This is a genomic window from Ruegeria aquimaris, from assembly GCF_025751555.1.
Taxonomy (GTDB): domain Bacteria; phylum Pseudomonadota; class Alphaproteobacteria; order Rhodobacterales; family Rhodobacteraceae; genus Ruegeria_B; species Ruegeria_B aquimaris.
Genome location: NZ_JAOWLB010000005.1, coordinates 111,761 through 221,535, shown reverse-complemented (window position 1 = coordinate 221,535; position 109,775 = coordinate 111,761). Strand labels below are relative to the sequence as shown.

Genomic DNA, 109,775 nt, shown 5'->3' with positions numbered 1-109,775 from the left:
CGGGTTCGAGAAATCTGTAGTCGCGGATGATACGCATGCAGGTTGGGTAAACGCAGGTGTGCGCATGTTCAAGCGCGACTTGACCGGGTGGGGTCGTTTCCGGCGCCTCGCCACGCCGCGCCAGAGCGCTCGGGTCATGCTGGCGGTTTTGCCTCCTCCGATGTTTCGACCAGTTCGCCGATACAGAAATGCGCCATATGCGCGACTGCTTGCGCGCTGTGATAATCACCGAACTCGGCGGTGGCATCCTTGCCCGCATAGATCCGGGCGATGCCCGCACCGCCGGGGTGATGGGGCGCCCAGGCCGTGATTTCATAGACCTTGCCCGAAACGATGATCCAGCAATCGTCGCGGGTGTTGTGCCGGGCGACCTCGGCGCGGGTCACGCGACGGGCGCCATCGGTCGGGGTCTCTGGCCGCCAGAGGCTTTGCGTCGCCTTTGCATGGTCCTCTTTCGACGCCTCGCGGTAATCCCACGGCCCCCATTTCCTGGCGGGCAGGGCCGGGCCGATATTGCGGGCGTCAAAGGCATAGATCCAGGCGTCATTCTCGCCGCCGCGCTTGTCGTGTGAAAACGCGGGCGTGACGCGTTCATCCAGACCCTCGAGCAGCGCCTTTTGCGCCTCGGTATCCTTGGGCCGCAGATGGTCGAAGGCAAACTTCGACCCCAGCTGAAACCGGCTGGCGCGATAGTGCCGCACCCGTTCATAGTGCAACAGGGCCGAGGGCACGTCGCGGCGGTGCAGGGCAAAGGCGCAGCCAAGCGCGGCGGCATCCTCGAACGCCTGCGCCGCGCCCTGCCCGAAGGTGGGCAGCATCGGATGCGCCGCGTCGCCCAGCAGGCAGATGCGCCCCTGCACCCAGGTCTCGAGCGCGTCGCGGTCATAAAGCCCCCATTTGGTCGGACGCACCATCGCCCCGGCCAGGGCGACCAGATCGTCGCAATTGGGAAGCTCGGCAAAGGCCGCGCCGACGTCGCGGGTGATTTCCTCCTGGCTCACCGGAAACCAGTCGCCCTCTTCCCGTTCAAAGGCGGTTGAATCGGGTTCATACCGGGCGATCCAGACATTCAGCAACTCGCCGCCCCGCACCCAATAGGTGGTCGCGCCGCTGCGATCCGTCTTGTGGCGGTCCATGCTGAAAGAGTGGATCGGGTTGTGATCCAGCGGATGGCCATCGGGTTTGCGCAGCGCGGCCACGATTGCGCGGGGAATGAGGCCGCGGAAACAGGTGACCTCGGTCCAGCGTTTGGGGCGCGGGTTGGGCCAGGCCAGACGGAGCGTGGCCGAGTTGATCCCATCTGCGCCAACCAGAATATCGCCGGTCGCCCTCTGTCCGTTGGCAAAGACCGCTGTCACGCCCTCGTCCGTCTGGTGCACCCGGTCGAGCCGACAGCCCATATGCACCGAGATCGGGCAGGGGGCGCCGCTGTCAGGGCCGAATTCGAACACCCGCTTGTAAAGGCACATCAGAAGGTCCAGCCGGTGCATGTGATGAAACCCGGCGCCATCCCCGGCGGCGGTGACATGGTCGAACGGCCTTTCGGTGATGCTGCCATCGGTGTTGAACTGCCGGGTCGATGTCAGGATCGCAGCCCGGCCACCATCTATCGCGCCGTCCGGTCCTTTGGGGTCACCGCCATCCAGATCGACCCCCAGCCAGCGGCAGATCCGCGCCCCGTTCGGGGGAATGTTCAGCCCGGCCCCGGCTGTACTGGGCTGCCTGGTCTGCTCGTAGACCTCGATTGCCGAAAAGACCCCGGATTGCCGCAGGGCCAGGGCCGCCATCAACCCTCCAATGCCCGCACCGATGATGATTGCTCGCATCTCGAACTCCACTTCATGAACAAGTTAAGTGAGTCTTGTCCAAACGATAGCAAGTTCAGTCAGGCTTTCAGCAGAATTGTCCTGCGCGCGCGCAATGGGCGGCGATCTGCGCACAATTGTTCAACTTGTTGAAATGCAGAGGAAAGCCCGCACCCGGACTGGGTCCGGGCAGCGCGAGCAATGATCACTTCTTCGTGTGTTGCTGAGGAGCGAGGCCGCAAATGGCAGCTGTGCTGCCGATCAGTCGAACTTGCGCGAGGGGGCCAGCACCATCGCCTCGCCCACCAGCACCTTCTTGCCATCAACGGCGCAATGGCAGTCCAGCTTGACCCGGCGTTTGGCAAAGTCGATGTCGATCACCTTGACCTCGGCATAGACCGTGTCGCCCGGGCGCACAGGCGCGAGGAACTTCAGCGATTGACCCATGTAGACGGTGCCATGGCCGGGCAGCTGCTCGCCGATAACCGCCGAGATCAGCCCGGCGGTCAGCATGCCATGGGCGATACGCCCCTCAAAGATGGTGTCGCGGGCATATTCGTCGTCCAGATGCACCGGATTGCGGTCGGTCGAGACCTGGGCGAACATCTCGATATCCTCGTCGGTGACCTGTTTGCGCAGGTACCGGGTCATGCCCATCTCGATATCTTCGATACAGATCGTTCCGCGCGGCAGATTGTCCAACATGTCACCCTCTCTATCCGGATGGTGGAGCAACTTTGAACAAGTCTCCACCTGAGTTTGGCAACTTTATTACTTTGCAGGTGCAGAAAATCAAGCCCTTTCTGCTCAGCGAAGTTGGCCAATAGTATAGGTCGGGCTCCTGTTTTCTCTTTCCAGATATACAGTTAGCGCCACCGGATCCGGGTTGATGCCAGTTTTGGTTTCCGATGCGGCCAGACCGCCCGAGATGAACAGGGAATCGATGCCTTCGCCCTGGCCACCGGCGATGTCCGTCTGGATGCCGTCGCCGATCGCCAGAATCTCGGAATCGGCGACATCCACCCCCAAGGCAAGCAGCCGGCGGCGGGCCAGATCATAGATCGGCGGGTGCGGCTTGCCGAAGTACAGGCTCTCGCCTCCCATCTCGGTGTAAAGCCGCGCCAGCGCCCCGGCGCACCATTCGCGGATTTCGCCGCGATCGACCACGATATCCGGATTGGCGCAGAGCAGCTTCATCCCCTTGGTCTTGGCATATAGGAAATCGGGCCGGTTCACCGCCGGGTCGGCCATCGGGTCGAAGGGGCCGCAACAGACGATGCCCTCGGCCTCTTGCAGCGGCACACGGGTGATCTCGACCGGGTTGTCGAGCAGTTTGAGCGGCTCGAAAAAGCCCGCGTCGCGGTCCCACTCGCCCATGAAGTAGACCTTTTGACCAACCGCACCCCGGAACATGGCCGAACGCGCGCTGTCACCGCTGGTGGCGATGGTGTCATAAGCGTCCTCGGGCACGTTGAACTGGACCAATTGAGTCGCAACCCCGGCGCGCGGTTTCGGAGAGTTCGTCACCAGCACGACCTTGCCGCCCTGGGCGCGATAGGCTCTCAGCGCAGAGATCGCATCTGGATAGGCTGTCACTCCATTGTGCACGCATCCCCACAGATCGACGAACAGCGCGCGGTAGCGGTCGGAGATGTCGGAGAGGGCGTTTATGATCTGGGTCATGTCTGGGTCCGGTTTGGGTATTGTCGCAAGGGCTTGTATGCCGCATGCGTTGGACAATGGCCATGGGAAAGGGCTGGCAGCTCAGCTACGAAAGCTTTCCAGCCGCCGCCCTGTGCGGCGGGTCATTACACGGCGGAGCGCGGTGGCATCGCTATATCCGACCCGATGCGCGACCTGTTCCAGGCTCAGCCCGCCCGCCCGATAAAGCCGGATCGCCTCGGTCACCCGCAGGGTCTGGGCGAACTCGCCCGGGGTCATGCCCGCGACCCGTGCCAGACGGCGGGCAAAGGTGCGCGTGCCCAGCCCGGCGGCCTCGGCCAGTTCGGCCAGCGGCACCTGACGGGCAATATGGCGACGCAGGTACAACTCGACCCGTTGCAGCGCCGGATCACCCGCCACCAGCGTCGCCACCGACAGATAGGGCAACTGGCTGGGTCGGCTGTCAGCCAGCAGAAAGCGGCGGCAATCCTCGGCCAGGGCATACCCCGCCTGGGTCTCGATCAGGTGCAGCATCAGGTCGATCTGGGCAAAGGAGGCGCCTGCCGTTACCAGCGCCCCATCGCTGCACAGCACCTCGCCCATCTCGACCCGGACCTTGGGGAACCAGCCCCGCAACAGCGGTGCCAGCCACCAGGTTGTGGTGGCGCGGCGCCCATCCAGAAGCCCCGCCGCCGCCAGCGCAAAGACGCCAGAGCAGGCGCTCGCAATGCGGGTACCGGGCTGGGCGAGGTGGCGCAGCGCCGCGGTCAGCGCGACAAAGGCAGGACTGTCCATCGCCGCCCGCAACTCCTCGGCCGAGGCAAGCCCCATCCCCGGCAGCACCACCAGATCCGGCGCCGGTGTATCCGGGCAGACCGCCTCGGGGTGCAGGGTGCGCCAGCAAAACGGTGCCGTCTCGCCGCGCAACGCGGCCACCCGGTTGGCGCTGTCCAGCATGTCCTCGGCGATGGCCAGGCTGGAGCGTTGACAGGGGGCGGGATGCAGCAGAAGGACGTTCATGGCGATTTGTCCATTTCGGTCTGAATAATGTCATTCGTGACACTAGCCGCATATGTCTCCCGCGTCCATCCTGCGCCGCGACACCGATACCAGGAGATCACAAATGACACTTACAGGCGGATGTTACTGCGGCGCGCTGCGCTATGAGGCCGAGGGTGAGCCGATGCTCAAGGCGCAATGCCACTGCCGTGCCTGCCAGACTTATGCGGGCGGCGCGCCGAACCTGTTTATGGTGATGCCGGCTGCGGGCTTTCGCTATGTCAAGGGCACGCCCAAGAGCTTTCGGCTGGAGGATCGGCCCGACCGGGTGACTCGCGATTTCTGCGCCACCTGCGGCACCGGGGTCGCCTCGCACCGGCCCGGCCTGCCGGCAGTGATCCTGAAGATCGGCACGCTGGACGATCCGGCCCTGTTCAAGGGGCCCAAAGCGGCGGTGTTTGCCGCCGAGAAACAGGCCTTTCACATCATCCCCGAGGGCGTACACGCCTTTGACGGGCTGCCGACCCAGTAAGGTCAAAACGCAAGAGGCGCCCGCGAGGGGCGCCTCTTTCATCGGTCGGGACCGGATCAGACCTTGAGGTTCGGGATGATCTGCTTTTTCCGGCTCATGATGCCGGGCAGGACAACCGTGTCGCCCGAGACCGAGGCGCCAAAGCTCTTTTCGGCCACGGTCTTGACCAGATCGTTGGGCACCAGCAGGGTGGCTTCCTCGTTCAGGATGTCGATCACGAACAGCAGCACCTGATCGGCGCCGTCTTCCTTGGCCACGTCGATCATCGAGGCCATCAGGCTGTCCTTGCGGTCCAGCAGCACCTTGGGTGCGGTGGTTTCCAGAACCGAGACCCGGAATTCCTTGCCGTCGACATTGTACTCTTTCGAGTCCATCCGCAGCAGCTCGGCGTCCGAGAAGGACGACACGTCCGACTTGGCCGCGAACATCTCGGCGGCATAGGACGGAATGTCGATGCCCAGATCGGCGGCCAGCTTCTCGGCCACGGCGCGGTCATGATCGGTGGTGGTGGGCGAGCGGAACTCCAGCGTGTCAGAAAGGATGCAGGTCAGCGCCGCGCCCTTGATCGCCTCGGGCATGCGGGCAGCATCGTCACCCATCAGGTCGACCATGATGGTGGCGGTGCAGGCCAGCGGGCGCACGGTGATGTCGATAGGGCCCTTGGTCTTCAGCCCGCCGATCAGCGCGTGGTGGTCGATGATCTGGCGGATATCGGCGTCGTTGACGCTGGCGGGCAGTTCGGCGGGGTTGTTGGTGTCTACGATCACCACCGGGGCGCCTGCGTTCACGTCCGAGATGATCTCGGGCTTGTCGAAACCCCAGCGGCTGAGCATGAAGGCCGCTTCGGTGTTGGGTTCGCCCAGCAGCACCGGTTTGGCGGCCTGGCCCTTTACCTCGGTCAGATACCAGGCCCAGACGATGGGCGAGCCGGTGGAATCGGTGTCGGGGGATTTGTGGCCAAATACCTGAATGGTCATGTGTCTATCCTGCGCAAGGTCAAATTTGCGCGCCTTATAGGGGCGCGGACCGGCATTGTCACGGGGGGGCGCGCAGGCTGCGACCCTTGGTCAGGTTTCCGCCTCAGAACGCGGCTCGTTCCAGCAGATAGCCCTCCAGCGCCAGCAGGTTCAGCAATCCGCTTTCGCCGTGCAGATGGCCTGCGCCAACGGCGATTACCGCTGTCTGGTCGCGGATATCCAGGATATGGCGCATCCAGTTGCGGTTGCGCCCCTCCACGAGGGTGACCATGAAACTGTCCCAGAGCGGATCGAACACCTCGGGCGACAAACCGCTGCGCGCTATCGCGTCGCGGCGCGAGAACTCCATGAACTCGGCATGGCGCTCTTCGAAATACATCGCGCTCAACGTTGCCAACTGGTCGGCATCGGCCCCCAGATTGTCCGCGAACATCTCCAACTCGCGGGCCTGCTCTTCGATCGGGGTGGCGGTGAACAGCGCCAGCAGTTCGGCGCCGGTCTCCAGCGAGTGCTGCGGCACGTCATGCATGTCCGCCAGAACCGACAGTCGTTTGTCCATACCCTGTTTCGCCTCGGGATCGCGCAGCAGGCAGGGCGGCAGCGACAGGACTGCGCCCAGCACCCAGGGCTGCATCTTGGCCCCCATCCAGGCCGGGACATTGCGCTCGGCCAGGGCTTGGGCGATCCGTTTCCATCCCTCCTCGCTCATCAACTCGATCAGGGTGGGTCCTTCGGTGATCAGCGCCACCTTCGGGTTACTCATGACTTCGCGCTCGAACGCGGCAAGGTCGGCGGGGTTCAGCTCGAACCAGACGGAACTCGCCCGCTCGATCAGCGGTTCCAGCCTGTCGGCGGCAAGCCCCATGCGGGGATCGTTGACATGCAGGGTGCCAATCAGGTGCAGCACGGTGTTACCCCGGGTCGCGACCCAATGGTTGCCCTCGGGATAGGGTATCGCTGCGGCGGCCCGTTCCATCTCGGCGCGGACCTCGTTCGGCAGGTCGCCCCGCTGGTCGCGCCCTTCGCAGGCGGCAAAGGCCGCCATTGGCATTGTCAGAAACAGGAAAACGGCCAGAAAACGCATGGATGCCATTCGCACTCTTCAAAATTCCGCGCGGCTCAGGCTGTAGCCGCGTTGTTTCAACAGGTTCAGCAAGCCCGCCTTGCCCGGCAGATGCGCGGCCCCGACCGCGACGACCATGGTCTTTGCCTTGGTCCGCTGGATCACCGGCATCCAGGCCCGGTTGCGCTTGTCCAGGATATGCGTATCGAACTGGCGCAGCAGGCGGGACACTTCCTTGCGCGAAACATCCAGATCGCGATAAAGCGTCCAGTCCTCGATCAGCATTGCCTCGGCCAGCCTTTCTTCGAAATAGGCATTCGAAAGGGTCACGACCTGATCGTCGAAATTGAGCTCGCTCCTCATGTCCATCACCAGCAGCTTGACCTGATCCCTTACCGGGATGGCGGATAGCGAACTCATGCCTGTTCCGACCGCCTCCAAGGACCCGACCGGCACACCGGCCCGCGCCGCCAACAGCTCGATCCGGTCATCCAGGCCGCGATAGGCGAACAATCCGCGCCCGCCACAGCCCGAGCGGGACAGGTTCATCGAGATGAACCAGGGTTGCATGCGGGCCAGGACCTTTTCATCCACCCCCTGCACCCGCATTTGCAGGCTCAGCATCTGCCAGTCTTCCGGCGGCATCAGCGTGTCGAGCCCGGGCGCGCCCTTGGGTATGGTCAGGATCGAGGGCGTCTTGCGCAGTGTGTCATCAAGGGTGGCGAGTTGTTTGGCGGTGACTTCGAGCAGCACGGCATCCGCCGACTGGATGACGGGCGTCAGTTTTCGCATCACCGCCCTCATGCGGCTGTCCCCGGTGTGCTGGGTCCCGATCAGATGGATGCGCTGCGACCCTTTTGTCGCGATCCAGTGATTGCCATAGGCAAACGGCACCTTCTGTATCTCGCGCGCTAGCCGCGCTTCGCCCTCGGGCGTCAGCCGCGTCAGCAGATCGGTCCCGGTACAGCGGGCCTCGACCCCGGTCGCGGCCAGCAGGCCCAGGCAGAGTATCAGGGCGCGCAGCATGGGGTCTCCTTCAATCTCGAACTGAATCAACAGCTAAGGTTCACATTGGCTCGGGGCAAGTCACGCTTGGGTGCGTGATTGTATTGCCCCTCCGATGTGCCTAGCCTGCAACCATGCAGCGAGAACAGGATCTATACCCACCGATCAAACAGATGCTGGAACGGCAGGGCTACACCGTCAAGGGTGAGGTCGGCGCCGCCGACATTGTCGCGCGGCGAGGCGATGAGCCGCCGGTGGTGGTGGAATTGAAACTGCGGTTTTCCCTGTCGCTGTTTCACCAGGCTGTGGCGCGGCTGACCCTGACCGATACCGTCTACATGGCTGTCCTACGGCCCAAGGGGAAAACGGCACGCCGGGCTCTGCGCGACAATCTCGCCCTGTGTCGGCGGTTGGGGCTGGGTCTGATCACAGTGCGCGCCGACGGGCGGGTCGAGGTGCATTGCGACCCCGGACCCTATCAGCCGCGCAAGTCCAGGGCGCGGACGGACAAGTTGTTGCGGGAGTTCGATCGTCTGGCGGGCGATCCAAACGCCGGTGGCGCGACACGGCATGGCATCGTCACCGGCTACCGCCAGGATGCGCTGCGCTGTGCCGCGCATCTAGCGGAGAACGGGCAGAGCAAAGGCAGCGAGGTCGCCCGCGCCACGGGCGTTACCACGGCAACCCGCTTGATGCGCGAAAACCACTACGGCTGGTTTCTGCGGGTCGAGAAGGGCGTCTATGGCATTACGGATGAAGGCCGCGCCGGATTGGTCCATTGGGCCTATAGTTGGACCTAGGCCCGCCGCGCGATGAAATCGGTCACCATGTCGACCATGACCGGGGCGAGTGCGGGGGTGATGATATGGCCCATCCCTTTGACAGCATGAAATTCGGAACCGGGAATCGTATCGGCGATCTCTTCGCCCATCTCCAGCGGGATCAGCGCATCATCGGTGCCGTGGATCACCAGGCAGGGCAGGGCGACATTGCGCAGGCCAGGCCTGCGGTCGGGGGCGTGCAGTATGGCCAGCACCTGACGGTTCTTTCCGGCCGCATCGACCCCTCGCGCCCAGGCGCGGGCGGCCATGGCGCGGATATCGGCCTCGGGCATCGGATAACCGGGACTGCCCCAAAGCCCATGTTCCGCGACCTGCGCATCCAGATATTCCGTGCGCGTCAAGTCGCGCACCAACAGGCTGTCGACAAGCGCCAACAGGGCCGCCCGGTCATCCGGCGCGCGTTCGGTGAATGGTCGGCAAGCCGTCATCACAATTGTGGCTGACATTACGCGGTCAGGGTGATCGATGCACAGTTGTTGCAGCACCGCGCCGCCCATCGAGATGCCGAACATATGCGCGCGTTCGATCCCCAGCGCATCCATCAGACCTGTAATGTCACCCACCATATCGTTGATATCGTAGGGCTTGGGCAATTCCGCGCCGCTGCGCAGCCGTGCCAGAATGGAATCGGCATCCGCCGGAACGTTATCGACCGGGCAGCGCTGGGTCAGGCCCACATCGCGATTGTCGAACAGGATCACCCGGTATCCGGCCTTGGCAAAACCGTCGTAGAGTTCGGTCGGCCAATGCGCCAACTGGCTCCCTTGCCCCCGGATGAGGATCAGCGGAACACCGTCAGACGGCCCATGATCCTCGACCTCGATCCAAATGCCGTTTGCTTCGATCTGCATGTAACCTGTTCCGCCTCTGCCATACGGCACGCACTCTGCTTCGGGGACACCCGGTTGTAAACCGCCTCCGTCCCGGCAAAACCGGGTGATTTTTTTCGGGCCAAAGATGTTGACTCGGGCATTTCATGTCCCTAGCTATGCGCCGTTAGCACTCAGCAAGAGAGAGTGCTAATGCCTCTGACACAGAGCAGGGGGAGGGAAACAAACTTTGAGCCTCAAGGAGCTGCAAAGATGGCATTGAAACCGCTTCATGACCGCGTGCTGGTTCGCCGTACCGAAAGCGAAGAGAAAACCGCAGGCGGCCTGATCATCCCCGATAGCGCCAAGGAAAAGCCCAGCGAAGGCGTGGTTGTCGCCTGTGGCGAAGGCGCCCGCAAGGATAGCGGCGAACTGATCGCGATGGCTGTAAAGGCCGGTGACCGCATCCTGTTCGGCAAATGGTCGGGCACCGAAGTCACGGTCGCAGGCGAAGAACTGCTGATGATGAAGGAAAGCGACATCATGGGGATCATCGAGTAAGCCGCGCGCTTCTCTGATCTCTGGTCGCAACATTCCAATCAAATTTCTCAAGGAGAACGAACATGGCTGCTAAGGACGTCAAGTTCAACACCGAAGCCCGCAACAAGATGCTCAAGGGCGTCAACATCCTGGCCGACGCGGTCAAGGTGACCCTGGGCCCCAAAGGCCGCAACGTGGTTCTGGACAAATCGTTCGGTGCCCCCCGCATCACCAAGGACGGTGTGTCGGTCGCCAAGGAAATCGAACTGGAAGACAAGTTCGAGAACATGGGCGCGCAGATGGTGAAAGAAGTCGCCAGCCGCACCAATGACGAGGCCGGCGACGGCACCACCACCGCCACCGTGCTGGCTCAGGCCATCGTGCGCGAAGGCATGAAATCGGTTGCCGCAGGCATGAACCCGATGGACCTGAAGCGCGGCATCGACCTGGCCACCGCCAAGGTTGTCGAGGCCATCAAGGCCGCCTCGCGCCCCGTCAACGACAGCGCCGAAGTGGCGCAGGTCGGCACCATCTCGGCCAACGGCGAATCCGAAATCGGCCGCCAGATCGCCGAAGCCATGCAGAAGGTCGGCAACGAGGGTGTCATCACCGTCGAAGAGAACAAAGGCCTGGAAACCGAGACCGACGTGGTCGAGGGCATGCAATTCGACCGTGGCTACCTGTCGCCCTATTTCGTCACCAACGCAGACAAGATGATCGCAGAGCTGGAAGACTGCATGATCCTGCTGCACGAAAAGAAACTGTCCTCGCTGCAGCCGATGGTTCCGCTGCTCGAGCAGGTGATCCAGTCGCAGAAGCCGCTCTTGATCATCGCCGAGGATGTCGAAGGCGAAGCGCTGGCCACCCTGGTGGTGAACAAGCTGCGCGGCGGTCTGAAGATCGCGGCAGTCAAGGCACCGGGCTTCGGCGATCGCCGCAAGGCCATGCTGCAGGACATCGCCATCCTGACCGGCGGTCAGGTGATCAGCGAAGACCTCGGCATGAAGCTCGAGTCCGTCACCATGGACATGCTGGGCACCGCCAAGAAAATCTCGATCACCAAGGACGAGACCACCATCGTTGATGGCGCAGGCGAAAAGGCCGAGATCGAAGCCCGCGTGGCCCAGATCCGCACCCAGATCGAAGAGACCACCAGCGACTACGACCGTGAAAAGCTGCAAGAGCGTGTTGCCAAACTGGCAGGCGGCGTTGCGGTGATCCGCGTCGGCGGCATGACCGAGGTCGAAGTGAAAGAGCGCAAGGACCGCGTCGATGACGCCCTGAACGCCACCCGCGCAGCCGTGCAGGAAGGTGTCGTTGTGGGCGGCGGTGTCGCTCTGGTTCAGGCGGGCAAGGTTCTGGCCGATCTGGAAGGCGCCAATGCCGATCAGACCGCCGGGATCAACATCGTGCGCAAGGCCGTCGAAGCGCCGCTGCGCCAGATCGCCGAGAACGCAGGCGTCGACGGCGCTGTTGTGGCTGGCAAGGTCCGCGAATCGTCGGATCTCAAGTTCGGCTTCAACGCTCAGACCGAAGAGTATGGCGACATGTTCAAGTTCGGCGTGATCGACCCGGCCAAGGTTGTCCGCACCGCGCTGGAAGACGCGGCCTCGGTTGCTGGCCTGCTGATCACCACCGAAGCAATGGTGGCCGACAAGCCGCAAAAAGACGCGCCTGCCGGCGGCATGCCCGACATGGGCGGCATGGGCGGCATGATGTAAGCACGTCCGGTCCAATCGGAAAGTAAGGGGTCGCTTTCGGGCGGCCCCTTTTTCATTTCCTGCAAGAGGGGAACAAAAGTGCACAAGAACCCGTGAATTCCGGGTGCCTGGCCTGTAACCGACGGGTGTTTCGTGCAAGAACGCGCAGCATCGGCACTCTTGGGCAAATCCAAACATGAACCAGCTCCCCCCCGCAGTATTCCCTGACATGGTCGATGCCTTGTTGCGCACGGCTTTCGATGCTGACGCAGAGGCTGAGCTTGTGCGCGAATTGCGGGCCGACCGGGATCTTGCGACCGAGATCGTCTATCAGGAATTCGGCCAGCTTCTGGGCTATGCCGCGTTGTCCTGGATGCGGGCGCCGGATGGTTGGCTGTGCCTGGCGCCTGTTGCCGTGTCGCCCGATCATCAGAACCGCGGCATCGGGTCCAAGGTTTTGCAACTGGCGATTGCCTGGGCGAAGGAGCGCGATCTCACCATCGTTGTTCTGGGGGATCGGGATTACTATGGCAAGCGCGGTTTTTCGTCCGAGCGGGCCGCCAATCTGACCGCCCCCTATCCGTCCGAGCATCTGTTGCTGGCTGGACCAGGCCAGAACGCACCGGCGTCGCGGCTGATCTACCCCTCCGCCTTCGGCGAGGCATGACAGCCGGTCTTCCATCGGGCCATCCATCGAAATCGTGATTTGGAATCGGTTGCTTTCCTGCACCGGTTTCGACCAAACAGGTGGCGTGGAAACGGGAGGCAGATCCCGGCCTAACGATCCAGGGGGGCCTCATGCAGGTGTTTTTGCTGACTACCCTGACGATGGTGGCCTTTGCGGCCAATTCCATCCTGAATCGCTTTGCCGTGGCCGGGAACCTGGCGGATCCCGGGGCGTTCGCGCTTGTGCGCTTGTTCGCGGGCGCCGCCATGCTGGTATGTCTGGTCCTCTGGCAACACAAGCCGCTGCCGCTTTACCATCGCCTGAGGATCGTGGGGGCAGGGTCCCTCTCACTTTACATGGTCGCGTTCTCGCTCGCCTATCTCAGCCTGGATGCGGGCCTGGGCGCGCTGATCCTGTTTGGCGTTGTGCAGATCACCATGTTCGGCTGGACCACGATTTCCGGCGCCCCGCCGACCGGGCGTCAGATCTTAGGGGCCCTTGTCGCCTTCGCCGGCCTGACCTGGATCCTGTGGCCGGCCGGTGACGTGCGCGTCGACCTGATCGGCGCGGGTCTCATGGCGCTTGCCGGTCTGGGATGGGCGGCATACACGCTTGCAGGGCGTCTTGAAACGGATGCGTTGTCGGCGACCAGCGCGAATTTTGTCATGGCCCTGCCGGTTTCGGCTGCAGCGATCCTGATGCTGGGCATATCTCTTGCCTTGACCTGGGAAGGAGCCGCCCTGGCCATGATCTCCGGCGCGGTGACGTCGGGGTTGGGCTATGCGCTCTGGTACCGTCTGGTGCCGCGCCTTGGATCCGCGCGCGCCGCAACGGTACAGCTTTCCGCTCCTGCCATCGCGGTGCTGGCAGGCGTGCTTCTGCTGGGAGAGGCTCTCCCGCTCCGGCTGCTTCTCGGAGGGGTGCTGCTGCTGGGCGGAATTGCGCTTTCCATCCGCCAAACGCCTCCGCGTTGAGGGTTTCGCACGCCGAAAAATCGCAGTATCTCCCGCCTATGCGTCTGGTTTTGCCCCTGTTCCTGCTGCTTCTGCCTGTGCCCCTCGCGGCGGATTGCGTCGTGATGCTGCATGGGCTGGCACGCACCGAGGCGTCGTTTACCCTGATGGACGAGCTGTTCGAGGCACGGGGGCTGCGCGTTGTGCGCCCGGGCTATCCATCGACAGACCTGCCGATCCCGGAATTGGCCCAAGACACATTGCCCGCGGCGGTGGCGCAATGTTCGGGCGAAACGATCCACATGGTGGCGCATTCGATGGGCGGCATCCTGATCCGTCAATGGCTGCTGACAAACCGCCCCGCCGGGCTTGGCCGCGTGGTGATGCTGGGACCGCCGAACCAGGGCAGCGAACTGGTTGATGAGCTGGGCGCCTGGGAGGTGTTCGGCCGTCTGAACGGTCCGGCCGGGCTGGCTCTGGGAACCGGACCCGACAGCGTGCCGCGCAATCTGCCGCCGGTGGATTTTGCGCTGGGTGTGATCGCCGGGGACAATTCGTTGAACCCGGTCTTTTCGTCGATCATTCCGGGGCCCGACGATGGCAAGGTGTCGGTCGCCTCGACCAAGGTCGCCGGCATGACCGACCATATCGTTCTGCCGGTCACGCATACATTCATGATGAACAACCCGCGCGTTATCGCCCAGACCCTCTTCTTTCTCGAAAACGGCCGTTTCGATCCTGAGCTGACCTGGATCGATTCCGTGTTCGGCGCATTCGACAAGGGGTGCCTGGGCGTAAACTGTGCGAATGGATCGGGGACCCGTGGCCGATGACCTCTGTTGAACTGACACTCACCGGCGCGCAGGTCCTGCTGCCGGATGGGCTGGAACAGACCGATCTGGGCCTGGCCGATGGCTGCATTGTGCCCTCGGCAACCGGTCGCAGGATCGACCTTGCGGGATATCTGGTGCTGCCGGGGATTGTCGACTTGCACGGCGACGGGTTCGAACGGCACATGGCGCCGCGCCGTGGCGCCATGAAAGAGATGGCCGAGGGCGTCGTCGCGGCCGAGGCCGAACTGGCGGCCAATGGCATAACCACGGCCGTCATGGCGCAGTTCTGGAGCTGGGAGGGCGGTTTGCGCAGCCCCGAGTTTGCGGCCGGAGTGTTCCGGGCAATCCGGCAGGTGCGCGAACAGCTGGTGACGGACCTGATCCCTCAGCTCCGGTTCGAGACCCATATGCTCGATGACTATGCGGCGCTGCCCGACCTGCTGGCGGAATGGCAGGTTCCTTATCTGGTGTTCAACGATCACCTGCCGCATGACCGCCTGGCCGAGGGGCGCAAACCGCCGCGGCTGGCCGGGCAGGCCCTGAAGGCGGGCCGCAGCCCGGAGGCGCATCTGGAGATGCTCATGGCGCTGCATGCCAATGGCGACCGGGTGCCTGCCGCGCTCGATGCGCTTTGCGCCGAATTGCAGGACAGGGGGCTGATCCTGGCCAGCCATGACGACCACGGCGCCGCCGATTGTGCCGCCTGGCAGGCGCGTGGCCTGCGCATCTCGGAGTTTCCCGAAAGCGCCGAAGCGGCTGAGGCCACGCGCATGGCGGGCGGGCATGTGATCCTCGGCTCGCCCAATGTGGTACGCGGTGGCTCGCACAAGGGTAATGCCAGCGCGGTGGAACTGATCGCCATGGGCTATTGCGATGCGCTGGCCTCGGACTATCACTACCCCAGCCCGCGCCGGGCGGCCTTGATGCTGGCCCGCAGCGGCGTTCTCGACCTGCCAGCGGCCTGGGGGCTGGTGAGCTCCGGCCCGGCGAAGATCCTTGGGCTGGCCGACCGGGGCGAACTGAGCCCAGGCAAACGCGCCGATCTGGTGATACTCGACGCGCAAAGCCACCGGGTCGCCGCCACGTTTGCAGGTGGTCGGGTCAGCTACATGTCCGGGGATGTGGCAACGCGCTTTCTGACCTGAACCCTTTCACTTTGCAGAAAAATACTCCCGCCGGAGGCATCGCGCGCAGCGCGACAGGGGCTGCGCCCCGCCTCAGGCCCAACGGGCCATCGGCGGGACGCGCGAAATCCGAGGCGGATTTCGCCACCTGTGTCAGCTCTTGCGCTGTATCCGATTGACATGGCCCATCTTGCGGCCGGGCTTCGCCTCGGCCTTGCCGTAGAGATGCAGGGCCAGATCGCGTTCGATCGCCAACTCGGGCACCCGATCCATGTCTGCGCCGATCAGGTTCTCCATGACAACATCCGCGTGGCGCTGTCCATCGCCCAGCGGCCAGCCTGCCACCGCTCGGACATGCTGTTCGAACTGGTCCACGGCGCAGCCGTTCTGGGTCCAGTGGCCCGAGTTATGCACCCGGGGCGCGATCTCGTTCACGATCAGCCCGGCAGGCGTCACGAACAGCTCCACCCCCATCACGCCCACATAGTCGAGCGCGTTCAGGATCCGCGCCGCCAGCAGCACCGCGTCGGTGCGCTGCGCCGCGCTCAGCCGCGCGGGCACGGTGGTGGTGTGCAGGATCCCGTCGCGATGCACGTTCTCGCCGGGATCGAAACAGGCGACCTGCCCATCCAGTCCACGCGCGGCGATCACCGAGACCTCGTGGCTGAACTCCACGAACCCTTCCAGAATCGCGGGCGCACCGGCCATGTCGGCCAGCGCTGCCGCAGCATCCCCGGGCGATTTCAGCCGCGCCTGCCCCTTGCCGTCATAGCCAAAGCGCCGGGTCTTGAGGATCGCGGGCGTGCCGATCTCACCAATCGCCACTTCAAGGCTTGCCGGATCGGTGACATCGGCGAAAGGCGCCGTCATCAGGCCCAGATCGCGCAGAAAGCTTTTCTCGGTTAGCCGGTCCTGACTGACCCGCAGCGCCTCGCGCCCGGGGCGGATGGGGCGGTGGGCCTCAAGGATATCGAGCGCCTCGGTCGGGATGTTCTCGAACTCATAGGTTATCACGTCAACCGAGGCGGCGAACTGTGCCAGTGCTTCGGCATCGTCATAGCTTGCGGTGCTCACCCGATCAGCCACCTGACCGGCGGGCGGATTGGCACCCGGCTCGTAGATATGGGTGACAAAGCCCAGCCGCGCGGCCGCGACCGACAGCATCCGGCCCAGCTGGCCGCCGCCCAGGATACCGATCCGCGCCCCCGGTTTCAGCGCCTCACTCATCGACGGGCTCCTCGGGGATCGAGGCCGAGAGCGCCGCGCGCCAGGCGTCCAGCCGTTCGGCCAGGTCCGCGTCCTGCAAGGCAAGGATACCTGCCGCCATCAGCCCCGCGTTGGCTGCCCCCGCCGCCCCGATCGCCATGGTCGCAACCGGATAGCCCTTGGGCATCTGCACGATGGAATAAAGCGAATCGACCCCCGACAGGGCGCGCGTCTGCACCGGCACGCCAATCACTGGCACCCGTGTCTTGGAGGCCATCATCCCCGGCAGATGCGCCGCCCCACCGGCACCGGCGATGATCACCTGCAACCCGCGCCCGGCAGCGGCGCGACCATAGTCCCACAGCCGGTCCGGGGTGCGATGCGCCGAGACGATCCGCGCCTCGTAAGCCACGCCCAGTTCATCCAGAATTTCTGCTGCCTGCTTCATGGTGGGCCAGTCCGACTGGCTGCCCATGATGATCCCTACCTTGACCCCGGCCATGCGCTCCGCTCGCTTTGAAAGGAGCGCGCACTATAGCCAAATCGCACCCGCTGGCAATGCGGCAAGCGGGTCAGGCGATGATATCGGGGGTCAGACGATCCTCGATCAGGGCGATCATGTCCTTCAGGCGCAATTTCTGCTTTTTCAGCCGCTTGATGGTCAGCTGATCCGCCGTGCCTTTTTCCTCCAGCGCGGCGATCGCCTCGTCCAGATCGCGGTGCTGGCGGCGAAACACTTCCAGTTCCACGCGCAACACGTCATCGGATTTCATCGAAAGATCGCTGGGTGCATTCATCGGGCGACTCGCAAGACGGGGCCAAGGGTAGCGGTAAGGATACGCATTCACACAGTTTTCGGCCAGACCTTGTGGTATCTGCGTTTTCTTCCCATATTCCAGACAGGCGGCTGCCGTGATCGGGGCCGTGCGTCAACGTCGCTTTTCAGGAAGGACGAAGGAAACGTGTCGAAACTTACTCTGAACTCCTACCCGCACATGCTGGGTTTCGAGCAACTCGAACGCTTGCTGGAACGGTCGGCCAAATCCGGAAACGAGGGTTACCCGCCGTATAATATCGAGCAGACGTCGGATCATTCCTATCGCATCACCCTGGCCGTCGCGGGATTTGCCGAAGAAGATCTGGTGATCACGGTCGAAGACCGGCAGTTGGTGATCCGGGGACGTCAGCGCGATGACAGCGAAGGGCGGATTTTCCTGCATCGTGGCATTGCCGCCCGGCAGTTCCAGCGCATGTTCGTGCTGGCTGACGGGGTCGAGGTGGGCGAGGCAGTGATGGAAAACGGTCTCTTGCATGTCGACCTGACCCGGGCTGTGCCGCAATCGGTGGTGCAGACGATCAATATCAGGAAAGGGTAAGAAATGCACACTCCCTATGATTTCAAGGATGACGGCGACCGGATCGTCTATGTCAAGGCGGTGGATGTCGCCGAACTGCCGGACGAGGTACGCCAGCAGGCCGGGGATCGCGACCACCTCTATGCGGTTCACAACGCGCAAGGAGAGCGACTGGCGCTGGTTGCCGACCGCAAGATGGCCTTTGTCCTGGCCCGTCAGAATGACCTTTCGCCGGTCACGGTGCACTGATCCCCGTACAGCCTGACGGTGCCCGGCGTTTCCCGCGTGACAACGGGATCAAAACCGCCGAAACATGCGGTCCTGTGACATGAACCAGGAACAGCACCATGGATTGGCACGATTTCGACTGGGTGGATGCCTTCTCGGCGCGGCCCTTTGGCGGCAACGGCTGCGCAGTTGTGCATGGCGGGGCGCATCTGTCGGTCGAGACCTGCATGGGATTTGTGCGCGAAACCTCTCTGGTGGAATGCACGTTTACCGGCCCGTCCGATGTGGCCGACGTGCGGGTGCGCTACTTCCTGGCCAGCCGCGAGATCCCCTTTGCCGGCCATCCGACCATTGCCACGGTCGCGGCCATGCGCGCGCGCGGGTTCATCGACAAGGATGAGCTGGTGCTGGAAACCGGGGCGGGGCTGGTGCCGATCCGCATCCGGGAGGACGAGATCGAAATGACCCAGATCGCGCCCCGGTTCGGGGCGCAGATCCCGGCGGATCTGGTGGCGCGCGTCATTGGTCTGCCCGCCGACGCTATCGTCTCGCCGCCGCAGATGGTCTCGACCGGCCTGCCGTTCTGCATCACCGTCTTGCGGGACCGCGCCGCGCTTGATGCGGCGGAGCTGAATGTCGACGCCTTGCGTGACCTGGCCGCCAGCCAGGGGTACGACGGGTCCGACATGCTTGAACCCTTCATGGTCACACTGTCCGGGGCGACCCCGGCGGGTGACACCTATGCCCGCCTGCTGATCGCGCCGCCCAGCCCGCCTGAGGATCCCTTTACCGGGTCGGCCACCGGGGCCATGGCCGCCTATCTTTGGAAACATGGCCTGATGGACAAGGAGACCTTCACCGCCGAGCAGGGGCACGGCATGGGGCGGCCGGGGCAGGCGCGCGTCACGCGCGTTGGTCCGGCAGAGGCGATGACAGGGGTAAAGGTCGCGGGTCAGGGCTTTGTCCTGATGCGCGGTCAGGTCCGCTTGCCCCAATGAAAGCGTCCCGCGATACCGCCATCGCCGTCCTGCCCTATGGCCAGCGTCTGGGCCCCGACCTGTCCTCTGTGCCGCTGGAGCGGCTGAGTTGGCCATTGGGGTGCCCGGCGCGCCTGTCGGGCGCGACCGTGGGCGATCTCGGGCCGGATGATCACCTGATCGTCTATCCCCGGACCGATACCCATTTCCGCCTGCAACGGGGCACCCAGGCGCAGATCTCGTTGATCATGGCCGAACCCGCGGTGATCCATGGCAAGCACTATGCGCTGTTGCGCCTGACCTGGCGGCGGTTCTTTCGGGTCCTGACCTTCAATCAGCAGGCGCTGGATCGCCTGCCAAATGCGCGGCTCTTGCCGTTTGGCACAACCTGGGTCCCCGAATGGCGCGACCTGAGCCCGTCCAAAACGAAAAACTGTTCCCTGATCGCCTCGGCCAAACGCGACAGCGAGGGCCACAAGCTACGCCATGCCGTGGTCGATTGGGCGCGTGAGACCGGGCAGGCGGTGGATGTGCTGGGGCGCGGCTATCAGCCCTTTGAAACCAAGGCCGACGGTCTCGCCCCCTACCGCTATTCCGTGGTGATCGAGAACGTGCGGGAAGAGAACTACTTTTCCGAAAAACTGCTCGACGCGGTGTTTTGCGAAACGGTGCCGATCTATTGGGGCTGCCCGAATATCGACGATTTCGTCGACCCTGCCGCGATGATCCTGTGCGAGACAGAGGAAGAGGTCCGCGCCGCCGTGCTTCAGACCGGTCCGGAAGATTACGCCGCGCGCCTGCCTGCCCTGCGTGCCCTGAAAGAACAGCTTGCGCCGTTTGCCGACCATGAATTGCGGGCGGCGCGGACAATACTTGACGAAATTGGCAGGTGACACGCGTCGTATCCCGCATGTCAGGTAAAAGGCCCGGGAGGTTCTCTCCCGGGCCTTTTGAATTCAGCCTGCGATCAGGCCCATACTTTCCAGCATCAGCAGAACCTGATGCGCGCAGTTGTCGACATCGACATTCTCGGTCTCGACGCGCAGTTCGGGGTTCTCCGGTACATCATAGGGGTCCGAAATACCGGTGAATTCCTTGATCTTGCCTTCGCGGGCCAGCTTGTAGAGCCCCTTGCGGTCGCGGCGTTCGCATTCCTCGATCGTGGTGGCCACATGCACTTCGCAGAAGGCGCCATAGGCTTCAACCATCTCGCGCACGGCGCGGCGGGTGGAGGCATAGGGCGCGATCGGGGCGCAGATCGCGATGCCACCGTTCTTGGTGATCTCGGATGCGACATAGCCGATGCGCTTGATGTTGATGTCGCGGTGTTCCTTCGAGAAGCCCAGCTCACTCGACAGATGCTTGCGCACCACGTCGCCGTCCAGCAACGTCACCGGGCGGCCGCCCATTTCCATCAGCTTGACCATCAGCGCGTTGGCGATGGTCGACTTGCCCGAGCCCGAGAAGCCGGTGAAGAACACGGTAAAGCCCTGTTTCGAGCGCGGCGGCGAGGTGCGGCGCAGTTCGGTCACCACCTCGGGGAACGAGAACCATTCCGGGATCTCCAGACCCTCGCGCAGGCGGCGGCGCAGTTCGGTGCCCGAGATGTCGAGCACGGTCGAGCCTTCGGGAACCTCGGAAACCGGGTAATACTGGGCCTTCTCCTGCACATAGACCATGTGCTTGAAGTCCACCATTTCCAGACCGATCTCGTCCTGATGCTTCTTGAACAGTTCCTGCGCGTCGTAGGGACCATAGAAATCCTGACCCTGGCTGTTCTTGCCGGGGCCGGCATGGTCGCGGCCGACGATGAAATGGGTGCAGCCGTGGTTGCGGCGGATCAGCCCGTGCCAGACCGCCTCGCGCGGGCCAGCCATGCGCATCGCCAGGTTCAACAGCGACATGGTGGTGGTGGCCGCCGGATACTTGTCCAGCACCGCCTCGTAACAGCGCACGCGGGTGAAATGGTCGACATCGCCCGGCTTGGTCATGCCCACGACCGGGTGGATCAGCAGGTTGGCCTGCGCTTCCTTCGCGGCGCGGAAGGTCAGTTCCTGATGCGCGCGGTGCAGCGGGTTGCGGGTCTGGAAGGCGACGATGCGGCGCCAGCCCAGCTTGCGGAAATAGGCGCGCAGCTCGTTCGGCGTGTCGCGGCGGGCGCGGAAATCGTAATGCACCGGCTGCTGGATGCCGGTGACCGGGCCACCCAGGTAAACCTTTCCGGCAGTGTGATGCAGGTAGTTTACGGCCGGATGCGCCAGATCGTCGGCGCCAAAGACCATCTCGGCCTCGCGCGCCTTGTTCGGCACCCATTTGTCGGTCACGGTCATGGTGGCAAGGATCACGCCTTCCTGATCGCGCAGCGCGATGTCCTGACCGATCTCGATCTTGTCGGCGAACTCTTCCTTGACGTCCAGGTTGATCGGCATCGGCCACAGCGTACCGTCGGTCAGACGCATGTTCTCGACAACACCGTCGTAATCGGCCTCGCTCAGGAACCCTTTGAGCGGATAAAACCCGCCATTCATCAGCAGTTCGAGATCGCAGATCTGACGCGGCGTCAGGTCGTGGCTTTGCAGATCGCCTGCTTCCAGCTTCAGTTTCTGTGCGGACTCGTAGGAAACATACAGCTCCGGAATGGGAGCGAGATTGCTCAACATGGTCATGGGAATACTCTGATACTTGAGATCGGTTTCATGGGCGGATTCGGGCCATGCAATAGACCCTGTTGCCTCTGAATGTCTAGGTCTCAGGGCGAACAAAGGGTAAATTGTGGTTTTTGGTCAAGAAACGGGAACAGGGTGCCGTTCTGACGCGCGGGATGCAAACTTTTTCGTGGTTTCGGGGCCGGAACCGAAATCAAGCAGAATTATGTTCCGTCGCGATCTGCGGCAAGGAGAGGCTCGCGGCATCCGGGACGGGCAGGGCAAGAACTGGTTCCGGTACCCCCCGTAGCGAGAATTCCTGCAAGTCGAGCATGGATGCATCGACCCCGGCCGCCTGCAACACGGCCTCCGAGATCAGCAACTCGACACCCAAGGCCTTGGTCTCGGCCTCCAGCCGACTGGCGGCGTTTACCGTATCGCCGATGATGGTGCGGGGGGCATGGCCGCCCGCACCGATCTCGCCCAGCACAAGATTGCCCAGATGCAGGCCCATGCCGATCCGCACCGGTGCGGCACCTTCGGCCGCAAGCGTCCGGTTGAACAGCTTCAGCGCCGCGCCGATGCTGCGCGCCGCCTCCAGCCCGGCCCGGGCCGAAGTCGCGGCGTCGCGCGCCTCGAACACGGCCAGGAACCCGTCGCCCAGGTATTTGTCCACGGTGCCGCCCGCCCCGGTAACCGACGGCACGATCGCGTCAAAGAACCGGTTCAGCAGGAACACCACATCATAGGGCAACTGCCCGGTGGTGCGCGCGGTAAACCCGCGCATGTCCAGAAACAGCACCGCAAGCTGCCCTTCCTGCCCCTGGCTGGCATGCGCCCGGTTCCGGCCACCTTCGGGCCGGAACACCCGAAAGACGGTGGCCGGGTCGGTGGGTCGGATCTGACAGGCAAGGCGCGTGTTCGGCGGCGCCTTGACCGCGCGCAGACTGGCCAGTTCCATTTCCGACGGCGGATGCAGCAGGTCCAGGCCTTCCTCGATCACCACCCGGCAGGTGGTGCAGCGCCCCTTGCCGCCGCACAGCGCCGTATGCGGGATGCCATGCAGGCGCGACATCTGAAGCAGGGTCAGGCCTCGCTCCGACACGATTTCCGGCCCGTCCACATAGCGGACCCGAACCGCGTTGCGCCGCCGCAGCAGCTTGCGCCCCGCATAGCTCGCCGCCGTCAGCGCCAAGAGCCCCCAGAACACCGCAAGGCCCAGATCCTTGACCTCGAACAAGGCTCCGAACGTGGCAAGATCGGGCCAGTTGTACGCCTCCATGTACCCGGGTCGCAAAGCATCATCGCTGAAGATGGCGAACATGCGCCGCCCCTCGGTCAGCAACCCGGCCAGCGCGAAGGCGGGCACCAGAACCGCCAACCCGATCATCCAGGGCAGCCAGGCCTTCCACCATGAAGTGAGACGCAGCCAGAAATGCAGCCCGATACAGCCATGGGTCCAGACCACCAGCAGCAAAGCGCTTTGCTGCCAGACCGAGATATTGGGCCACATCAGGATGATGAGATAGCTCATCTCGTCCTGCACGCCATAGACCTCGTGGGCATAGCGCGTGTGCACCACATGGGCGATCAGTTGCAGCGGGATGAGCAGGCCCAGCACAACCTGCACCGCCTCCGCCCGACCCATCCGCAGGGTCCGCCTGCGCGCCAGCGAGAGCAGCGCCAGACCGGCATGCACCAGCAGGGCGGTGTAGAGTATGACCGTGCCGGTCAGGCTGCGGGAAAAGACCTGCCGGGCATCCTGAAACTCCTCCATCCAGACGGGGTCTATCAGGCCGAGGCCAACATTGATGAAATGGAAAAAGGCGTAAGTGAACAGGATCAGCCCGCTTGCGATCCTGAGACGTGTCGCCAAACTGCCTCGCCAGATTGCGCTTGCCACCTAGTCCTCGCTTTGCGCTCATTTGTGCAAAGTCTGGGTGGTGGTCCAGCTTTGGTCAAGTCACAGCCGGGTCAGGTAGACGCAAACCAAGGGCTGGCGTCTCCGGACTGACAGACCAAAGGCGCGCGCAGATCGAACAGAACGATATGGGTCAGGTCCGGGCGCGAGCGCGAGGAATAGAGCAGACCCTGCGCGCCTTCCGCGCGCGCGGCGTCGGAGAATGCCCAGGTGGGTGAGGGGGCACCGGCTTCGTGGATATCCTGCCAGACAACCGAAACCTCGGGGCGGCCGCGCAAATCGGCCAGCCGGGCGCCGGTCACCAAAAGCGGCAGGATCACACGGGGCGGGTCCTGCGGACCCACATAGCGCCGGATCGCCACGCCCGCGCCCTCGGGCGTCAGCGAGGCATAAAGCGCCGATTGGCCGGAATGGTGAAAGCGCCCCTGGGGCGCACGGGCCGGGGCGGTGGGCGCCCCGGCCTGATCGGCGAACAGTATTCTCCAGACGGTGCCGGAGAAGGGGATCACCGGATCACTCCTGCTCCGCCAGGAACCGTTCCGCATCGAGCGCGGCCATGCAGCCCATGCCGGCGCTGGTCACCGCCTGGCGGTATTTGTGGTCGGTCAGGTCGCCGGCGGCAAAGATGCCGGGGATCGAGGTCTCGGTCGAGCCGGGTTTCACCGTCACATAACCGCCATTGTGCAGCTCCAGCACATCCTTGACCAATTCGTTGGCGGGCGCGTGGCCGATGGCCACGAATACGCCCTTGCAGGGGATGTCGGTGATCTCGCCGGTCTTGACGTTGCGCGCCTTGATCCCTTCGACGCCCAGCGGGCTGTCGGTGCCATAGACCTCGGCCAGTTCGTGGAACCAGAGCGGCACGATCTTTTCGTTCTTGAACAGGCGATCTTGCAGGATCTTTTCGGCGCGCAGCTCGTCGCGGCGGTGGATCAGCGTGACCTTGGAGGCGAAGTTGGTCAGGAACAAAGCCTCTTCGACCGCGGTGTTGCCGCCGCCGATCACCACGATCTCCTGTCCGCGGTAAAAGAAACCGTCACAGGTGGCGCAGGCGGAGACGCCAAATCCCTTGAATTTCTCCTCGCTCTCCATCCCCAGCCATTTGGCCCGCGCGCCGGTTGCGAGGATCACCGCGTCGGCGGTATAGGTGGTGCCGCTGTCGCCCTTGGCGACAAAGGGGCGCGCCGAGGTATCGAGCGAGGTGATGATATCGCCGATGATCTCACAGCCCATCGCCTTGGCATGGGCCTCCATCCGTACCATCAGGTCGGGGCCCTGCACCTCGGTATCGCCGGGCCAGTTCTCGACCTCGGTGGTGGTGGTCAACTGGCCACCCGGCTCGATCCCCTGCACCAGGATCGGTTGCAGCATGGCGCGGCTGGCATAGACGCCGGCGGTATATCCGGCAGGTCCGGACCCGATGATCAGAACCCTGGTGTGGCGTGTCTCGGCCATGATATCCCCATTCAATTGGCTTGGCGGCATCCCGCCTGTCGAGGATCGCATATAGCGGTCCGGGGCGCGGTCTTAAACCCCTTTGCACATGGTCGTGTCTCGCTTTGCCTTTGGCGGGATCGCCATTTTCCACGGCGATGCAAAAGCGCATGAAATCAGAAAATTGCCCAACCGGGAAATAATATTGCGCAGCCGCGGCCTGCTGCTATAAGAACTGCAAAAAACGGGAGTTGTTCATGGTCGCGCATCGACTGGACGAAATTGACCGCAAGATTTTGGCGGAACTACAGGCCGATGGACGGATGACCAACGTCGAGCTGGCGAAACGGGTGGGAATCTCGGCGCCACCCTGCTTGCGGCGGGTGCGCGCGCTCGAAGAACAGGGGTTGATCCGTGGCTATCACGCCGAGGTGAACGCGCGCGAACTGGGGTTCGAGGTGCAGGTCTTCGCCATGGTCGGGCTGGAAAGCCAGGCCGAGGTCGAGCTCAACGCCTTTGAAGAGAGATGCCGCAACTGGCCGCTGGTTCGCGAATGCCACATGTTGAACGGCGAGGTGGACTTCATGCTCAAATGCGTGGCGCCCGACCTCAGCAGCTTCCAGAGCTTTCTGACCGGTCAGCTTCTGTCGACCCCGAATGTCGCCAGCGTCAAGACCTCGCTGGTCATTCGTGGCGCGAAGGACGAGCCGGGCGTTCCCTTCGACGTGCTTGAGGCGCGGTTGAGCCGTTTGGCATAGCGACCGGAGTCTGGCCCTGTCGCCCGGCAATGGGCGGCAGAGCCAGGGCGGCGATCGTACAAAGCAACCAGTTAATCAACAGACCCATTTTTCCCTCTCACGCCGAGATTGCGTCGATCTCACCATCGCCCGCGCGCGGAAACGCTTGCGGACCAAAATCGGTCAGCTGGTCGATATGGTGAAACAGGTTCAGATAGAGCGACCGGATGGCGTGGCTCAGAACGCGAACCGCCTGCACGCCGGGGTGATAGGTCTCGAACTGCAACCCATCGACCCGGATCACCCCATGGCGGCGCAGGCAGATGTGAAACACTTCGACCGGTGTCGGCGGCGCGGTTTCGATGATCCCCATGCCATCCACAAAATGCTGGATCGGGGTCAGCATCGGCTGATCACCGGCCAGGGCGCGCAGATGCCCGGGTGTTGCCAGCAACCGGGCCGAAGGGCCCGCGACGACACCCGACAAGGGACGCTGCATCCCAAGCGCATCCGCCATGATTCGGGTCAGCTTGTATTCGCGGCCGGTCGCCGAAACGCGGCCCGGCACGATCACGGTAGAGCCTTTCCACAGCACCTCCTGCGCCGACCCGTCCTGAATGATCACCCGGTCGCCGGGCAACAGGTCCTCGATCGCCATCGGGCCGCAATCGGTATCGACCAGCGAACCGCGCGAAAAGGCGCAAAAGGCGTCCTCGAACAAGGGCAGGGCAGGGGCGATATGGCGGGTCTGAACGACGTTCCCCTTGCCCAGAAGCGTGCTCACCTCGTAGCGGCGCATCTGGGGGCGCTGCGGCGCACGGAGCGCAGCCGGATCCTGCAACAGCGGACTGGTATGCAAAGCATTGCGTGCGGCGCGCGCAAGCGAGTGGGGGATCGTCATGGCTATTCGGCCCTTTCCATTTCGGGTCGCATCTGCATCGGCCCCCACCGACGACGTCAGACGGACGTGTTGTCCTCATCTGATCGGCTGAAACATGCCTTGCTACGGTTCAAATTGTCAAAAAAACCGTCAGAAAAGGCGCGTTCCGGTGGCCAATAAGTGATTCCCTGCAAAACTGTTTCCAACTGGACGTGTTATCGCCCGAACTCATTACCTTTGCCCCAGACCCGCCCCGCCACGTGTGGCGAGGCGGGCTCTTGTGCCGGGCCGGTCAGGGGCAGCGTCCGGTCCCGGGTCCTCGGAGGGGCAAGCAGCGGCCCTCCAGGGGTGTCTCATGCTCAGGCCGAACGGACCTGGGGCAATGTTTCAATGGCTTTCCGACGCGCGATCATCGCCGCGCGGCGCGCGCCACGCGACCAGGGCATCTGGACTTCGGTCTTGGCCGCGGTTGCGATCACGGATTTGACGAAGCGTGTTTTGGCCATCTGAATTCTCCTGCCTGGTGCCGCTGGCGCGGTTTCGAACTTGCTTCACAGTAAATTGACAGAGGTTTGAGGCAGGTCTGGGGCCGTTCCTTGAAAATTAGGCGACAAGGAGATGCCGGGGAAAAGTTGTGCGATCGGGTGATGTTTTGATTTCCTGCCCTGAAAAACAAGGTGAAATCCCGCCGGGGAAATTCCAGCCACCGTCCGCCACCGCGTCAAAGCGGGGCAACAATGTGGCAGTGGCGCGCGCACACCGCGCTTGCCGATGCCTCAGAGACGGATGACCGAGATCAGGCGGCCATAGTCGGCCTCACCGGCATGGGTCGCGCGCCGGTAGGAATAGAAGCGATCGGCGTCCGAATAGGTGCAATGGCGGGTCCACTCCGCCTCTCCGATACCGGCGTTGCGCAACCGCGACAGCCCATAGGCAGGCAGGTCGAACATCATCCTGTCGCCGGAACCATTGGCAAAGAACCTCGCGTTTTCAGCGTCTTCGTCAAAGAAGGTCTCGAAGAACTCCGGTCCTACCTCATAGGCCTGCTGCGAGATCGACGGGCCGATGACAGCCACCACGTTCTCCCGCGCGGCGCCCAGATCCTCCATCGCGTCCAGCGTGGCCTCCAGCACGCCGTCCAGCGTCCCGCGCCAGCCGGCATGGGCGGCGCCGATGACGCCCGCGTCGCGATCCGCAAACAGCACCGGCTGGCAATCTGCCGTCAGAACCGACAGCGCCAGACCGGGCACATTGGTGACCATCGCGTCGGCGCGCGGCTTGTCTTGCAACGGTTCGCTGATCCTCACCACCGTGTTCGAATGCACCTGGTGCACCGCTTGCAGGGGGGTGCCGTTCAAACCCATCGCATCCGCGACCCGCGCCCGGTTCAGGGCAACGACATCGGTCTGATCCGACGAGCCGGTGCCGCAATTCAGCCCCGAGAACACACCCGACGAGGCGCCCCCCCGGCGGGTGAAGAAGCCGTGGCGCACAAAGGACAGGCTGTCAGCGGTCAGTATCTCGAGCGTCATCTTTCCAGTCCCGGAGGCGGATTGGCCGAGCTGGGAAACAGTCCCAGCACCTTGAACAAGTTTCCCATTTCATCGGGGTGCGTCAACCTGCGATGTGCGGAAACCAGCAGGTCGCGCTCCGGTCCCGTCAGGCGGTCCGCCAGGTGTTGCGCACGCGGCGTGATCCCCAGCCGTTCCAGGAACACGCCCTGCGGGGTCAGCCTTGAATGGGCGCATCCGCCACCCCGGGCGGCCAGCGCCAGCGCCTCGAAATCGACATGCGCGGTCAGGTCGGCCTGACCGGGCTCGGCAAAGGGATCGGCGGCTTGGTGGTTTTGCAACGCCTGAAACGTATCCCCCAGCGACCGCCAGTCGCCATAGTCGACGATCAGCGCGGCGCCCCCCCGTGCCGCGATCCGTTCGGCAATCCTTGCCACGATGACCGGGGCCGATGGGCAAAGCTCCACCAGATCGCCATCGCGGGTGTCTTCTTGCCGCTCGCGCAGCCCGGGCTGCGCCACCGCCGCACCCAGGCCCAGGCAGAGCATTTGCCCACGCGCGCCCACCAGACGTTCGCGCCACTGCGCGCCCTCCCGCACAAACTGGCGAATCGGCAGGGCATCGAAAAACTCGTTGGCGATCAAGAACAGCGGCAGCTGCGGCAGCGACTGCATGTCATCCCGCCATACCGGCGCAAACCGGGCCAGCAGCTTGGCCTGCTCGGCGCGCAGAACGGGCGAGGCCTCGACCAGGTGGACACGCGCAGCTTCGTGAAATCCCGGCACTGCGCGCGTCGCGCGCAGGGCGTCGGCCATCAGCGTGCCCCGGCCCGGTCCCAGCTCGGCCAGCACGAACGGGGCCGGGCTGCCCTGATCCATCCAGGCCTGCGCCAGCGCCAGTCCCATCAGCTCCCCGAACATCTGGCTGATTTCCGGCGCGGTGGTGAAATCGCCGCTCCGGCCCAGCGGGTCGCGCGTCGCATAATAGCCATGAACAGGGTGCAGCAGGCATTCCGACATGTAATCGGCCAGGCTCATCGGCCCCTGCGTGGCGATACGTTCCAGCAGCAGCGCGCGCAGGCTCATGCCGCCCCCCGCCGCGCCCGCAGGATCAGCCACAGGCCCAATGCGATCATCGGCAGCGACAGGGCCTGACCCATGGTCAGACCATAGCCGTTGATCTGCCAGGCCAGCCCCAGCGGATTGCCGAGGCTGACGAATTGCGCATCCGGTTGGCGAAAGAACTCGACGATGAACCGCGCCAGCCCGTATCCCGCCAGAAAGACGCCGGTCACCACGCCCGACCGTTTCAGCGCCCCGCGCCGCCACACCAGCCACAGAACCAGGGCGCCCAGTAAAACGCCCTCCAGCGCCGCCTCGTAAAGCTGCGAGGGATGGCGCGCGCAGAGCCCTGCAACATCGGGACATTCCTGTGCCGCCGCACCGGGAAAGATCACCGCCCAGGGCAGGTCCGACGGGCGCCCCCAAAGCTCGGCGTTGATGAAATTCGCAAGCCGCCCCAAAAGCAGCCCCGGCGGCACCGTATGCGCCACCAGATCGGCCATCTGAAGCCGCCCGATGCCGTGCTTTGCGGCATAGATCCAGGCCGCCGCAACCACGCCCAGCAGACCGCCGTGAAAGGCCATGCCGCCCTGCCACACCATCAGGATTTCCGCCGGGTTGGCCAGGTAATAGGCCGGCTGATAGAACAGCACGAACCCCAGCCGCCCGCCCAGGATCACACCCAGGATGATCCAGGTCAGCAGGTCCTCGACCTGTTGCGCGCTCATCGGCGCGGTATCGCCCGGCCAGAGCCGCGGACGCCGGACGGCGGCCACCGCCAGCCGCCAGGCGATCAGGATCCCGGCGATATAGGCCAGCGCATACCAGCGCAGCGCAAATTCCATCCCGAAGACGGAGATCGAGAAAAGCTCGGGGGAGATGTCGGGGAAATTCAGTACTGCCTGCATATGCGCCTCAATGCCCTTGGCCTGCGGCACAAGTCAACCTTGAGCCTGGCTCGATTGTTGCCCATATAGAGGCCAACTTCGACACGGAGAAGACCGATGCAGACCCGCAACAAGTTTCTGGACGATATCTCGCAACTGATGACCAACGCGATGGGCGTGGCCCAGGGCGCGCGGGACGAGGCCGAAACGGCGATGAAATCGCTGATGGACCGCTGGCTGGCCGACCGCGATTTCGTCACCCGAGAAGAATTCGACGCCGTGCGCGCCATGGCCCAGAAGGCGCGTGAAGAGAACGAGGCGCTGGCCGCCCGAATTGCCGCGCTCGAGGCAAAACAGGGCAAGTGACCCGCCAAAAGGCGATTGTCGATCACGTCATGTTTCCATGATGTGAATCCGCTTGCTGCGGCGCCGCATTTCAGGCTTGGTGAAAGATCACCAGCCTGTCCAAGGACCACCTCTGTGCATCTCTGCCGCGTACCGGGCGCGCTCCGGTCGTCCGGTTCCAAAGTTCAAGCCCGGCGGCCCCGGTCATGAGCTTCGTCATCTTCGTGAATGGGCTGGTGCTGTCGGTTTTCGCCGTGCTGATGGGGATCGACGCGCTGTTGTTTCCCCAAACCGGGCCCGCATTCGGCTCTGCCGCGCTGCTGACCGGGGCTTTGGGGATCGCGCTCAGCATTTCTGCCTCCTCTGGGCTTTCGGGCGTTCACCGCCTGCACGGTTTCGTGTTGACCTCTTCAGTTTGGCTGACTGCCGCCATCGCAGGGGCCGTGCCGCTCTACCTCTGGGCAATGACCCCGGTGGACGCGATGTTCGAGGCGATGTCCGGCATCACCACCACCGGATCCACCGTGATGGTCGGGCTGGACACAACGCCCAAAGGGGTGATCCTCTGGCGCGCCGTGCTTCAGGCGGTGGGCGGCGTCGGTTTCATCGTCACCGGTATCGCGCTTCTGCCGATGCTGCGGGTCGGCGGCATGCAGCTTTTCCGCACCGAAAGCTCGGACAAGGGCGAAAAGGAAATGCGCAGCGCCGCCATGTTCGCCTCGGCGACGCTAAAGATCTATCTGGCGCTGATCGCCATCTGCGCGCTGACCTACCTTGTTGGCGGGATGACCCTCTTCGACGCGGTGACCCATGCCATGACGACCCTGTCGACTGGCGGTTACTCCGGCTACGACGCCTCGTTCGGCCATTTCAAAAGCCCGTTCCTGCAATGGTCGGCGACGCTGTTCATGCTGTTCGGGTGCCTGCCCTTCGCCTGGTATATCCGGGTTCTGCGCCGTGGGCTTTACCGCAGCGAGCAGGTCAGCGCGATGCTGACCAGCCTGGCGATGGTGATCGGGGTACTGACCCTGTGGCTGATGGTGACCCGTCACATGAGCCTCGAACCGGCCTTGCGCCTCGTCGCCTTCAACGTGGTCTCGGTGGTCAGCACCACGGGATACGCGACCACCGATTACACGCTCTGGGGCAGTTTCGCGGTTGCCGCCTTCTTTGTGCTGACGGCGGTGGGCGGCTGCACCGGCTCCACCGCCGGTGGCACCAAGGCGATGCGCTGGCTGCTCCTGGGCCGGGCCATCGCGGTACAGCTCAAGCGGGTACAGACGCCGAACCTGGTGATCTCGGTCCGGTACGAGGGGCGGCCCGTCCCCGAAGATGTCCTGAGCGGCGTGGTTGCCTTCTTTGTTCTGTTTGCCGCGACCTTTGCGATCACCACCTTTGTCCTTGGCCTGATGGGGCTCGACCTGCTGACCGCGACCAGCGGCGCGCTGACGGCGCTGGCCAATGTCGGCCCCGGCGTCGGCGCTCATATCGGGCCTGCCGGTAACTTCGCCATGCTGAGCGATCCGGTCAAACTGGTTCTGGCCTTTGCCATGTACCTCGGACGCTTGGAAATGATGACCTTCCTGGTGCTTCTGCTCCCGGTTTTCTGGCGCGAACTGGTCCATTGACCTGAATTCGCACCTGCCGTTATTTCGGGCCAACATTCATCCCATCCACAACTTATTGCGCTTATCCCCAAATAAAGGGTTGCCAGACAACGCTTTGAGTATCACCATATCTAGTACAGGCGGCGGGAATACCCCCGGACTGTTGAGCAGGCACCTAGCGCTGGGGGCGCTACCCGCCCCGCACCGCTAGAGATCAGTGAGGTGGCACCATGGCCCTGTCCGAACATTATCTCGAAGAAGACATCCATCCGATCGACATCGTCGAGCATCTGGCCGAGCATCACGAGTGGGATTTCGACCGGATTGGCGACGATCAGATCGCCATGGCGGTCGAAGGCCAATGGCGCACCTATTCGCTGACACTGGCCTGGTCGGGCTATGACGAAACCCTGCGCCTGATCTGCACCTTCGAGATGGAGCCACCGGCGGAGAAGCTGCCGCAGCTTTATGAACTCCTCAACGCGATGAACGATCAATGCTGGGCGGGCTCCTTCACCTATTGGGCGGCGCAGAACCTGATGGTTTATCGCTACGGCCTGGTGCTGGCAGGCGGTCAGGTCGCCAGCCCCGAACAGATCGACACGATGATCAACGCGGCGGTGCTAAGCGCCGAGCGCTATTATCCCGCGATCCAGCTGATGGTCTGGGGCAACCGCACCCCTGCCGACGCGATGCAGGTCGCCATTGCAGAGGCTTATGGCCGGGCGTAAACCTGTGCCCCGAACCGGATGACAGGAGAGGGGCACAACGTGGACATGTCTGATATCGCGCGCCGCGGGCTGGTATTGCTGGGCTGTGGCAAGATGGGATCGGCGATGCTCGCCGGTTGGCTCGAGGGCGGGCTGCCCGCAAGCTCGGTCTGGGTGATCGACCCCTATCCCTCGGACTGGGTCCGGGCGCAGGGCGTGCATGTGAACGCCGAGCTGCCCGGTGATCCGGCCATCGTGCTGATCGCGGTCAAGCCGCAGATGATGGGCGCCGCACTGCCGCAGATGCAGGCGCTGGGCAACGGCACCACGCTCTTTGTCTCGGTCGCCGCCGGAACCTCGATCGCCACCTACGAACAGATCCTTGGCGCCGACACCCCGATCGTGCGCGCCATGCCCAACACACCCGCCGCCATCGGGCGCGGTATCACCGCGCTCATCGGCAATGCCCGCACCTCTGCCGCTGATCTCGACCTGGCCGAGGCGCTGCTCAAAGCGGTGGGCCAGACCGTGCGGCTGGAGCGCGAGGATCAGATGGATGCCGTCACCGGCGTCAGCGGCTCGGGCCCCGCCTATGTGTTCCACCTGATCGAGACTTTGGCCGCCGCCGGCACCGCCCAGGGCCTGCCCGCCGATCTGGCGATGCAGCTGGCCAAGGCCACCGTGGCGGGCGCAGGCGCCCTGGCCGAGGCGGCAGACGAGGACCCCGCCCAGCTGCGCGTCAACGTGACCTCACCCAATGGCACCACCCAGGCGGCGCTTGAGGTGCTGATGGAGCCTCAGACCGGCTTTCCCGGCTTGCTGACGCGCGCCGTCGCCGCCGCCACCAACCGATCCAGGGAGCTGTCCCGTGGCTGAGATTTCCTTTGACGACTTTCTCAAGGTCGATATCCGCGTGGGCGAGGTGATCCGCGCCGAAGCCTTCCCCGAGGCGCGCAAACCCGCGATCAAGATGTGGATCGATTTCGGTCCCGAGATCGGCGAGCGCAAGACCTCGGCCCAGATCACCGCGCATTACGACCCGGCGACATTGGTGGGCAAACAGGTGATGGCGGTGGTCAACTTCCCGCCGCGCCAGATCGGCAAGTTCATGTCCGAGGTGCTGGTGCTTGGCCTGCCTGACGAGAACGGCGAAATCGTATTGATCGGCCCGGATGGCAAGGTGCCGCTGGGCGGGAGGATGCACTGATGAAGCTCTTGATCGCACGGCCCATGACGGCCGCCGTCGAAACCCGCGCCCGGGCCGAGTTCGATACCGAGATCCGCACCAGCACCGCGCCGATGACCGAGGTCGAGATGCTGCGGGCCCTGCGCGAATTTGACGTGGTGGTGCCCACTCTGGGCGATCTGTTCAGCGCTGAAATCTTCGCGCAGGCGCCTCAGCCACGCTGTCGGCTGCTGGCCAATTTCGGCGTCGGCTACAACCATATCGACGTGGCGGCAGCGCGCGGCGCTGGGGTGGCGGTGACCAATACGCCCGGCGCGGTGACGGATGCCACGGCGGATATCGCGATGACGCTGCTGCTGACGACCGCGCGCCGCGCGGGTGAGGGTGAGCGGCTGGTCCGCTCGGGTCGCTGGGAAGGCTGGCACCCGACCCAGATGCTGGGCCACCATGTGACCGGCAAACATGTGGGCATCGTCGGTCTGGGCCGGATCGGCCAGGCCATCGCCCGGCGCTGCCATTTCGGGTTCGGCATGCAGGTCTCCTATGTGGCGCGCAGCTCCAAGGACGTGGATTTCCCGGCAACGCGGATGGACAGCCTCGCGGCCCTGGCCGGGGCGGTCGATTTCCTGGTGGTGGCCGTGCCCGGCGGGGCCGAGACCCGGCACCTGATCGACGCGCAGGTTCTGGTTGCGATGAAACCTTCGGGCATTCTGGTCAATATCGCCCGCGGCGAGGTGGTGGATGAGGCAGCGCTGATTGCCGCGCTCTCGGCGGGCCAGATCGCTGGGGCAGGGCTCGACGTCTACGAATTCGAACCCAAGGTGCCCGAGGCGTTGCGCGCGATGGAACAGGTGACGCTGCTGCCGCATCTGGGCACCGCCACCGAGGAGGTCCGCACCGGCATGGGTCACATGGCGCTGGACAACGTGGCGGCCTTTGTCGCGGGGCGCGATCTTCCGAACCCGGTGTCTTGAGCGGGGCAGGGGGCGCTGCCCCCTCTTGGCCTTTGGCCAATTCACCCCCGGGATATTTTCAGCAAGAGGAAAGAGCGGGTTACGCGCTGGCGACGAGCGTGGCGCGGATCAGCCCGCGCAGGGAATTGCCGCAATAGAGCGCTTGGGCTGCATGCAGGTCTTCGGGCGTCAGATCGGCCTCGCGCGCCTGACCTGATGCCAGCAATTCGGCGCGCAGCACACCCGGCAACAGACCGGCGGCCAGAGACGGCGTTAGCAGGCCCTCTCCGGTATCGACAAAGACATTGGTTATGGTGCCCTCGCAAAGCGCGCCCGCCATGTTCAGAAACAGCCCTTCGTCGATGCCCGCAGGCAGGGCGGCGCGGGCGCGGTCGTAAAGCGCGCGCTGCGTGGTCTTGTGGCACAGCCAGGGATCGCGCGCCTCCAGCCGGTCCGGCAGGATCGCCACACGCCAGTGTGGCGCCCCCTGGGCCAGCGGCGCGGTCTCCAGCGCCAGGGTTCCGCCCGCATCAAGCGTCAGGCGGCAGCGCAGCGGTGTAGGGCTGGTGATCCCGGCCAGCAGGCGCTCGGCCTCTGTCCGGTCAAAGCGCATCCCCAGTGCAGCGGCGGACCGCCCCATGCGCGCCAGATGCAAGGCACCCCGGCGCGGTCCTTCGTCCGGGTGCCAGCCCAGTGTCTCGATCAGGCGAAAGCCAGGGTCAGCTGGCGGGCAAAGCGGGCTTTCCACAGCGCCTCCTCGTATTCCGATGTGGCGGTGCTGTCCCAGACCACACCGCCGCCAAGATTGAGCGTGGCGCCGCCCGCATCGACCAGCAGGGTGCGGATCGCCACGTTGAATTCCGACCGCCCGTCGGGCGCGGCCCAGCCGATGCTGCCGCAATAGATGTCGCGCGGCCAGGGTTCCAGATCGGCCAGGATCTCCATGGCGCGGATCTTGGGCGCGCCGGTGATCGAACCGCAGGGGAACAACGCCCGTAGGATATCCGAAAGCGCCACATCGTCCCGCAACCGCGCGCCGACGCGCGAGACCATCTGATGCACGGTGGCATAGGTCTCGACCTGGAACAGTTCGGGCACATGCACCGATCCGGGGTGCGCTACCCGGCTGATATCGTTGCGCAACAGATCGACGATCATCAGGTTCTCGGCCCGGTTCTTTTCGTCGCGCGCCAGCCAGGCGCGGCGCCGCGCGTCCTCGGCCGGATTGTCGCTGCGCGGCTGGGTGCCCTTCATCGGGCGCGTCTCGATCTGCCCGGCCGCATCGGTGCGAAAGAACAGCTCGGGCGAGCGGCAGAGGATATCGGGCAGGCCCGGTTGCGTCACCAGCACCCCGTGGCCCACCGGCTGGCGCGCGGCCAGGGCGGCATAAAGCGCGGCGCTGTCGCCCGTGACTTGCAGATCGACCGGAAAGGTCAGGTTCGCCTGATAGATGTCACCCGCCCCGATCGCCCGCTTCACCCGGTCGAACGCGCGGGTATAGCGCGGCTCGGACCAGCGCGGCGCAAAATCCGTGATGCCGCCCGCCGGGTCCGCCAGCGGCAGCGTCTCCGGCCCGCCATAGACCCCAAAACACAAGAGCGGCACGCGCCGGCCCCCGGGCATACGCGCCAAAAGGCGCGGCTCCAGCGCATAACCCAGCTCGTAGCTGGCATAGCCCGCCAGCCAGGCCCCCGAGGCGCAGGCGCGGTCCAGCGCGGCCAGCGCATCCGGCACCTGATCGGCGCTATCCGCCCGGATCACATCCAGCGGGTTGGCGAATCCGGTCCCCGGCCCACACGGCCCATGATCAAAGCGAAGCTGCACTGCCGGTCTCCGTCTGCACTGCCATTTGGCGTGAGCAGGCGGTATAGAGATTTCGCGCCCGGGCGAAAGAGTCGAAAGCGGCAAATTCACGCCGCTTTCCGATCCCTCTTGCACCTTTCCCCGAGGCGCCTATAACGCACGACAATTTGAGCGCTGGGCGGGCGCTCGTGACTCGCTAGAAAATCAAAGGGGCCAGCCATGCCGAAGAGAACCGACATCCAGTCGATCATGATCATTGGAGCCGGGCCAATTGTCATCGGGCAGGCCTGTGAATTCGACTACTCCGGCGCACAGGCCTGCAAGGCGCTGCGCGAAGAGGGTTATCGGGTGATCCTGGTGAACTCGAACCCGGCGACGATCATGACCGACCCGGGCCTGGCCGATGCCACCTATATCGAGCCGATCACCCCCGAGGTGGTCGCCAAGATCATCGAGAAAGAGCGCCCCGACGCGCTGCTGCCCACCATGGGCGGGCAGACCGGCCTCAACACCTCGCTGGCGCTCGAAGAGATGGGGGTGCTGGAGAAATTCGGGGTCGAGATGATCGGCGCCAAGCGCCATGCCATCGAAATGGCCGAGGATCGCAAACTGTTCCGCGAGGCGATGGACCGGATCGGGCTGGAAAACCCCAAGGCGACCATCGTGTCGGCCCCCAAGAACGACAAAGGCAAATACGACATCCGCGCGGGCCTGGCCCAGGCGATGGACGCGCTCGAGGAAATCGGCCTGCCCGCGATCATCCGTCCCGCCTTTACCCTCGGCGGCACCGGCGGCGGCGTAGCCTATAACCGCGACGATTACGAGCATTTCTGCCGGTCGGGTCTCGAAGCTTCGCCGGTGGCGCAGATCCTGATCGACGAGAGCCTCTTGGGCTGGAAGGAATACGAGATGGAGGTTGTCCGCGACAAGGCGGACAATGCGATCATCGTCTGTTCGATCGAAAACGTCGACCCGATGGGCGTGCATACCGGCGACTCTATCACCGTGGCCCCGGCGCTGACGCTGACCGACAAGGAATACCAGATCATGCGTAACGGCTCCATTGCCGTGCTGCGCGAGATCGGGGTCGAAACCGGCGGTTCCAACGTGCAATGGGCGGTGAACCCGGATGACGGCCGCATGGTAGTGATCGAGATGAACCCGCGGGTGTCGCGTTCCTCCGCGCTGGCCTCTAAGGCGACCGGCTTCCCGATCGCCAAGATCGCGGCCAAGCTGGCGGTGGGCTATACGCTCGACGAGCTGGACAATGACATCACCAAGGTGACACCGGCTAGCTTCGAGCCGACCATCGACTATGTCGTCACCAAGATCCCGAAATTCGCCTTCGAGAAGTTCCCCGGATCGGAACCCTACCTCACCACCGCGATGAAATCGGTGGGCGAGGCGATGTCGATCGGCCGCACCATCCACGAATCGATGCAAAAGGCGCTGGCCTCGATGGAATCGGGCCTGACAGGCTTTGACGAGGTTACCATTCCCGGCCTCTCCGTCGGCCTCTGGGATGCGGTCGAAGGCGCGGACGACAAGGCGCATGTGATCAAGGCGATCAGCCGCCAGACCCCCGACCGGCTGCGCACCATCGCCCAGGCGATGCGGCACGGGCTGTCGGATGACGAGATCTTTGGCGTCACCAAGTTCGATCCCTGGTTCCTGGCCCGCATCCGCGAGATCGTCGAAGAAGAACGCACCCTGCGCAAGACCGGCCTGCCCACCAACGAGGAAGGCCTGCGCGCGCTCAAGATGCTGGGCTTCACCGACGCGCGTCTGGGCAAGCTCACCGGCCGCGACGAGGACAATGTGCGCCGCGCCCGCCACAACCTGGGCGTCACCGCCGTGTTCAAGCGGATCGACACCTGCGCCGCAGAGTTCGAGGCGCAGACCCCCTATATGTACTCCACCTACGAGGCCCCGATGATGGGCGAGGTGGAATGCGAGGCGCGCCCCTCCGACCGCAAGAAGGTGGTCATTCTGGGTGGCGGTCCCAACCGGATCGGGCAGGGGATCGAGTTCGACTATTGCTGCTGCCATGCCTGTTTCGCGCTGACCGATGTCGGCTACGAAACCATCATGGTCAACTGCAACCCCGAAACCGTGTCGACCGACTATGACACTTCGGACCGGCTCTATTTCGAACCGCTGACCTTTGAACATGTGATGGAAATCCTGCGGGTCGAGCAGCAGAACGGCACCCTGCACGGCGTCATCGTGCAATTCGGCGGCCAGACCCCGCTGAAACTCGCCAATGCGCTGGAACAGGCGGGTATCCCGATCCTGGGTACCACGCCCGACGCCATCGACCTTGCCGAAGACCGTGAGCGGTTCCAGGATCTGGTCAACCGTCTGGGCCTGAAACAGCCCAAGAACGGCATCGCCTCGACCGATGCCCAAGCACTGGCGATTGCCGAGACTATCGGCTTCCCGCTGGTGATCCGCCCCTCTTACGTGCTGGGGGGGCGCGCCATGGAAATCGTGCGCGACATGGATCAGCTGCGCCGCTACATCGCCGAGGCGGTGGTGGTTTCGGGCGACAGCCCGGTGCTGCTCGACAGCTATCTCTCGGGCGCGGTCGAACTCGACGTGGACGCGCTCTGCGATGGCGAGGCGGTGCATGTCGCGGGCATCATGCAGCATATCGAAGAGGCGGGCGTGCACTCCGGCGACAGCGCCTGTTCGCTGCCGCCCTATTCGCTCTCGCCCGAGATCATCGAGCAGATCAAGGACCAGACCAACAAGCTGGCCCGCGCCCTCAACGTGGTCGGCCTGATGAACGTGCAATTTGCGATCAAGGCCAATGAGCAGGGGCAGGACGAGATCTACCTGATCGAGGTCAACCCCCGCGCCAGCCGTACCGTGCCCTTCGTGGCCAAGGCCACGGACTCGGCTATCGCCTCCATCGCCGCGCGTGTCATGGCGGGCGAGAAACTCGGCGCCTTCCCGATGCGCCCCCCCTACAAGGAGGGCGAGGATACCAAGATCGCCGACCAGATGACGCTGGCCGATCCCAACATGCCCTGGTTCTCGGTCAAGGAGGCGGTGCTGCCCTTCGCCCGCTTCCCCGGTGTCGACACCATCCTCGGCCCGGAAATGCGCTCCACTGGCGAGGTGATGGGCTGGGACCGCTCCTTTGCGCGCGCCTTCCTCAAGGCGCAGATGGGCGCGGGCATGGTGCTGCCGTCCTCGGGCTGCGCCTTCATCTCGATCAAGGATGCCGACAAGGGCGCCGCCATGCTCGAGGCTGCGCAGGTGCTGGTGGATCAGGGTTTCACCCTCGTGGCGACCCGCGGCACCCAAAGCTGGCTCGCCGGTCACGGCGTGCCCTGCGCGGTGGTGAACAAGGTCTACGAAGGCCGCCCCGACGTGGGCGACATGCTGAAAGACGGGCAGGTGCATCTGGTGATGAACACCACCGAAGGCGCCCAGGCGGTGAGCGACAGCAAGGCCATCCGCTCCATCGCGCTCTACGACAAGATCCCCTATTTCACCACCGCCGCCGGCAGCCATGCCGCCGCCCTGGCGATCAAGGCGCAGGCCGAAGGCGATATCGAGGTGCGCAGCCTTCAGGGCTGACACCCCAAAACCGGGAGAAACCGGCGAAAACCCGGTCTCTCCTGCTTCTTTCTGGTTGCAAATACTCCCAGGGGGTCCGGGGGACGGCGTCCCCCGGCGCGCTCCGCCTGTGCGCCCTCAGGGCCGCAGTCCCGACCGAAGTCCCCCCGCGCTGTTGACCCGCAAGGGAAGGACCCTCAGTCTACCCTGATCGCAGCAGCAAAAGGAGCGCAACAATGCGCCTGACCCTCTTCCTCGCCAGCCTGCTGGCGCTCAGCGCCTGCAACGGCATTCCCCTAATCCCCTTCATCTGAGGCTACATCCGCCGGTCACGCGTTCACCCGCCCATGATGACTTGCCGAAAGGCGTAGACCAAAGGCGCGATCATGGTGCAGCCTCTCTCGCCGGGCGCCGCCGAATGGCGCTCATCCCTGCGTGGCAAGGCATTCCAGGATCTCGGCATGCAGCTTGTCCATTGTTCGGTGATCCGGCGAGGCTCTTTCGTTCACAGTCCCTCTTTCCTGATACTGTTTGAACAGGTCCGCATAATATTTCGGGTTTCTGTTCAGGTCCTCGCGCAACTGAAACCGTACATTCAGAAACGCCTCCCTGAGTTCCGCGCGGGCGACCTCATCTTCGGGAGCATAGGTTTTTCCCGCATTTACGATACAATATTGCCGTTTGGCGGCGGTGGTCAGCGCATTTCTGGTCGTTGCCGGATCGAAATAGGAACTGGTCTGGTTGATGGCCAGACCGCCGATCCCTATCCGCGCCAGACTGTCGGCACTCATCCCGTTGACCACACCGGCTGCCGCCCCGGCGGCCAGCAGGATGTTGAAGACCGTAACGCCATCCTGCTGTGTCGCAACGGCATCCGAGAGCGACAAGTATTCGTTGGCAACCGTCAGCCCTGCCGCAAGCAACTCGGCGTTTGTCGTCGCCGAGAAATAGATGGCGGCATTGTTTCCCTCCTTTTGTGCCAACTGGCTTCTGCTAACGCAGCCTGACGTTAAAGAAGTTACTGAAATCGCAAGTAAATAGATGAATGCCCTCATATCCCCCCCAATACTTGTCCAAGTATAGTTGCAAAAAACTGTTTTTTGCAACCAGAGACACAAGTAATGCCTCTCAAAAGGTTATATAATCAGAGAGCAGGGGCAGGCTGTTTGATCGCGGAGGAATTGCATCCGTCTCTTCCGTCTCGCAGAATGCGGCCAACCATTCGCGGAGGCCCCATGAACATCTACACCACCTTTGGCACCAACGACCTGACCCGGGCGGTCCGGTTCTATGACGCGGTCTTCGCCGTACTGGATCAGCCCCGCCTGCCCGACTGGCCCGAGGGCTGGGCCGGTTGGGGCCAGGACTATGACAATGGCACCGGCTTCTGGGTCTGCGCGCCGTTTGACGGTTCACCCGCCAGCACCGGCAATGGCACCATGGTGGGTTTCCCCGCCCGCGACGCGGCGCAGGTGCGCGCCTTTCATGCCGCCGGTCTGGCCCATGGCGGCACCGATGCGGGCGTGCCGGGCACCCGCCCCTATTACGGGCCGGATTTCTATGTCGCCTATCTGCGCGACCCGGATGGCAACAAGATCTCCTGCTTTCACTATCACTATGACCCGGCGACGGACGCGGGCGCCTGACGCCCGTGCCGGCCCCGCTCAGGCCCGCGCCTCGCGGCTGAAGAACAGGTCATAGAACACCGGCGCCGCGATCAGGGTCAGCACGGTGGCGAATGCCAGCCCGCCCATGATCGTCACCGCCATCGAGACAAAGAACGCATCCCACAACAGCGGCGCCATGCCCAGAATGGTGGTAACGGCCGCCAGCATCACCGGCCGGATCCGCGATACCGAGGCCTCGACAATGGCATCCCGCAGCGGTTTGCCCTCGGCCCGGACAAGGTCGATCTCCTCGACCAGCACGATGCCGTTCTTGATCAGCATCCCCGACAGGCTCAAGAGACCCAGAAGCGCGGTAAAGGTAAATGGCAACCCGGTCCCCAACAGGCCGATCACCACCCCGTTCACCGACATCGGCACCAAAAGCCAGATGATCACCGGCTGGCGGATCGCGTTGAACAAGAGGATCGAGATCAGCACCATGATCAACAGGCTCAGCGGCAATTGCTTGCCCAGGCTTTCCTGCGCCTTGGCCGAATCCTCGAACTCGCCGCCCCATTCCATCCGATAGCCCGGCGGCAGCGGGATCGCCTCGATGACCGGGCGAACCTCGGCATGCACCTGGGCGGCGGTCAGGTCGGCGGGAATGTCGGCACCCACGGTCACCGTCAGCAGCCTGTCGCGACGATGCACCAGCGTGTTGACCGCCTCGTATTCGAACCCGTCCACCATCTGTTCGACCGGCACGAATTTCCCGGACAGCGGTGAATAGACCACCTGATCGACGATGGAGTAAGGCCCATCGGCAGGGCGGCGGACGATGATCGGGATCAGCCGGTCGCGCTCGCGCAGCACCCCGCTGGTGATGCCATCGGTGGAAAACCGCAGCATGTCGGCGATATCGTCGCGGCTGACGCCCGCGATCTGCGCCCGCTCGGTGGCATAAACGGGCCGCAGCGCCAGTTCCTGCTCGTGCCAATTCGACCGCACGCCGGTGATCTCACCCGAGGCCGCCCGCATCTCTGCCATAGCAGTATCGGCCAACTGCCGCAGCACCGCCGGATCGGGCCCCGAGAACCGCACCTGGATCGGGTCGCCGCCTCCGGGGCCAAAGACCAGCCGCCTGGTGCGGAACTCGCCCTCGGGGAAGGTGGCGGTGCCAAACGCCTCCAGATCGGCCTGAAGCGCGGGGATATCCTCGATGCTCTCGGTCCGCACGATCATGTGCCCGTAAGAGGGGTTCGGTTTCTCCGCCGCATAGGTCAGCATGAACCGCGTCGCCCCTTGCCCGGCAAATGTGGTGTAAGCCACCACATCCGGGCGTTCGGCCAGCCAGGCCTCGACTTCGGCCAGATCGCCTGCGGTGGTCTCGATGGGCGTACCCTGCGGCAGCTTGTAATGCACGAAGAACAGCGGCGTGTTCGAATTGGGAAAGAACTGCTGCTTCATCAGGCCAAAGCCCGCGAAACAGGCCGCCGTCACCGCGACCAGCCCCACCACCACCAGCCAGCGCATCCGCAGCGCGCCGCGCAAAGTCGCCGCATAGGCCCGGAACAGCGGCCCGCCATAGGCATCGGCTGCATCCGCATGCCCCTGCTTGAAGAAGTAATGCCCCAACAGCGGCGTCACCGTCAGCGCCAGCACCCAACTCAAGAGCAGCGAAATGCCGATGACCGCAAAGAGCGAGAACAGGAACTCACCCGTCGCATCGGGGCTGAGGCCGATCCCGGCAAAGGCCATGATCCCGATCACGGTGGCCCCCAGCAGCGGGATCTGCGTCTTGCCCGCCGCCTCGTCGGCGGCCGCGCGCGAAGGCTTGCCGCGCAGCATCGCGATCTGCATCCCCTCGGCCACCACGATGGCATTGTCCACCAGCATCCCCATGGCGATGATCAGCGCGCCGAGCGAGATCCGTTCCATCTCGATGGAAAACAGCGCCATGAAGAGAAGCGTGCCGACCACGGTCAAGAGCAGGGTCGCCCCCACCACAACCGCCGCGCGCCAGCCCATGAACAGCGCCAGCACCGCCACCACGATGGCCACCGACATCGCCAGGTTGACGAGGAAGGCGTTGCTTGCCTCCTCGACCACCACATGCTGCTGATAGATCGGTTCCAGCGTCACACCGGCCGGGATATCGCCGTCCAGTTCCGCCAGCCTTGCATCCACCCGCTGTCCCACCTCGACAATATTCTCGGTCGCCAGTCCCGCGATGCCCAGCGTGAACGCCTCACCCCCGTTATGGCGGATGATCAGGTCCGGGTCGGCTTGCCGCCCCCGATGCACCTGCGCCATGTCGAACAGGTTGATGACCTTGCCCTGGACGCCCACCGACAGCCCGGCGATGGCGTCCACACTGTCCGAGCCTTCGGGCCGCAGGATCGCGGTCTTGCCACCGTTGTTGCGCAGGGTGCCCGCGTCGCGCACGGAATCGGCGGTGGCAATGGCGTCGGCGATGGCCTGCACCGGCACGTTCTGGTTCACCGACAGCGCCAGATCGGGCTCGACGAAGATCGCCTCGTCCGGCAGGCCCGCCACCTCAACCCCCGCCACACCGGGTACCGCCAGCAGCTCGCGCCGCAGCCATGTGGCCAGCTCGTGCTGTTCACCATCGCTGTATCCGGGCGCGGTCACCGCATAGAACAGGCCATAGACATCGCCGAAACTGTCATCAACAAAGGGCGCGCCGACGCCATCGGGCAGGGCGCGCGCGGCATCGCCGACACGGGCGCGCAGCTTGGTCCAGATCGCGGGCAGCTCACCCCCGTCATAGGTCGACTTGATCTCGACCGAGATCAGCGACTGCCCCGGCCGGTTGACCGAGGTGATGGTCTCCACCTCGTCCATCTTCTGGATCGCCGATTCCAGCGGCTCGGACACCTCCAGCGCCACCTGTTCGGCGGTGGCACCGGGATACTGGGTGACAACAACCGCCTCCTTGATGGTAAAGGCCGGGTCTTCGAGCCGGCCCAGTGTGGCAAAACCCCAGATACCGCCAACCAGCGAAATCAGGATGATCAGCCAGGTATAAAGCGGCTTTTCAATCGACAGGCGCGCGATGTTCATGACCCGGCCCTTCAGTTGCCAAAGCCGGTGAACCGGCGCACCGCTTGCCCGTCCTTCAGGCTGGCACCGCCGACGCTGACGATCTCGTTGCCCTCGGCCAGGCCCGACAGCACCCGCACCGATCCATCCGGCAGCGGCGCGATCTCGACCGCCTGCCGCCGCACCGTTCCGGTATCGGCGCCTGGGGGCTCAAAGATCATCACACCAGGACCGCCGCCCGCATCGGCGATGATCGCCGAGGGCGGCACCGCGATGCCCGGCTCGCCATCGCGGACCCGCACATTCACCGTCACCGACGAGCCGGGAAACACGTTCAGATCGGGCGGCGGGGCAAAGCCGAAATTGATGCGGAATGTCTGGCCGACGCTCGATGTCTCGGCATCGAACTCGCGGATCTGCAACGGAAACTCCCGGTCCGAGGCCGGAAACTTCGCGGTGATGGTCACATCCTCGGGCTCGCCCGCGCGCTGGAACAGGATCTCGGGCACGTCCACCTCGATCCGCAGTTCCGACATGTCATGGATGCGCGCCACCGGCGTCCCCGCCGCCACGGTGGTAAAGGCCGCCACGTTGCGGCGCGAGATCAGCGCGTCAAAAGGTGCCGTCAGCGTTGCATGTTCCAGCGCATATTCCGCATCGCGCAGCGCGATGGCCGCCAGTTGCGCATTGGTTTCCGCGTCGTCCAGCGACACCTGGCTGACCGTGGTTCCCTTCAACCGGCTCAGCCGCGCCACCGTCCGGTCGGCCTGTTCCTTTTGCAGCCGGGCGCGATCCAGTTGCAGCTCGAACGGCTCCAGATCCAGCCGCGCGATCAGGCTGCCCTTGGGCAGCAATACGCCCTCGTTCACCGGAAATTCGACGATCTGACCGGCCACCTGAAAGGCCAGATCGACCGTGCGCCGCGCCGCCACCTGGCCAAAGAACTGGCGTGAGAACCCGGGCGCGGCCTCGCTCACCAGCATCAGCTTGACCGGCTTGGCAGGCGTATCCGCCGCCAAGGGGGCCGCGGCAAGGCTCAGCACGGTGCCCAGCGCAAAAAGAAATCTCATGTCTTGAACCCTTCGGATAGTCCGGTTTCCAGGATGGTCAGGCGGATCTTGCGCGCCAGCCGCGCAAATTCTTCGGTCTCGCAGGCATCCAGCCCCGACACCTCGTGAAACAGCGCACCGGCATCGGCAACGAATTCTGCCCGCAGTGTCCGGCCCTCGGGCGTCAGCTCCAACAGCCAGGCGCGGCGGTCGTCCGGGTCGCGGCTGCGGCGCAGATAGCCCGCGCGCTCCAGCGAATCCGCCGTGGCGGTAATGGTCGAGGGCAGCGCCAGCATCTCGCGCGCCAGAACCCCCATGCGCATCGGCGTGCCAAGCTTGATCAGCATATGCGCCTCGGGACGGCTGAGACCGGTCTCGGCCACCTCGGTGGCAATCACCTCCTCCAGCTTCCAGTAAAGCGCATAGACCCCCATCATCGCCTCGATCTCGGGCGGGTAGGTCTTTGGTGGAGGAGAATCGTGACCAGACATCGGGCAGCCCCTGTTTGTCCTGCGATTTACTTCAAAAAATGAAACATTCAATATCGGAACTGAAATAACGCCGGTTTCCCTTGGGGCAATGCCCTTGATTGCAACGGGTTTCGCCTGCATTTTGGGCAAATCCCTTTTCGAGGACTCTTACATGTTCAGACCTGCCATCACCGGCACCGGTGTGTTCACCCCACCGAACGTCATCACCAATGCCGAGCTGGTCACGGCCTTCAACGCCTATGCCGACCGGATGAATGCCGAGAATGCCAAGGCCATCGCCGCGGGCGAGATGGAACCGATGCAGCACTCCTCGGAAGAGTTCATCGTCAAGGCCAGCGGGATCGAGAACCGGTACGTGATGGACAAGACCGGCGTGCTCGACCCGGCGGTGATGCATCCTCTGCTGCGCCAGCGCGACGATGACGAACCGGGCATCATGACCGAAATGGCGGTGGATGCGGCGAAAAAGGCGCTGGCGCAGGCGGGCAAGACGGCTGCCGATGTCGATGCGGTGATCTGCGCCGCCTCGAACCTGGAACGCGCCTATCCGGCGGTCGCGATCGAGATCCAGCAGGCGCTGGGGATCGAAGGGTTCGCATTCGACATGAACGTCGCCTGTTCCTCGGCCACCTTCGGCATCCAGGCCGCCGCCGACATGATCCGCGCAGGATCCATCCGCTCGGCGCTGGTGGTCAACCCCGAGATCTGCTCGGCCCATCTGGAATGGCGCGACCGCGATTGCCATTTCATCTTTGGCGACGTGGCCACCGCCACCCTGATCGAACGGATCGAGGATGCCAAGGGCCCGCATTTCGAGATCCTCTCGACCCGCTGCGCCACCCAGTTTTCCAACAACATCCGCAACAACAACGGTTTCCTGCGCCGCTCGCGCCCCGACGGGATGGCGGACCGGCGCGACATGCAGTTCATGCAGAACGGCCGCAAGGTGTTCAAGGAAGTGCTGCCGATGGTCAGCCAGCATATCGCCGATCACATGGCGGCCGAGGGCGTCTCCAACACCGATCTGAAACGGCTCTGGCTGCATCAGGCCAACAAGACGATGAACGACTTCATCGGCAAAAAGGTCCTGGGCCGCGAGCCGGAGCCGGGCGAACAGCCCAACATCCTGCAAGACTATGCCAACACCTCGTCCGCCGGGTCGATCATCGCCTTTTCCCAGAACTCCGACGATCTGGTCGAGGGCGATCTGGGCCTGATCTGCTCCTTCGGTGCGGGCTATTCGGTGGGTTCGGTGATCCTGCGCCGCCATACATCCTGACGAGGCGGACAGGCCCCGCGCCACTCCGGCGCCGCTGGCATACGCCCCCTTGCCTCATGCGTCCCCTGATGCGACCTTGTTTGCAGGGGGTAAGTGTCCCTTTGCCGACCGGTGCGCCAGCCAACGGACACTGACGATGCCCTGTTTTGGGAGGAGTGTGTCATGCCATCCAGGACCGCAGGTTCCACACCGAAGGACGACCCGGCACCACAGCAACCGGACATGCCCGAGGTCAACACGGTGACAGCGGAGGATATCGCCGCGTCGCTCAGGGCCGGGTTCTCCGATTTTCTGGCGCGCCCTGTCATGAGCGGCTTCTTCGGCCTGTTCTATGCGCTGTTCGGGCTGCTGATCGTCTGGTGCCTGGTCTGGCTCGGCAAGATCTGGATGATCATTCCCGCCGCCGTGGGCTTCCCGCTGGTCGCGCCTTTCGCCGCCGCCGGGCTTTATGAAATGTCCCGTCGGCTGCAAACAGGAGAGAGCTTCGGCTGGTCCGACATCCTCACCGTCATGGCCGATCAGCGCAAACGCGAAATGGGCTGGATGGCCTTTGTCACCCTGTTCATCTTCTGGGTCTGGATGTACCAGGTCCGGCTCTGGCTGGCGATCATCCTGCAAAACTCCTCCTTCTCGGGTTTTGACGGGTTCCTGCATATCGTGTTCTTCACGCCGCAGGGCTGGACCTTCCTTGCTGTCGGTACCTGCGTGGGGGCGTTCCTCTCAGCGGTGCTGTTCACGGTGACGGTCGTGGCGATGCCCATGCTGCTCGACCGGGAAACCAACTTCGTGTCCGCCATGCTCACCTCCATTCGCGTCGTCAGGGAAAGCCCCGTGGTGATGCTCGGCTGGGCGGCGATCCTCTCGGTCACCCTGCTCTTGTCGCTGGTTCCGGCATTTCTCGGCCTGATTGTCACGCTGCCCGTCTTGGGCCACGCAACCTGGCATCTCTATCGCCGGGCCGTACCCCCGGCAGAGGGATGATCCCCGGGCGAACCGCTACAGCCAATCCAGGCTTTGCCCATGCGGCCCGGTCCAGGCGACGGGGCGACCGTCGAGCGCCATCAGGAACTTGTCCGCGCGCGGGGTCAGCCCTTTGGCATGGTCGGGAAAGACGCCGGGCGCCTCGTTGCTGATCCAATGCAGGTCGCGTGTGCGCATCAGCCGGGCAAAATCCGCCCGCGCCCCGGGGTCGCTGACATAGGTCAGCACCGCCGAATGCATCACCACCAGCCGGGCGTCCACGGGCGCGATCAGCGCCGCCAGATCGCGGGTCAGATCGCCCGCCACCACCGGTGGCGGCGCCTGCCGGGCGACCGCAACGGCCTGACGCAGCCGCGCCAGCCGCTCGCTCTGTTCCGGCCAGACCAGCGCTTCAAGCCAGGCCACATCCCCGGCGTCCCCCAGATCCGGCGGCGACAGGTCCAGCCCTGCCCGCCAGACAATCTCTGGATGCTGCCCGGGCAGAGGTGCCCGATCATTCACTCGGCACGGGAACACCGGCGCCCGGGCGCCGCCCGGCGGGTCAAGCCGGGCAGGCCCCCAGTCATACCCATAAAGATCGGGCAGCAGGCACAGCCCGGCCGAGGCGCCAACCTCGATCAGGGCCAGCGGCCCGTCGAGCCGCGCCAAGAGCGGAAGCAGGCAGGCGCAGCGCCCGGGCTCGTTGGTCTGGGTCCGGCGCGCCCGCATCACCGCCGCGATGGCAACGCCTTCGCGCGCCAGTACATCGTCAAACGCGGCCCCGGCCTCGGGCAACCCGCCTACCAGACGCAGCGCAGCAAAGAACAGGTTGGGCTGACGCCGGTCGGGCGGCAGGTCCCCGAGAAAAGCAAGCGCCCGCGCCGATCCCGCCACATGCCGCGCCCAGTCGGCGTAAAGCCGCGAATGTCCCTTCGCCTCGACCCGGGCAAACCGCAGATAGCGCTCCGCAAGCGCCATGTCGTCTGCGTCCGACGCACCCGGCCTCAGCTGGTGCTTTCCTCTTCCAGATGCAGCTTCATGTCGATCAGCACCTGCTGCAACTGCACCGTTTCCTTCAACAGCCGCTTGGCCTCGTTCACCGTGATGATCCCGTCCTCGATCGCGCATTGGTACTCGCTCATCAGCATGGCGAATCTCTGGCTCAACGCGATGACATCGGCATTCACGCCGCCCTGCCGGGTGTTGTTGTCGTTGCGGCCCGAGTAGCTGAGCGTGATGTTGCGCAACTCCGCCAGCGCCGAGGTAACATGCGGATAGCCGGCCGCGGCCTCGAGCAGGGCCACCGCATCGACCGGCATGAAGCGGTCCGAATGCTCGGCATTGTCCGAATAATACCGCCCAAGGGTCGCCTTGGACTTGCCGGTCAGGGCGCAGGCCGCCTCGATTCCGACATCCTTGACCAAGGCTTCGGTGTGCTTTTTCAGATAGGCCCCTATATCCGCCATCCTCGCCCTTTCCGTCCTTTATTACGCCCTGCGGTATCTGGGGGAAACCACGGGGAAATTTCCCATAACCTTCTTAATACGGAAATGCCATTTTTTTTCTATCCCAAAGGATAGTTGGGATGCTTACGAGTGGCGAGTGTTTCCCGCCGGTAGTGAGTGGTTTCGGATACGCCTTGGCGTTTCGAACGGTCTGCCCTGGTGGCAGAAGGCACCGTTTCCGTTCCTGGTTCGTGGTCCATCCCCAGAGGTAACCCCTCGGACAGGACCAGGGCGGGGGCGGTGCCGCCCGGGTATCTTGCCCTGACAGGACCGACCGACTACACCGCCTGCATGGCAAAACTCTACTTCAATTTCTCGACCATGAACGCGGGCAAATCGACCGTGCTGCTTCAGGCCTCGCACAATTACCGTGAACGCGGCATGCAGACCTATCTGCTGACCGCCGCGATCGACGGCCGCGCCGGGCATGGGCGTATCGCCAGCCGCATCGGGATTCAGGCCGAAGCCGATATCTTCACCCCTGAAGACGACGTCTTTGCCATGATCGAGGCCAGGACAGGGCAGGGGCCCATCGCCTGTGTCTTTGTGGACGAGGCGCAGTTTCTCAGCCCCGAACAGGTCTGGCAACTGGCCCGCGTGGTTGACGATCTGGATGTTCCGGTTCTGGCCTTCGGCCTGCGCGTCGATTTCCGGGGCAAACTGTTTCCCGGCTCTGCCACGCTTCTGGCGCTGGCCGATGAAATGCGCGAGGTGCGCACGATCTGCAAATGCGGCCGCAAGGCGACCATGGTGATCCGTCAGGACGCCGAGGGCCGGGCGATCACCGAGGGCGCGCAGGTGCAGATCGGCGGCAACGAGACCTATGTCTCGCTCTGCCGCAAACACTGGCGCGAGGCGACCGGCGACCGCGGCCACACGCTGACCTGAGCGGGGGCGCTCCCGCCCGCCTCGGTGCATCCTTCGGATACCCCTGCGGCCGTTGGGCCCGGCGCGTCCGGCGCGCGGGCCATGCCCGCACGCCGGACGCGCCCCCTGACCCGCAGCGCGGCCCGCGGCCGCGCTGCCCGGCCCAACGGGAGGCGACCTGTCCGCAAGGACAGGTCAACGACGGGCGGGAGCGCCCCGCCTCCCTGCAAAAACCGGGCGAATACGCCACAAACCCCGCTTGCGCGCGGCGCGGCCTTGACTTCCCCCGCCTATCGCGGTGTATCGGCGCGACGAATTCTGCGCCCGAAGGGATATCACCGATGCACGCCTATCGCAGCCACACCTGCGCCGCCCTGACCGCCGCCAATGTCGGCGAGACCGTCCGCCTGTCCGGTTGGGTCCACCGGGTGCGCGATCATGGCGGCGTGCTGTTCATCGACCTGCGCGACCATTACGGCATCACCCAGGTGATCGCCGATGGTGACAGCCCGGTCTTTGCCGAGCTGGAAAAAGTCCGCTCGGAATGGTGCATCCGCATCGACGGCGATGTACTGGCCCGGGACGCCAGCCTCGTGAACCCGAACCTGCCCACCGGCGAGGTCGAGGTCTTCATCCGCGATCTCGAGGTGCTGGGCCGCGCCGGCGAGCTGCCGCTGATGGTCTTCGGCGACCAGGAATACCCCGAGGAAACCCGCCTGCGCTATCGCTACCTCGACCTGCGCCGCGAGGCGATGCAGCGCAACATGACGCTGCGCTCGGACGTGGTCGCCTCGATGCGCCGCCGCATGTGGGGGCAGGGGTTCCGCGAATACCAGACCCCGATCATCACCGCCTCCTCGCCCGAGGGCGCGCGCGACTTCCTGGTGCCCTCGCGCCTGCATCCGGGCCGCTTCTACGCGCTGCCGCAGGCGCCCCAGCAGTTCAAGCAGCTGATCATGGTCTCGGGCTTCGACAAGTATTTCCAGATCGCCCCCTGTTTCCGCGACGAGGACCCGCGCGCCGACCGCTCGCCCACCGATTTCTACCAGCTCGACCTGGAAATGAGCTTTGTCACCCAGCAGGATGTGTTCGACACCATCGCGCCGGTGCTGGCGGGCGTGTTCGAGGAATTCGGCGGTGGCCGCAAGGTGGACGCGCCGCAGGACTGGCCGCAGATCGCCTATGCCGATGCCGCCAAATGGTACGGCACCGACAAGCCCGACCTGCGCAACCCGATCAGGATGCAGGATTGTTCCGAACATTTCCGCGGTTCGGGCTTTGCCATCTTCGCCAAACTGCTGGAGCAAGAGGGTACCGAGATCCGCGCCATTCCCGCCCCCACCGGCGGCAGCCGCAAGTTCTGTGACCGGATGAACGCCTTCGCCCAGAAAGAGGGCCTGCCGGGCATGGGGTATATCTTCTGGCGGGATGGTGCCGACGGGATGGAAGCGGCCGGTCCGCTGGCCAAGAACATCGGCCCCGAGCGCACCGAGGCGATCCGGCAGCAACTGGGCTTGGGCGTGGGCGATGCCGCCTTCTTCCTAGGCGGCAAGCCCAAGTCGTTTGAAAAGGTCGCAGGCAAGGCGCGCGACGTGATCGGCGCCGAACTGGGTCTGACCGAGACCGACCGTTTCGCCTTTGCCTGGATCGTCGATTTCCCGATCTACGAACGTGACGAGGAAACCGGCGAGATCGACTTTGAACACAACCCCTTCTCGATGCCGCAAGGGGGCATGGAGGCGCTGAACGGCGACCCGATGGCGGTGCGCGGTTTCCAGTACGACCTCGCCTGCAACGGCTATGAACTGGTGTCGGGCGCGATCCGCAACCACAAGCCCGAGATCATGCTCAAGGCGTTCGAGCTGGCCGGATACGGCGCGGACGAGGTCAAGGCCCGCTTTGGCGCGCTCTTCAACGCCTTCCACTACGGCGCGCCGCCGCATGGCGGCTGTGCCGCGGGCATCGACCGGATCGTGATGCTGCTGGCCGATACCGCCAACATCCGCGAGGTCATCATGTTCCCGATGAACCAGCGCGCCGAGGACCTGATGATGGCCGCACCCTCGGACCCGACCTCGGACCAGTTGATGGAACTGGGCCTGCGCGTCATCCCGCGCGATTGAGGCGTCGGCAACCAGACCGGAACCAAAGGGGGCGAAATTCGCCCCCTTTTTCTTGACCGTTGGTGGGCTCCGGTCGGCGGGGTCCTTGCGGCTCCAAACGGTGCTAGACTGCATCCGGTGACGTGCCGAGGTGTTGGACAGATGCGATTCTCGCCCGCTCTTGCAGAGATACGGTTCGGTTTCGGGCTGTCGCCCGAGATTCCGCCGCCGGATTCGGTCGCGGAGATGCTGGGCCGCCTGTCGGGGCCTGACCTCATGGCCGATGCCTATCCCATCGCGCCGCTGGCCGATTTCCTGCCCCGGATCCGCGAACAGTTCCTGCTGCGCCGCGCCGCCCGCAAGGCCGAGGACGAGGCCGAGCGCACCCGCCTGGCCGAAGAGATCAAGACCCTGCAACGCGCCGCCAATACCGATCATCTCGGCTGGAGCGGGCAGACCTTCCTGCGCGCGATCCGCACGCAGGATGCGTTCCGCGAGCGGCTGGTCTGGTTCTGGGCCGATCACTTCACCGCCAGGGGCAAGAACAACCTGTTCCTGCCCGCCGCACTACCCTATGTCGAAGAGGCCATCCGCCCGCATGTGGCCGGACGCTTCGCCGACCTGCTGAAAGCCGCTGTCAAAAGCCCGCTGATGCTGCATTTCCTCGATCAGCGACACTCGATCGGCCCCAACAGCACCATGGCCAGGGACAAGGGCAACCGGCGCGGGTTGAACGAGAACCTGGCGCGCGAGGTGCTCGAACTGCATACGCTGGGCGTCGGCGGCCCCTATGACCAGACCGATGTCCGGCAACTGGCCGAGCTGTTCACCGGGATGACCTTCAACCTGCAACAGGGCTACCTGTTCAACGACAAGATGGCCGAACCGGGGCCGGAAACCGTGCTGGGGCGGCGCTATGGCGGGCGCGGGGGGGGCGCGGGTCTCGACCGGCTGCTCGACGATCTGGCCCTGCATCCCGCCACGGCGGCGCATATCGCCCGCAAACTGGCCACGCATTTTGTCTCGGACACACCCGACCCCGCCTTGGTCGACCGGCTTGCCGCCCGCTACCTCGACACCGGCGGCGCGCTGGTCGAGGTCTATGCCGCCCTGCTCGACCACACTGCCAGCTGGCAGGTCGCGCCCGGCAATGTCAAACCGCCCGCCGATTTTGTGGTTTCGGCCTGCCGCGCCCTAGCGCCGCCGGGGCTGGAGGACAGGTTCCGGAACCCCCAGCACGTCCGCAAGACATGCCTCGACCCGATGGCCGTGATGGGGCAGAACTGGACCCGCCCGCCAGGGCCGGATGGCTGGCCGGAACAGGATGCGGCCTGGATCACGCCGCAGGGCCTGGCGGTGCGGCTGGTCTGGGCGCTGGAAGTGCCGCAGCACCTGCTGGGCACGCTGCCCGACCCCGCCGCGTTTGCCGAGCGCACGCTCGGCCCCGTCCTGACCGAACCGGTGCGCTTTGCCGCCGGGGCCGCCGAAACCCGGGCCGATGGGATCGGTCTGGTGCTGGCCTCGCCGGCCTTTCAGCGCAGATAGGAGCCCGCCCATGTCCGACCCGATCGACCGCCGGCACTTTTTGCTCAGATCAGGGGCCCTGGGTTGCTGCCTTGCGGCCAGCCCGCTGATCACCCCGGTCAGCCTGGCAGCGGCCCCCTGGGACACCCGTCTGGTCGTGATCATCCTGCGCGGCGGCATGGACGCGCTGGATGTGCTCCAGCCCTATGGCGACCGCGACTATGCCGGTCTCCGTCCGACACTGACGGGCGGGCCAGAGACGGGCGCGCATGACCTCGACGGCTTCTATGCCCTGCATCCGGCGCTGGCCCCGCTCCTCCCCCTGTGGCAGCGTGGCGAGCTCGGCTTTGTCAACGCCGTGGCCACGCCCTATCGCAACAAGCGCAGCCATTTCGACGGCCAGGACCTGCTCGAGGCGGGGACCGAAAACCTGCATGATGCCCGCGATGGCTGGCTCAACCGCGCCTTGCAGAACCTGGGCGGGGTCGAGACGCGCACCGCCTTTGCCATCGGCGCCGGTGAGCTGCGTCTGCTCGACGGCGCGGCGCCGGTGTCCGACTGGTCCCCGGATGTGCGCCTTGCCATCAGCCCGCAGGCCCGGCGGCTGGCCGAAATCGTGATGGAGGCCGACCCGCTGTTTCACGCCTCGCTGGCCGAGGCGCTGGAGCTGTCCGAAGCGCTGCCGTCGCTGACCGCCGCCGGGCCGGATGACACCGAACCGGCCATGCAGATGCTACGGGTGCCAAAGGGACAGGCGCATGTCCGGGTCGCCGATTTCGCCGCCCAGGCGCTGCGGCAAGACACCCGGCTGGTGGCCTTTTCGATGACCGGATGGGACACGCATAATCGCCAGTCCGCGACGTTGCCGCGGGCGCTCGATCGGCTGGCGGACACGATCCTCGCCCTGCGCACCGGGACCGGACCCGAGGTCTGGGGCGAGACCGTGGTCATGGCGATGACCGAGTTCGGCCGCACCATTCGCGAAAACGGGACCGCGGGCACCGATCACGGCACTGGCGGAACCATGCTGCTTGCTGGCGGTGCCCTGCGCGGGGGGCGGGTACTGGGCCGCTGGCCCGGACTGGCCGAGGCCGACCTGTTCGACCGGCGCGACCTGATGCCGACCTCCGATGTCCGCGCCGCCGCGGGGTGGGTGCTGCACGGCGTGACGGGCCTGCCGCGACCGGTGCTCGAGCAACTGGTCTTCCCGGGCCTCGAGATGGGGCCGAACCCGGGCTTGCTGCTCTGATCGCCACCGCGATCCGCGGATGCATCTGCGGCACCGCCAAGAACCAGTCTGCCATGCGCTGTTTTTGCTGAACCCGAGCGGGTCCAGCGATACCAGGAGCCTGGCGCGCAGATCCCCAGAACATCCCTGCCGGGCGCCCGCCAGCCATATCCCAAAGCGAGGGCCGCACCGCCTCCAGCCAGACGTGCTCCAACCCGGATGGCGCCACGCCCCGGCACACGGGCCCTAAGAGCATCCTTGCCGCGCGCCAACTGCAAGGCATGCATCCCGGCCGCCGGAGGGTGGAGCGTGACCGTACCAGATGCGCGCCAGCCCGGATGACATCCAGACCAAGAGCATACAGCTTCGGACGGAACCCGGCCCAAACACAGGCGGGCCAAACCACGTCACCGGTCCGGACCGCAGGGGGCGCGGCGGCGGTTCTCTGGTGAAGGTGCCGGGGGGCCACCAGGGCACTGGCCTCTACCATCCATTATCGCCCCGGCAAACGCAGGCCTTGCCTGTTGCAACCGCGAAACCCGCGTAACCCTGATCCCGCGCTGCCGGCGCCAGGACGGTCAGATCGCCTGTCTCTGCTGCAAGCGCTCCTGCACCAGACCTGCGACCCGCGCGGCTTCCGCAGTCACCGGCGCCCCGCGTGCCCGGGTGCGCGCCAGTGACTGCGCCGCCGAGACCAGGACGTGATCTTCGGCGCTGCGGGCGACGCCCAGCAGGAACTGCGCGACATAGTCCAGAGTTTGCCCGTCGCTCCGCTCGCTCAGCATCTCGGCCACATGGGCCATGTCGTCCTGATAGGCCAGCCGGTCCGGCCGGATCTCCTCGTCAAAGAGCAGCCGTGGCCCCAGAGGCTGACGGTCGGCCGACAACCGGGTCAGGATCGCGGCCTGAAAGGCGGCCAGCGAGGATACCGGTTTCGACAGGAAGCCGTCCGCGCCCGCCTCCATGGCGGCTTCTTCGCCGTCCAGATCGCCCGATGTCCCCAGGATCACGCCGATCCGCGGGCTGGCCTGGGTCAGTTCCTCGATCAGGTCGGCGCCGGACCCGTCCGGCAGGCCCATATCCACCACGATGGCCGAAGGGCGATAGATCTGCAAATGCCGCCGGGCGGATTTCAGGCAATCGGCCCGGCGAATCCGGGCGCCGCTGCGCAGACACAAAAGCCGCATCGCCTCGCAGGCATAACGGCTGTCCTCGACAACCAGAATGGTCAGGCCCAACAAGGGCCGGGTGCTGGTCGGCAGGCGGTGCGGGGTGGCAAAGGGATCAGAATCATCCATGAGCGTGTTCCTTCAGCAGACACTCTCAACGCTAGGTCACGAGGGCTAATGACAGGTTAATGGGCAAAATGGCGCACTTGCTCCACCGGTCCGTAACCCGCATAAGACAGCCAACCCGATACAGCCTGGAGGATGATCATGATCGGCCGTTTGAACCATGTCGCCATTGCCGTGCCAGATCTCGAAGCCGCGTCCGAGCAATACCGCAGCGCGCTGGGCGCCAAGGTCGGCGCACCGCAGGACGAGCCGGACCATGGCGTCACCGTGGTGTTCATCGAACTGCCCAACACCAAGATCGAACTGCTCTATCCGCTGGGCGAGAACAGCCCGATCCAGGGCTTTCTCGACAAGAATCCCTCGGGCGGCATCCATCATGTCTGTTACGAGGTCGACGACATCCTGGCCGCCCGCGACCACCTGAAATCCACCGGCGCCCGCGTGCTGGGCACGGGCGAGCCCAAGATCGGCGCCCATGGCAAGCCGGTGCTGTTCCTGCATCCCAAGGATTTCAACGGCTGCCTGGTGGAACTGGAGCAGGTCTGACCCATATTCGGTTAGACCAACAAGGGGGCGCATATGTCGATCACATCAGCCTTGGTGCTGTTTTCCGTCATCTGGTTCATGACCTTCCTGATCGTATTGCCGATCCGGGTCAGGACCCAGGGCGATCTGGGCGATATCGTGCCCGGCACCCATGCGGGCGCCCCCGAACACCACTATCTCAAGCGCAAGGCCTGGATCACCACCGGCGTCTCGGTGGTGCTGTGGTGCGTGATCGCCGGGATCATCCTGTCGGGCTGGATCACGGTCGATGACATCAACCTGCTCAAGGTGATGCCGCCGCTGGAGTGACAGGCCACCGCGCTCTGCACCCGGCCTGCGCGAAGAAAAAGATGACGGTCACAGGCCGATCAGCTACCCTGATTGCATTGTTATTGATCAATTAGGAGTGGTGTATAATGCCTACACCCGTTGCGCTGACCGGTATTCCGAGCATCGACGGCCTGCTTTGGGGCTGGAAATGGGACAGCCCCAACCTGACCGTCTCCTTTCCCCAGGATGTGCGCGAATTCACCGAATTCGGCTATGGCTTCGTCGAGAATTTCCAGCCCTTCACCAATTTCCAGGCCAACCAGATCATCAATTTCGGCCTGAACAATCTCGGGGTGTTCAGCGGCCTCACCTTCTCGGGGGTCGAGAATTTCGGCAACCTGCGCTTTGCCCAGGCGACGCGCATCGACTATGGCCCCAATCACGCCAGCACCGGGCTGCACATCCCCGGCGGGCGCGGCTCGGCCGAGGCCAACCCGCCCGACCCGTTCTTCTCGGGCAACCATTCGATGGGTGACAACTGGTTCACGCTTGGCGCCTATACCGAACCGGTTCTGGGCAGTTTCCAATATGCCGCCGGTCTGCTGCACGAGGTGGGCCATGCGCTGGGGCTGAAACACGGCCATACGACGCAGAATTCGATGGATCCGTCACAGCCGGGCCTGGTCTATCCGGCGCTGCCCTCGGGCCAGGATTCCCAGGAATACTCGGTGATGACCTATCGCAGCCATGTGGGCGCCGACCTGTCCCAGGGCGCATCGGGACAAGAGGAATATCCCTGGACCTACATGATCAACGATGTGGCGGCGCTCCAGCACATGTATGGCGCCAATTTCGGGGCCGGCACCAACGAGACCGACACCGTCTACAGCTTTGATCCGTCCACCGGCGCCATGACCATCAACGGCTTCAGCTTTGGCGCCTCCTACAACGCCAAGATCCTGCTCACCATCTGGGACGGCGGTGGCACCGACCTGTTCAACTTCGCCAATTTCGCCAATGACCAGAGCATTGATCTGCGGCCCGGGGCGTTCTCGACCTTCTCCACCGCGCAACTGGCCAATCTCAGCCTGGGCAAGGCGGGACCGGCCAATCACGCCCAGGGCAATATCGGCAATCCCTACCTGTATCAGGGCGACCTGCGGTCGCTGATCGAGAATGTCCAGACCGGGACCGGCAATGATGTGATTACCGGCAATCAGGTGGCCAATTTCCTGCGCGCGGGCGGTGGCCATGACATCCTGAACGGCGGCGAAGGCGATGACACGCTCGAAGGCGGCAATGGCAACGACACGATGAATGGCGGTGCCGGGGCGGGGGACGAGGCGCTGTTCTTCTCCAACATCACCGAGACAACCGCGACCCTGTCGGGCGGTGTGTTCACCATCATCTCTCCCGAAGGCACCGACCGGGTCTCGGGGGTAGAGCGGTTCCACTTCAACGACCGCCTGCTCAGCCTGGCCGAGATGACCGATTTCGCTGGCGGTGACCGCCCCGGCGGCACGCCGGGTGACGATGTGCTGACCGGCACCGCGGGAAATGACCGGCTCGACGGGTTCGAGGGCAACGACCGGCTGCTGGGCGAGGGTGGTGCCGATACGCTCGACGGCGGACTGGGGGCTGATACGCTCAATGGCGGCGACGGCGATGACATCCTCATCGGCGGCCCGGGCGAGGGCGACCTGCGCGACGTGATCTTTGCCGGCGAGGGCAATGACAGCGTCGATGCGGGCGCCGGCAACGACCAGATCTTCGGCCAGGGCGGCAATGATACCATCGCGGGCGGCGCCGGGGTCGACGAGATCCAGGGGCAGGATGGCGACGACGTGATCACCGGGTCAAGTTTCTCTGATCTGGTGTTCGGCGGCGCCGGAAATGATTTCGTCAATGGCGGTTTCGGCCACGACCGGATCAACGGCGGACTTGGCGCCGACAAGTTCTTCCATGTCGGCGTCGAAGGCCACGGGTCGGACTGGGTGCAGGATTACAATTCGACCGAAGGCGATGTTCTGCTCTTTGGCAACACCTCGGCCACCCGAGCGCAGTTCCAGGTCAACTTCAACCACACGGAAAACGCCGAGGGCGAACGGGCGGGCGACGACGCGGTGCAGGAGGCTTTCGTGATCTACCGCCCGACGGGTCAGATCATGTGGGCGCTCGTGGATGGTCAGGGGCAGTCCTCGATCAACCTTCAGATCGGCTCGGACGTCTTCGACCTGCTGGCCTGATTGCCCAGGCCGAACCGGGGCCGGGGGGCTGTACAAAATGGTCAATCCCCGGTTCTGGGCCGGTACAAAACGGTCAACTCGGCGTACAGACCGGGCCGGGGAGGCTTTGTCAGCGCCGGGCGGTCACCGCGTGAAAGATATGCGTAAACGTGGCCGCGCCCAGGATCGGGATGAGCAGGTTCACCAGCGGGATCGACAAGGGTATCGCCATCAGAATGCCTGCCGCCCAGATCGTCAGCATGTGCTGCGAGCGGAGCTTGCGCGCGCCTTCACGCCCGACCCGGCGCATCGCGGCCAGCGTAAAGTATTCACGTCCCAGCAGAAATCCGTTCAACCCCCAGAAGATGAAGAGCGCGAAGGGCGCCAGGAACACATAGAGGAGGAAGGCCAGCAGGTTGGCCGCGATCAGCACGCCCAGAAAGTTGACCGTGTCTTTCAAGGCATCGCCAAACGGCACCTTGGTGACCGGCGGCAGACCGGGATAGTGTTTGTCTTCAACAGCTTGCGCGACTTCGTCGAGAAACATCGAGGTAATCGCCGAGGCCACCGGCACCATCAGGAACACCGAAAGCACCATCATGAAGATCAGCGACGAAACGCTGAGCAACCCACCCACCCAGGTCACCTCGCCCAGCACCGGAAGGGTCACCTCGGGGCCGACCAAGGTATTGATCAACCACAGAAAACCGGCATAGACGGCGACCAGAAGGGCAAAGGTCAGCCCAACGCCAAGCAGCAGGACCTTGCGAAAACGTGCATCACCGATCTGGCCCAGGGCCAGCAAAAAGGAATTGAGGATGATCATTGCGAAATCCAGCTGGTGATGGCGTCCAGATCGGGACGCGGCCGGTCGGGCGGGGCACTGGTTTCCGTCGCGATGTGAATGAACCCCGCCACCCGCTCATGCCCCGCGAGCCCCAGCCCCTCGGCGCAGAACACCGGGTCATGCGCCACCCAGCCGGTGAGCCAGTTGGCACCCCAGCCCGAGGCCAGCGCCGCGTTCAGCAGGGCTAGGCACACCGCCCCTGCGGAATAGGTCTGCTCCAGCGCCGGGATCTTGGGGCTGTCCTTTTGCACCTCGATCACCGCCACCGCCAGGATACCCTGATCGAACTGCACCCGCCCCTTGGCCACGTCCTCGTCGGGTTTCGCCAGATCCCGCCCGCGCCGCTCTGCCAGCTCGGCCAGGCGCTGCATAACGCCTTGCTCCAGAACGATAAATCTCCATGGCTCCAGCTTGCCATGATCGGGGGTGCGCGCCGCCGCGGTCAGGATCGGCATGAGTTCGGCACGGGACGGCCCCGGCGCGGTCAAGGTCTTGGCCGGACGGGACCGGCGGCCCAGCAGGAAATCGAGGGCGGCGTCGTTGCGCGGCGGCATATGTAAATCCTTTTCACATATTGACCCTTCCGTATCTCGGACACCGCAGCCCGAGTTTCAAGGGTAAATCCTGCGTGAAGTCCCGCATTTGACGGTGATCTGTCGCGACACGGTGCTAGCATCACAATCGTAATCGCCGGAGGCTCCGATGAAACCGCTTGTGCCGATCCTGCTGACGCTGAGCAGTCTTGCTGCCTGTGCGACCGCTCCACATCCTCCCCCCCGCGAGATCGAACCGCTTCCGGGCAACCTTGCTCCGCCCGTTGCTCCGCGCGATAGCGACGAAAGGGCGGCTTCGAAAGCCTATTATCTGGGTCCGCGCGGAGAAGAATGGTTCTGATATTGGGCCCGTTCTGGGATTTTGTGCCAAGGGATGTAACAATCGGGCATGGCAAAACCCAAAGTCAAATCCCTGCCGGACCTGTCCCGCCTTGCGCAAGAGAACACCGAGATCACCGTCCGCGTCACGCCCAAAGCCGCGCGGGACGGCCTGATCGAGGTCGATGGCGGTTTGCGGATCACGGTGACAGCGGCGCCCGAGAACGGCAAGGCCAACGAAGCTGTGCGCCAACTGCTGGCGCGCGCCATGGGCGTGGCTCCGAGCCGCTTGCAGCTGCGTCGCGGTCACACGGCACGGGACAAGACCTTTGTGTTTTCAGGGGCTTATCCGTCCGGGGGCGCTTCGCGCAATTGATAGACCCCCTCGGGCAGATCCAGTGCCGCCGCCAGATCGCGCAGCTGTTCGGGCGACAGGGTGATCTTTTGCGTCGTATCGGTGCGCGGGTCATACTGCTCCAACGTGAGACATTCCGCAAAGGAGTTGATCACCACATCCTCTTGCAAGGGGGTTTCGCCCTCGTCGACAAGGGTGATCACGGTCGAGTCAAATTCGTGTTCGATGGTAAACATGGGGCCAGATTGGCGGCGGACCGCCGCCATTGCAAGCGGGCTCAAGCGTCAAGGCTGGAAGCTTCGCACAACAAGGATTAAACCTGTCCCCGACGGACTTATGTGAGGTTGTTCATGCGTCGGCTCCTGTTTCTGATCGCGCTGGTTCTGTCAGCTTGCGACACGCCCGCCCCGACGTCGTCACCGGTTCCGCTGGCCCCTGTGCCCAGTGGCCCTGCGATGAGCCCCGCCAGCACCCAGGCGGCGTTTTCTCGGGTGAGCGCCAGCCTGCGGCCGGTGGCGGTGAACGAGTGCCAGCGCCGCACCACCGGCATGCGCTGCGATTTCAGGATCGAGGTCGATCCGAATCCGCGCGCGCCGGTGAACGCCTATCAGACCGTGGACAAGGATGGGCGTCCGGTGATCATCTTTACCCGCGCCATGATCAACAGCGCCCGCAATCCGGACGAGTTGGCCTTTGTCATGGGGCACGAGGCGGCCCATCACATCCGTGGTCACCTGGCACGGCAACAGGCGAATGCGGCCGCCGGGGCCATCGTGTTTGCCGGGCTGGCCGGGCTGACCGGTGGAAATGCCTCGGCCATCGACGCCGCGACCCAGGTCGGCGCCCTTGTCGGATCGCGCACCTATTCCAAGGATTACGAGCTGGAAGCCGACGAGCTGGGCACTCTGATCACCCATCGCGCGGGATATAACCCGTTGATCGGGGCGCATTTCTTCTCGCGCATTCCCGATCCGGGCGACCGTTTCCTGGGCACGCATCCGCCCAACGCCGCACGTATCCAGGTGGTGCAACGGACGGCGGCCAATCTGGGTCTTGTCCAATGAGCGACCTGACCCGGCTGGGCGTGGTGCTGACCGATCGCGGTTCGAAATATGCAGTCAGCGGCGCACCGGTGCAGAGCCGGGAAGAGGTTGACACCGTTCTGGCGACGCTGAAATCGGACCGGGGCTATGCCAAGGCCACCCACAACACCTGGGCGGCCATGCTGCCCACCGGGGCGCTCAAGGCCGATGATGGTGAAAGCGGCGCGGCCATGGTCATTCTGCGGATGATGGAACGGGCCGGGTTGACGGATCATGTGATCGTTGTAACCCGCTGGTACGGCGGCAAGAAACTGGGTGGCGACCGCTTCCGCAGGGTCCAGGACGCAACCCGGGCCTATCTCGATCACCTCGGAATCGCGTCTTGACCTGAGTCAAGGCATGCCTGCCGTTTCGTAAGTTAGGGTCGTTCTATTGAAACGCCCGAACTGCCGAGGTTGACATGGCCGACCGTGAAACTCTAAAGCACCACGCCCAGTTGTTCGACAGCATGGCCAGCACTTTGGGCCATGACCTGCAAGAAGTTGCGATTCAGGGGAAGCTGAGCATCGACCAGATCACCGATGCGATCCTGTCCTGCACCCAATGCAGCAACCCCGAACACTGCTCGGGCTGGCTGGCCTCGCGTGAGCGGGCCTTGCAGACACCCGAATACTGCCGCAACCGCGACCTGCTTGGCCGGTTGCAGCCATAACCTGTTGGTGAGGGAGCTTCCAATGCCACAGATCCCCCTTGGCGACATCGAACGGCATTTCTGGCTGACCCGCTCTGTCGCGCGGTCAATGGGCGTCAGCTTCACCGAGGCCATGGTGCAGGGCAAGGTGACGGAAAACGACTATGCCGAGGTCGTCACCCGCTGCCGGGCCGCCGATTGCAGCGAGAAATGCCAGCATTGGCTGGCCACGCAGAGCTGTAGCGCGCAGGTCGCGCCCGAGTTCTGCGTAAATGCCGACCTGCTGAACCGCCTGCGCTAATTACAGGCTTTTGTGGCTGCCATCGCACAGTGGCGACTTGTCCGAGTGCTTGCAGCCGCAAAAGAACACCTTCTTGTCGGCCTCGGCGGTGTATTTGACCGGCGCAAACTCGGAGCCCTTGTGCGATCCGTCGCAAAAGGGCTGTTTCTGCGATCTGCCGCAAGCACACCAGAAATAGGTCTTTCCCTCGGTCACTTCGACCGGAAAGGGGGCTTTTTGCGCAATATGCGGCGCGTCGGACATCTGGCTCTCCTGTTGGCTGTACTCCGTGGAGAGGTTAGCGCGTCCAGCGTCCGTGAAAAGGGCCGTGATTGCCTTTTGCCGAGCCGAGGCGGCGGTCACTCAACCGGTCAACCGCCCCCACAGATCGTATTCTCCGGCTTCTTCAACTTCGACCGTTACGATATCGCCGGGCTTCAGCCCTTCGAACCCTTCGTCGATGAACAGGTTGCCGTCGATCTCGGGTGCGTCCGCCTGGGTGCGGCAGGTGGCGGCCTCGTCGTCGACCTCGTCCACGATCACCTGCATGGTCCGGCCGACCTTGGCCGCCAGCTTGGCCTCGGAGATTGCCTGCGCCTTTTCCATGAACCGGTCCCAGCGGTCCTGCTTGACCTCTTCGGGTACGTGATTGGGCAGGTCGTTCGAGCGGGCACCGGCGACGTTTTCGTATTGGAAGCATCCGACGCGATCCAGCTGCGCCTCGTCCATCCAATCCAGCAGCGTCTGGAATTCCTCTTCGGTTTCGCCGGGATAGCCGACGATAAAGGTGGACCGCAGGGTGATGTCGGGACACACCGCACGCCAGGCCGCGATTTCGTCCAGTGTCTTTGCGGCGGCGGCCGGGCGCGCCATGCGGCGCAGCGTGTCGGGATGCGCGTGCTGGAACGGAATATCGAGGTACGGCAACAGGTTGGAGGCTGATTCGGCCATCAAGGGAATCAGGTCCCGCACATGGGGATAGGGATAAACGTAATGCAGCCGCACCCAGGCGTCGAGTTGCCCCAACTCGCGTGCCAGATCGGTGATATGGCTGCGCAGCTCACGGTCTTTCCACAGGTTCACATCATGCTTTCGGTCAAGCCCATAAGCGCTTGTATCCTGCGAGATAATCAGCAGTTCACGCACACCGTTATCCACAAGCTTTTCCGCCTCGCGCAGCACTGCATGAGCTGGCCGGCTTGCAAGTCTTCCGCGCATGTCCGGAATGATGCAGAACTTGCATTTGTGATTGCAGCCCTCTGAAATCTTTACATAGCTATAGTGTCGGGGCGTCAGCTTGATGCCCGAGGCCGGCAGAAGGTCGACAAACGGATCAGGATCCGGCGGAACGGCCCCGTGCACCGCATCCAGAACCTGCTCGTATTGATGCGGCCCGGTGACGGCCAGAACCTTGGGGTGTACGCCGGTGATGTATTCCGGCTCGGCGCCCAGGCAGCCGGTCACGATAACCTTGCCGTTTTCCTTCAGCGCCTCGCCGATCGCCTCCAGACTTTCGGCTTTGGCGCTGTCCAGAAACCCGCAGGTGTTCACGATGACGGCATCGGCGCCCGCGTAATCGGGCGAGATGCCATACCCTTCGGCCCTGAGCCGGGTCAGGATGCGCTCGCTGTCGACCAGTGCCTTGGGGCAGCCCAGAGAGACCATGCCGATGGTCGGCTGGCCGGGGCGGGTGGCGGTGGCCAGCCGCGCAGCGGGGGCCAGGTCGGGGCGCAGGTTCGGAGGGTTCGTGCTCATGGCGCGCATATAGAGGGGAAAGCTTCCCCTTGCAAATGTTGCGCAACGGATGTGGGCTGACCATATCGCAAGAGGCAAACAGGCAGGGAGAGCGCGTATGCGATGGATCGTGCGAATCGGGATCACGTTGATCCTGGCGTTGGTGGTGCTGGCGGCGGCGTTGCTGATGTTGCCCGGTGATCGGCTGGCGCGGCTGGCCATCGAACAGATCCGCAAACAGACCGGGCGCGAAGTGACCGTTGCTGGCGAGGTTAAGCTCAGCTTCTGGCCGGTGCTCGGGGTCGAGACCGGGCCGGTGACCGTCGCCAATGCAGACTGGGCCGACAGCGCGCCGATGTTGCAGGCGCAGGGGTTGGCGATCGGGGTGGCCGCACCCGCCCTGTTGGGGGGCGAGGTGCGGATCACCCGCATCCTGGCAAACGAGCCGGTGCTGCGGCTGGAAACTGCCAAGGGGCTGGTGAACTGGGAGTTCTCACCCTCGGGGGCGACCAGCGGCGCGGCGGCGCCTTCGGGGCCAAGCGCGGGCGGGCAGCTTGTGACGCTTGACGGGCTCGAACTGAAAAACGCGCGTCTGGTCTATGTCGAGGAGGGCAAGACCAGCTTTGATTTCGGCGGTGTCGATCTGGCCGCCAGCTGGCCGTCGGCAGACACTCCGTTGAAAATGCAGGCCCGGCTCACGCCGGGGACGGGGTCGATCTCGGTCGATCTTACCCTGGCCGATCTGACGGCTTTCTCAAACGGTCAGGTCAGCGCGATGCAGATGACTATGGCCGCGCCCAAAACCAGCATCACCTTTGACGGGCGCGCCAGCCTCGATGGTGCTCTGGCGGGGCGTGCCACACTCGACACCAGCGACAGCGCCGCGATGCTGGCCGCATTCGGTCAGGCTGGTATCACCCTGCCGCGCGGATTGGGACAGCGGGCCAAGCTTGACGCCCAGATTACCTATACCGCCGATGGGCGGCTGGCATTGCGGGAACTGGCTGCCGATCTTGACGGCAACCGGCTGAACGGCGCCGCCGATGTGACGGTGGCGGACCCGCCGCAGGTAACCGCGCGTCTGACCGCGGGCGCGCTGGACCTGACCGGGCTTGGCGCGGACTCGTCCGGCACCGGTTCGGGGGGCAGCGCGCCAGCGTCGGGCTGGTCCGAGGCGCCGATCGACGCCTCGGCGTTGGCCTTGGCCAACGGGACGCTTCAGCTCAGCGCCGCCTCCATCGCCCTGCCAGGGCTGAACCTGGGCCAAAGCGGGCTCAGCTTGTCGCTCGATAACAGTCGGGCGGTGGTCGAGATGGCGCCGGTCTCGCTCTTTTCGGGGCAGCTGACAGGCCAGTTGGTGGCCAACAATCGCCAGGGCCTGTCCGTTGCGGGCGACCTGCGCGCCGAAGGTATCGAGATGCGCGAGGCGCTGGCGACCCTTGGCGGGATCGAGCGGCTGTCGGGTGCCGCCTCGGGGCAGTTGAAATTCCTCGGCGTCGGCGCGAGTGAGGCGCAGATCATGCGCTCGCTGTCCGGCGAGGGGCGGCTTGCGATGGGGCGCGGAACAATCGCGGGAATTGACCTCGACAACCTGATGGGGCGGGGTGCAAAGGGGGGCGGAACCACCGTGTTCAACAGCCTCACCGCCAGTTACCGGATGGACAAGGGCAATCTCTTTAACGAGGATCTGCTGATGCTCCTGGACAATTTCAAGGCCAATGGCACAGGCCGTGTCGGCCTGGGCGCGCGGGATATCGATTATCTGTTCACGCCGGTGGCGCTGCGCGCGAATGCGGGCCAGGGGCTGGCGGTTCCGGTCCGGATCGTCGGCCCTTGGGCCAGCCCGGCGATCCGTCCTGACCTGACGCAGGTGATCGAAAAGGCAACCGGCCTCGACAAGGAGGCGGTGGAGGCCAAGGCCAAGGACGAGCTGCGCCGCAAGCTGGGCGAGGAACTGGATACCGAGATCGCGCCCGACCAGAATGTCGAGGACTTGATCAAGGACCGGCTGGAACAGGAAGCGACCAAAGGGCTGCTGAAGCTCTTGGGGAAGAACTAGAGTCGCCGCGGTCACCTTTGGAGTTTCCGTGTGATGCGGACAGAAAGAAGCACAGATGCGGTTTCTTTCTGGTGGCAAATACTCCGGAGCGCGAGGCAGAGCCTCGCAAGAACCCGCCGCGCCGCAGGCGCGGCTCGGCCCAACGCCTCGGGCCTCTCGTCAGAGAGGGGCGAGGGGGCGGGAGCGCCCCCTGCCAGGATCAGATGGTCTGGTCGTAGTCGCCCACGCCCGGTTCGGTGCGGATCACCGCGTCGATCTCGGCAAAGATGGCACGCATCTCCGCCTCGCTCTCGCTGCTTTCGCAGACCACGACGAGGTTCGGCGTGTTCGACGAGGCGCGCACCAGCCCCCAGGACCCGTTGTCTAGGATGACGCGGGCGCCGTTGACGGTGACCACCTCCTTGATGGCACGCCCGGCAAAGCTGTCACCGGCGGCATGTTTGGCCACCAGTTTCTCCACCAGCCGCTCCAGGATCGCGTATTTCTCGGTGTCGGCGGCATAGGGCGACATGGTCGGCGTCGACCAGGTACGAGGCAGCGCCTTGCGCAGGTCCGACATCGACATGTCCGGGTTGCGGTCCATCAGCTTGCAGATTTCGACCGCCACCCGCATGCCGCAGTCATAGCCGCGCCCGATCGGTTCCGCCAGGAAGTAGTGGCCCGATTTCTCGAAGCCGGCGAGCGCGCCAATCTCCTTGACCCGGCGTTTCATGTGGCTATGGCCGGTCTTCCAGTAATCGGCCTTGGCGCCATGTTTGCGCAACTCGGGGTCGGCGGCGAACAGGCCGGTCGATTTCACATCCGCCACGAAAGTGGAGCCGGGATAGAGTTTCGACAGGTCGCGCGCCATGATCACGCCCACCTTGTCGGCAAAGATCTCCTCGCCCTCGTCATCCACCACGCCGCAGCGGTCGCCGTCGCCGTCAAAGCCCAGCGCAAAATCGGCGCCGCTGGCTTTGACCGTGTCGGCCATGTCATGCAGCATTTCCATGGCTTCGGGGTTCGGGTTGTAGTTCGGGAAGGTGTAGTCCAGCTCGTTGTGGCTCGGCACGATCTCGACGCCCATGCGGGCAAAGATCTCTGGCGCAAAGGCCGAGGCCGTGCCGTTGCCCGTGGCGCAGACCACCTTGAGCGGGCGCGACATGCGGAACTCGCCGACCAGGTCGTCGATATAGGCTTCCTTGACGCCGTCCACGAATTCATAGGATCCGCCCGGGCGCGCCAAGCCCTCGCCGTTCAGCACGATATCGCGCAGTTCGGCCATTTCGTCGGGGCCATGGGTCAGCGGTCGGTCAAAGCCCATCTTGACCCCGGTCCAGCCATTGGGGTTGTGGCTGGCCGTCACCATCGCCACGGCGGGCACATCCAGATGGAACTGGGCGAAATAGGCCATCGGCGACAGGGCGGGGCCGATATCCTTGACCTGAATGCCGGCCTGCATCAGGCCCAGGATCAGCGCGTTCTTGATGGACAGAGAATAGTCGCGATAATCGTTGCCGACTGCAATTACCGGGGCGATGCCGCGGCGGTGCATCTGGGTGCCCAGGCCCAGGCCCAGCGCGGTCATGCCGGGCAGATTGATCTCTTCGGGATACTTCCAGCGCGCGTCGTATTCGCGAAACCCGGTGGGCCGGATCATCGCGTCACGCAGAAAGCTCCAGGTGTTCGGGGTCACCTCGGGAAGGGGTTTGGTCATGTCAAATTCTCTTGTTCTTCTCAGATGCGAATGGGCTCTGCCTTAGCAAGTGCATCGAAGCGCATCAAGGTGGCGATCAGACTACGCATCTGATCGAGATAGATCATGTTCGGCCCGTCGCAGGGGGCGTTGTCGGGGTCCTGATGGGTTTCCATGAACACACCTGCCACGCCCACCGCAACCGCGGCGCGCGCCATGACCGGCGCGAACTCGCGCTGCCCGCCCGATGCACCGCCCAGCCCGCCGGGTTGCGCCACCGCATGGGTGGCGTCCATGATCACCGGATAGCCGGTGCGCGCCATTTCCGGCAGCGCCTGCATGTCGACCACCAGCCGGTTATAGCCAAAGCTGACCCCGCGTTCGGTCAGCAGGATATTGCCGTTGCCGGTGCTTTCGATCTTGGCGGCCACATTGGGCATGTCCCAGGGCGCCAGGAACTGGCCTTTCTTGACATTTACCACGGCGCCGGTCGCGCCGGCCGCTTTCAGCAGCGCGGTCTGGCGGCACAGAAAGGCCGGGATCTGCAACACGTCGCAGACCTCGGCGACCGGGGCGCATTGCTCTTTCTCGTGCACATCGGTCAGAACCGGCACGCCGATCGTGTCCTTGACCGATTGCAGCACCGCCAACCCCTTGTCGAGCCCAAGCGCGGGCGCGGCATTGACCGAGGTTCTGTTGGCCTTGTCGAACGACCCCTTGAAGACATATTGCGCGCCGACGGCATCGCAGGCTTCTTTCAGGGTGCCGGCGATCATTTGCGCATGATCGGCGGATTCCAGCTGGCAGGGGCCGGCAATGATGGTCAACGGTTGGTCGTTGCCAACGGTAAGGCCGGCGATATTGACGTGTTTCATGGGACTATGAGGATACCTGTTCTCTGAGGATCGACGCGGTGAGCGAGATCATCAGGTAGATACCAGCAAACAGAAGGAATGCCAAAATCGTATTTTCAAAGCTGCGCGGATAGCTCGGCTCCTCGCTGGGCACCGGGTTGACCGACACGGTCAGATAGCGCACCTGCCGGTTCGCCTCCATCCGGGTGGTTTCCATCTGTTGCAGCGCCGATTGCAGCATCATGTCCCGCGTCGCCAGATCGGCCTGCGCCATCTGGATGCGCACCGTAAGCCGCGCCAGCGAGTTTTCGCCGCGCGAGGTGTCGAGCATCTCCGCGTTCAGCCCGTCGAGCAGATCGTTCAGCCGCGCGATATCGGCGCGCGCGCCATCCACCTTGGCCTTGCTGGGTCGCGCGTTGTCGAGCAGGGCTGCCAGTTGCAGCTCCTTCTCCTGGATCTGAACCTCGACCTGGTCGATGCGACCGCGCAGGCTGGCAATCACGCCTTCGGGGTCGAGCAGCGCGCCTTTCTGCTGCAACTCGACCAGGGCTTCCTGGGCGATCCGGCGCTCGGCCTGGGCATCCTCGAAACTCTGACGCGCCTCGCGCATCTGGTCTTCGCGTTTCTGGCCGGACAGATTGTTCACCCGTTCCTCGGCATAGGTCAGCAGGCTTTCCGAGAACTCCGTTGCCACTTGCGGATCGGGCGCGGCCACCTCCATCCGGATCACGCCTTCAGTCGGGTCATAACCGATCTTCACGATACGGCTGTAGATCTTATAGGCTTCCTCGTTGGTGGCATCGGGCGCCAGACGCTGGATCGGGTCGATCCAGGGTTGCTGGAACTGCGCCTTGAACCCACGGTCGCGGTCCAGTTGCAGCATCGCCTCTTTCGATTCGAGGAAGGACTGGACGGAAATCGAATCCTGGCTGGTCGCGAACTGGGTACCGGCAAAGAATCCGCCCAGCCCGCCCAGCGACCCGTCGGCCTGAAGAATCACGAACTCCGACTTGCTGGCATACATCGGGGTGGCAACGGCATAGAAATAATAGCCCGCGATCAGCGTCGGCAGCCCGACAAAGATCATCAGCCGCGTCAGCAACTGCATCAGCTTGCGCCTGCGGCGGCGCATGATGTCCTGCTGGATCTTGCCGATCTCAGCCTCGCGGCGCTGGGTCGGGCTCAGTTCGGTCGAAGGCAGGGTCTGGCGCGGCTGCACGGTCTGCGGCAGTTGCACCTTGGGCTCGGGTTTCTCTTCGGGTTTGTCGGGGCGCTGCACCACCAGGTCCAGCATGTTGCCGCGCTCCAACGGGTCGATCCCGTTTGCGCGCAACTGCCGGACGGCATCATAATCCGAGGTGACGGGCAGGTTGTGCTTTTGCGCCAGACGGCGCGCCATACGCAACTGTCGGCCGGTCAGCCCCTCGCGCTTGATCGCGTCGATTTCGGTATCGGCACCGTTCTCGGCGGCGGAGGACACCTGACCCTGCATCGCGGCGGTCCGGCTCTCTGCTTCGCCAGCCGCAGGCTGCGCCCGCGAATTGGCCGCCTCTGCGCGGGGCTTGTCTTCTGCGGCCGGTGGCGCGGCCGGGCGCGGGGCGGCGGGCTGCGGCCGAAGGGGCGCGACATTGCTGGGCTGGGCTGCGGAACCCGTGGCGGCAGTGGCGGGGCGGGCGCCGTCCGGCACACCGCCGGCACGGCGGATGCGGAACTTCTTAGCCTTGGGTTTGGTAATCATAGAGCTGTTTCGCTTCTTCCAACGAGTCAAACATATGCAACTGACCGTGCATCAGAACAGCGGCCTGGCGGGCGAACTTTTCCAGCGTGGCGGGCTGGTGCGAGACGATCACGATGGTCGTGGTGCGCAGGCGCTCTTCCAGGATCGCGCCTGCCTTCTTGTTGAATTCCACATCGGTCGAGGCGGGCATGCCCTCGTCAATCAGGTACATGTCGAAATCCAGCGCCAGCATCAGCGCAAAGGAAAACCGCGCCCGCATGCCCGAGGAATAAGTTCCCAGCGGCTGATCGAAATACTCGCCCAGACCGCAGAGCCACCGGCAATAGGCCTCGATATAGTCGGGGTCCATGCCATAGAGGCGGGCGATATAGCGCGCGTTCTCCATCGCCGACAACCGGCCCACGACGCCCCCCATGAACCCCAGCGGGAACGAGATGTTGCAGCTGCGGCGGATCACCCCTTCGTCGGGTTTCTCCAGCCCGGCCATCATGTTGATCAGGGTCGTCTTGCCGGTGCCATTTGGCGCCAACACCCCCAGAGACTTGCCCAGCTCGACCCGGAACGACACCCGGTCCAGGATCACCTTGCGCTGTGATCCGGTCCAAAAGGATTTGCTGACGTTCTCGAATTCAAGCATCTGCTGTCTGCTGCGGCCCATCGTTTTTGGTCTTGCGGGTCTCGGCGCCGTTTGACGCAGGCCCGGCCCCCACTGGAAAGAGGTTCTTGACCGAATACCGGGGGATTTGGGCCACATTATGTCGAAATATGAAACAAAACTTCAATGCGCATTCGGCATTGTTCACCGGAAATCGGGTTCAAATCGCCGCCTTCATGTTCACCAGATCGTCAGCAGGCCGGTCTGGTGGAACCCCAACCGCCGCCGTTAACTATATGCAACGTCCCCAACCTTGTGAGCCAGGATGCAAGACACCGCAAACGGACCGCCCGAAACCGCACTGGTCACCGAGATCCGGACCTGCCGCCTGTGCGCCGAGCGCTTTGCAGCAACGGCGACCGCGCATGCGCCGCGCCCCGTGGTCTGGTTCCGGCCCGGCGCGCGGCTCTTGATCGCCGGGCAGGCGCCGGGTGCACGCGTGCACGAGTCGGGCCGCCCCTTCACCGATCCCTCGGGCGATCGGTTGCGCGACTGGCTGGGGATCGACGAGACCACATTCTATGATCTGGCTCGCGTGGCGGTTGTGCCAATGGCCTTTTGTTTCCCGGGATACGACAATAAGGGGTCCGACCTGCCGCCGCCGCCGGTTTGTGGTCGCACCTGGCACAATCGGGTGATGGGCGAACTGGGCGACATGCCGCTGACCGTGCTGGTCGGTGGCCATGCGCATCGCTACCACCTCGGCGCGCGCGGTCCCGTGACGGAAACCGTCGCCGCCTGGCGGGACCATGCGCCGCGCGTCTTTGCCTTGCCTCATCCGTCCTGGCGCAATACGGGATGGCTGAAGAAGAACCCGTGGTTCGAGGCCGAGCTGCTGCCGGTCCTGCGAGCGCGGGTCAAGGAGGTGCTGCATGACCCCGGAAACACCGATTGACCGCGCCCATGCGGAGATGGAGACCAGCGATAACGCCCGCCTGCGCTTCTTCGAGCGGCTGGGCGATGCCGAGCTGTTCCTGCTCCTGACGGAAGAGGCGCGTGGCGAGAACCTGTCGCCCGAGATGTTCGACCTGGTCGATGGCCGCTTCGTGCTGGCCTTTGACCGCGAGGATCGGCTGGCCGCCTTTACCGGCCGTCCCGCCCCCTATGCCGCCCTGTCGGGCCGGGTGCTGGCGGCGATGCTGGCCGGGCAGGGGGTCGGGCTGGGGCTGAACCTCGATGTGGCGCCCTCGGCCATGCTGATCCCGGCCGAGGCGCTGGGCTGGCTGGCAGAGACGCTGGGCCATAGCCCCGACCAGATCGAGGCGCGCATCACCGAGGTGACCGCGCCGGGCGGCCTGCCCGAGGCGCTGCTGTCCGCGCTCGATGCCAAGCTGGTCACCGCCGCCGGTCTGGCGCAGGGGGCCTATCTGGCCGGTGTCGTCTATCAGGATGGCGGGCGCGGCCATCTCCTGGGCTTTGTCGATGCCCGCGACGGGGCCGAACCCGCGCTGGCCAAGGCCGCGTCCGAGGCGCTGACCTTTTCCGGGGTCGAGGCCGGGATGATGGATGTTGGGTTCTTCGCGGCTTCGGATGCGATGGCCGCCACCCTGGGCCGGGTGGGGCTGCGCTTCGATCTGCCCGAACCGCCCGAACCGCCGCGCGGCCCTGCGGCGCCTGGCATGGACCCGGATGCGCCGCCCCGTTTGAAATAGGGCGGCGCGGCCCGGTCAGGCCGGGTATTGCGTGATCACGATCGGGCCGTCATTCGGTCCCAGCGCCTGGGTCAGCAGGCTGCCGTTGGCCTCGTATTGCAGGCAGAGCTGCCAGACCTGGAACGTTACCTTGTCCGCGCCCGGCGGCGTGATGTTGACGCCATAGCTCGACGTGGTCTGCTGGCTGATTGCCAGGCTGTGCGCCGTGGTCGAGGTATGGGTGAACGAGGTCGAGAGTTGCGCGCTGATCCCGAACAGCGCCTTGTCGATGCCGCCGCCGCCAATGCCCACGGTCAGGCCCAGCGTCTCGGCAAAACTGTCGGTCTCGGTATCGGTGCTGGTATTGCCCGAGGTCACTGCAATCGAGCGGTTATAGGTATTGCCTGGGTTCAGTTCTCCCGCGCCGATCTGCTGCCAGAAATAGCTGGCGCTGATCGGCACATCGGCGGTGCTGACGCCCACGGCGGTGATCCACAGCCCCTGCTGGCCGCTGTCCGAGATCACGATGGTGTTTTCGCCCTGCACCATCTTGGCGGTATCCAGCACAAAGGTTTCGTCATGCCAGTTCTGATTGGCGACGAACTGGTTGGATGCCACCTGCTGCCCGTTGACCGAGACGCTGATATAACTCTGGCTGCCGATGGTGTTGGGGTTCGCCACCCCGGCACAGGTCACGGTCAGGGTGACATTGGTCGCCTCGGCCAGTTGCAGCGCGAAATTGGCGCTGCCGCCCGATTGCAGGTTCCAGAACCCGGTCGAGGGCGCGAACCCGTTGTAGAGCGGCATGCTGAACAGCGCGGTACGCGAGGGGTTGGCAGTGTTGAAGGCGATGGATTGCGGCGGCACCATCTGCGAGCTGGCGTTCTGAAGCAGCGCCGGTGTGGTCGGACTCTGGGCAAAGATGCCATCGCCGCTCGGACTGGGGGGCGGGGTCGTCACGGTCCAGCCAAAGACCGAATAGGAAAAATCCGCGCCCGCATCGAGCAGCATGCAGGGCAGGTCCTGTGTCATCGCCATGTTCATATGGTATCTCCTGAAACTCTTGACCAACGACGCGTCGTTGCGCCGTACCACAGGGATGATCGGATCGGCCCCGCCGCTCAACGCCGGGCTGCGCGCGATTTTCGCCGATTTCGAAACGAAAAGACCGGGCCGCATCAGGGTGCGGTCCGGTCTTGTGATCTGACACACAGCGGGCGTTTTGGCGACCGGGCCGAGGGAGCAGAAGGTCCTGATTCTGCGTGGTATTTTACTAAAATGCCACGCATCTTCGGGCGCCCGTTGGCTCAGCTTGGGTTCGGTTCCAGCTTGTCCTGGGTGCGGGTGTCGAAATCGCTGGCGTCATGGCGTTCGCGCAACTGGTATTTCGGCTCGCCCGAGACGCGGTTGACCATACGGCCACGGCTGACGCCGGGGCGGGCATCCAGTTCGCGCGCCCATCGCATCACATGGGTATAGCTTTCGGCGTCCAGGAACTCGGCCGCGTTATAGGCCCGGCCCAGCACCAGCTGCCCATACCACGGCCAGATTGCCATATCGGCGATGGAATACTCCTCGCCCGCGATGAAGGCTCTATGTGCCAGTTGCCGGTCCAGCACGTCCAGCTGACGCTTGACCTCCATGGCAAAGCGGTTGATCGGATATTCGAACTTCTCCGGCGCATAGGCATAGAAATGGCCAAACCCGCCGCCCAGATAGGGCGCGCTACCCATCTGCCAGAACAGCCAGTTCATCACCTCGGTCCGGGCCGCGCCGCTTGCGGGCAGGAAGGCGCCGAATTTCTCCGCCAGATGGAACAGGATCGAGGCGCTTTCGAACACCCGGACCGGCTCCGGGCCAGAGCGGTCGAGCAGGGCCGGGATCTTGGAGTTGGGATTCACATCGACAAAGCCCGATCCGAACTGATCGCCGTCGCTGATATTGATCAGCCAGGCATCGTATTCGGCACCCGCATGACCCGCGGCCAGCAGTTCCTCGAACATCACCGTTACCTTGACCCCATTGGGCGTGCCCAGCGAGTAAAGCTGGAACGGATGCTTGCCGACCGGAAGCGCCTTGTCATGGGTCGCGCCCGCGATGGGACGGTTGATATTGGCGAACTGGCCGCCGTTTTCCTTGTCCCAGGTCCAGACGCGGGGCGGGGTATAGTTTGATGGTTCACTCATGAGAGACCTTCCTCGCTTACGTCGGGGCCGGACCCCTGACGCCTTTCAGCTAATGTTTCGGCCAACAAAGTCCAACCCCGCCAAAGACACAAGGGACGAGTGTTCTGACGTCGGGATGTCACGCGGAATTGAAACATTCCCCTGACTGGCAATCACAAAATCTCGTTCTCGCTCACACCCGCGCGAGGCCCGCTGCGAAACCGTTCGGGCGGGGATAATCTCTGGGACGAGGCCGCGGCATGCGGCCATGACACATACGGAAGGACCCGTTGATGAAACGTTTCGTTTTTGCCCTCGCCACGGCCGCCGTTACCGCGCTGGCCTTGCCTGTCTTTGCGGGCGAGCAATATGTCGACGGCACCGGATATGCGGTGTCGGGCTATGACGTCGTCGCCTATCGCGGGCTGGCTCAGTCGACGATCGGTCAAAGCCAGCCGCAGGGCGTCCAGGGCAAGGCCTCGATCACCGCCGACTGGAACGGTGCGATCTGGGCCTTTGCGACCGAAGAGAACCGCGACAAGTTCCTGGCCAACCCGACCTTCTACGCGCCGCAGTTCGACGGCCACTGTGCCTATGGCGTGTCCAAGGGGGGCAAGGTGCCGGGCAACCCGAACCTGTGGCGCATCGTCGATGACAAGCTCTACCTGAACATCACCAAGAATGTTGTCGGCTTCTGGGAAGAGGACATTCCCGGCAACATCAACAAGGCCGATGGCAATTGGCCGGGGATCGAGACCAAGGCCGCCTCGACCAGCGTGATCCCCGATTTCACCTCTGCGGCGCCGATCAAGAACTGACGGCGCGAAACGCGTTTGTGTGACGAGTGACGGTCCGGGACGCCTGTCCCGGGCCTGTTTCATTCCGAACCGCGCTGTTTCTCAGCGGCGTCGGTCGCGACGGGCGCTCATCGGCTGGAAGGCCACGCCGACATGCGCCTCGCAATAGGGTTTGCCCTGCTGCACCGGCAGGCCGCAGAACCAGAAATCCTCGGTCGCCGGATCGCCAACGGGCCATTTGCAGGTCCGCTCGGTCAGTTCCATCAGCGTCAGCTTCTTTGCCTTCTTTTCGATCTCGTTGACCTTGGCCAGCGCCTCGGGGCTGATCTCGTTGGCCGAGGGCTGCGGCGGCAGCGGCTGGCCGGCCGGAATGATCTGCTTGCGCGGCGGGATCGGCTTTGCCTCGGCGGGCTGTGCCTCGGCGGCGGGGGCCGCTGCGACGGGCCGGGCCGGTTCGGTCCGGGGCGCGGGCTTGGGCTTTGCCTCGACCTTGGGAGCGGCTGCCGTCGGCTTGTCCTTGGCCTCGGGCTTACCCGGGGCCGGGGTCGGTGCCGCACCGGCGGTGCGGTTCGACAGGCCCAGACGGTGGACCTTGCCGATCACCGCATTGCGGGTCACACCACCCAGCTCCTTGGCGATCTGGCTGGCCGACTGGCCATCGCTCCACATTTTCTTGAGCAGTTCAACGCGCTCGTCAGTCCAGGACATGTCAGCCTCTCAAAAGCGGGAAAGCGGCCCCATGCGCTGCGGCCGCCTCCGGAATTCGTCTCAGCGCCCTATTCTAGTCACTGTTGCCCGAGTTACAAGGCACTTCGAATCGGATCACGACAGGAGAATGACATGGACGGCAGGACAGTCGAACCCGGTGTGCGCCGCTTCGGACGCGTCAACTGGCTGGGACTCTATACTCTAGCGGCGCGTGAGGTGATGCGGTTTCTCGTGGTCTGGACCCAGACCCTGCTTGCTCCGCTGGTGACTGCGGGGCTGTTCCTGATGATCTTCACGCTTGCGGTCGGGTCTGGCCGGGGTTCGGTGATGGGGGTGCCGTTTCTGCACTTTCTGGCGCCCGGCATCCTGATGATGACGGTGATCCAGAACGCCTTTGCCAATACCTCCTCCTCGGTGGTGATCTCCAAGGTGCAGGGCAACATCGTTGATACGCTGATGCCGCCGCTTTCGCCGTTCGAGATCCTGCTGGGCTATCTGGCCGGCGCGGTGGCGCGCGGCGTGATCGTGGCGCTGGCCATTGCCGTGGCGCTTGCGCTGGTGCTGGGGCTGGTGCCGCAACACCCGGTCCTGGCTCTGTTCTATGCGGCGCTCGGGGCGGCCTTCATGGGCGCGCTGGGGCTGGTTGCGGGGATTTTCGCCAACAAGTTCGACCAGATGGCGGCGATCACCAATTTCATCGTCACGCCGCTGGCGTTCCTGTCCGGCACGTTTTATTCGGTCGAGGTGCTGCCGCCTGCCCTGCGGGCGCTGACCCATGCCAATCCGGTCTTCTACCTCATCGACGGGCTGCGTTTCGCGGTGATCGGCGCCTCGGACAGCTCGCCCGCCCTGGGCGCGGCGGTCTGCCTGGCGGCGACGTTTGCGGTCTGCCTGCTGGCCTGGTCAATGCTCAGGACAGGGTACAGGCTCAAGGCCTGAGGCCCGGTTCAGGCGTCGGCCAGCGATCCCGGTTCCAGCGGCAGGCGTGGCCGTCCCAACCGGGGGTGCAACCGGGCCGCGATGGCAAAGGCGCCAAACAGCGCCGTGCCCCCGGCCACAAAGATGCCGGCCACCGGCGCCACCATCAGCACCAGCCAGGCCGCACCCGGCGTCATGATGCCCGACACGTCGCGATAGCTGGAATAGATCGCCGACATCTCGGTGCGTTCCGAAGGTTTTACCGCCATCAGGAACGGCAGCCCGGCGCAGATATCCAGCACGATCAGCCAGAATGAACCCAGCATCAGCACAAATGCGGCCAGCGGCGGCCAGCCGGACAGGAACCCGGCCGACGCAAAGCAGAGCCCGGCACCCGCAAACCCGGTGCGCACCGCGCTGCGCAGCGACCGCGCCTGCACCCAGCGCAGGATCAGCGGCGCCAGAAACAGCATTCCGTTGGTGATCGACAGCAGGATGCCGCCCACCTTGTCGCCCATGCCCGATTCGATCGAGAAAATCGGCAGATAGACCACATAGACCCACCAGCCACAGGACCGGATCATGGCGAAGAGATATCCCGACACCAGCCGGGGCTGGGCAAAGAACCGGGGCAGGAAGGCCAGCGGGTTGCGCGCCGGGCCGCGCGCCCGGACGATCATCTTGCCATTACCCATCCGCAGGATCCAGAACACCGCCAGCATGAGCAACGCGGCAATGCCGCTGATCACGAACGGGGCAGGGGCCCAGAGCTCCATCAGCAGCACGCCCGCCATCGGCCCCGCCGTCCAGCCCATCGCGCTATAAAACATCCGGCTGGTCTCGCACCGGCCCAGGTCCACCCGCTCGATGTAATCCAGCACATAGGCGTTGAAGCAGATGAAGCAGACCACCGCAGCCACCGCATTGCAGGCAAGGGCCGCGACCACCGCTCCGGGCGTGCCCTGAACCGCCAGCGCGGCGCCGATCACGAACAAGAGCGCGCCGCCGGTATAGGCCCAGCGGCGCGGCACGAAGCGGATTAGGAAGGGCACCATCAGCCCGGCCACCAGCGACAGGATGCCGATCAGGAAATAGGCCAGGGACACGGATTCGGCACTGCCCAGGGCCCGGTACATGGCCAGCGGAAACACCGAGATCAGGATGCCGCGCACCACCGCCTCGAGCCCAGCGATGAACCCGAAATCCCGCACCGAGGGGGCGGGGGAATGGCGCACCCATTCGGGAATCCGGCGTTCATGCATATCGTCAACCTCTGCTACAAAACGAGGCTACCATCGGCAGGACAGCCCGGCCGGTCGCGAAGATTTGCGACAGATCGGTCGCTCAAAGGCCAGTGTGAGGAAAAATCCAACCTTCGTGAGGCAGGGTGCTTTGCCCCCGCGTCGCCCTTTGGGCGACACTCCCCCAGAGTATTTCTGACCAGAAAGAAACCGAAGTCAGCGCCGTGTCGCGCGTCCTTCGCGCCAGGCCAAGATCATGGCACCGGTCAGAATGATGCCAGCACCCCCAAGGCTGATCGCATCGGGGATCACACCGAACACGGCCATGTCATAGAGCGCGGCAAAGATCAGCGTGGCATAGCTGAACGGTGCCACGAAAGAGGCATCCGCCCGCGCCATGCCATTGACGAAACAGGCCTGCGCACAGGCCATCAGTCCCCCGATCCCAGCCAGTGCCGCCCATTGGGCGGGCAGGGGCGGTTGCCAGACCGGCCAGACCGCGGCGGTGGCGATGACCAGCCCCATCGCGTTGTTGATCAACAGGATCTGGATCGGCCGTTCCCGGCCCGCGAGTTTCTTGATGAAGATAAGCTCCATCCCCATCACCGCTGCCGCCGTCAGCGCCAGCAGCGCCGCAGGCTGGAAGCTGCCGGGCGTCGGCCGCAAAAGGATCAGCGCGCCCAGCAGCGCGATGGCCGCCGCGCCCCAGCGCCACGGCCCGACCCGTTCACCCAGCAGCGGGATCGCCAGAACCATGGCAAAGACGGGATTGAGAAAGGCGATCGCCGTGGCATCGGCCATCGGGATATAGGCCACGGCGGCGAACATCAGCGTCACCCCGCCCCAGCCGAATGTGGTGCGGCCGAGATGCAGCCGCCAGTGCGGCCGCGCCAGACGGGGCTGCATCACCGCCACTGCGCCACCAATCGCGATAAAGGCGAACAGGAAACGCCCATGGCTGACCTGCAAGGCAGGCAGCGCCGGACCCAGCGCGCCGGTGCCCAGCGCCTTGGCCAACAGCGTGGTGCCCGCGATAAACGCGGTGGCGGCAAAGATCAGCGTTGCGGCCAGTGCGGGGTTTTGCGGTTTCGCCTCGAACATGCGCCAGCGGTGACCGAGTCCCGGACGAATGGCAAGAGGCAACGCTTCGTTCAGCGCAGAACCGGCGTGGCCGCCAGCGCCGCGCGCGCCTGGCGCAGGCTCTCCAGGAACCGTTCGGCGCGGGTGATGCGCGCTTCGACCTCGGCGATGCGCGCGTCCAGAAAGGCCTCACCATCGAACCCGTCGGGATCGGCGGCCTGCAACTGGCCCATCAGCATGGCCAGGTCGGCAATGCTCATCCCTGCCGCCTGGGCATCGGCGATCTGGTCCAGGGTGATCAGCGCCTCTTCGGGATAGTCGCGATAGCTGTTGGTCGCCTCGGTCCCCGGTCGGGACGCGATCAGCCCCTGTCTTTCGTAAAACCGCAGCGTATCGCGGCTGAGCCCGCTGCGTCGCGCCAATTCTCCGATCCGCATGTCTGGTCCTTTGAAAACCGTTGACTCAACTCCATGGTTTTGATCCTATGACGGTCAGGGAAACGATTCAAGGGCAAGGATCATGGGACAGACCTGTCAAAGCTGCGGCATGCCGCTGAGCAAGGACCAGGCGGGCGGCGGCAGCGAGGCGGACGGATCTCGCAGCACCAAATGGTGTTCGCTCTGCTATGAAAACGGCGCCTTTCGGCACCCCGATGCGACCTATGAAGAGTTTCAGGCCCATTGTGTCGAGGCGCTGGTGGTGCAGGGCATGCCCCGTATCCTCGCCTGGGCGTTTACCCGAGGGATGAAGCGGCTGGATCGCTGGCGCGCGGCCTGACTTCCAATTTGTTGCATTCCCCCCTCCAAAAGGGGTTTTCTTTGCGCGAATCCTCCGTTATGGAACGCGCTATGATCAATCACGCTCATATCCCGTCTCTCCGACGCCGACGCGCAGCCGCCTGAGCGGCCGTTTGATCCATGCGCGCCCGATTTTCCCGCGCAACACCTGTTCCAGACATTGACCTGACCGCCCCGCTATGCCCTGCATCGGGGATAACCCTCAGACAAGGATGATCCCATGATTCCGTCCGTCCTGCCGACCTATAACCGCGCGCCGCTTCACTTCGTGAAGGGCGAAGGCGCCTGGCTGACCGAGGCGGATGGCCGACGCTTCCTCGACCTCGGTTCGGGGATCGCGGTGAACGCGCTGGGCCATGCCCATCCCGCCCTGGTCAAGGCATTGACCGATCAGGCGCAGAACCTGTGGCATGTGTCCAACCTCTACCAGATCCCGCAACAGCAGGCGCTGGCCGATAAACTGGTGGAACATACCTTTGCCGATACCGTCTTCTTTACCAATTCCGGAACCGAGGCCTGCGAACTGGCGGTCAAGATGGCGCGCAAGCACTTTTACGACAAGGGTCAGCCCGAGCGGGTCGAGATCATCACTTTTGATGGTTCCTTCCACGGCCGCTCCTCGGCCGGTATCGCCGCCGCCGGGTCGGAAAAGATGGTCAAGGGCTTCGGCCCGCTGCTGCCCGGTTTCGTGCATCTCACCTTCGGCGATCTGGACGGGGTCACCAATGCGATCACCGACAGGACCGCCGCGATCCTGATCGAGCCGGTGCAGGGCGAGGGCGGCATTCGCCCGGTCCCCGATGCCGAGCTGAAGGCGCTGCGTCAGATCTGCGACGAGCATGGCCTGTTGCTGATCCTGGACGAGGTGCAATGCGGCATGGGCCGGACCGGGCGGCTCTTTGCCCATGAATGGGCGGGCATCACGCCCGACATCATGATGGTGGCCAAGGGCATCGGCGGCGGCTTCCCGCTGGGCGCGGTGCTGGCCACCGAAGAGGCGGCAAGCGGCATGACCGCGGGCACCCATGGATCCACCTATGGTGGCAACCCGCTGGGCTGCGCCGTGGGCTGCGCGGTGATGGATCACGTCTCGGACCCCGCCTTTCTGGCCGAGGTCAACCGCAAGGCGGCATTGCTGCGTCAGCGGCTCGAAGGGCTGGTCGCCGCCCACCCGGAGGTGTTCGAAGAGGTGCGCGGCTCCGGCCTGATGCTGGGGCTCAAATGCAAGGCCTCCAATCTCGACGTGGTCAAGGCGGGCTATGACAACCTGGTCATCACCGTCCCCGCCGCCGACAATGTGATCCGCCTGCTGCCACCGCTCACCCTGACCGAGGACGACATCGCCGAGGCCTTCACCCGCCTGGATGCCACCGCCCGCCAGGTCGAAGCCACCTGACCTTCATTTCGCCAAAAATACTCCGGGGGAGTCGCCGTCAGGCGACGGGGGCAGCGCCCCCACCCCCGGCCAGAAGAAAGCCTAAAGACATGAATCACTTTCTCGATATCCACAAGACCGAGGCCGCCGACCTGCGGTCCATGATCGACCAGGCCGGCGCGATGAAACGGGCCCGCCTGGGCCGGCCCAAGGCGGCGCCGGATGACGAACAGCCCCTCAAGGACCGGATGGTCGCCCTGATCTTCGAAAAGCCCTCGACCCGGACCCGCGTCTCCTTTGACGTGGGTGTGCGCCAGATGGGCGGGCAGACCATGGTGCTCTCGGGCAATGACATGCAGCTGGGTCATGGCGAGACCATTGCCGACACCGCCCGCGTGCTGTCGCGTTATGTCGACATGATCATGATCCGGACCTTCGACGAAACCGTGCTGACCGAGATGGCCGAATATGCCAACGTGCCGGTGATCAACGGGCTGACCGACCGCAGCCATCCCTGTCAGATCATGGCCGATGTGCTGACCTTTGAGGAGCATCGCGGCCCGATCGCCGGCAAGAAGGTGGTCTGGACCGGTGACGGCAACAATGTCTGCTCGTCCTTCCTGCATGCAGCCGGGCAATTCGGCTTCGACCTCACCTTTACCGGTCCGGCCCAGTTCGACCCGGAAGAGGAGTATATGGGCTTTGCCCGCCAGAAGGGCTCGAAGATCGTGATCGAACGCGACGCGTTCAAGGCGGTCGAAGGCGCCGATCTGGTGGTCGCCGACACCTGGGTGTCGATGCATGACGCGCAATCGGCCAAGGAACGCCGCCACAACCTGTTGCGGCCCTATCAGGTCAACGCCGAGCTGATGCGCCACGCCAAGCCCGACGCGCTGTTCATGCATTGCCTGCCCGCCCACCGCGAGGAGGAAGCCACCTCCGAGGTGATGGATGGCCCGAACTCGGTCATCTTTGACGAGGCGGAAAACCGGCTGCATGCGCAGAAGGCGATCATGCGCTGGTGCCTGGGGGCTTGACCCCCGGCACGCGCTCCGGACAAACACGATGGCCGGTTCCCGGCCAGATCCTCGACTACACACGTCTCAACAAGGGGACTGAACATGACACACAAGGTCTTCATCGATGGCGAGGTCGGCACCACCGGCCTCCAGATCCGCGCCCGGCTCGAAGGGCGGGACGATATCCGTCTCGTCACTCTGGACGAGGCCGACCGCAAGAATACCGACGCCCGGCTGGCCGCCTTTGGTGAGGCCGATGTCGGCATTCTCTGCCTGCCCGACGCGGCGGCGATAGAGATCGTGGCCGAACTGGCGGGCACCGGCACCCGACTGATCGACGCCAGCACCGCCCACCGGGTCAATCCCGACTGGGTCTTCGGCTTCCCCGAGATGGAGAGCGGCCTGCGCGACCGGATCGCCAGCGGCCAGTTCGTGTCAAACCCCGGCTGTTACTCAACCGGTGCCATCGCGCTGTTGCACCCGCTGGTCCGGCGTGGGCTGATCGCCGCCGATGCGGCGCTTAGCATCAACGCCATCAGCGGCTACTCCGGCGGCGGCAAGGCGATGATCGCCGAGTTCCAGAGCGGTCAGACCGACGGCCCCTTCGTCTATGCCACCGACCAGCGGCACAAGCACCTGCCCGAGATCATCGCGCATGTGGGCCTGTCGCGGCGGCCGGTCTTCGTGCCCTCGGTCGGGCCCTACGAACAGGGGATGATCGTGCAGGTACCGCTGCCGCACCTGGAGCCGGGCGAAAGCGCCGCGCTTCATTCCGCCCTGGCCGAGCATTACGCCGGCAGCGCCTTTGTCTCGGTTGTTGCGCCGGACCATTACGGCGCGCGGATCGACCCGCGCCGCCTCAATGGCACCAACCGGCTGGAGCTGTCGGTGCATGGCAATCCCGATACGGGCGGGGCGGTGCTGATCGCGCTGCTCGACAACCTGGGCAAGGGCGCCTCGGGCGCGGCGGTGCAGAACCTCAACATCATGCTCGGCCTCGACGAGAGCCTCGGTCTCTGACCGGCGCAGGCAACGGGAAAGGAAAATGACCGTACATCTCGCGCTGACCGCGCTGGAGGGTGACTATGCCGTCACCCGCCGCGCGCCCGGCGAAGCTTTGCCCTATTGGATCGCCGGGCCGGGACTGCTGAGCGTCACCCAGGCCCCAGACGAGGTTTCGATCCTGTGCCTTGCCGACCGGGTCCCGGCCGAAGAGATCGCCGCGCGCGGCTGGCAGGCCGTGCAGGTGGATACCTGCGCCGCGCTCGATCAGCCCCGCGTGGTTCTGGCCGCCGTTGAGCCGGTCACCCGCGCCGGTCTGGGCATCTTCGTCACCTCGACCCATGACCGCGATTACCTGCTGGTGCGGGCGGCCCGGATCGCCCAGGCCGAGGCCGCCTGGCTGGCCGCCGGGCATCGCGTGTCCCGCGGTGGCGTCACCCTGCGTCTCGCCGGTCCCGACGATGCCGAGGCGCTGGCCTGCCTGCATTTCCGCGTCTGGCAGGAAACCTATGCCCGGATCGCCCCGCCCGAGGTACGGCTGGCGCTGACCAAGGCCCGCCGTCTTGCCTATTGGCGGGACCGGCTGGCGCAGGGCGGCGCGACCGTCATCGCGGAACGGGCGGGGGAGGCCGTGGCCCTCGCCGCGCTGTCGCCCGCCAGCGATCTGGAGGGGTTCGGCGACGCGATGGAACTGAACCACCTCTATGTGGCGACCGAGGCCCGGCGCACCGGGCTGGGGCGTCGGCTGCTCACCATCGCCCGGGCCATGGCGGGGGCGCAAGACGGGCGCGGTCTGGTGCTGGCCGTGGTGCGGGAAAACCAGCTTGCGCTGGCCTTCTACGCCGGGCAGGGCGGGCGCGTACTGGCGGAACGCAGGGACAAGGGCCCGCTCTGGCCTTCGGACAACCTGATCCTGGGGTGGGAGGCCGCGCGTTAGGCCTGCGCTAGCGCGTGATCAGATCCTGCGCCTCTGCCAGCCCGAACCAGCTGTGCAGCCGGTCCTGGAAAGCCTGTACGATCCGGCGGGGCGCGCCTTCGGCGCGTCCCGAGACCAGGTGCAGCGCTGTGCCCGCCGCCAGCGGCACCGCGACCAGCGGATCGCCGCCGTAACTGACCGAGGTCCGGGGCCGCATGTTCAGCACCGCAAGGCCAACCCCGGCCCCAACCAGCGACCGCACCATCTCGACACTGCTCGCGGTGGCGACGATCTGCGGCACGATCCCCGCCGTCCGCAACAACCCCCGCACATAGGCTCCGGCGACAGGCAGGTCCAGCAGCACCAGCGGACTGTCCTTGAGGTCGCTGATCCCGGGCCGCTCCAGCTGACAGATGGCATGCCCCTGCGGCGCCAGCACATAGGGCGGCAGATCCAGCAGGGGCCGGGTCTCGACCCCGGCAAGCACCTCGTCACCGGCGAAAAGGGCGACATCGAGCGTGCCATTCAAAAGCCCTGTTTGCGCCGTGATATTGTCGCATTCTTGCAAGTTGAAGCGCAGATCTGGGTTGTCATTCGCCATTTCCTGCAAGATGCGGGGCAAGAATGCAGGCGCAACCGGCGCGTAGTACCCAATGTGCAGGATTCCCTGCAAACCCTGTCCCAGGGTATAGCCCTCTTTCATCACACTTGAATAATCTTCGATCAGAGGCCTGATCCGCGCCGCCAGCGCCCGACCGGCAGGCGTCGCCGTGATCCCGCGCGCCCGGGCGCGCACCACCAGCGCGGCGCCGAACTCGTCTTCGACCCGGTCGATGGCCGCCGCCACCGCCGAGGGCGCCACGTTCAGCTCGGTTGCGGCCCCGGTGATCGACCCGCTGTCCACCGCGACCATAAATGCACGCAAAAGCCGCAAGGAGAGGCGCAGGTCATCCATCGCAAAACTCATATTTTCAGAGGTATTATCAAACTTGTTTCTGTTTTTCAGATTTATGGATCCATGCCACCTTCGGTCAATGCCATTTTACCGCTCCATCGAGGATCGAACATGACACAACCACCACGCCTGCCGGGCTGGGCCCATATCCCCGAGGTTCCCATCGCGGTCTCTCCGTTCTTCAGCTGGCCTCCGGATCCGGTTCGCATGGCCCGGTGGCTGGCGGCCCGCTGGCTGACGCTGGCCGAGAACGTGCTGGTCCTTTTACTCGCCTGGGTCAGCTGGACCTGGCTGACCCCGGCGATGGACCGGATGGCGACGCTGTCGCTGGACTGGATCGTGCTGATCTGGCTGCGCAACCTCGCCCTGATGTGCCTCGTCGCCGGCGGGCTGCATCTGTTCTTCTTCCGGACCCGCCGACAGGGCGACCGGCTCCGCTATGATGCGCGGCCGCTGCAAGCAAAGGGCAGGCAGTTCACCTTTGCCAATCAGGTGCATGACAACATGTTCTGGACCCTGACCAGCGGTGTCGGCTGCTGGACCCTGTTCGAGGTCGCCCTGTTTCACGGCATGGCGCGGGGCTGGGTGCCTGCCCTGATCCCGTCCGAACACCCGGTCCTGTTCGTGCTGCTGTTCCTGCTGACACCGGTCTGGATTTCGTTCCACTTCTACTGGATTCACCGGGCGCTGCACTGGGGGCCGCTCTACCGGCTCGCCCATGCCCTGCATCATCGCAACGTCAATGTCGGCCCTTGGTCCGGCCTGTCGATGCACCCGGTCGAGGCGTTCTTCTTCTTTTCCTCGATCCTGATTCATCTCCTTGTTCCGGCGCACCCGCTGCACATCCTGTTCCACCTGCAACATCAGGGCCTGACCGCCGCCACCTCGCATACCGGCTACGAGAGCCTGCTGATCAAGGACCGCAAGTCGCTTGCGCTGGGAACCTTCCACCACCAGATGCACCACCGCTATTTCGAGGTGAATTACGGCAATCTCGAAATGCCCTGGGACAAGTGGTTCGGCTCGTTCCACGACGGCACGCCCGAGGCCCACGAACGCCTGAAGGCGCGCCGCCAAAGGCGGGCGGGCTGAGCGTTGTTTTTTCCGCCGTCCCGGCGCATGATTGCAGAGGGGAAGAGGGAAAATCATGCGGATCGTCATTGCCGGGGCGGGCATTATCGGCTGTTTCTGTGGCGGGCTGCTGGCCGCCGGGGGGCATGATGTCACCCTGTGGGGCCGCGTCCGCGTGCTGGATCAGGTACGGGCGCACGGGCTGACGGTGACGGATTACTCGGGGCTGGAACGCCATGTCGCCGCCGATGCGCTGACCCTGGGCGAGGATCCCGCCTGCCTGGCTGCGGCAGAGGTGGTGATCGTCACGGTCAAGACCCCGGCCACAGCCGCGATCGCGGCTGATATCGCGGCGGGGGCGCCCTCACGGGCGCCGATCCTGTCCTGGCAGAACGGGGTCGAAAACGCTCGCCTCCTGCGCGCGGCCATGCCGGAGCGCGACCTGCGCGCGGGAATGGTGCCGTTCAACGTGGTGCCTGCGGGCGAGGGGGTCTGGCATCGCGCCAGTTCCGGCGGCATCGTGATCGCGGCGGGACCCGGTGATCTGGGCCGCAGGCTCTCGGTTCCGGGCCTGCCGGTCACCGAAAGTTCCCGGATCGAGGCGGTGCAATGGGGCAAGCTGCTGGTCAACCTGAACAACGCGCTCAATGCGCTGTCGGGGATGACACTTGTCGAGCAACTGGCCGACCGCGACTGGCGCCGCCTGATGGCCGACCAGATGGCCGAGGCGCTGGGCGTGTTGCGCGCGGCGGGTATCGCCGTTGCCTCGACAACGCCGCTGCCGGCCTGGGCCAGCCCGCTTATCCTGCGCCTGCCGACGCCGCTGTTCCGGCGCATAGCCGCCCAGATGCTGACGGTCGATCCCACCGCCCGCACCTCGATGGCCTATGACCTGCTGGCGGGCGGGCTGACCGAGATCGACAGTCTTCAGGGGGAAATCCTGCGCCTGGCGCGGGCGCATGACCGGCCCGCACCCCTCGCCGCGCGGGTGGCCGAGCTGATCCGCGAGGCCGAGATGTCCGGTCCCGGACTGCCCGACCTCAGCCCGCAGGATATCCGGGGCTGAGCCCTTCGGTTTCAGACGAACTGATTGAGTAACAGGAAAATCACCGCCGACATCAGCGCCGCCGCCGGTACGGTGATCACCCAGGCCGCGACGATGGTCATGAAATGCGACCGCCGCACCAGCTTGCGGCGGCGACGCTCTTCCAGCGGCAGGCGGCTTTCCACCGGGCGGCGGTCCCGCAAGGCGCGCAGCCGCTTTTCCGAGTGCCATTCGCGGTAGAACCCGACCCCGAACACACCGCCCACGGCGATATGGGTCGAGCTCACCGGCAGGCCCAGCCAGCTGGCCACGATCACGGTGATCGCCGCCGACAGCGCCACGCAATAGGCCCGCATCGGGTTCAGCTTGGTGATCTGGCTGCCGACCATGCGGATCAGCTTGGGCCCGAACAGGAACAGCCCAAACGACAGGCCAAAGGCGCCGATCACCATCACCCAGGCCGGGATCGCCACCTTGGCGGCAAAGCTTCCCGCCGAGGTTACATGCACGATGGCGGCCAGCGGTCCAACCGCATTCGCCACGTCATTGGCGCCATGGGCAAAACTCAGCAATGCCGCCGACAGCACCAGCGGCAGGCCGAACAGCGCCTTGACCGAGCGGGTGCGGTTCTCCATCCCGGCGGATTTGCGTTTCACCAGCGGCACAGTGATCGCCCAGACGACAATCGCGGTGCCCAGCCCGATCAGCAAGGCCATCTCAAGGTCAATCTTGACCAGCTTCTTGATCCCCTTGACCGCCAGATAGGTGGCAAAGGTGCCCGCCATGATGGCAACCAGGATCGGCACCCATTTGCGCGCCGCCGCGATCTTGTCGGGCTGGTACTGGATACGGTGCTTGATCAGCGCCAGGAACAGCGCGGCAATACCGCCGCCCAGCACCGGCGAGACGATCCAGCTGGCCACGATCGCGCCCATGGTGGACCAGTCCACCGCCGACAGACCCGCTGCCGCGATCCCGGCGCCCATCACGCCGCCCACCACCGAATGGGTGGTCGAGACCGGGGCGCCGACCCATGTGGCAAGATTGACCCACAAGGCCGAGGAGATCAGCGCCGCCATCATCGCCCAGACGAACACCTGGGCGTCCTCGACCGAATGCGGGTCGATGATCCCCTTGGAGATGGTCGAAACCACGTCGCCCCCCGCCAGCAGCGCGCCAGCGGTTTCGGCCACCGCGGCAATCGCGATTGCCGCACCCATCTTCAACGCGCCTGCGCCAACCGCGGGGCCCATGTTGTTGGCCACGTCGTTGGCGCCGATGTTGATCGCCATATAGGCGCCGAACGCGGCGGCCGCGACCACCACGAACCCGCCGGGGGCCTGGCCAAAGGCCACCATCGCCGCCAGGGCCGCCACCACGATGAAGGCCAGCGCGATACCAGGGCCGACAAGCGGGCGCGACACATAATTCGCGGCAACCTCGATCCGCGAGATGCGGTTCAGGTCGGCGTCCAGCCGGCCCCATTGGGGTTTTGCGCTGGGTTCGGTCATCGTCGTTGTCCCGCTGTGGATTTCGCGACGTGCCAATAGACCGCCCGGGGCGTCAAAGCAACCAAACCGTCACGAAATTGTCGATTGCTTGTTACAATTGCCGCAGCAGGTCCTGCAATTGCGGTTCCTGGACCATGTTGGCGGCTTCCTGCGGGGCGACCCAGCGCAGGGTGCGCTGTCCCGCCTCGGGAAACTCTTCGGCCTGTTCCTCGACATCCAGACGGTAGACATAGGTCTCCACCGGTTCGACGGTGCCGTTCTTGCGCCGCTTGCCATAGCCAAAGACGCCAACCGGTTCTTCGGCCACCTCGGCGCGCGCGACGCCCGCCTCTTCCCAGGCCTCGTAAAGCGCGGTTTCAGGGCCGCTCTTGCCCATGATGGGCCAGCCCTTGGGCACGATCCAGCGCCCCGTGTCCAGGCTGGTGATCAACAGGACCTCGGGCCCCCGGTCCGAGGGACGCAGGCACAAGGCCGCCACCTGCGCCCGCTTGGGGCGCTGCAACATGGGACGCACCAGTTCGGACCACGCCTTGGCAACTTTCGATTTCATGCTCTCCACCTCTATAGTGATTGGTGTTTTTGTTTCGTGTGGAAATCTGACCGATATTTGTATCTTTCTTGCTAAAAATCAACAGAAATCCCTCTTTCTGGCCGAAATTGCCTGCCTGCTTGCACGTGAAACGGGCATCGCGCATTCTTCGCCTCACAGGTACAGCTTGACCGGAGGCAGGATGGCGCACCCACGGATCGGGATCTACGGGCTGGGAACCATGGGCAGTGCGCTGGCGCTTAATTTCGCCAGCCGGGGGATCGACATTGCCGTTACCAACCGCGAGGCCGACTGGATCGCGCCCTTCCTCGACCGGGCGGGGCCGTTGGCGGACCGGATCACCGGCTGTGCGGACCCGGCCGCGCTGGTCGGTGCGCTGCCCGCGCCCCGGCTCATCCTTCTGATGATCCCTTCGGGCGCGGCGGTCGATGCGATGATCGACACTTTCCTGCCGCTGCTCGCGCCGGGCGACACGCTGATCGACGCCGGCAATTCCGATTTCCACGATACCCGCAGGCGCGCAGCGGCGCTGGCCGGGCAGGGGATCGGCTTTGTCGGTCTTGGCGTTTCCGGCGGAGCGGAGGGGGCGCGCAACGGCCCGTCGATGATGCTGGGCGGCCCGCCCGAGGCCTGGGTGCGCCTGCGCCCCCTGCTCGAACCGATCGCGGCGCGATTCCGGGACGATCCGTGCGTCGCGCATGTGGGGCCGGACGGGGCGGGGCATTTCGTCAAGACGGTGCATAACGGCATCGAATATGCCGATATGCAGATGATCGCCGAGGTCTATGGCCTGATGCGCGATGGCGCCGGGTGGGAGGCGCCCCGGATCGGCGCCCAATTCGCCGCATGGGACAAGGGACCGCTCAGGTCGTTTCTGGTGGAGACCACGGCCCGTGTGCTGGCCGCCACCGACCCCGAGACCGGGCAACCGATGGTCGACATGATCCGCGATACCGCAGGACAAAAGGGCACCGGTCGCTGGACCGTGATCGAGGCGCTGCGCCTCGGCCAATCCGCCTCGGCGATCGAGGCGGCAGTGGCCGCGCGCGCCTGGTCCGGGCTGGCGCGCGGGCCCGCCGTGCCGCCTGTCCAGCCGATGTCGGTAGATTCAGACCGGCTTGCCAGCGCTTTGCAGGCGGGCCGCCTGATCGCGCATCTGCAAGGCTTCGCCATCCTGCGCGCCGCTGCCGCCGAGTATGACTGGCCGCTCGATCTGGCCCGTATCGCAGAGATCTGGCGCGCGGGTTGCATCGTCCGTTCGGACCTGCTCGACCGCCTCGCGCCGATCTGGCGCACCACCCTTGACGCGCCGTTGCACCTGGCGCCAGGCATCGCCGAAATGCTGTCCGCCGATCTGCCCGCCTTGCGCGAAACGGTGGCACAGGCAGTGGCCTCGGCCTTGCCGGTTCCGGCGTTGTCGGCGGCACTGGCCTGGGCCGACAGCCTGGCGCAACCGCGCGGTACCGCGAACCTGATCCAGGCCCAGCGCGACGCCTTTGGCCGTCATGGGTTCGAACGCACCGACAGGCCGGGGCCCGCGCATTTCGACTGGTAACCCTGTCCGGGCGCGACCCGGCATCGCCCGCCAACACCTGCGACCAAGATCAAGAACGTTGACACAAGAATAATTCTTTGGACCTACTACCTGATCCGCAAGCGCTTTTCGCCCTTGTCTCTGGCGGAACGTACCTTCGCGGACGGTAATTTCATGCCGGTTTCCCAGAGGGAGCACTCTATGACCAACAAACTACTTGCTGAAGTTTTCGGAACCTTCTGGCTTGTCCTCGGCGGCTGCGGTAGCGCCGTTCTGGCAGCCGGGGTCGCAGATGTCGGGATCGGCTGGGCGGGCGTCAGCCTGGCCTTTGGCCTCACGGTTCTGACCATGGCCTATGCCGTCGGCCATATCTCGGGCGGCCATTTCAACCCTGCGGTGTCGCTGGGCCTGATGGTGGCGGGGCGCTTCGACAGCAAACTGCTGCTGCCCTACTGGGCCGCACAGGTAGTGGGCGCCATTCTGGCCGCGCTTGTGCTTTACATCATCGTATCAGGCGGTGCGGGCTTTACCGGCGTCGGTGGTTTTGCCTCCAACGGTTATGGCGCGGCCTCGCCTCAGGGCTATTCGATGATGTCCGGCCTGGTGACCGAGGTCGTGCTGACCGCGTTCTTCCTGATCATCATCCTCGGCGCCACGTCCAAGGGCGCCCCGGCCGGGTTCGCGCCCATCGCCATCGGCCTGGGCCTGACGCTCATCCATCTGGTGTCGATCCCGGTGACCAACACCTCGGTCAATCCCGCCCGCTCGACCGGCGTGGCGCTGTTTGCCGATGGCCCGGCGCTGGCGCAGCTTTGGCTGTTCTGGGTGGCACCGCTGATCGGCGGCGCCCTGGGTGCGATCCTGTGGAAGGTTATCGCGGGCGACGACGCGGATTGATCACGCATAATACGGGCCGGCTCCGGACGGGGCCGGCGACCGGAACCAGGGCGCTCCGGTCAGGCCTGGCCATTCCGGCAATAGGAGTGGAACCCTTCCCGGTCGGACATACGTCCCATCCAGTCTGCCACCGCGGGCAAATCCGGACGCTCCATCGGCGTGCTTTTCCAGCGGTTGGTCGACAGGGCGAGGACAATATCGGCCAGGGTAAAACTCTCACCACAGACAAAGGCGCCTGTCGCGGACAGGCGCCGATCCAAAAGTGTCATCGCGGCATTCCAGTCCCGGACACTGGCCTTCTGCGCGTCTTGATCGGCAAACCTCGGATCCTTGCGCACCAACCCCATGAACGCCGCACGCCACGCGGTGTTCAATTCGGCAATCTGCCAATCCATCCAGGCTTCGACACTTGCCCGCCCGGCGGCCTCTTCGGGAAACAGGTCGCCACGTCGCTGGCGGCTGGCGACGGAGCGGCAGATCGTGTTCGACTCCGTCAACACCAGATCACCATCCACCAGCACCGGCACCAACCCTTTCGGGTTGAGGACAAGAAAGCTGGGGTCAGACGTGGGCCGCGTTTGCCCGCCCCAGTCCTCCCGGTCCACCGATAGCCCCACCTCGGCGCATGTCCAGAGAACCTTGCGCACGTTGATGGAGTTCTTCTGCCCGAGTATCCGCATATCTGTTCGCTTGGTGTCCGGCGTTTGCCATGACGCGGTTGGTACCCGCCGAACGCGGGTCGCGCGACGGAGATTGCCCCATTGCATCCCCCGTCTCAATCGGCAAGCTGGCAAACGAGGGAGAGTGACATGACCGAGCAGCTTGCAGGCGATTACGATTACATCATCATCGGCGGTGGCACCGCCGGTTGCGTGCTGGCCAACCGGCTCAGCGCCGACCCGAAAACCCGTGTGCTGCTGCTCGAGGCGGGCGGCAAGGGCCATTATCACTGGGTCCATATCCCGGTGGGTTACCTCTACTGCATCGGCAATCCGCGCGTCGACTGGATGATGAAGACCGCCGCCGAACCCGGCCTCAACGGCCGCAGCCTGATCTATCCGCGCGGCAAGGTGCTGGGCGGTTGCACCTCGATCAACGGCATGATCTACATGCGCGGACAGGCCGCCGACTACGATGGCTGGCGCCAGATGGGCAATACCGGCTGGGGCTGGGATGACGTACTGCCCTATTTCCGCCGCTCCGAGGATCACCACAAGGGCGAGAGCGACCTGCACGGGGCCGGGGGCGAGTGGAAAGTCACCACCCAGCGCCTGAGCTGGGAGATCCTGCGCGCCTTTCAGGAGGGCGCGCGCGAGTTCGGATACGAGCCGACAGTGGATTTCAACAGCGGCACCAACGAGGGCTCGGGTTTCTTCGAGGTCAACCAGAGAAACGGCGTGCGCTGGAACACCACCAAGGCCTTTCTGCGCCCGGCGATGAACCGCTCCAACCTGCGGGTGCTGACCCGGGCCGAGACCCAGCGGCTGATCCTCGACGGCAAGCGCGTCACCGGCGTCACCTTCCGCCACAACGGGGCGGACCATACCGCCACGGCGCAGGCCGAGGTGCTGCTAGCCGCCGGCGCCATCAACTCGCCCAAGCTGATGGAACTCAGCGGTATCGGCCAGCCCGAACGTCTCTCGGCGCTCGGCATCACCCCGGCGCATGACTTGCCGGGCGTGGGCGAGAACCTGCAAGATCACCTCCAGATACGCACCGTCTTCAAGGTCTCGAACACGCCGACCCTGAACGAGACCGCCAATTCGCTGACCGGCCGCATCGGCATCGCGCTGAAATATGCGCTGACCCGGTCAGGCCCGCTCAGCATGGCGCCCAGCCAGTTCGGCATGTTCACCAAATCCGACCCGAGCCTGGAAACGCCGGACCTGGAATACCACGTACAGCCCCTGTCGACCGACCGGCTGGGCGATCCGCTGCACCCGTTTCCGGCGATCACGGTTTCGGTCTGCAATCTGCGGCCGGAAAGCGTGGGCGATTGCCACATCACCAGCGCTGAACCCAGCCCGCAGCCGCAAATCCGCCTCAACTACCTTAGCGCCCCGCGCGATCAGCAGGTCGCGGTCGCCGCCGTGAAACAGGCCCGCCAGATCATGACGGCCAAGGCGCTCGCCCCCTACGCACCCCAGGAATTCCTGCCCGGCCCGCAGATCGCCAGCGACGCGGACCTCTTGCGCGAGGCGGGCAATATCGCCACCACGATCTTTCACCCCGTAGGGACCTGCAAGATGGGCAACGACCCGATGGCGGTGGTCGCCCCCGACCTGCGCGTGCACGGGTTGTCGGGTCTGCGGGTGATCGACGCCTCGATCATGCCAAAACTCGTCAGCGGCAACACCGCCTCGCCCGTCATCATGATCGCGGAAAAAGCCGCCGACATGATCCGCGCCGGCTGACCCTTCCGGCTTTTCATCTTTTCACAAATACTCCGGGGGTGAGGCCCGCAAGGGCCGAGGGGGCAGAGCCCCATTGCTTCGCCCCGTTCAGCGCTCCGGCCGATAGGCCTGATCGATCATCGCCTGTTCGCGCTGCGCCACATAGGCGGTGCGGAACCGTGGCGCAAAGAAGGCGGCAAAGGCCCGGACCTCGGGGCGGCGATAGGCGTCCGGGCCGATCACCAGCCACGAAGTGGTGTCGGTGCCCGGAACCGGATCGAAACAGCGCACCAGCGTCGGGTAATCGATGGCATACAAGATCGCCACCGGACCGATGCCCAGACCCGCCTCGATGCTCGCGGTCACCGATTCCGGTTCACCGCAGCGCGCGACGATCTGGTCGGGAGAAATCCGTTCCATTAGCCAGCGGTTCAGGCGCATCGCACCCGGCATGGGATCGTAGACCACGAAGGAATGGCCGGCAAAATCTTCGGGCCCGGCGGGCAGCCCGCGGCGCTCGGCATACGAGCGCGAGGCGAAAAGCGCCGATTTCACATCGGTGAGCTTGCTGCAGATCAGCCGCTCGTCGGTGATCTGCGGCGTGATCCGGATCGCCACATCCGCCTCTCCGGCCGCCAGGTCAAGCAAGTCGTAGGTCGCGATCAGTTCAAACCGCGTCTCTGGGTGCAGGTCGCTGAACTCGGCAAGGATCCGGGTGAAGGTCGGCGAGAAATTTCGGTTCGAGGCGGTAATCCGGATCGGTCGGGCGTTGGACTTGCGCGCCTTGGTCGCGGCCTCCTCCAGGTTTCTGGCCGAGGCTTCCAGCATCTCCGCCTGCGGCAGCAGGTCCCGCGCCACCAGGGTCGGGCGGAACCCGCGGGTATCGCGCTCGAACAGCGTCAGCCCCAACTGGTGCTCCAGCGTCTCGATCTGGCGGGCGACGGTCGGCTGCGACACCCCCAGCACACGCGATGCGGCCAGTGTCGATCCCTCGCGGTAGACTGCCAGAAAGACGCGAATGTCCGACCAGTTCAACGACCACCTCTTCATTTCCGAAGAACCGCGCAACACCGTCGAATATACCATGCCGCTCATGCGCCACCTAGAATTCTTTGTGTGATGCTCAGGCAGGGGAGGCCGAGATGACAATGCAGGACAGCTTTCCAATCCTTGCCGGACTAAGGCGCGCGCTGCTTGCGCTGCCGCTGCCCCGGCGCCACATCCCGGCCACCCCCGAGACCCGGGCCGAGGAGGACCGCGCAGGCCGCGCCTTCGTGCAGGAGATGTTCGAACTCTGCCCCGAGGCCTTCGCCACCGATACCGGCCTGCACGAGGCGATGATCGGACTTTCCGGCCGGTACTGACCGGGCGCCGGACTACCGCGTGCCGCCGCGCGGCTTGGCCCTCAGCGTCGGATCGGCGGCACGTGGGTCCTCGGGCCAGGGATGCTTGGGGTATTGCGCGCGCATGTCCTTGCGCACATCGGCATAAGAGCCATCCCAGAAACCGGGCAGGTCGCGGGTGATCTGGATCGGGCGCTGGGCGGGTGACAGGAGGGTGATCTTCAGCGGCACGCCCGCCACCACCGGATGCGCCGTGACCCCGAACATCTCTTGCAGCCGGACCGAGATTTCCGGCACCTCGTGTTCATAATCAATGGGGACCTTACGCCCCAGCGGCGTGACAAAGGCGCCGGGCGCGCGTGCCTCCAACACTTGGCTCTGGTCCCAGTCGAGCCGCGCCTTGAGCGCTGGCAGCGGGTCGAAACGCTTCCAGTCCTCGGCGCTGCGCACACCCGAGAGCATCGGCAACAGCCAGTCCTCTAGGCTCTCCAACAGCCCGGCTTCGGAGAAATCCGGCAGCTCCGCGCCCTCGGCGCGCACCAGTTCCACCCGCCGCGCCAGCCGGGCGGCGGCACCTTCCAGCCGCAGACCAAGGTCGCGCACGCCCTCCAGCATCGCGCGGGCGACGGCCTCCGGCGGCACCTCCTTCCAGATCCGGTCGCTCAGGGTGATCGCGCCCAGCCGCTCCTGTTGCCGTGCCGTGACCCGGCGGTCGCGCCGAGACCATTCGCAGAGATCGACCGTGGCGATCTGATCGCCGAACAGATCGCGCAGCTCAGCCTCACCTATCCGCGCGGCCATGCGGATGCGCGCCTCGCGCGGGTCGCCATCGCTGTCGATGGCCACCAGATAGGGCGCGGCGGCCAGCGCCTCGCCGGGCTCCAGCACCGCGCCCTTGCCGCCCGACAGGACAAAGCGCGGCGCCTCGCCCTTGCGCCGCTGGCCGATCCGGTCGGGATAGGCGAGCGCTGCCATCGCCGCCGGGCTCATCGCCTCTGCCGATGGGATGGCTTGCCGCTCCAGCCGCTTCACCTCACCCCGGATGCGGTCGATCACACCCATGTTCAGCTCATGGGGCCGTTCGCGTCGGAACCGGGACGGGTCTCGCAGGGCCTCCAGACGCAGGTCAAGGTCCACCGGCGCGCCGCGCAGCGGGTCGCGTTCGGCCATCAGCGCCGCCAGCGGTGCCGCCTGCCGCCCCGCCACGGCCAGCATATGGCCCAGGCGCGGATGCAGCGGCAGCGCCGCCAGCACCCGCCCATGATCTGTGATGCGCCCGCGCGCGTCCAGCGCGCCCAGCATCGCCAAGAGCGCCCGGGCTTCGGCAAACGCGCCCTCGGGCGGTTGCGTCAGAAACGGCAGGTCTCCGGGCTCGGCCCCCCAAAGCGCCAGTTCCAGCGCGAGGCTCGCCAGATCCGCCGCCTCGATCTCGGCAGGCGGAAATGCCGCCAGCGCGCCTTCCTCGCCCCGGGTCCAGAGCCTGTAGCAGGTGCCCTCGGCCACGCGCCCCGCGCGACCGGCGCGCTGGGTCGCCTCGGCCCGCGTCACCCGCTCGGTGACCAGCCGCGACATGCCGGAACCGGGGTCGAACCGCGCCCGGCGGGCTTGTCCCATGTCCACCACCACCCGGATATCGGGAATGGTCAGCGAGGTTTCGGCGATCGAGGTCGCGAGCACCACCTTGCGCCCGTCCGTGGCAGGCGCCAGCGCCGCCCGCTGCGCGGCAAAGGGCATGGCCCCGAACAGCGGCCTCACCGCGCAGTCGCCCGGCAGGCGTTTGGCCAACAGCGCTTCGGCGCGCCGGATCTCGCCCTCGCCAGGCAGAAAGACCAACAGGCCGCCGCCGCTGTCGCGGGTCTCGGCCTCGGCCCGGACGACGAGATCGGCCAGTGCCTCCACCCGCCGCGCCTGTGGGCCCAGCGGCCGGTCCAGCCAGCGCGTCTCGACCGGAAAGGCGCGCCCCTCGGAGGTGACCAGCGGCGCCGCCATGAGTTCCGCCACTGGCGCGGAATCAAGCGTTGCCGACATTGCCAGGAGGATCAGGTCGTCGCGCAGCGCGCCCGCCACTTCGAGGCAGAGCGCAAGTCCCAGATCGGCATTCAGCGAGCGTTCGTGAAACTCGTCAAAGATCACCGCGCCCACCCCGGGCAGGTCGGGGTCCGATTGCAGCATCCGGGTCAGGATGCCCTCGGTCACCACCTCGATCCGGGTCGCCTTGGACACCTTGGCCTCGCCCCGGATGCGATAGCCCACGGTCTGCCCCGCAGCCTCGCCCAGCGTCTCTGCCATGCGCTCCGCAGCCGCCCGCGCCGCGAGGCGGCGCGGTTCCAGCATCACGATCCGCCCCGGCGTCAGCCCGGCCTCCAGCATGGCCAGCGGTACGCGCGTGGTCTTGCCCGCGCCCGGTGGCGCCTGCAACACGGCCCGGCCCCGCCCTTGCAGGGCGGCGATCAGGTCGGGCAGCGCGTCGTCGATGGGCAGGCGTGTCATGCCGCCTTATCGCCAGAGCAGCGGGGGCAGGTCCAGTCCCATTCGGCGGTTCCCTGTGACGCGCGGTAGCGGATTTGAGTATTTGAGACCAGAAAGAAGCAGCACCACCAGCGCTGGTAGTCGGGCGCGCGGCACAGGGACAATCCGGCGCATCCCGTGGGTCGGCTCTGGACAAACCGGGGCCTGCTCCGCCATTCAGGGCAAAATTCGCGAGGACCGGCATGGATATCACGCAGCTTGGCGACAGGATACTCTCGGGCGACCGCCGGGCGCTGGCGCGAGCGATCACGCTGGTGGAAAGCCGCCGCGCCGACCACCGGGCCGAGGCGACGGCGCTGCTCGACCGGCTGGCCCGGTCCGAGCGGCAGGCGCTCAGGATCGGGCTTTCGGGCACGCCGGGGGTCGGCAAGTCCACCTTCATCGAAAGCTTCGGCATGATGCTGGTCGGGCAGGGGCTGCGCGTCGCGGTGCTGGCGGTCGATCCCAGCTCGGCCCGTTCGGGCGGTTCGATCCTCGGCGACAAGACCCGGATGGAGCGCCTCTCGCGCGAGCCCAACGCCTTTATCCGCCCATCACCCAGCCAGAGCCATCTGGGCGGCGTGGCGCGGCGCACCCGCGAGGCGGTGGCGCTGTGCGAGGCGGCGGGGTTCGACGTGGTGCTGATCGAGACGGTGGGTGTCGGTCAGTCCGAGACCGTGGTCTCGGAACTGTCGGATCTGTTCCTGCTGCTGCTGGCGCCCGCGGGCGGTGACGAGTTGCAAGGCGTCAAGCGCGGCATCATGGAGATGGCCGACATGATTCTGGTCAACAAGGCCGACGGCCCGCTGAAACCGGTCGCCACCCGAACCTGTGCCGACTATGCCGGTGCGCTGCGCCTCTTGCGCAAACGGCCGCAGGACCCCGAGCACTTCCCCAAGGCGCTGACCGTTTCGGCGGTCGAGGAACACGGGCTGGCTGAGGCCTGGACCGAGATGCAGACGCTCACCGAATGGCGCAAGGCGCAGGGGCACTGGGCCCGCAACCGCGCGGCACAAGCCCGCTACTGGTTCGGTCAGGAGGTGCGCCACGCCCTGCTGGCCCGGCTGGAAAGCCCCCAGGCGCGGTCCGAGATGGACCGCCTCGCCAAGGCGGCAGCCGACGGTGACCTGACCCCGGCCAGCGCCGCCGAGCAGATGCTGGCCTATCTGAACGCCAACCGATGACTTCATCTTGCCCAAAATATCCCCGCCGGAGGCATGGCCCGGCACGGGCCATACAGGCGATCTGGCTGCGCAGGGCTTCAGGGCAAAGAATCCGCGCCATCCGTCTTGACCCCCCAGCCGATTCCCACTACACGCATCCAACCAGTTTTCGGGCGCGACTTCGGGTTGCGCCCCTTGTGATTTGGCCGGTATATCACGCCTGCCACCAGATACGAAGGAAGAGACCATGTCGCGCCGTTGCGAACTGACCGGAAAAGGCCCGATGACTGGCAACAATGTCAGCCATGCAAACAACAAGACCCGCCGTCGTTTTCTGCCCAACCTGAACGACGTGACGTTGCAGTCGGAAACCCTGGGCCGTGGCGTCAAGCTGCGCATCTCGGCGGCTGCCCTGCGCTCGGTCGATCACCGTGGCGGTCTGGACGCTTTCCTGGCCAAGGCCAAGGACGAGGACCTGTCCGACAACGCCCTGAAGGTCAAGAAAGAGATCGCCAAGGCACAAGCCGCGGCCTGATCGACTTCAGGCCACTGGATTGCAGAGAACCCCGCGCCGATCGGTGCGGGGTTTTCCGCGTCCGGGGCAAGCGTCCAGCTGTCACAGCGGCCCGATGCCGCCTTGTGTTCCCCCGTGGGAACGCGCTAGCAGATCGGCAATGATGATCCGTCTGCGCATATCCCTCGCCCTGATCCTGGCCGCGCTGCTGGCGCTGACCGGGCAGGGGCTGGCCAATTCCCGTGGCTTGAACGCCGCGGTTGGGCAGATGGAGATCTGTACCGGCACCGGCCCGGTGATCCTCTACATGGATGAGGACGGGCAACCGGCGGCCCCGCCGCATTACTGTCCCGATTTCGCATTGGCCCTGCTGGGGGCGCTGACGCCTGACGTCTTAGCCCTGCCTGTCCTGCCCGAGGGTGCCGGTCCGCAACCCGATGGCACCCGTGCCAGCCTTATTTCCGCAACTCTCTCTGCCGTTCCGGCCCGCGCGCCGCCCGTCCCGGTCTGATCCAATCCAAATCAGACCACATAGGACATGACCAAGGAGAGAGACCCATGTCGTTCAAATCCGCACTGCTGGCTGCTGCCGCAACCCTGACCCTTGCCACCACCGCGCTGGCCAGGGACATCACCATTGACGACGCCTATGCCCGTTCGGCGGGCGCCAATGCCAAGGCGGGCGCCGCCTTCATGATGATCCACAATACCGGCGATACCGACGACCGGCTCATCGAAGCCCGCTCGGACGTGTCGGCCCGGGTGGAACTGCACACCCACAAGATCAACGATCAGGGCGTCGCGCAGATGATGCATGTGCCCGAAGGCTTCGTGATCCCCGCCGGTGGCATGCACGCGCTGGCGCGCGGTGGCGATCATGTGATGTTCATGGGCATCAAGGCGCCCTTTGAGCAGGGCGCGATGGTGCCGGTGACGCTGGTGTTCGAAAAGGCGGGCGAGATCGAGGTCGAAATCCCCGTCGATCTGGAGCGTCAGGGTGGCGGCCACGGCCAGATGAAGAAGAACTGAGGGGCGGGCACGCCTGTCTTCAGGCTGCGTTGCAGCCCTCATCCATGCGTCAGGCCGGGTCTGAACCCGGCCTGGGCGCCCAGCCCGCTCGCAGGCCCGCACCCTTTTCAAGAGCGCGGTCCAGCGCCAAGGCCGCAACCGCAAAATCGCCGATCGCCATGCCGCGAAACACGAAACCGGCGCGTGCCGCCGGGTTGCGCGCAAGGTCCGGTCCGGTCACCAGCGACGCCAGATCGCCGCTCACCAGAGCCGGTGCGACCATCGGGCGGGGGTTGTCCATCTCCTGCGCCTGATCGTCGATATAGAGCGGCGCCAGCGCCGCCATCCCTTCGGTCCGCCAGGGCACACCTGCATCGGTGATCGCGGCAAAGGCGCCGGGTTTCAGCCAGCGGGCGTCCAGAAATGGCTCCATCCCATAGGCCAGCGTCACCGAAGAGACCACGATATCCGCCACCGCCAGTGCCGCCTGCGGCGTGCTGGCGATCTCCACCTCCAGCCCCCGCGCCCGGGCCAGCGTGGCCAGACGCTCCAGATTACCCGCGCCGCGCCCCACCAGTACCGCGCGCCGCAGCGGGAACAGGTCGCAGAACGCCGCCAGATGGCTGCGCGCCTGCGCGCCAGTACCGACAAAGGTGATCGTCTCGGCCGCCGGGTCGGCCAACCGCCGCGCCGCCACCGCGCTCAACCCGGCGGTACGTACCCCGGTCAGCCAGCCCGCCTGCATCAGCGCCCGCATCTCTCCGGTCTCGCTGTCCTGTACCAAGACAACGCCCTCGACCCCCGGTAATCCGCGCGACGGGTTGCGCGGGCTCACCATCACCGACTTGACCACTGTCAGATCCGGCCCGTCGCCCGTGGCCAGCGTCGTCATCACATAACGCCCGTCGCCCGGCAGCACCGCCGATTTCGGCGCCACCTGCACCGCGCCGCGCGCCTGTGCCGTGATCGCCGCCTCCAGCGCCGTCAGCACCTCGGTCGTGGTGATCCCCAGTCCGGATAGTTCGACATCCGACAGGATCAGGAACCCGCTCATGCCCGTCCCTCCAGCAGGCGGTCCACCCAGTCGGGCACGATCCGGCTGGCCGGGCCGAACCGGGTCTCGTCGAAACTTGATACCACCGCCGAGGGTTCCAGGTTCATCTCCACCGTCCGCGCCCCCGCCGCGATTGCCTCGTGTACAAAGGCCGCCGCCGGATAGACCTGCCCCGAGGTACCGATGGCCGCGAATACGGAACAGCCCGCCAGATGGTCATAGATCGCGTCCATGAAATAGGGCATCTCGCCGAACCAGACCACGTCGGGCCGCGCCGCCGGGCGGGCACAGGCGGGGCAGGGGGTCTGGGTATTCATCACCTCGGGCGCCTGCCAGCGATGGCCGCAGGCGGCGCAAAGCGCACCCGCCAGCGTGCCATGCATATGGATCACCTCCCGCGCGCCGCCCGCCTCGTGCAGGGCATCCACATTCTGCGTTACGATCACCACCTCGCCCGGCCAGTCCCGCTGCAACCGCGCCAGCGCCTGATGCGCGGCATTGGGCTGCGCGGCGGCGGCCTGCACCCGGCGCGCGTTGTAGAACGCGTGCACCAGCACCGGATCGCGGGCAAACCCCTCGGGCGTCGCCACATCCTCCAGCGGGTATTTCGTCCAGATCCCGTCCTTGTCGCGGAACGTGCCCAGCCCGCTTTCGGCCGATATTCCGGCCCCGGTCAGTATGACGATCTTTTCCATGCCCGGCCTTTCGCATAAGGATCGGGACAAAACCGGAGCCCCGCATGACCCACCGTATCCTCTTCGTCTGCCTTGGCAACATCTGCCGGTCGCCCGCTGCCGAGGGGGTGTTCCGCGCGCTGATGCCCAATGCCCAAACCGACAGCGCCGGAACCGCGGGCTGGCACGTGGGCAAACCGCCCTACGGCCCGATGCAGGCGGCGGCAGCAGTGCGCGGCATCGACCTTTCGGACCTGCGTGCGCGCCAGTTCAGCGCGGGCGATTTCACCCGCTTCGACCTGATCCTGGGGATGGATGCGGAAAACATTGCCGAGATCGAGGCGCTGCGCCCCGCAGGCAATTCAACCCCCGTGCGGCTTTTCACCGAATTCGCGCCGGAAACCGGCGCCACCCATGTGCCCGACCCCTATTACACCCGGGATTTCGACGGCGCGCTCGACCTGATCGAGGCGGCGGCGGCGGAACTGCGGCGGCAGTTGGCAACCTAGGGGATTTCGTCCGAACCCCTTTTGCGTTCCCGGATCGCAGCGTTTTCATGCTATTATCGGGGAAGACTGGTACGCGGCGACCGGACGTGAATTGACAGAATGCGCGGTTGCCGAAGTCCTTTTGGGAAGGGGACAAGATGTATCTTCGTGACATATCCGTCTGTTTCGTCGCATTGACCGTTGCATTCTCCGTTTCAGCGCGCGCCGAAATGATACATCTGATGGCTCGCAAGGGCGATGCAGACGCGGTTCGGAATCTGATCTCGCAAGACGTTCCCGTCGATCTTCCCAGTACCAGCAACACGACCGAAGAAGGCGTGTCTCCACTCTTCATCGCCGCCAAGTTTGGAAAGAACGCTGTCGTCGAGGTTCTGCTCGACGCGGGTGCCGACCCCACAATTCTGTTTCGATGGGGTGAAAACCAGTATTACTACGGTACGCCGCTGCACGTGGCCGCCCGTTGGGGCCATCTCGATGTCGTCAATACTCTGCTTAGTGCTGGCGTGGATCCGGGTCGATACAACTCCTTCATCGGAACACCTCTGCATCTGGCGCGGCTCGGCGGTCACGATGCCGTGGCGGCCAGACTCATCGAGGTCGGCGCCCCCGAAAGCGTTGTTCAGCCATCGATCGCCAGCCTGTTGCAGCGGGCCAATCCTGAAAAGGGACGTGAAGTGGTTCGCGGATGCCAAATCTGTCACCAGACGACGCCCGATGGGGTCTTTGATCCCGCGACCGGGCCATCTCTCTGGAATGTGGTGGACCGTCCGTCAGGATCGCTCGATGGCTATCAGTATTCCCAAGTGCTTGATGGGCTGGGTATCGACTGGTCTTACGATGCCCTGAATTCCTACATTGCCAGCCCCTATCAATTCGCGCCCGGAACTTCGAAAATCATGCTCGGATTGGAGGACGAGGGCACCCGCGCCGACGTGATCGCATACCTGCGCACGCTCAGCAACGACCCCGCGCCGTTGCCATAGATTGGCAAAACGCCCAATCCTGTGCTGGGCGGTTTCCAAGTACGGCAATCCAGCGCATGACCCGGCTCGGCGATAAGCATGTTTTTGTGAAAATCGCCCTAGTTCTTGACCTTGAAGGCAAACATCCGCCAGGACCGAGATCTCGTGCACAAAGGTCACGTCCCGGTTCGGTGCCTCGCTGGCCAGATGGGACAGGCCGTTCTGCACCTCGGACACCACACGCGTCTGATCCTTGGCGCTGAATTTCAGATGCGGTTGCGGCCCTTCGACGATCACCAGTCCAACCGCCACCCGGCCTTTGAGCTGCGCCGACAGCGGCGGTTCTGCCCCGGCCTCGGGGCCGCCCGCCTGTTCCGGTCCGGCGTCCAGAACCACCTCGTCGCCGGGCGGATGGATCGGCCCCGGCCCTCCGGCGCCCGTGCCTTCCCAGGATTCCCCCTGATAGGCGCGATCCAGTTTCGCGGCGCGCTAGTCGGGTGAGTTGCGAAAGTCGAAAGCCTGTCGGCCCAATGCCTCGGTAAGGCTCTCGGCGCCCTCAATCTCGGGCGCGGCGAGGGGCGATTCGAGCCCGCCGGGTTCACCGGACCCGGCCTCGGCGACCGCCAGCCGCCCATATTCGTGAAAAATCGCCTGCGGCTGGCCGCCGGGGGCGGTTTCGGGCGCCATCGCGGTACCCGTCAGGGTCAGGAATTCATTGGTTTCCAGATCGGAAGTCATGGCAATCTCCAAAATAACTGCGGGTAGAATGTCGCCAGTATAGCACAGCCATGCGCTGATCCCGAAATCACGCTTTTGATGCCCTGAACCCCGGCCAGTTTCAGCTTTTCGAAAACGGCGCGTTCCTGTTGTGCAATCTCGCGCGCGCCCCTTGCGGGGCGCGGTCCGCCTGCGCTCAATGTCCGGCATTGATCGTACCCGCAGGCTTTGCCGATGACCCCGACCCGCGTTTCAGTCCGCGCCGCCGCCCCGGCACAGACCCGCTTATTGTTCGTCGATGACCCGCATCTGGCCGCCCAGCCAGGGCAGCCGGGCCACCGCCGGGTCGATCATCTGGCTTTGCACCAGACGGCGCATGGTCTGCGCCACGTCGCGCGGCACCCGGTCGGCCCAGTCGGACCCTGCAAACAGCGAGATGGTGCGGGCAAAGGCGGCGAAGGGCAGGGGAAAGGCGTCGATCTCGTCATGGAACCGGGCCGCGCGCATGTATCCCAGCGGGGTTGTCACCGCCCAGCCCACCCGTCGCGCCACCATCGCGATCAGCGCCAGATGCGAGCCGATCTCGAACCGCTCCTCGAATTCCAGCTTGTGCCGCGCCAGCTGCGTCTCGATCTGGCGGCTGATCAGCTGCTCGCGGGCATAGCGCAACAGCGGCATGGTGCGCAGCGCCGCCATCATGTCGGCGCCCTCGGTGACAGCGCCGCGCGGCGCCACGACCATGAACGGATCGCGCACCAGCGGGTATTCGACCACGCCCTCATGCATCTCGCCCGAGGTCGCGGCCACCGCGATATGCAGCCGTCGCGCCTTCATCGCCTCGGTGATCTCGTGGCTGGGGGCGGTGATCAGCTTGAACCGGCACTTGGTCAGGCTGTCGGCCAACAGGACGGCCAGCCGTGGCGTCAGGTCATTGTCGAAATCGTCGATCAACCCCATGCTGAGCGTGCTCAGATGGGTCAGGTCCATTACCGTGAGCTCGCTCTGCGCCAGCCTGAGTTCGCTCAGCACCGTCTCGGCCCGCGGCAGAAACGCGCGCCCGGCCGGTGTCAGCAGCATGGGCCGGCGGCCATGGTCGACCAGATCGCTGCCCAGCGCCTGTTCCAGGTTCTTCAACTGCTGGCTGACCGCCGGCTGGCTCAACCCGGTCAGCTCGCTGGCCTGGGCCACCGATCCGGTGCGCGCCAGCGCCTCGAACACTTCCAACCCCCGCAGGGTCACGCCTTTCATGAGCATTCCGGTCGCTCCCGACAGTTTTGCTTTTTCTTAATCAGGTTTGACCTTGCGTCAAGCAAATATCATAGGGATCGCACATGAGCATCGCCATTCTGAAATCCGCCCCCGGACTGCCCGCCGCGACGCAGGGCGATGCCTCGGACACCGTGCAACTGATGCTGGCGCGGCTCAAGCTCGAAGGCGAGGCCGCCGCCCGCGACTATGCCGCGAGGCTCGACGGCTGGACCGGTGAGATCGTGGTCAGCCCGGAGCAGGTGGCGCGCGCCTGCGAACAGGTGCCCGAAGATCTCAAGACCCAGATCCGCTATGCCCATGACAACATCCGCCGCTTTGCCGAGGCCCAGCGCGCCTCGGCGCTGGATTTCCAGACCGAGCTGCGCCCGGGCCTGATCGCCGGGCAGAAACAGATCCCGCTGTCCGCCGCCGGGGCCTATGTACCGGGCGGGCGCTATGCCCATATCGCCTCGGCGCTGATGACGATCACCACCGCCCGCGCCGCAGGCGTGCCGCAGATCACCGCCGTCTCGCCGCCGCAGGCGGGGCGCGGGGTGCACCCCGCGATCCTTTATGCCATGTCGCTGGCGGGCGCCGACCGCATCCTGGCGCTGGGCGGCGTGCAGGGGGTGGCGGCGCTGGCCTTCGGCCTCTTCGGCGCGCCGCCCGCCGATATCCTGGTGGGGCCGGGCAACCAGTTCGTGGCCGAGGCCAAGCGTCAACTGTTTGGCCCGGTGGGCATCGACATGTTCGCCGGTCCCACCGACAGCCTGGTGATCGCCGACGCCAGCGCCGACCCGCTCACCGTCGCCTGGGACCTGGTCGGGCAGGCAGAGCATGGCTACAACTCGCCGGTCTGGCTGGTCACCGACGACCGGGCACTGGCCGAGGCGGTTCTGGCCCATATCCCCGCCTGCATCGCCGATCTGCCCGAACCCAACCGCTCCAGCGCCCAGGCCGCCTGGGACGCGCTGGGCGAGGTGATCCTGTGCGCAGACCGCGAGGAGATGGCCGCCACCGCCGACCGCTACGCGCCCGAGCACCTGCATGTGCAGGCCGCCGATCTGGACTGGTGGCGCGGACGCCTCTCGGCCTATGGCTCGCTGTTCCTGGGGGAACTCACCACCGTGGC

The 109,775-nt window shown here is 64.9% G+C and carries 115 protein-coding genes (2 of these 115 running past the window's edge); 60 read left to right on the top strand and 55 right to left on the bottom strand.

Going from position 1 to position 109,775, the window contains the following annotated elements; translation table 11 throughout:
• The 5 genes from OE747_RS10055 to OE747_RS10030 all read right to left on the bottom strand — a co-directional run.
• Window positions 1-37, bottom strand: the 5' end (the start) of a protein-coding gene (locus tag OE747_RS10055; protein WP_263828471.1) for a bifunctional riboflavin kinase/FAD synthetase. The gene continues 896 nt to the left of window position 1, outside the view; 37 of the gene's 933 nt are visible here — the first part of the coding sequence; its start codon is at window positions 35-37; its stop codon lies beyond the left edge, outside the window.
• Window positions 38-134: 97 nt separating this feature from the next.
• Window positions 135-1,826, bottom strand: a complete 1,692-nt coding sequence (locus OE747_RS24575; protein ID WP_318527304.1) for a cytochrome b5 domain-containing protein — start codon at window positions 1,824-1,826, stop codon at window positions 135-137.
• Window positions 1,827-2,066: 240 nt separating this feature from the next.
• Window positions 2,067-2,510: a MaoC family dehydratase gene (locus OE747_RS10040; protein WP_044028673.1), complete on the bottom strand. Its 444-nt coding sequence runs from the start codon at window positions 2,508-2,510 to the stop codon at window positions 2,067-2,069.
• Window positions 2,511-2,612: 102 nt separating this feature from the next.
• Window positions 2,613-3,488, bottom strand: coding sequence for an HAD family hydrolase (locus OE747_RS10035; RefSeq protein ID WP_263828470.1), 876 nt, complete (start codon window positions 3,486-3,488; stop codon window positions 2,613-2,615).
• An 81-nt stretch (window positions 3,489-3,569) separates the two neighbouring features.
• The gene (locus OE747_RS10030; protein ID WP_263828469.1) at window positions 3,570-4,487 is read right to left on the bottom strand and encodes a GlxA family transcriptional regulator; all 918 of its coding nucleotides are present in this window, start codon (window positions 4,485-4,487) and stop codon (window positions 3,570-3,572) included.
• 103 nt (window positions 4,488-4,590) lie between these two features.
• On the opposite strand from OE747_RS10030, the gene OE747_RS10025 reads away from it, so the two are divergent.
• A complete protein-coding gene (locus tag OE747_RS10025; protein ID WP_263828468.1) occupies window positions 4,591-4,998 on the top strand; it encodes a GFA family protein in 408 nt (135 codons plus the stop codon).
• Window positions 4,999-5,054: 56 nt separating this feature from the next.
• Here the strand turns inward: OE747_RS10025 and OE747_RS10020 are convergent, their stop codons facing one another.
• The 3 genes from OE747_RS10020 to OE747_RS10010 form a co-directional block, all read right to left on the bottom strand.
• Window positions 5,055-5,975, bottom strand: a complete 921-nt coding sequence (locus tag OE747_RS10020) for a manganese-dependent inorganic pyrophosphatase (protein WP_263828467.1) — start codon at window positions 5,973-5,975, stop codon at window positions 5,055-5,057.
• A gap of 103 nt (window positions 5,976-6,078) precedes the next feature.
• Window positions 6,079-7,068, bottom strand: a complete 990-nt coding sequence (locus tag OE747_RS10015; protein WP_263828466.1) for a TraB/GumN family protein — start codon at window positions 7,066-7,068, stop codon at window positions 6,079-6,081.
• Between the two features lie 9 nt (window positions 7,069-7,077).
• Window positions 7,078-8,064 (bottom strand): TraB/GumN family protein, encoded by a 987-nt coding sequence (locus OE747_RS10010; protein WP_263828465.1) that lies wholly within the window; start codon window positions 8,062-8,064, stop codon window positions 7,078-7,080.
• Between the two features lie 113 nt (window positions 8,065-8,177).
• Between OE747_RS10010 and OE747_RS10005 the strand changes: the two genes are divergently transcribed.
• Window positions 8,178-8,843 (top strand): DUF2161 domain-containing phosphodiesterase, encoded by a 666-nt coding sequence (locus OE747_RS10005; protein WP_263828464.1) that lies wholly within the window; start codon window positions 8,178-8,180, stop codon window positions 8,841-8,843.
• Here OE747_RS10005 and OE747_RS10000 read toward each other — a convergent pair.
• Window positions 8,840-9,736: an alpha/beta fold hydrolase gene (locus OE747_RS10000; RefSeq protein WP_263828463.1), complete on the bottom strand. Its 897-nt coding sequence runs from the start codon at window positions 9,734-9,736 to the stop codon at window positions 8,840-8,842. The two genes, OE747_RS10005 and OE747_RS10000, sit on opposite strands and share 4 nt — an antisense overlap.
• 231 nt (window positions 9,737-9,967) lie before the next feature.
• Here OE747_RS10000 and OE747_RS09995 point away from each other — a divergent pair, with 231 nt between their 5' ends.
• The 6 genes from OE747_RS09995 to OE747_RS09970 all read left to right on the top strand — a co-directional run bounded on the left by OE747_RS09995 (window position 9,968) and on the right by OE747_RS09970 (window position 15,532).
• Window positions 9,968-10,255, top strand: coding sequence for a co-chaperone GroES (locus OE747_RS09995; protein ID WP_234170301.1), 288 nt, complete (start codon window positions 9,968-9,970; stop codon window positions 10,253-10,255).
• 62 nt (window positions 10,256-10,317) lie between these two features.
• Entirely contained in the window at window positions 10,318-11,955 is a 1,638-nt protein-coding gene (gene groL / locus OE747_RS09990; RefSeq protein ID WP_263828462.1) for a chaperonin GroEL, read from the top strand.
• A 208-nt stretch (window positions 11,956-12,163) separates the two neighbouring features.
• Complete coding sequence (locus OE747_RS09985) at window positions 12,164-12,601, top strand: GNAT family N-acetyltransferase (RefSeq protein WP_263828461.1); 438 nt, start codon at window positions 12,164-12,166, stop codon at window positions 12,599-12,601.
• A gap of 131 nt (window positions 12,602-12,732) precedes the next feature.
• Window positions 12,733-13,575: a DMT family transporter gene (locus tag OE747_RS09980; protein WP_263828460.1), complete on the top strand. Its 843-nt coding sequence runs from the start codon at window positions 12,733-12,735 to the stop codon at window positions 13,573-13,575.
• Between the two features lie 38 nt (window positions 13,576-13,613).
• Window positions 13,614-14,387, top strand: a complete 774-nt coding sequence (locus OE747_RS09975) for an alpha/beta fold hydrolase (protein WP_263828459.1) — start codon at window positions 13,614-13,616, stop codon at window positions 14,385-14,387.
• On the top strand, window positions 14,384-15,532 hold the full coding sequence (locus OE747_RS09970; protein ID WP_263828458.1) for an alpha-D-ribose 1-methylphosphonate 5-triphosphate diphosphatase: 1,149 nt from the start codon (window positions 14,384-14,386) through the stop codon (window positions 15,530-15,532). Before OE747_RS09975 ends, OE747_RS09970 begins: the two co-directional genes overlap by 4 nt.
• Window positions 15,533-15,664: 132 nt before the next feature.
• Here OE747_RS09970 and OE747_RS09965 read toward each other — a convergent pair whose 3' ends face one another.
• The 3 genes from OE747_RS09965 to OE747_RS09955 form a co-directional block, all read right to left on the bottom strand.
• Window positions 15,665-16,738 (bottom strand): 5-(carboxyamino)imidazole ribonucleotide synthase, encoded by a 1,074-nt coding sequence (locus OE747_RS09965; protein ID WP_263828457.1) that lies wholly within the window; start codon window positions 16,736-16,738, stop codon window positions 15,665-15,667.
• Entirely contained in the window at window positions 16,731-17,219 is a 489-nt protein-coding gene (gene purE, locus OE747_RS09960; RefSeq protein ID WP_164133000.1) for a 5-(carboxyamino)imidazole ribonucleotide mutase, read from the bottom strand. The genes OE747_RS09965 and purE overlap by 8 nt, the downstream gene beginning before the upstream one ends.
• 70 nt (window positions 17,220-17,289) lie before the next feature.
• Window positions 17,290-17,514, bottom strand: a complete 225-nt coding sequence (locus tag OE747_RS09955) for a YdcH family protein (RefSeq protein WP_263828456.1) — start codon at window positions 17,512-17,514, stop codon at window positions 17,290-17,292.
• 165 nt (window positions 17,515-17,679) lie between these two features.
• Here OE747_RS09955 and OE747_RS09950 point away from each other — a divergent pair, with 165 nt between their 5' ends.
• The 4 genes from OE747_RS09950 to OE747_RS09935 all read left to right on the top strand — a co-directional run bounded on the left by OE747_RS09950 (window position 17,680) and on the right by OE747_RS09935 (window position 20,170).
• Window positions 17,680-18,093 (top strand): Hsp20 family protein, encoded by a 414-nt coding sequence (locus tag OE747_RS09950; RefSeq protein WP_263828455.1) that lies wholly within the window; start codon window positions 17,680-17,682, stop codon window positions 18,091-18,093.
• A gap of 3 nt (window positions 18,094-18,096) precedes the next feature.
• The gene (locus OE747_RS09945) at window positions 18,097-18,321 is read left to right on the top strand and encodes a DUF1150 domain-containing protein (RefSeq protein ID WP_263828454.1); all 225 of its coding nucleotides are present in this window, start codon (window positions 18,097-18,099) and stop codon (window positions 18,319-18,321) included.
• Window positions 18,322-18,419: 98 nt separating this feature from the next.
• Window positions 18,420-19,298 (top strand): PhzF family phenazine biosynthesis protein, encoded by an 879-nt coding sequence (locus OE747_RS09940; RefSeq protein WP_263828453.1) that lies wholly within the window; start codon window positions 18,420-18,422, stop codon window positions 19,296-19,298.
• Window positions 19,295-20,170 carry a glycosyltransferase family 10 gene (locus OE747_RS09935; RefSeq protein ID WP_263828452.1) on the top strand — a complete coding sequence of 292 codons (876 nt, stop codon included), beginning with the start codon at window positions 19,295-19,297 and terminating at the stop codon, window positions 20,168-20,170. Before OE747_RS09940 ends, OE747_RS09935 begins: the two co-directional genes overlap by 4 nt.
• A 63-nt stretch (window positions 20,171-20,233) precedes the next feature.
• On the opposite strand, the gene OE747_RS09930 is transcribed toward OE747_RS09935, so the two are convergent.
• The 4 genes from OE747_RS09930 to trxB form a co-directional block, all read right to left on the bottom strand.
• Window positions 20,234-21,943 (bottom strand): bifunctional sulfate adenylyltransferase/adenylylsulfate kinase, encoded by a 1,710-nt coding sequence (locus OE747_RS09930; protein WP_263828451.1) that lies wholly within the window; start codon window positions 21,941-21,943, stop codon window positions 20,234-20,236.
• Between the two features lie 193 nt (window positions 21,944-22,136).
• Window positions 22,137-23,825 carry an adenylate/guanylate cyclase domain-containing protein gene (locus OE747_RS09925; RefSeq protein ID WP_263828450.1) on the bottom strand — a complete coding sequence of 563 codons (1,689 nt, stop codon included), beginning with the start codon at window positions 23,823-23,825 and terminating at the stop codon, window positions 22,137-22,139.
• 71 nt (window positions 23,826-23,896) lie between these two features.
• Entirely contained in the window at window positions 23,897-24,352 is a 456-nt protein-coding gene (locus OE747_RS09920; RefSeq protein ID WP_263828449.1) for an RES family NAD+ phosphorylase, read from the bottom strand.
• Window positions 24,353-24,356: 4 nt separating this feature from the next.
• A complete protein-coding gene (gene trxB / locus OE747_RS09915; protein ID WP_263828448.1) occupies window positions 24,357-25,298 on the bottom strand; it encodes a thioredoxin-disulfide reductase in 942 nt (313 codons plus the stop codon).
• Window positions 25,299-25,534: 236 nt separating this feature from the next.
• Between trxB and OE747_RS09910 the strand changes: the two genes are divergently transcribed.
• Complete coding sequence (locus OE747_RS09910) at window positions 25,535-26,035, top strand: Lrp/AsnC family transcriptional regulator (protein WP_263828447.1); 501 nt, start codon at window positions 25,535-25,537, stop codon at window positions 26,033-26,035.
• A 97-nt stretch (window positions 26,036-26,132) separates the two neighbouring features.
• On the opposite strand, the gene OE747_RS09905 is transcribed toward OE747_RS09910, so the two are convergent.
• The 5 genes from OE747_RS09905 to lgt form a co-directional block, all read right to left on the bottom strand.
• Window positions 26,133-26,915 (bottom strand): Hint domain-containing protein, encoded by a 783-nt coding sequence (locus OE747_RS09905; protein WP_263828446.1) that lies wholly within the window; start codon window positions 26,913-26,915, stop codon window positions 26,133-26,135.
• Window positions 26,916-27,253: 338 nt separating this feature from the next.
• Window positions 27,254-27,400: a hypothetical protein gene (locus tag OE747_RS09900; RefSeq protein ID WP_263828445.1), complete on the bottom strand. Its 147-nt coding sequence runs from the start codon at window positions 27,398-27,400 to the stop codon at window positions 27,254-27,256.
• Between the two features lie 270 nt (window positions 27,401-27,670).
• Window positions 27,671-28,426: a peptidoglycan editing factor PgeF gene (pgeF, locus tag OE747_RS09895; protein WP_263828444.1), complete on the bottom strand. Its 756-nt coding sequence runs from the start codon at window positions 28,424-28,426 to the stop codon at window positions 27,671-27,673.
• The gene (locus OE747_RS09890; RefSeq protein WP_263828443.1) at window positions 28,423-29,490 is read right to left on the bottom strand and encodes a class I SAM-dependent methyltransferase; all 1,068 of its coding nucleotides are present in this window, start codon (window positions 29,488-29,490) and stop codon (window positions 28,423-28,425) included. Before OE747_RS09890 ends, pgeF begins: the two co-directional genes overlap by 4 nt.
• On the bottom strand, window positions 29,487-30,374 hold the full coding sequence (gene lgt / locus OE747_RS09885) for a prolipoprotein diacylglyceryl transferase (RefSeq protein WP_263828442.1): 888 nt from the start codon (window positions 30,372-30,374) through the stop codon (window positions 29,487-29,489). The genes OE747_RS09890 and lgt overlap by 4 nt, the downstream gene beginning before the upstream one ends.
• Before the next feature lie 96 nt (window positions 30,375-30,470).
• Here lgt and OE747_RS09880 point away from each other — a divergent pair, with 96 nt between their 5' ends.
• The 6 genes from OE747_RS09880 (at window position 30,471) to OE747_RS09855 (ending at window position 35,175) form a co-directional block, all read left to right on the top strand.
• Window positions 30,471-30,719 carry an accessory factor UbiK family protein gene (locus OE747_RS09880; RefSeq protein WP_263828441.1) on the top strand — a complete coding sequence of 83 codons (249 nt, stop codon included), beginning with the start codon at window positions 30,471-30,473 and terminating at the stop codon, window positions 30,717-30,719.
• A 185-nt stretch (window positions 30,720-30,904) separates the two neighbouring features.
• On the top strand, window positions 30,905-32,326 hold the full coding sequence (locus tag OE747_RS09875; protein ID WP_263828440.1) for a TrkH family potassium uptake protein: 1,422 nt from the start codon (window positions 30,905-30,907) through the stop codon (window positions 32,324-32,326).
• 209 nt (window positions 32,327-32,535) lie between these two features.
• Complete coding sequence (locus OE747_RS09870; protein WP_263828439.1) at window positions 32,536-33,036, top strand: type III secretion system chaperone family protein; 501 nt, start codon at window positions 32,536-32,538, stop codon at window positions 33,034-33,036.
• Between the two features lie 39 nt (window positions 33,037-33,075).
• Window positions 33,076-33,891: a pyrroline-5-carboxylate reductase gene (gene proC / locus OE747_RS09865; RefSeq protein WP_263828438.1), complete on the top strand. Its 816-nt coding sequence runs from the start codon at window positions 33,076-33,078 to the stop codon at window positions 33,889-33,891.
• Window positions 33,884-34,222 (top strand): tRNA-binding protein, encoded by a 339-nt coding sequence (locus tag OE747_RS09860; protein WP_263828437.1) that lies wholly within the window; start codon window positions 33,884-33,886, stop codon window positions 34,220-34,222. Before proC ends, OE747_RS09860 begins: the two co-directional genes overlap by 8 nt.
• Window positions 34,222-35,175, top strand: a complete 954-nt coding sequence (locus OE747_RS09855) for a 2-hydroxyacid dehydrogenase (protein ID WP_263828436.1) — start codon at window positions 34,222-34,224, stop codon at window positions 35,173-35,175. Before OE747_RS09860 ends, OE747_RS09855 begins: the two co-directional genes overlap by 1 nt.
• Before the next feature lie 79 nt (window positions 35,176-35,254).
• Here the strand turns inward: OE747_RS09855 and OE747_RS09850 are convergent, their stop codons facing one another.
• Both OE747_RS09850 and OE747_RS09845 read right to left on the bottom strand, forming a co-directional pair.
• Window positions 35,255-35,902: an aminotransferase class IV family protein gene (locus tag OE747_RS09850; protein ID WP_263828435.1), complete on the bottom strand. Its 648-nt coding sequence runs from the start codon at window positions 35,900-35,902 to the stop codon at window positions 35,255-35,257.
• Complete coding sequence (locus OE747_RS09845) at window positions 35,857-36,978, bottom strand: aminodeoxychorismate synthase component I (protein ID WP_263828434.1); 1,122 nt, start codon at window positions 36,976-36,978, stop codon at window positions 35,857-35,859. The genes OE747_RS09850 and OE747_RS09845 overlap by 46 nt, the downstream gene beginning before the upstream one ends.
• Window positions 36,979-37,176: 198 nt before the next feature.
• Here OE747_RS09845 and carB point away from each other — a divergent pair, with 198 nt between their 5' ends.
• A complete protein-coding gene (gene carB / locus OE747_RS09840; RefSeq protein ID WP_263828433.1) occupies window positions 37,177-40,545 on the top strand; it encodes a carbamoyl-phosphate synthase large subunit in 3,369 nt (1,122 codons plus the stop codon).
• Between the two features lie 404 nt (window positions 40,546-40,949).
• On the opposite strand, the gene OE747_RS09835 is transcribed toward carB, so the two are convergent.
• The gene (locus OE747_RS09835; RefSeq protein WP_263828432.1) at window positions 40,950-41,579 is read right to left on the bottom strand and encodes a hypothetical protein; all 630 of its coding nucleotides are present in this window, start codon (window positions 41,577-41,579) and stop codon (window positions 40,950-40,952) included.
• Window positions 41,580-41,759: 180 nt separating this feature from the next.
• On the opposite strand from OE747_RS09835, the gene OE747_RS09830 reads away from it, so the two are divergent.
• Window positions 41,760-42,170 (top strand): VOC family protein, encoded by a 411-nt coding sequence (locus tag OE747_RS09830; RefSeq protein ID WP_263828431.1) that lies wholly within the window; start codon window positions 41,760-41,762, stop codon window positions 42,168-42,170.
• An 18-nt stretch (window positions 42,171-42,188) separates the two neighbouring features.
• Here the strand turns inward: OE747_RS09830 and OE747_RS09825 are convergent, their stop codons facing one another.
• The 3 genes from OE747_RS09825 to OE747_RS09815 are packed head-to-tail and all read right to left on the bottom strand — an operon-like array spanning window position 42,189 to window position 46,734.
• Entirely contained in the window at window positions 42,189-45,215 is a 3,027-nt protein-coding gene (locus OE747_RS09825; protein ID WP_263828430.1) for an efflux RND transporter permease subunit, read from the bottom strand.
• A gap of 11 nt (window positions 45,216-45,226) precedes the next feature.
• Window positions 45,227-46,264, bottom strand: coding sequence for an efflux RND transporter periplasmic adaptor subunit (locus tag OE747_RS09820; RefSeq protein WP_263828429.1), 1,038 nt, complete (start codon window positions 46,262-46,264; stop codon window positions 45,227-45,229).
• Window positions 46,261-46,734: a MarR family winged helix-turn-helix transcriptional regulator gene (locus OE747_RS09815; protein WP_263828428.1), complete on the bottom strand. Its 474-nt coding sequence runs from the start codon at window positions 46,732-46,734 to the stop codon at window positions 46,261-46,263. Before OE747_RS09815 ends, OE747_RS09820 begins: the two co-directional genes overlap by 4 nt.
• Before the next feature lie 151 nt (window positions 46,735-46,885).
• Between OE747_RS09815 and OE747_RS09810 the strand changes: the two genes are divergently transcribed.
• Together OE747_RS09810 and OE747_RS09805 are read left to right on the top strand one after the other, a co-directional pair.
• Entirely contained in the window at window positions 46,886-48,013 is a 1,128-nt protein-coding gene (locus OE747_RS09810) for a beta-ketoacyl-ACP synthase III (protein ID WP_263828427.1), read from the top strand.
• 162 nt (window positions 48,014-48,175) lie between these two features.
• A complete protein-coding gene (locus OE747_RS09805; RefSeq protein ID WP_263828426.1) occupies window positions 48,176-48,994 on the top strand; it encodes a DUF2189 domain-containing protein in 819 nt (272 codons plus the stop codon).
• Window positions 48,995-49,009: 15 nt separating this feature from the next.
• Here the strand turns inward: OE747_RS09805 and OE747_RS09800 are convergent, their stop codons facing one another.
• A complete protein-coding gene (locus OE747_RS09800) occupies window positions 49,010-49,951 on the bottom strand; it encodes a DUF2332 domain-containing protein (RefSeq protein ID WP_263828425.1) in 942 nt (313 codons plus the stop codon).
• Window positions 49,952-49,977: 26 nt separating this feature from the next.
• The gene (locus OE747_RS09795; RefSeq protein ID WP_263828424.1) at window positions 49,978-50,439 is read right to left on the bottom strand and encodes a hypothetical protein; all 462 of its coding nucleotides are present in this window, start codon (window positions 50,437-50,439) and stop codon (window positions 49,978-49,980) included.
• Between the two features lie 330 nt (window positions 50,440-50,769).
• Between OE747_RS09795 and OE747_RS09790 the strand changes: the two genes are divergently transcribed.
• The 4 genes from OE747_RS09790 (at window position 50,770) to OE747_RS09775 (ending at window position 56,220) form a co-directional block, all read left to right on the top strand.
• Window positions 50,770-51,366, top strand: a complete 597-nt coding sequence (locus OE747_RS09790) for a thymidine kinase (RefSeq protein ID WP_263828423.1) — start codon at window positions 50,770-50,772, stop codon at window positions 51,364-51,366.
• Between the two features lie 320 nt (window positions 51,367-51,686).
• Complete coding sequence (gene aspS, locus OE747_RS09785) at window positions 51,687-53,468, top strand: aspartate--tRNA ligase (RefSeq protein ID WP_263828422.1); 1,782 nt, start codon at window positions 51,687-51,689, stop codon at window positions 53,466-53,468.
• A gap of 141 nt (window positions 53,469-53,609) precedes the next feature.
• Complete coding sequence (locus OE747_RS09780; protein WP_263828421.1) at window positions 53,610-54,992, top strand: DUF1800 domain-containing protein; 1,383 nt, start codon at window positions 53,610-53,612, stop codon at window positions 54,990-54,992.
• 10 nt (window positions 54,993-55,002) lie between these two features.
• The gene (locus tag OE747_RS09775) at window positions 55,003-56,220 is read left to right on the top strand and encodes a DUF1501 domain-containing protein (protein WP_263828420.1); all 1,218 of its coding nucleotides are present in this window, start codon (window positions 55,003-55,005) and stop codon (window positions 56,218-56,220) included.
• 557 nt (window positions 56,221-56,777) lie between these two features.
• Here OE747_RS09775 and OE747_RS09770 read toward each other — a convergent pair.
• Window positions 56,778-57,497, bottom strand: a complete 720-nt coding sequence (locus OE747_RS09770; RefSeq protein ID WP_263828419.1) for a response regulator — start codon at window positions 57,495-57,497, stop codon at window positions 56,778-56,780.
• Between the two features lie 138 nt (window positions 57,498-57,635).
• On the opposite strand from OE747_RS09770, the gene mce reads away from it, so the two are divergent.
• The 3 genes from mce (at window position 57,636) to OE747_RS09755 (ending at window position 60,556) form a co-directional block, all read left to right on the top strand.
• Window positions 57,636-58,040, top strand: coding sequence for a methylmalonyl-CoA epimerase (gene mce, locus OE747_RS09765; protein ID WP_263828418.1), 405 nt, complete (start codon window positions 57,636-57,638; stop codon window positions 58,038-58,040).
• Between the two features lie 33 nt (window positions 58,041-58,073).
• The gene (locus OE747_RS09760) at window positions 58,074-58,349 is read left to right on the top strand and encodes a DUF1467 family protein (protein ID WP_263828417.1); all 276 of its coding nucleotides are present in this window, start codon (window positions 58,074-58,076) and stop codon (window positions 58,347-58,349) included.
• A 107-nt stretch (window positions 58,350-58,456) separates the two neighbouring features.
• Window positions 58,457-60,556 (top strand): M10 family metallopeptidase C-terminal domain-containing protein, encoded by a 2,100-nt coding sequence (locus OE747_RS09755; RefSeq protein WP_263828416.1) that lies wholly within the window; start codon window positions 58,457-58,459, stop codon window positions 60,554-60,556.
• 109 nt (window positions 60,557-60,665) lie between these two features.
• Here OE747_RS09755 and OE747_RS09750 read toward each other — a convergent pair whose 3' ends face one another.
• Window positions 60,666-61,361, bottom strand: a complete 696-nt coding sequence (locus tag OE747_RS09750; protein WP_263828415.1) for an EI24 domain-containing protein — start codon at window positions 61,359-61,361, stop codon at window positions 60,666-60,668.
• Window positions 61,358-61,936, bottom strand: a complete 579-nt coding sequence (locus OE747_RS09745; RefSeq protein WP_263828414.1) for a nitroreductase family protein — start codon at window positions 61,934-61,936, stop codon at window positions 61,358-61,360. Before OE747_RS09745 ends, OE747_RS09750 begins: the two co-directional genes overlap by 4 nt.
• A 148-nt stretch (window positions 61,937-62,084) precedes the next feature.
• Between OE747_RS09745 and OE747_RS09740 the strand changes: the two genes are divergently transcribed.
• Together OE747_RS09740 and OE747_RS09735 are read left to right on the top strand one after the other, a co-directional pair.
• Window positions 62,085-62,276 (top strand): YajG family lipoprotein, encoded by a 192-nt coding sequence (locus OE747_RS09740; RefSeq protein ID WP_263828413.1) that lies wholly within the window; start codon window positions 62,085-62,087, stop codon window positions 62,274-62,276.
• A gap of 48 nt (window positions 62,277-62,324) precedes the next feature.
• On the top strand, window positions 62,325-62,630 hold the full coding sequence (locus OE747_RS09735) for a DUF167 domain-containing protein (protein WP_263828412.1): 306 nt from the start codon (window positions 62,325-62,327) through the stop codon (window positions 62,628-62,630).
• Here the strand turns inward: OE747_RS09735 and OE747_RS09730 are convergent.
• Entirely contained in the window at window positions 62,600-62,845 is a 246-nt protein-coding gene (locus OE747_RS09730; RefSeq protein ID WP_263828411.1) for a hypothetical protein, read from the bottom strand. The two genes, OE747_RS09735 and OE747_RS09730, sit on opposite strands and share 31 nt — an antisense overlap.
• A gap of 114 nt (window positions 62,846-62,959) precedes the next feature.
• Between OE747_RS09730 and OE747_RS09725 the strand changes: the two genes are divergently transcribed.
• From OE747_RS09725 to OE747_RS09710, 4 genes are all read left to right on the top strand, one after another.
• Window positions 62,960-63,673, top strand: a complete 714-nt coding sequence (locus OE747_RS09725) for a M48 family metalloprotease (protein WP_263828410.1) — start codon at window positions 62,960-62,962, stop codon at window positions 63,671-63,673.
• Window positions 63,670-64,038, top strand: coding sequence for a YigZ family protein (locus OE747_RS09720; RefSeq protein WP_263828409.1), 369 nt, complete (start codon window positions 63,670-63,672; stop codon window positions 64,036-64,038). Before OE747_RS09725 ends, OE747_RS09720 begins: the two co-directional genes overlap by 4 nt.
• 74 nt (window positions 64,039-64,112) lie before the next feature.
• Entirely contained in the window at window positions 64,113-64,364 is a 252-nt protein-coding gene (locus OE747_RS09715) for a DUF6455 family protein (protein ID WP_263828408.1), read from the top strand.
• Between the two features lie 22 nt (window positions 64,365-64,386).
• Window positions 64,387-64,644: a DUF6455 family protein gene (locus tag OE747_RS09710; protein WP_263828407.1), complete on the top strand. Its 258-nt coding sequence runs from the start codon at window positions 64,387-64,389 to the stop codon at window positions 64,642-64,644.
• Here OE747_RS09710 and OE747_RS09705 read toward each other — a convergent pair whose 3' ends face one another.
• Both OE747_RS09705 and rimO read right to left on the bottom strand, forming a co-directional pair.
• Window positions 64,645-64,887: a CDGSH iron-sulfur domain-containing protein gene (locus tag OE747_RS09705; protein WP_263828406.1), complete on the bottom strand. Its 243-nt coding sequence runs from the start codon at window positions 64,885-64,887 to the stop codon at window positions 64,645-64,647.
• A 99-nt stretch (window positions 64,888-64,986) separates the two neighbouring features.
• Window positions 64,987-66,378, bottom strand: a complete 1,392-nt coding sequence (gene rimO, locus OE747_RS09700; protein WP_263828405.1) for a 30S ribosomal protein S12 methylthiotransferase RimO — start codon at window positions 66,376-66,378, stop codon at window positions 64,987-64,989.
• A gap of 97 nt (window positions 66,379-66,475) precedes the next feature.
• On the opposite strand from rimO, the gene OE747_RS09695 reads away from it, so the two are divergent.
• A complete protein-coding gene (locus OE747_RS09695) occupies window positions 66,476-68,416 on the top strand; it encodes an AsmA family protein (protein WP_263828404.1) in 1,941 nt (646 codons plus the stop codon).
• Between the two features lie 199 nt (window positions 68,417-68,615).
• Here the strand turns inward: OE747_RS09695 and OE747_RS09690 are convergent, their stop codons facing one another.
• From OE747_RS09690 to OE747_RS09675, 4 genes are read right to left on the bottom strand one after another with little or no spacing between them, the layout of a single operon-like run.
• Window positions 68,616-70,112 carry a phosphomannomutase/phosphoglucomutase gene (locus tag OE747_RS09690; RefSeq protein WP_263828403.1) on the bottom strand — a complete coding sequence of 499 codons (1,497 nt, stop codon included), beginning with the start codon at window positions 70,110-70,112 and terminating at the stop codon, window positions 68,616-68,618.
• 20 nt (window positions 70,113-70,132) lie between these two features.
• Window positions 70,133-70,966 carry a 3-deoxy-8-phosphooctulonate synthase gene (kdsA, locus tag OE747_RS09685; protein ID WP_263828402.1) on the bottom strand — a complete coding sequence of 278 codons (834 nt, stop codon included), beginning with the start codon at window positions 70,964-70,966 and terminating at the stop codon, window positions 70,133-70,135.
• A 4-nt stretch (window positions 70,967-70,970) separates the two neighbouring features.
• On the bottom strand, window positions 70,971-72,683 hold the full coding sequence (locus OE747_RS09680) for a capsule biosynthesis protein (protein WP_263828401.1): 1,713 nt from the start codon (window positions 72,681-72,683) through the stop codon (window positions 70,971-70,973).
• Window positions 72,661-73,320: an ABC transporter ATP-binding protein gene (locus OE747_RS09675; RefSeq protein ID WP_164132952.1), complete on the bottom strand. Its 660-nt coding sequence runs from the start codon at window positions 73,318-73,320 to the stop codon at window positions 72,661-72,663. Before OE747_RS09675 ends, OE747_RS09680 begins: the two co-directional genes overlap by 23 nt.
• 283 nt (window positions 73,321-73,603) lie before the next feature.
• On the opposite strand from OE747_RS09675, the gene OE747_RS09670 reads away from it, so the two are divergent.
• Window positions 73,604-74,233, top strand: a complete 630-nt coding sequence (locus OE747_RS09670) for a uracil-DNA glycosylase family protein (protein WP_263828400.1) — start codon at window positions 73,604-73,606, stop codon at window positions 74,231-74,233.
• A complete protein-coding gene (locus tag OE747_RS09665; RefSeq protein ID WP_263828399.1) occupies window positions 74,211-74,990 on the top strand; it encodes an SseB family protein in 780 nt (259 codons plus the stop codon). Before OE747_RS09670 ends, OE747_RS09665 begins: the two co-directional genes overlap by 23 nt.
• A 15-nt stretch (window positions 74,991-75,005) precedes the next feature.
• Here the strand turns inward: OE747_RS09665 and OE747_RS09660 are convergent, their stop codons facing one another.
• Window positions 75,006-76,148, bottom strand: coding sequence for a hypothetical protein (locus tag OE747_RS09660; protein ID WP_263828398.1), 1,143 nt, complete (start codon window positions 76,146-76,148; stop codon window positions 75,006-75,008).
• Between the two features lie 128 nt (window positions 76,149-76,276).
• Window positions 76,277-77,155, bottom strand: coding sequence for a glutathione-dependent disulfide-bond oxidoreductase (gene yghU, locus OE747_RS09655; RefSeq protein ID WP_263828397.1), 879 nt, complete (start codon window positions 77,153-77,155; stop codon window positions 76,277-76,279).
• A gap of 272 nt (window positions 77,156-77,427) precedes the next feature.
• Here yghU and OE747_RS09650 point away from each other — a divergent pair, with 272 nt between their 5' ends.
• Entirely contained in the window at window positions 77,428-77,952 is a 525-nt protein-coding gene (locus OE747_RS09650; RefSeq protein WP_263828396.1) for a YHS domain-containing (seleno)protein, read from the top strand.
• An 81-nt stretch (window positions 77,953-78,033) separates the two neighbouring features.
• Here OE747_RS09650 and OE747_RS09645 read toward each other — a convergent pair whose 3' ends face one another.
• Entirely contained in the window at window positions 78,034-78,639 is a 606-nt protein-coding gene (locus tag OE747_RS09645) for a GcrA family cell cycle regulator (RefSeq protein WP_263828395.1), read from the bottom strand.
• Window positions 78,640-78,771: 132 nt separating this feature from the next.
• Between OE747_RS09645 and OE747_RS09640 the strand changes: the two genes are divergently transcribed.
• Window positions 78,772-79,578 (top strand): ABC transporter permease, encoded by an 807-nt coding sequence (locus tag OE747_RS09640; RefSeq protein WP_263828394.1) that lies wholly within the window; start codon window positions 78,772-78,774, stop codon window positions 79,576-79,578.
• A gap of 8 nt (window positions 79,579-79,586) precedes the next feature.
• Here the strand turns inward: OE747_RS09640 and OE747_RS09635 are convergent, their stop codons facing one another.
• The 3 genes from OE747_RS09635 to OE747_RS09625 all read right to left on the bottom strand — a co-directional run bounded on the left by OE747_RS09635 (window position 79,587) and on the right by OE747_RS09625 (window position 82,315).
• Window positions 79,587-80,819: an MFS transporter gene (locus OE747_RS09635; RefSeq protein WP_263828393.1), complete on the bottom strand. Its 1,233-nt coding sequence runs from the start codon at window positions 80,817-80,819 to the stop codon at window positions 79,587-79,589.
• Window positions 80,820-81,014: 195 nt separating this feature from the next.
• Window positions 81,015-81,899 (bottom strand): DMT family transporter, encoded by an 885-nt coding sequence (locus OE747_RS09630; protein ID WP_263828392.1) that lies wholly within the window; start codon window positions 81,897-81,899, stop codon window positions 81,015-81,017.
• 50 nt (window positions 81,900-81,949) lie between these two features.
• Window positions 81,950-82,315 carry a MerR family transcriptional regulator gene (locus OE747_RS09625; protein ID WP_263828391.1) on the bottom strand — a complete coding sequence of 122 codons (366 nt, stop codon included), beginning with the start codon at window positions 82,313-82,315 and terminating at the stop codon, window positions 81,950-81,952.
• A gap of 82 nt (window positions 82,316-82,397) precedes the next feature.
• Between OE747_RS09625 and OE747_RS09620 the strand changes: the two genes are divergently transcribed.
• The 5 genes from OE747_RS09620 (at window position 82,398) to OE747_RS09600 (ending at window position 87,008) form a co-directional block, all read left to right on the top strand.
• Window positions 82,398-82,655: a zinc ribbon domain-containing protein gene (locus OE747_RS09620; protein ID WP_263828390.1), complete on the top strand. Its 258-nt coding sequence runs from the start codon at window positions 82,398-82,400 to the stop codon at window positions 82,653-82,655.
• Window positions 82,656-82,895: 240 nt separating this feature from the next.
• A complete protein-coding gene (locus OE747_RS09615; RefSeq protein ID WP_263828389.1) occupies window positions 82,896-84,071 on the top strand; it encodes an aspartate aminotransferase family protein in 1,176 nt (391 codons plus the stop codon).
• Window positions 84,072-84,160: 89 nt separating this feature from the next.
• On the top strand, window positions 84,161-85,087 hold the full coding sequence (argF, locus tag OE747_RS09610) for an ornithine carbamoyltransferase (protein WP_263828388.1): 927 nt from the start codon (window positions 84,161-84,163) through the stop codon (window positions 85,085-85,087).
• An 84-nt stretch (window positions 85,088-85,171) separates the two neighbouring features.
• Window positions 85,172-86,089 (top strand): N-acetyl-gamma-glutamyl-phosphate reductase, encoded by a 918-nt coding sequence (argC, locus tag OE747_RS09605; protein ID WP_263828387.1) that lies wholly within the window; start codon window positions 85,172-85,174, stop codon window positions 86,087-86,089.
• A 25-nt stretch (window positions 86,090-86,114) separates the two neighbouring features.
• On the top strand, window positions 86,115-87,008 hold the full coding sequence (locus OE747_RS09600) for a GNAT family N-acetyltransferase (RefSeq protein ID WP_263828386.1): 894 nt from the start codon (window positions 86,115-86,117) through the stop codon (window positions 87,006-87,008).
• A gap of 7 nt (window positions 87,009-87,015) precedes the next feature.
• Here the strand turns inward: OE747_RS09600 and OE747_RS09595 are convergent, their stop codons facing one another.
• Window positions 87,016-87,954, bottom strand: coding sequence for a LysR family transcriptional regulator (locus OE747_RS09595; RefSeq protein WP_263828385.1), 939 nt, complete (start codon window positions 87,952-87,954; stop codon window positions 87,016-87,018).
• Between the two features lie 99 nt (window positions 87,955-88,053).
• Between OE747_RS09595 and OE747_RS09590 the strand changes: the two genes are divergently transcribed.
• Both OE747_RS09590 and OE747_RS09585 read left to right on the top strand, forming a co-directional pair.
• Window positions 88,054-89,034, top strand: a complete 981-nt coding sequence (locus tag OE747_RS09590) for a sterol desaturase family protein (protein ID WP_263828384.1) — start codon at window positions 88,054-88,056, stop codon at window positions 89,032-89,034.
• Between the two features lie 55 nt (window positions 89,035-89,089).
• A complete protein-coding gene (locus OE747_RS09585) occupies window positions 89,090-90,079 on the top strand; it encodes a 2-dehydropantoate 2-reductase (RefSeq protein ID WP_263828383.1) in 990 nt (329 codons plus the stop codon).
• A gap of 11 nt (window positions 90,080-90,090) precedes the next feature.
• Here the strand turns inward: OE747_RS09585 and OE747_RS09580 are convergent, their stop codons facing one another.
• The gene (locus OE747_RS09580; RefSeq protein ID WP_263828382.1) at window positions 90,091-91,569 is read right to left on the bottom strand and encodes an inorganic phosphate transporter; all 1,479 of its coding nucleotides are present in this window, start codon (window positions 91,567-91,569) and stop codon (window positions 90,091-90,093) included.
• A gap of 91 nt (window positions 91,570-91,660) precedes the next feature.
• Entirely contained in the window at window positions 91,661-92,119 is a 459-nt protein-coding gene (locus tag OE747_RS09575; protein WP_263828381.1) for an NUDIX hydrolase, read from the bottom strand.
• A gap of 181 nt (window positions 92,120-92,300) precedes the next feature.
• On the opposite strand from OE747_RS09575, the gene gndA reads away from it, so the two are divergent.
• Entirely contained in the window at window positions 92,301-93,674 is a 1,374-nt protein-coding gene (gndA, locus tag OE747_RS09570) for an NADP-dependent phosphogluconate dehydrogenase (protein WP_263828380.1), read from the top strand.
• Window positions 93,675-93,854: 180 nt separating this feature from the next.
• Window positions 93,855-94,550: an aquaporin Z gene (gene aqpZ, locus OE747_RS09565; RefSeq protein WP_263828379.1), complete on the top strand. Its 696-nt coding sequence runs from the start codon at window positions 93,855-93,857 to the stop codon at window positions 94,548-94,550.
• 59 nt (window positions 94,551-94,609) lie between these two features.
• Here aqpZ and OE747_RS09560 read toward each other — a convergent pair whose 3' ends face one another.
• On the bottom strand, window positions 94,610-95,230 hold the full coding sequence (locus OE747_RS09560) for a glutathione S-transferase family protein (RefSeq protein WP_263828378.1): 621 nt from the start codon (window positions 95,228-95,230) through the stop codon (window positions 94,610-94,612).
• Between the two features lie 129 nt (window positions 95,231-95,359).
• Here OE747_RS09560 and OE747_RS09555 point away from each other — a divergent pair, with 129 nt between their 5' ends.
• On the top strand, window positions 95,360-96,964 hold the full coding sequence (locus tag OE747_RS09555; RefSeq protein ID WP_263828377.1) for a GMC family oxidoreductase: 1,605 nt from the start codon (window positions 95,360-95,362) through the stop codon (window positions 96,962-96,964).
• 87 nt (window positions 96,965-97,051) lie between these two features.
• Here the strand turns inward: OE747_RS09555 and OE747_RS09550 are convergent, their stop codons facing one another.
• Window positions 97,052-98,038, bottom strand: a complete 987-nt coding sequence (locus tag OE747_RS09550; protein WP_263828376.1) for a LysR family transcriptional regulator — start codon at window positions 98,036-98,038, stop codon at window positions 97,052-97,054.
• Window positions 98,039-98,085: 47 nt separating this feature from the next.
• Between OE747_RS09550 and OE747_RS09545 the strand changes: the two genes are divergently transcribed.
• Window positions 98,086-98,307: a hypothetical protein gene (locus tag OE747_RS09545; RefSeq protein WP_263828375.1), complete on the top strand. Its 222-nt coding sequence runs from the start codon at window positions 98,086-98,088 to the stop codon at window positions 98,305-98,307.
• Window positions 98,308-98,319: 12 nt separating this feature from the next.
• Here the strand turns inward: OE747_RS09545 and hrpB are convergent, their stop codons facing one another.
• Window positions 98,320-100,776, bottom strand: coding sequence for an ATP-dependent helicase HrpB (hrpB, locus tag OE747_RS09540; RefSeq protein WP_263828374.1), 2,457 nt, complete (start codon window positions 100,774-100,776; stop codon window positions 98,320-98,322).
• Between the two features lie 221 nt (window positions 100,777-100,997).
• Between hrpB and meaB the strand changes: the two genes are divergently transcribed.
• From meaB to OE747_RS09520, 4 genes are all read left to right on the top strand, one after another.
• Window positions 100,998-101,978, top strand: coding sequence for a methylmalonyl Co-A mutase-associated GTPase MeaB (meaB, locus tag OE747_RS09535; RefSeq protein ID WP_263828373.1), 981 nt, complete (start codon window positions 100,998-101,000; stop codon window positions 101,976-101,978).
• A gap of 226 nt (window positions 101,979-102,204) precedes the next feature.
• Window positions 102,205-102,492, top strand: coding sequence for a 50S ribosomal protein L28 (gene rpmB / locus OE747_RS09530; RefSeq protein ID WP_263389265.1), 288 nt, complete (start codon window positions 102,205-102,207; stop codon window positions 102,490-102,492).
• 139 nt (window positions 102,493-102,631) lie between these two features.
• A complete protein-coding gene (locus tag OE747_RS09525) occupies window positions 102,632-102,982 on the top strand; it encodes a hypothetical protein (RefSeq protein WP_263828372.1) in 351 nt (116 codons plus the stop codon).
• Between the two features lie 47 nt (window positions 102,983-103,029).
• On the top strand, window positions 103,030-103,500 hold the full coding sequence (locus OE747_RS09520) for a copper chaperone PCu(A)C (RefSeq protein ID WP_263828371.1): 471 nt from the start codon (window positions 103,030-103,032) through the stop codon (window positions 103,498-103,500).
• Window positions 103,501-103,549: 49 nt separating this feature from the next.
• Here OE747_RS09520 and OE747_RS09515 read toward each other — a convergent pair whose 3' ends face one another.
• Together OE747_RS09515 and OE747_RS09510 are read right to left on the bottom strand one after the other, a co-directional pair.
• Complete coding sequence (locus OE747_RS09515; RefSeq protein ID WP_263828370.1) at window positions 103,550-104,533, bottom strand: ornithine cyclodeaminase family protein; 984 nt, start codon at window positions 104,531-104,533, stop codon at window positions 103,550-103,552.
• Window positions 104,530-105,228: an NAD-dependent deacylase gene (locus OE747_RS09510; RefSeq protein ID WP_263828369.1), complete on the bottom strand. Its 699-nt coding sequence runs from the start codon at window positions 105,226-105,228 to the stop codon at window positions 104,530-104,532. The genes OE747_RS09515 and OE747_RS09510 overlap by 4 nt, the downstream gene beginning before the upstream one ends.
• Window positions 105,229-105,272: 44 nt before the next feature.
• Between OE747_RS09510 and OE747_RS09505 the strand changes: the two genes are divergently transcribed.
• The 3 genes from OE747_RS09505 (at window position 105,273) to OE747_RS09495 (ending at window position 107,179) form a co-directional block, all read left to right on the top strand.
• A complete protein-coding gene (locus tag OE747_RS09505) occupies window positions 105,273-105,716 on the top strand; it encodes a low molecular weight protein-tyrosine-phosphatase (RefSeq protein ID WP_263828368.1) in 444 nt (147 codons plus the stop codon).
• Window positions 105,717-105,853: 137 nt separating this feature from the next.
• Entirely contained in the window at window positions 105,854-106,699 is an 846-nt protein-coding gene (locus OE747_RS09500; protein ID WP_263828367.1) for an ankyrin repeat domain-containing protein, read from the top strand.
• A 144-nt stretch (window positions 106,700-106,843) separates the two neighbouring features.
• Entirely contained in the window at window positions 106,844-107,179 is a 336-nt protein-coding gene (locus OE747_RS09495) for a hypothetical protein (protein WP_263828366.1), read from the top strand.
• Here the strand turns inward: OE747_RS09495 and OE747_RS09490 are convergent.
• Both OE747_RS09490 and OE747_RS09485 read right to left on the bottom strand, forming a co-directional pair.
• Complete coding sequence (locus OE747_RS09490) at window positions 107,168-107,416, bottom strand: hypothetical protein (RefSeq protein ID WP_263828365.1); 249 nt, start codon at window positions 107,414-107,416, stop codon at window positions 107,168-107,170. The genes OE747_RS09495 and OE747_RS09490 overlap by 12 nt on opposite strands.
• 264 nt (window positions 107,417-107,680) lie before the next feature.
• The gene (locus OE747_RS09485; RefSeq protein ID WP_263828364.1) at window positions 107,681-108,649 is read right to left on the bottom strand and encodes a LysR family transcriptional regulator; all 969 of its coding nucleotides are present in this window, start codon (window positions 108,647-108,649) and stop codon (window positions 107,681-107,683) included.
• A 77-nt stretch (window positions 108,650-108,726) separates the two neighbouring features.
• Here OE747_RS09485 and hisD point away from each other — a divergent pair, with 77 nt between their 5' ends.
• Window positions 108,727-109,775: the 5' portion of a histidinol dehydrogenase gene (gene hisD, locus OE747_RS09480; RefSeq protein ID WP_263828363.1), read on the top strand. 253 nt of this gene lie beyond the right edge of the window; 1,049 of the gene's 1,302 nt are visible here — the first part of the coding sequence; the start codon lies at window positions 108,727-108,729; the stop codon falls past the right edge of the window.

Bases quoted from the DNA above. Each gene is read 5' to 3' on its own strand.
- OE747_RS09515 (WP_263828370.1), bottom strand. From the start codon at position 104,533: ATGAGCGGGTTCCTGATCCTGTCGGATGTCGAACTATCCGGACTGGGG.
- OE747_RS09735 (WP_263828412.1), top strand. From the start codon at position 62,325: ATGGCAAAACCCAAAGTCAAATCCCTGCCGGACCTGTCCCGCCTTGCG.
- aspS (WP_263828422.1), top strand. From the start codon at position 51,687: ATGCACGCCTATCGCAGCCACACCTGCGCCGCCCTGACCGCCGCCAAT.
- argC (WP_263828387.1), top strand. From the start codon at position 85,172: ATGACACACAAGGTCTTCATCGATGGCGAGGTCGGCACCACCGGCCTC.
- OE747_RS09940 (WP_263828453.1), top strand. From the start codon at position 18,420: ATGGATTGGCACGATTTCGACTGGGTGGATGCCTTCTCGGCGCGGCCC.
- OE747_RS09600 (WP_263828386.1), top strand. From the start codon at position 86,115: ATGACCGTACATCTCGCGCTGACCGCGCTGGAGGGTGACTATGCCGTC.
- OE747_RS09875 (WP_263828440.1), top strand. From the start codon at position 30,905: ATGAGCTTCGTCATCTTCGTGAATGGGCTGGTGCTGTCGGTTTTCGCC.
- OE747_RS10035 (WP_263828470.1), bottom strand. From the start codon at position 3,488: ATGACCCAGATCATAAACGCCCTCTCCGACATCTCCGACCGCTACCGC.
- OE747_RS09815 (WP_263828428.1), bottom strand. From the start codon at position 46,734: ATGTCTGGTCACGATTCTCCTCCACCAAAGACCTACCCGCCCGAGATC.
- OE747_RS09780 (WP_263828421.1), top strand. From the start codon at position 53,610: ATGCGATTCTCGCCCGCTCTTGCAGAGATACGGTTCGGTTTCGGGCTG.
- OE747_RS09770 (WP_263828419.1), bottom strand. From the start codon at position 57,497: ATGGATGATTCTGATCCCTTTGCCACCCCGCACCGCCTGCCGACCAGC.
- OE747_RS09695 (WP_263828404.1), top strand. From the start codon at position 66,476: ATGCGATGGATCGTGCGAATCGGGATCACGTTGATCCTGGCGTTGGTG.
- hrpB (WP_263828374.1), bottom strand. From the start codon at position 100,776: ATGACACGCCTGCCCATCGACGACGCGCTGCCCGACCTGATCGCCGCC.
- OE747_RS09680 (WP_263828401.1), bottom strand. From the start codon at position 72,683: ATGATTACCAAACCCAAGGCTAAGAAGTTCCGCATCCGCCGTGCCGGC.
- OE747_RS09750 (WP_263828415.1), bottom strand. From the start codon at position 61,361: ATGATCATCCTCAATTCCTTTTTGCTGGCCCTGGGCCAGATCGGTGAT.
- argF (WP_263828388.1), top strand. From the start codon at position 84,161: ATGAATCACTTTCTCGATATCCACAAGACCGAGGCCGCCGACCTGCGG.
- OE747_RS09630 (WP_263828392.1), bottom strand. From the start codon at position 81,899: ATGTTCGAGGCGAAACCGCAAAACCCCGCACTGGCCGCAACGCTGATC.
- aqpZ (WP_263828379.1), top strand. From the start codon at position 93,855: ATGACCAACAAACTACTTGCTGAAGTTTTCGGAACCTTCTGGCTTGTC.
- OE747_RS09645 (WP_263828395.1), bottom strand. From the start codon at position 78,639: ATGTCCTGGACTGACGAGCGCGTTGAACTGCTCAAGAAAATGTGGAGC.
- OE747_RS09955 (WP_263828456.1), bottom strand. From the start codon at position 17,514: ATGAATGCACCCAGCGATCTTTCGATGAAATCCGATGACGTGTTGCGC.
- OE747_RS09965 (WP_263828457.1), bottom strand. From the start codon at position 16,738: ATGAGTGAGGCGCTGAAACCGGGGGCGCGGATCGGTATCCTGGGCGGC.
- OE747_RS09615 (WP_263828389.1), top strand. From the start codon at position 82,896: ATGATTCCGTCCGTCCTGCCGACCTATAACCGCGCGCCGCTTCACTTC.
- OE747_RS09830 (WP_263828431.1), top strand. From the start codon at position 41,760: ATGAACATCTACACCACCTTTGGCACCAACGACCTGACCCGGGCGGTC.
- OE747_RS10025 (WP_263828468.1), top strand. From the start codon at position 4,591: ATGACACTTACAGGCGGATGTTACTGCGGCGCGCTGCGCTATGAGGCC.
- OE747_RS09930 (WP_263828451.1), bottom strand. From the start codon at position 21,943: ATGACCATGTTGAGCAATCTCGCTCCCATTCCGGAGCTGTATGTTTCC.
- OE747_RS09855 (WP_263828436.1), top strand. From the start codon at position 34,222: ATGAAGCTCTTGATCGCACGGCCCATGACGGCCGCCGTCGAAACCCGC.
- OE747_RS09505 (WP_263828368.1), top strand. From the start codon at position 105,273: ATGACCCACCGTATCCTCTTCGTCTGCCTTGGCAACATCTGCCGGTCG.
- OE747_RS09935 (WP_263828452.1), top strand. From the start codon at position 19,295: ATGAAAGCGTCCCGCGATACCGCCATCGCCGTCCTGCCCTATGGCCAG.
- OE747_RS09995 (WP_234170301.1), top strand. From the start codon at position 9,968: ATGGCATTGAAACCGCTTCATGACCGCGTGCTGGTTCGCCGTACCGAA.
- OE747_RS09800 (WP_263828425.1), bottom strand. From the start codon at position 49,951: ATGGCGCTTGCGGAGCGCTATCTGCGGTTTGCCCGGGTCGAGGCGAAG.
- carB (WP_263828433.1), top strand. From the start codon at position 37,177: ATGCCGAAGAGAACCGACATCCAGTCGATCATGATCATTGGAGCCGGG.
- OE747_RS09810 (WP_263828427.1), top strand. From the start codon at position 46,886: ATGTTCAGACCTGCCATCACCGGCACCGGTGTGTTCACCCCACCGAAC.
- OE747_RS09890 (WP_263828443.1), bottom strand. From the start codon at position 29,490: ATGAGCCTGCGCGCGCTGCTGCTGGAACGTATCGCCACGCAGGGGCCG.
- meaB (WP_263828373.1), top strand. From the start codon at position 100,998: ATGGATATCACGCAGCTTGGCGACAGGATACTCTCGGGCGACCGCCGG.
- OE747_RS10000 (WP_263828463.1), bottom strand. From the start codon at position 9,736: ATGCAGATCGAAGCAAACGGCATTTGGATCGAGGTCGAGGATCATGGG.
- OE747_RS09755 (WP_263828416.1), top strand. From the start codon at position 58,457: ATGCCTACACCCGTTGCGCTGACCGGTATTCCGAGCATCGACGGCCTG.
- OE747_RS10005 (WP_263828464.1), top strand. From the start codon at position 8,178: ATGCAGCGAGAACAGGATCTATACCCACCGATCAAACAGATGCTGGAA.
- OE747_RS09585 (WP_263828383.1), top strand. From the start codon at position 89,090: ATGCGGATCGTCATTGCCGGGGCGGGCATTATCGGCTGTTTCTGTGGC.
- OE747_RS10040 (WP_044028673.1), bottom strand. From the start codon at position 2,510: ATGTTGGACAATCTGCCGCGCGGAACGATCTGTATCGAAGATATCGAG.
- OE747_RS09520 (WP_263828371.1), top strand. From the start codon at position 103,030: ATGTCGTTCAAATCCGCACTGCTGGCTGCTGCCGCAACCCTGACCCTT.
- yghU (WP_263828397.1), bottom strand. From the start codon at position 77,155: ATGAGTGAACCATCAAACTATACCCCGCCCCGCGTCTGGACCTGGGAC.
- OE747_RS09980 (WP_263828460.1), top strand. From the start codon at position 12,733: ATGCAGGTGTTTTTGCTGACTACCCTGACGATGGTGGCCTTTGCGGCC.
- OE747_RS09625 (WP_263828391.1), bottom strand. From the start codon at position 82,315: ATGCGGATCGGAGAATTGGCGCGACGCAGCGGGCTCAGCCGCGATACG.
- OE747_RS09590 (WP_263828384.1), top strand. From the start codon at position 88,054: ATGACACAACCACCACGCCTGCCGGGCTGGGCCCATATCCCCGAGGTT.
- OE747_RS09870 (WP_263828439.1), top strand. From the start codon at position 32,536: ATGGCCCTGTCCGAACATTATCTCGAAGAAGACATCCATCCGATCGAC.
- groL (WP_263828462.1), top strand. From the start codon at position 10,318: ATGGCTGCTAAGGACGTCAAGTTCAACACCGAAGCCCGCAACAAGATG.
- OE747_RS09835 (WP_263828432.1), bottom strand. From the start codon at position 41,579: ATGAGGGCATTCATCTATTTACTTGCGATTTCAGTAACTTCTTTAACG.
- OE747_RS09970 (WP_263828458.1), top strand. From the start codon at position 14,384: ATGACCTCTGTTGAACTGACACTCACCGGCGCGCAGGTCCTGCTGCCG.
- OE747_RS09485 (WP_263828364.1), bottom strand. From the start codon at position 108,649: ATGCTCATGAAAGGCGTGACCCTGCGGGGGTTGGAAGTGTTCGAGGCG.
- pgeF (WP_263828444.1), bottom strand. From the start codon at position 28,426: ATGACGCTCGAGATACTGACCGCTGACAGCCTGTCCTTTGTGCGCCAC.
- OE747_RS09900 (WP_263828445.1), bottom strand. From the start codon at position 27,400: ATGGCCAAAACACGCTTCGTCAAATCCGTGATCGCAACCGCGGCCAAG.
- OE747_RS09690 (WP_263828403.1), bottom strand. From the start codon at position 70,112: ATGACCAAACCCCTTCCCGAGGTGACCCCGAACACCTGGAGCTTTCTG.
- OE747_RS09510 (WP_263828369.1), bottom strand. From the start codon at position 105,228: ATGGAAAAGATCGTCATACTGACCGGGGCCGGAATATCGGCCGAAAGC.
- OE747_RS09575 (WP_263828381.1), bottom strand. From the start codon at position 92,119: ATGAAATCGAAAGTTGCCAAGGCGTGGTCCGAACTGGTGCGTCCCATG.
- OE747_RS09640 (WP_263828394.1), top strand. From the start codon at position 78,772: ATGGACGGCAGGACAGTCGAACCCGGTGTGCGCCGCTTCGGACGCGTC.
- OE747_RS09795 (WP_263828424.1), bottom strand. From the start codon at position 50,439: ATGGCGGATATAGGGGCCTATCTGAAAAAGCACACCGAAGCCTTGGTC.
- OE747_RS24575 (WP_318527304.1), bottom strand. From the start codon at position 1,826: ATGCGAGCAATCATCATCGGTGCGGGCATTGGAGGGTTGATGGCGGCC.
- OE747_RS09975 (WP_263828459.1), top strand. From the start codon at position 13,614: ATGCGTCTGGTTTTGCCCCTGTTCCTGCTGCTTCTGCCTGTGCCCCTC.
- OE747_RS09805 (WP_263828426.1), top strand. From the start codon at position 48,176: ATGCCATCCAGGACCGCAGGTTCCACACCGAAGGACGACCCGGCACCA.
- OE747_RS09620 (WP_263828390.1), top strand. From the start codon at position 82,398: ATGGGACAGACCTGTCAAAGCTGCGGCATGCCGCTGAGCAAGGACCAG.
- trxB (WP_263828448.1), bottom strand. From the start codon at position 25,298: ATGGCCGAGACACGCCACACCAGGGTTCTGATCATCGGGTCCGGACCT.
- OE747_RS09905 (WP_263828446.1), bottom strand. From the start codon at position 26,915: ATGACGATCCCCCACTCGCTTGCGCGCGCCGCACGCAATGCTTTGCAT.
- lgt (WP_263828442.1), bottom strand. From the start codon at position 30,374: ATGCAGGCAGTACTGAATTTCCCCGACATCTCCCCCGAGCTTTTCTCG.
- OE747_RS09490 (WP_263828365.1), bottom strand. From the start codon at position 107,416: ATGACTTCCGATCTGGAAACCAATGAATTCCTGACCCTGACGGGTACC.
- OE747_RS10010 (WP_263828465.1), bottom strand. From the start codon at position 8,064: ATGCTGCGCGCCCTGATACTCTGCCTGGGCCTGCTGGCCGCGACCGGG.
- OE747_RS09555 (WP_263828377.1), top strand. From the start codon at position 95,360: ATGACCGAGCAGCTTGCAGGCGATTACGATTACATCATCATCGGCGGT.
- OE747_RS09720 (WP_263828409.1), top strand. From the start codon at position 63,670: ATGAGCGACCTGACCCGGCTGGGCGTGGTGCTGACCGATCGCGGTTCG.
- rimO (WP_263828405.1), bottom strand. From the start codon at position 66,378: ATGAGCACGAACCCTCCGAACCTGCGCCCCGACCTGGCCCCCGCTGCG.
- OE747_RS09715 (WP_263828408.1), top strand. From the start codon at position 64,113: ATGGCCGACCGTGAAACTCTAAAGCACCACGCCCAGTTGTTCGACAGC.
- OE747_RS09705 (WP_263828406.1), bottom strand. From the start codon at position 64,887: ATGTCCGACGCGCCGCATATTGCGCAAAAAGCCCCCTTTCCGGTCGAA.
- OE747_RS09580 (WP_263828382.1), bottom strand. From the start codon at position 91,569: ATGACCGAACCCAGCGCAAAACCCCAATGGGGCCGGCTGGACGCCGAC.
- OE747_RS09635 (WP_263828393.1), bottom strand. From the start codon at position 80,819: ATGCATGAACGCCGGATTCCCGAATGGGTGCGCCATTCCCCCGCCCCC.
- OE747_RS09545 (WP_263828375.1), top strand. From the start codon at position 98,086: ATGACAATGCAGGACAGCTTTCCAATCCTTGCCGGACTAAGGCGCGCG.
- OE747_RS09725 (WP_263828410.1), top strand. From the start codon at position 62,960: ATGCGTCGGCTCCTGTTTCTGATCGCGCTGGTTCTGTCAGCTTGCGAC.
- OE747_RS09825 (WP_263828430.1), bottom strand. From the start codon at position 45,215: ATGAACATCGCGCGCCTGTCGATTGAAAAGCCGCTTTATACCTGGCTG.
- OE747_RS09670 (WP_263828400.1), top strand. From the start codon at position 73,604: ATGCAAGACACCGCAAACGGACCGCCCGAAACCGCACTGGTCACCGAG.
- OE747_RS09595 (WP_263828385.1), bottom strand. From the start codon at position 87,954: ATGAGTTTTGCGATGGATGACCTGCGCCTCTCCTTGCGGCTTTTGCGT.
- OE747_RS09820 (WP_263828429.1), bottom strand. From the start codon at position 46,264: ATGAGATTTCTTTTTGCGCTGGGCACCGTGCTGAGCCTTGCCGCGGCC.
- rpmB (WP_263389265.1), top strand. From the start codon at position 102,205: ATGTCGCGCCGTTGCGAACTGACCGGAAAAGGCCCGATGACTGGCAAC.
- OE747_RS09650 (WP_263828396.1), top strand. From the start codon at position 77,428: ATGAAACGTTTCGTTTTTGCCCTCGCCACGGCCGCCGTTACCGCGCTG.
- OE747_RS09525 (WP_263828372.1), top strand. From the start codon at position 102,632: ATGATGATCCGTCTGCGCATATCCCTCGCCCTGATCCTGGCCGCGCTG.
- OE747_RS09985 (WP_263828461.1), top strand. From the start codon at position 12,164: ATGGTCGATGCCTTGTTGCGCACGGCTTTCGATGCTGACGCAGAGGCT.
- OE747_RS10015 (WP_263828466.1), bottom strand. From the start codon at position 7,068: ATGGCATCCATGCGTTTTCTGGCCGTTTTCCTGTTTCTGACAATGCCA.
- OE747_RS09730 (WP_263828411.1), bottom strand. From the start codon at position 62,845: ATGTTTACCATCGAACACGAATTTGACTCGACCGTGATCACCCTTGTC.
- OE747_RS09775 (WP_263828420.1), top strand. From the start codon at position 55,003: ATGTCCGACCCGATCGACCGCCGGCACTTTTTGCTCAGATCAGGGGCC.
- OE747_RS09665 (WP_263828399.1), top strand. From the start codon at position 74,211: ATGACCCCGGAAACACCGATTGACCGCGCCCATGCGGAGATGGAGACC.
- kdsA (WP_263828402.1), bottom strand. From the start codon at position 70,966: ATGAAACACGTCAATATCGCCGGCCTTACCGTTGGCAACGACCAACCG.
- gndA (WP_263828380.1), top strand. From the start codon at position 92,301: ATGGCGCACCCACGGATCGGGATCTACGGGCTGGGAACCATGGGCAGT.
- OE747_RS09560 (WP_263828378.1), bottom strand. From the start codon at position 95,230: ATGCGGATACTCGGGCAGAAGAACTCCATCAACGTGCGCAAGGTTCTC.
- OE747_RS09945 (WP_263828454.1), top strand. From the start codon at position 18,097: ATGCACACTCCCTATGATTTCAAGGATGACGGCGACCGGATCGTCTAT.
- purE (WP_164133000.1), bottom strand. From the start codon at position 17,219: ATGGCCGGGGTCAAGGTAGGGATCATCATGGGCAGCCAGTCGGACTGG.
- OE747_RS09550 (WP_263828376.1), bottom strand. From the start codon at position 98,038: ATGAGCGGCATGGTATATTCGACGGTGTTGCGCGGTTCTTCGGAAATG.
- OE747_RS09910 (WP_263828447.1), top strand. From the start codon at position 25,535: ATGGTCGCGCATCGACTGGACGAAATTGACCGCAAGATTTTGGCGGAA.
- OE747_RS09710 (WP_263828407.1), top strand. From the start codon at position 64,387: ATGCCACAGATCCCCCTTGGCGACATCGAACGGCATTTCTGGCTGACC.
- OE747_RS09790 (WP_263828423.1), top strand. From the start codon at position 50,770: ATGGCAAAACTCTACTTCAATTTCTCGACCATGAACGCGGGCAAATCG.
- OE747_RS10020 (WP_263828467.1), bottom strand. From the start codon at position 5,975: ATGACCATTCAGGTATTTGGCCACAAATCCCCCGACACCGATTCCACC.
- OE747_RS09660 (WP_263828398.1), bottom strand. From the start codon at position 76,148: ATGCGGCCCGGTCTTTTCGTTTCGAAATCGGCGAAAATCGCGCGCAGC.
- OE747_RS09760 (WP_263828417.1), top strand. From the start codon at position 58,074: ATGTCGATCACATCAGCCTTGGTGCTGTTTTCCGTCATCTGGTTCATG.
- mce (WP_263828418.1), top strand. From the start codon at position 57,636: ATGATCGGCCGTTTGAACCATGTCGCCATTGCCGTGCCAGATCTCGAA.
- OE747_RS10030 (WP_263828469.1), bottom strand. From the start codon at position 4,487: ATGAACGTCCTTCTGCTGCATCCCGCCCCCTGTCAACGCTCCAGCCTG.
- OE747_RS09745 (WP_263828414.1), bottom strand. From the start codon at position 61,936: ATGCCGCCGCGCAACGACGCCGCCCTCGATTTCCTGCTGGGCCGCCGG.
- OE747_RS09880 (WP_263828441.1), top strand. From the start codon at position 30,471: ATGCAGACCCGCAACAAGTTTCTGGACGATATCTCGCAACTGATGACC.
- OE747_RS09675 (WP_164132952.1), bottom strand. From the start codon at position 73,320: ATGCTTGAATTCGAGAACGTCAGCAAATCCTTTTGGACCGGATCACAG.
- OE747_RS09740 (WP_263828413.1), top strand. From the start codon at position 62,085: ATGAAACCGCTTGTGCCGATCCTGCTGACGCTGAGCAGTCTTGCTGCC.
- OE747_RS09500 (WP_263828367.1), top strand. From the start codon at position 105,854: ATGTATCTTCGTGACATATCCGTCTGTTTCGTCGCATTGACCGTTGCA.